Genomic DNA, 113,197 nt, shown 5'->3' with positions numbered 1-113,197 from the left:
ATATCAGCCCGGTCGAGATGGAGCTAAAATCGGCTTGAACCCTGTCCACTTTTTTGGGGGAAGATCAGGATTGCTTCGCTGCGCTCGCAATGACGGAGGAGACGGATGGGCTAGAATTCCGCTGCTTGGAATTGCGGCCGCCGCATCCTCCCGGCGGCAAAACGCAATACTTGACAGTGGAAAGATTGCCTTGTTGGTATGGCGGCCAATCTTCCATTGACCGACCAACAGAGGATCGTTTCGCAATGTCCATGCCTGCCTTGTTCAAGGGGCGACTGTCGATCCCCGTGATCGGCTCGCCGCTCTTCATCATCTCGGTGCCAGATCTCGTGATCGCGCAGTGCAAGGCGGGGGTGGTCGGTTCGTTTCCGGCGCTGAACGCGCGGCCGCCGGAGCTGCTCGACGAATGGCTGGCACGGATCACCGAGGAGCTCGCGGCCTATGACCGCGCGCATCCGGAACGGCCGTCGGCGCCGTTCGCGGTCAACCAGATCGTGCACAAGTCGAACAACCGGCTCGACCACGACATGCAGCTCTGCGCCAAGTACAAGGTGCCGATGATCATCTCCTCGCTCGGCGCCCGCGAGGAGCTGAACCAGGCGGTTCACGGCTGGGGCGGCATCGTCTTCCACGACGTGATCAATCAGAAATTCGCCCACAAGGCGATCGAGAAGGGCGCCGACGGCCTGATCCTGGTCGCGGCCGGCGCCGGCGGCCATGCCGGCACCATCTCTCCGCTCGCCTTCGTTGCCGAGACGCGAAAGTGGTTCGACGGCCCGATCGCGCTGTCGGGCGCGATCGGCAACGGCAAGGCGATCCGCGCCGCGCGCATCCTCGGCGCTGACTTCGCCTATATCGGCTCGGCCTTCATCGCCACCAAGGAAGCCAACGCGGTCGAGAAATACAAGGAGATGATCGCGGGATCCAGCGCCGACGACATCGTCTATTCCAACCTCTTCACCGGGGTGCACGGCAACTACCTGAAGCCCTCGATCCTCGCCGCCGGCATGGATCCGGAGAACCTTCCGACCTCCGATCCCTCCAAGATGAATTTCGGCACCGACGCCTCCGGCGAGCGCGCCAAGCCGAAGGCCTGGAAGGAAATCTGGGGCTCGGGCCAGGGCATCGGCAGCATCGACGGCATCGTGCCCGCGGCCGAAATGATCGCGCGCTTCAAGAAGGAATACGACGAAGCGATCGATCCGCCGTTGTAGGTCTCGTGTCCCGGACGCGGTGCTATGCGCAGCATTGCTCCGCAGAGCCGGGACCCATCGCCGCGATGCATGGACCCCGGCTCAGCAGCGCACCGCTACGCGCTGCGCAGCGTCCGGGGAACGCCAACCGAGACTGATTGAAACGATGACCGCCATCTACCGCGTCGACGGCAACAGCGTCGTCACCAGCCCGGATGCCGCCGGTCCCTGGGACCGGCGCATGCAGCACGGCTCGGCGCCGGCCTCGCTGGTGACATGGGCGGCCGAGCGCATCCCGACGCCTGCTCCGATGGACATCGCGCGCGTCACCATCGACCTGATGCGACCGGTGCCGGTGGCGCCGCTCACGATCGTGACCGAGGTCTTGCGCGAGGGCCGCAAGATCCAGCTCTGCAATATCAAGCTGCTGGCCGACGGCGTCCAGGTCGTCGGCGCCACCGTGCTCAAGATCAGGCGCCAGGCGCTGAACCTGCCCGACGACGTCGAGGACCTGCCGGTCACGCTGCCGTCGCCGGAGGATTCGCTGATCGAAGACGGCCACGCCGCCACCAGCCCGTTCGTGCGTTTGGTCTCGATGCGTGCTGCACGCGGCCGCTTCGGCCAGGCCGGTGCCGGCGCGATCTGGTTTCGCGTCGATCATCCGCTGATCGAAGGCGAAGCGATCTCGCAGGCCATGCGCGCCGTGGTCGCCGCCGATTTCTCCAACGGCACCGCCTCGACGCTCGACTTCCGCGCCTGGACCTACATCAATGCCGACCTCACCGTGAGCTTCGCGCGTCAGCCGGTCGGCGAGTGGATTTTGCTCGACGGTGAATCCTGGATCGGCCCTGATGGCTGTGGCCTCGCAATGTCGCGCCTCGCCGACCGCCGGGGCTATTTCGGCCGCGCGGTCCAGAGCCTGGTGATCGAGAAGCGGTGAGCGGCGAAGGCACGACGCCCGCGCCTCGTTCTCACTGTCATGCTCCGCGAACGCGGGGGCATCCAGTACGCCGCGGCCTCTCGATTCAATAACGACTGTCTCTGGAATGCTGGATCGCCCGGTCGGGGCCGGGCGATGCCACCAACTGCGTGAGCGCCATGTCGCGCATTGCCCAATTGAACGGCAGGCTTCCGCCGCCGCGGAAGGGATGCATGGTCGTGTTCGACCAGGGCATCCTGCCAGTTCACATTCCGTAGAAGATCTTGATCTCCCACAGCACCACAATGATAGCCGTGATCAATGTGACCGCGGCGACTGCACTTTCCAGGGAAGCGACTCTCATCTCTTACTCCGCTTCCCAGCCCCGTCAGCGGTCTAGGTGATTCCCCGATTCGCCGGCAATTGCGCGGGCACTGCGCGCGCACACTCCGTTGCGCTCTGTGGTGTCCGGGCCACAATGACACCGTAGAATCCCGGGGATTTATCCCACCATCCGGTCCCGGCCGCTCCAAAAGCCCGCGCGCAGCACCTTCTTGTCGACCTTGCCGACGCCGGTCATCGGCAATTGCTTGACGAACTGGATCTGCTTGGGCGCATGGGCCGAGCCTTTTCGCGTCTTGACCAGGTTGATCAGCTCGTCCGGATCAGGCCTTGCGCCCTCGCGCGGCACGACGATGGCGGTGACGGCTTCGCCCCATTTCTCGTCGGGTATGCCGACCACCGCGACCATGGCGACATCGGAATGTTGCGACAGCACGTCCTCGACCTCGCGCGGGAAGATGTTGAAGCCGCCGGACACGATCATGTCCTTCTTGCGGTCGAGGATGAACATGTAGCCGCGTTCGTCCTGGCGCGCGATGTCGCCGGTGTGGACCCAGCCGTTCTTCAGCGTCTCGGCGGTGATGTCGGGCCGCTTCCAGTACTCCGCCATGACATGCGGGGCGCGCACGCAGATCTCGCCGGCCTCGCCCGCCTTCACCTCGTGGTCGTTGTCGTCGAGGATCCTGACCTCGCAGGCTGCGATCGGGAAGCCGCAGGACAAAAACAGCTCCGGCGTCTTGGGATCGTGATCCGCCTTGCGCAGCACCGAGACCGGATAGCATTCGGTCTGGCCGTAGAGCTGCGAGAACACCGGTCCGATGCGCTCGATGCCCTCGAGGAGCCGGCTCGGCGACATCGCCGATGCCCCGTAGAGCACCAGCTCCAGCGAGGAGAGATCGGTCTTATCAAGCGCGGGATGATCGAGCAGCACGTAGATCATGGTCGGCACGAACAGCGTGAAATTGATGCGTTCGCGTGCGATCGTCGTCAGCACCGCCTCGGGATCGAATCCTTTCAGCATGTGCACGGTGCCGCCGCGCATCAAGGTCGGCAGCACTTTCGTGCCGGCGACATGACTGATCGGGGCGACGGTGAGGTAGCGTGCCGCGTCGGGGATCTCGAAATCGGCGAGGATCGCAGCCGCGGCTCCGGCATTCTCGCGGTGATAGCGCAGCGCGCCCTTGGATTTTCCGGTGGTGCCGCCGGTGTAGTTCAGCGTGGAGAGATCGTCGAGGCCGGCGAGGTTCTGCGCGCTGGCGTGTCCTGCGCTCTCGACCGCCGCCAGCAGATCGACACCGTATCCGGCCGGCCCCATGGTGAAGATCGCTTTCAGCCGGGGCGCTCTCGCCGCAAGCTCGCCACCGCGATCGCGGAAGGCGGCCGCATCGACCACCAGCATTTCGGCCTCGGAATCCTCGAGCTGGAACAGCTGGTCCTCCAGCGATCCCAGCGGATGCAGCCAGGTGATGCAGAGCCGCGACAATTGCGAGGCGACGCCGGCGCACCAGGTGTCGGCGCGGTTCGCGGTGAGGAAGGCGACGCGCGCGCCGGCCTGCAAGCCGAGCCGCATGAACACGCCCTGGATGCGCCCGATGAGGTCGACGGTGCCTTGATAGCTCAACGATCCGCCGGGCCAGGCGAAGGCGGTGCGGCCGGAATAGCGCGACAGCGCCCGTAGCGTCTGCGCACAAGTCGGGGACGATGCGTGGAGCGAATCGGACATATGTTTCCTCGTTGCTTTGTCACCGGCTTCTGACGTGCCAATGTTGCCGATGACGCTAGCACAGAGACTGCGGGAGGAAACGACAAAGCCCGCAGGGGCGAGGCAACAGCGACAAGGAGATTGGCGTGCGCTCAGATCGACTGCAACGCTTCGGCGATCGTCTCGCTCTGCCTTTGATCGCAGCTCCGATGTTCCTGGTGTCGGGCATCGAGCTCATGGTCGCGGCCTGCCAGAGCGGGGTGATCGGCAGCTTCCCCACCGCGAATTGCCGCAGCACGGACCAACTCGATGAATGGCTGACCGTGATCGAGACGCGGCTGCGCCAGCACGAAGCTCAAACCGGCCGCAAGGCAGCGCCGCTCTGCCCGAACCTGATCGTGCATCGCTCCAATGCGCGGCTGGAGCAGGATCTCGCCGTGCTGCTGCGGCACAGGCCGGAGATCGTCATCACGTCGGTCGGCTCGCCCGCAGCCGTGGTGAAGCCGCTGCACGATGCCGGTGCGCTGGTGCTGGCGGACGTTGCTTCCATCCGTCATGCCGAACGCGCGGCGGAAGCAGGTGCCGACGGGCTGGTGCTGCTCACCGCGGGCGCCGGCGGCCAGACCGGCTGGCTCAACCCGTTCGCCTTCGTTCGCGCGGTGCGCGCGTTCTATGACGGCGTCATCGTGCTCGCGGGCGGCGTCAGCGACGGCCATGCGCTGCATGCGGCCGAAGTGCTCGGCTGCGATCTCGCTTACATGGGCACCAAGTTCATCGCGACGCGCGAGAGCATGGCGGACGACCGCCACAAGCGGATGCTGGTCGACAGCAGCGCCGACGACATCCTGCTCACCACCGCGTTCACGGGCCTGCAGACCAGCATGCTGAGACCGTCGATCGTGGCCGCCGGGCTTGATCCCGACGATCTGCCGGCGCGCGGGGCGATCGACATCGCAGAGGATATCGACGTCGCCAAGCGCGAGAGCCGGCCGAAGCGCTGGCGCGATATCTGGAGCGGGGGACATTCCACCTCGGGTGTCACCGACGTGCTCCCTGTCGACGATCTCGTTGCGCGGACACTGGTCGAATATCGTGAGGCGAGGGCGCGCTGCTGCCCGTAGGATTGCGGAAAGGGCAGGGTCTGCCCGTCCCGATCACGGTTAATCCCGCGCTGTTCCGCCCCGCTCACTTAACGGCAGATTAACCATCGCCCGCCAAGAATCCTCTCATGGCCGCCAATCAGGACCGAGAGGGACAGGCGATGGATTTCGATTATCTCAACACCAAGATTGCGGCTTCGCTGGACGAAATCCGCGTTCGCGTCGCTCATGCCCTGGCCCGCCACCCGCTGTGCCGCAACGTTCGCTTCGACATCGTCAGCGTCCCCCGCACCCGCCGGGGCGGCAACTGGACGGTGGCGCTGCAATCGGTCGAGCCGCGCGCGGTCTGGGAGGCCTCGGAGATCGTCGCGGACATCCAAGACGCCTACGATCTGGCCGCAGCTGCCTGATTTCCTTTGCCTTTTGCGCCGAATGTCGCTGCAGACATGCTGATTGTCGCAACCAAGGCACACTCAAGCCATAATTCGTGCCCTTTTCCCGACCATCGTTAACAAACTCGTGAAGCGTCCGTTCCGGAGAGACGTTTGTCCAAAGCCATCACCATCGTTGTGCTGACCTGCTTCCTCGTCCTGGGCGCCGCCACCACCGCCATCCTTGGCCGCGACAGCGTCCCCAGCGTCAGCGAGGACATGATCGCGCAAACGCCTCCGCCCAAGCCGCTCGCAACCAACCGCGCCGCCAAGGCCGACCGTCTGGTCCCGACCCTCGCCCTGGCTTCGGCCGCGATCGAGCCGGTCCAGGTGCCGGCCGACAGGCTTTCGCAGGCGCCCGTGCTGGCCGAGCCGCTGCGCCAGGCCTTTGCCGCCGCCACGCCCACCGATTTCCCGATGCCCAAGGCGTCGCCGGGCCTGTCTGAAGCGCCCGCTGCGGCGGAGGTGCCCACGGTCGAGGTTCCGGCCAAGCCGAAGGTGGTGGCCAAGCCGCAGCCGCAAAAGAACTATACGCTGCTGTCCGACGTGCAGATCGCAGGCATCAGGGACCGCCTGAAATTATCGTCGTCGCAGGAATATTATTGGCCCTCGGTCGAGACCGCGCTGCGCAATGTCGTCCGCAAGATCTCGGCGAACAAGCTTTCCAATCCGCATGCGCCGGGCGTGCCGATCGATCCGAATTGCGACGAGGTCCAGCAGCTGAAGTCGGCGGCAATGCCGCTGCTGTTCCAGCTGCGTGACGACCAGAAAGAGGAAGTGCGCAAGCTCGCCCGCATCATCGGCCTCGAAAAGGTCGCGCAGCAGATCTGACGCTTAAGTTCCTTCAGGAACTGCTTCCACACCAGGAACATCCCGCAATCAACGCGCGTTGCTCGCCCCAAAGAGGGAGTGGATCAATGCGCGCCTCGACAGCCTATTTCGTCGGTGCCGGAACCATTGTCGCAGCCATCGCCATTGGTTTGGGCGGCGGGATCGTTGCCGGCAACATCATGAATCCGGTCACGTCCAAACAGGGCCCGGACACCAGCAGGATGGCGCAGCGCGCAGAATCCGCCGGCGCGCCGGCGGCGACAAACGCACCCTCGGAGCGCGTCACTTATCTCACCGGCTCGCAAGCCTTTGGCGCGATGATCGCCGCTCCGGCGCAGGCCGAAGCCAAGCCTGAAGCCGCCAGACCTGAAGCCGCCAAACCTGACGCCACAAGGCCTGACCCGCAGCCCGCTCAGGCGAATGCCGAACCACCGGCGCCGCCGCCTTCACAGGCGGCCGCGCTTGAGCCACCCAAGGAACAGTCCAAGCCGACAGTTGCGTCGTCACCGAAAGCCGCAAAACCCGGCGAGCAGCAAGCATCGGTCGATCCAGCCTCTTCACCTGACAACGCCTATGCCAAGGCGAAAGATTCCGACGTGAAGCGCGCCGCGTCCGAGCGGCGCCGGATCGAGCGCCGCGAGCGCTGGGCCGAGCGCCGCCATTACTACGAGGGCCGTGAGCAGCGCGGCCTGCGCGACCGCACCGATTGGGACGACGTCGCACGCAACATCCGCGAGGATTCCGATGCGCGCGATTACGCCGGCCGGCCGCGCGGCGGCTTCCCGCAGATCAAGCTGTTCGGGCCCGACGACGATTAGCGCTTCGCCTGCGACTGCGGCGACAATGGGAGACGATGAGCGCTCATTGTCGCGCCGTTATCACTTCATTCCAGCGCGCCGCAATCCTTCCAGATAATGCGCACGATCCTCATCCCGCAGCATCGGCAGCTCGCGCGTGATCCAATCGAGCGAGACCTCGGGCTGAGCGCGGCGCAGACCTTCCAGCGCGGAAGCAGCGAGCGCCGGATCTCCTGACATCCCGGCCGCTGCCGTCAGCACGCGGTGCGCGCCGACGAAATCGCCGCGCTGTCGCATTGATTCCCGCGCCATCTGCACGGCTCCCTGGTAGTCGCGGCCGACGAACCGGGCATAGGCCGCAACCCCGCAATAGATCGCCGCGAGCGGATCGCGCGGGCTGAGCCGCAGCGCGCGGCGCGCGGCGGCGTCGCCGTCCTGCCATCGACCGGCGTAGCACAGCGTCACGCCGTAGAAGGCATGCGCCATTGCGAAGTTCGGATTGAGCTGCAGCGCCAGCTCGAACTCCGCCAGCGCGTCGTCGAAGCGGCGGCGGAACAGGTAGGCATAGGCAAGGCCGTGATGAGCGAAGGCGTCCTCGCGATCGGCCGCCACCGCCGCGAGCGCCGCGCGTTCGGCAATCGGTACCGTTGCTTCCATGTCGGCCCAACCCATATGCGCGCCGAAGATGTGGCTGGTCGCGAGCAGGCCCAGCGCCTTGCCATAGGCGGGATCGATCGCGACGGCCTGTTCGAGCAGCCTTTGCGCGGCGGCGTTGTCTTCGCGAGTGATACGCCAATGATGCGACAGCGCGCGCATCACGAGGTCCCAGGCATCGAGACTGCCCGGCGGTTTCTGCTGGGCGCGAAAGTTTTCGGCGGCATAGAGCTGCGGTTCGATCGCGGCGACGATCGCCTCGGTGATCTCATCCTGCACGGCGAAGATGTCGGCCAGCTCGCGATCGTAGCGCTCGGCCCAGAGATGGCTGCCGGTCGAGACGTCGTTGAGCTGGGCCGAGATGCGCACCCGCTCGCCGCTCCGCCGCACGCTGCCTTCGACCACGTAGCGCACTCCGAGCTCGCGCGCGACCTCGCGGATGTGCACGGCCCGGCCCTTGTAGACGAAGGACGAGTTCCTTGCGACCACGAAGAACCAGCGCAGCTTCGACAGCGCGGTGATGATGTCCTCGCTGATGCCGTCGGAGAAATAATCCTGTCCGGCCTCGCCGCTCATATTGGTGAAGGGCAGCACGGCGATCGCGGGCCGCTCGGGTAGCGCCAGCGCAGCGCGCGGCATAAAGGCGGTGCGGCCAGGCTCCGGCGCGATCGCGCCACCCACCGCGCCATTCTTGGCCTCGACATCGCCGACGAAGCGAAAGCCCTTGCGGGCGATGGTGCGGATCAGCGCCTGGCTCGCGCCGCTGTCGCCGATCGCCTTGCGGGCGGCGTTGATCCGGCTGGTCAGGGTGGATTCGGAGACGCTGCGCCCGTGCCAGATCTTGTCGATCAACTCGTCCTTGCTGACCACCCGGTCGCGGTTCTGCATGAGGTGGACGACGAGATCGAAGACCTGCGGCTCCACGGCAATTGGAACCTGCGCGCGGCTCAGCTCGCGCAAGTCGGTATCGAGAAGGTGGTCCCGGAACAGAAACTGCACGTCGAAAACTCAGGCCTCACAACGACATCAGGCAATGATCAAATCAAAAATGAATTTTCACTAGACGTCTGTGAGTCCGCTGAAAGGTCTGCCAGGTTCACCACGATCGCGTGATGGCAGCCATGCTGTTGCGGATCGGAATAAACGGGATTTGACGATTTTGGCCGACTTGCCGGGCGTCGACATTCCGGGGCGCGTCCCTCGGCGCGAGCCCGGAATGACGGGGGTATCGGGCTTTGTCCATTGCCGAACAGCGCAGCCTGCGTAAGCTGCGTTCCACATAAAACCACCACGAAGAAACGCCCATGCCCGCCTTTAGCGCATCCACCACCGTGCTCGATTCCATGCTGTTCCGCGACGCCTTCGGCACGCCCGAGATGCGCGTGGTGTTTTCCGACGTCGCGACAGTCGCCCGCTATGCCGAGGTCGAGGTGGCCCTGGCGAGGGCGGAGGCGAAGTGCGGCGTGATCCCGCGAGAGGCGGCCGAGGCGATCGCGGCGCGGACCAACGTCGCCGCGCTCGATTTCGAATTGTTGCGGCAGGAGACCGACATCGTCGGCTACCCCATCCTCCCCTTGGTGCACCAGATGGTGAAGCAGTGCGGCGAGGCCGGCCGCTACGTGCATTGGGGCGCGACGACGCAGGACATCATGGACACCGCCGTGGTGCTGCAGCTCCGTGCTGCGCTGGAGATCGTTGCGCGCGACATCGACGAGCTTCGCGGCATCCTGGCGAACCTCTCGAGACGCCATCGCGACACGCCGATGGCCGGTCGCACCCACTTGCAGCAGGCGCTGCCGGTGACGTTCGGCTACAAGACTGCGATCTGGCTCGCGATGTTCGATCGCCATGCCGAGCGGCTGGCGCAGCTGAAGCCGCGCGTGCTGGTCGGCCAGTTCGCCGGCGCGGCCGGTACACTGGCCTCGCTCGGCGACAAGGGTTTCGAGGTGCAGGAGGCACTTTGCGCCGAGCTGAAGCTCGGCATTCCCGCCTCGACCTGGCACGTCGCGCGCGACGGCTTTGCGGAAGCCGTGAACTTCGTTGCGCTTGTCACCGGCTCGCTCGGCAAGATTGCGCTCGACCTCATGATCATGGCCTCGACCGAGTTCGCCGAGGTTTACGAGCCTTTCGTCAAGGGGCGCGGCGCCTCCTCGACCATGCCGCAGAAGCGCAACCCGATCTCGTCGGAACTGATGCTGGCGGCGTCCAAGGCGGTGCGCCAGCACGCCGGCCTGATGCTCGACGCCATGGTGCAGGATTTTGAGCGCGCCACGGGTCCCTGGCACGCCGAATGGATGGCCATCCCCGAAAGCTTCGTGCTGACCGCCGGCGCGCTGCATCAGGCGAAGTTCGCGCTCGCGGGTCTGATCGTGGACGAGGCGAAGATGAACGACAATCTCGCCATCAGCCGCGGCCTGATCGTGGCCGAAGCGGTCATGATGGGGCTCGCGCCGCAGCTCGGCCGGCAGGAGGCCCATGACGTGGTTTATGACGCCTGCCGGCTCGCTAATGACAAAGGCTTGAGCCTGGCGGACGCGCTCTCCTCGGACTCCCGCGTCTCGAGCCGCATCGATCGCGCCACAATCGAGGCGCTCACCTCACCGAAAAATTACCTCGGGCTCGCGCCTGACATGGTTGACCGAGTGCTGAAATCGGCAACGCGTTGAAAACCAATATGCGTGAAACTGCGTATCTCTCCGTGCCGCAAGGTGCTCGCGCACTTGCGCCTCGCGATGCTAGACTTAGATTGAACGAGAGACTTTCGGCAGAGGGCCCCGCATGACTGATCACCGCAATTCCACCGCTCCCATTGATCCCGTGAAGCTCGACCGGCTGGCCGAGGTGGCGGTGAAGGTGGGCTTGGGCTTGCGGCCGGGGCAGGATCTGCTTCTGACGGCGCCCGCGATCGCGCTGCCGCTGGTCAGGCGGATCGCCGTGCATGCCTACAAGGCCGGCGCCGGTATCGTGACGCCGATCCTGTCGGACGAGGAGATGACGCTGGCGCGCTACCGCCACGGCCACGACAGCAGTTTCGATCGTGCCGCCGGCTGGCTCTACGAGGGCATGGCCAAGGCGTTCTCGGACAACACCGCGCGGCTGGCCATCGTCGGCGACAATCCGATGCTGCTGTCGGGCGAGGATCCTTCCAAGGTGGCGCGCGCCAGCAAGGCGAACTCGATGGCCTATCAGCCCGCCCTGGAGAAAATCGTCAATTTCGACACCAACTGGAACATCATCGCCTATCCGAGCCCGTCCTGGGCCAGGCAGGTCTTCCCCGATGATCCCGAGGACGTCGCGGTCGGCAAGCTCGCGGATGCGATTTTCGCGGCGGCCCGCGTCGATCGTGAGGACGCGATGGGCAATTGGGCGAGCCACAATGCGGTGCTGCGCGAGCGGACCAACTGGCTCAACGGCCAGCGCTTTCGCGCCTTGCAATATTCGGGACCGGGCATCGACCTCACCATCGGCCTTGCCGACGGGCATGAATGGGAGGGCGGTGCCTCGCTCTCCAAGAACGGCATCAGCTGCAACGCCAACATCCCGACCGAAGAGGTCTTCACCACGCCGCATTGCCGTCGGGTTTACGGCCATGTCGTGAGCTCGAAGCCGCTGTCCTATCAGGGCACGCTGATCGACAACATCGCGGTGCGCTTCGAGGACGGCAAGATCGTCGACGCAAAGGCCTCGCGCGGCGCGGAGGTGCTGAACAAGGTGCTCGACACCGACGAGGGTGCCCGGCGCCTCGGCGAAGTGGCGCTGGTGCCGCATTCCTCGCCGATCTCGCAGAGCGGGCTGTTGTTCTACAACACGCTGTTCGACGAGAACGCAGCGTCTCATATCGCGCTCGGCCAGTGCTATTCGAAGTGCTTCGTCAACGGCGCGCAGCTCACCCCGCAGCAGATCGCGGCGCAAGGCGGCAACCAGAGCCTGATCCATATCGACTGGATGATCGGCTCGGCCGAGACCGATATCGACGGCATCTTGCCCGATGGCAGCAAGGTACCGGTGTTCCGCAAGGGCGAGTGGGCGAAGTAGGCCGCTTCACCTCTCCCGGCTGGGGAGGTGGACAGCGGAGCGGCACCAGGCATTTGTCGCGCTAGGCTCACGCCGCTGCATTGCGCAGCATCGGATTGTTGTCGATGCTGAAACGGTTGAACAATGTCGTGAACGGGCTGCCGTCGGTGGCCCGCACGATGGCGTCGGAAGCAGCGATCGCCTCGTAGAGCGCGCCGACGGGATCATCCGCCTCGCGAAGGTCGAGGCTCTTGCGGATCTCCTCGCGGGCCTCGTTGATCTCGTCCTCGTCGTCGAGTGTCGCCTCCAGGGCCTCTGCCGCGCGCCGCATCTCCTGAAGGTCGCCGCCGCCGGAAAATTTGAGGATGTCGAGCCAATAAGGGCGGGCGACGACGAGCCGGACGAAGGCCTCGAAAGTGCCAGCGATAATTCCCGCGCGGCCCTCCGATGACACGTAGAGCACATTCAGCGACGGCAGCAGCACCAACGCGCCGCCGGAGCCGTCACTGCCGATCTGCCGGGGGGTTTCGACGCCGTCGACGGTGAACCAGGGCTCCTCGTCCGGCACGAAGGAGACGTCGAGGCTGGCGAGCCGGCCGACGACCGCGCGATTGGCTGTCACAACCTCGGGCGTGAGGGGCATCCGAGTGGCTCCGTTTTGGTGCTTCCGCGCACTTTGTCGCACCCCAAAAAGGATGGATTCATGTGCGCGAATTTGCAGGGGAATCGCGACGTTAACCGTTTCGCGCCTGCAACTTCCGGCTGATTTTCGAGGCCTGCGTAAGAAAGAATTAAAAGCGGATGACTAGCGTTCCCGACATCTTTCGAAACAATCCGGGCCGAGACCCGGCCATACTTATTATATCCCCTGGGGAAGAAGATGTCGCGCTCATTGATTGAAATCGGTAGTTGTAACGTCGACCTCGAGCTGCGGCCGATCGAGCCGTCCTGGATCATCGAAGGCAACCCGGTGTCGCGCTCGCACATCCTGTCTACCAGCGCCGACGGCACCGCCTCGACCATCATCTGGCACTGCACCGAAGGACGATTCAACTGGTACTACGACATCGATGAAACGATCATGATCATGGAAGGATCGATCGTGCTCGAAAGCGATGGGCTCCCGCCGAAGCGCTACGGCCCCGGCGACGTCATCTTCTTCCGCGACGGCGCGCATGCCAAATGGCATGTCGAGGGCTACGTCAAAAAGATCGCCTTCTGCCGCAAGACCAATCCCGTGATGATCGGCTTCCTGATCCGGGTCGTGAACAAGCTAAAGAAGATCTTCACCGCCACCGGCGAGCGCCGGCCGGCCTCGCTGATGGGGGCAGGCTAGAGCTCACAACAACGTTTCAAGGACGCTTCCCAGCGGCCACGACGAAGAGGGGTCGGGATTCAACATCCCGGCCCCTCTTCTCGTCATGACGGCAGCGCGAGCCGGTAGACATCGGTTGCGGTCTGCGAGAACAGTGCCGTCTTCTCGACCTCGCTTAGCGGCGATGCGATACGCTTGAAAGCGTTGAAGATCACCTGGTAGCTGCACTGGCCCTTGTCCGGCGGGAAATTGCTCTCGAACATCGCGCGCTTCACGCCGAACGCCTCGATGCAGGTCTCGACATAGGGCCGCCAGGCCGCGGCGAGCTCTTCGGATGTCGGCGGCCTCTCGCGCAAATGGAAGTCGTAGCCGAGCAGGCACATCGCGAGGCCGCCGAGCTTCACCGCCACGTTCTCGCATGTCGCGATCTCCCGGATCGACGCGCGCCATTGCGCAAACACCTCCTCGCGCCGTCCTGCGAAGCGGCCTATCCCGGCCGGGCCGCCGCAATGGTCGAGCACGATCCTGGTGTCAGGGAAGGCGCGCGCAAGCTCGGTGAGCTCACCGAGCTGCGGATGGAATAGCCAGGCATCGAAGCTGAGGTTCAGGGGCGCAAGACAAGCAAATCCCTTGCGGAAGGCCGGATCCTGCAACAATCCCTTCGGCCGGTTCGCATACATGCCGGCAACGACAGGGTCTTCGTCCCAGGCGGAGGAATGCCGGATGCCACGGAAGCGGCCATTGCCGGCCGCGATCTCGGCTTCCAGCACGGGCCTTGCGGCGTCGCCGAGCAGCAGATTGACGTGGCTGACGATGCCGGCGCAGATCGCGGCCTTGCCGTAGGCCCCGCTCGCGCTCATGGCGGCGACGCCGTTGGCGAACTCGACTTCGCCGACGGGCCGGAATGCTTCCGGTCCATGCGCGCGATACATCGAGCGGCAATCGACATAGACGGTGGCGACGATGTTGTGGCCGGAAGCGATGTCGGCGGCCATCTCCTCGATCAGATAGCGGTGTCCTCGATTCCAGAGATGGTGATGGGGATCGACGATCGGCCGCGCGGGATCGATGATCTCCTCCTGGTGCAGCGCAAGCCAGTCCTCGCGCGGCTCGACGAATAGCCCGCTCGTGTTGGCGGGCACACCGCTTGCAGCCATCGGCGTTTACTCCCTCATGTTCTTGTACCGGGAGCCTATCATCTCGTCTCGTCACGCAGCAGCGCGCGTTGCGCAACCGCACCCGTCGCCGCCGGCAAAGCGGCGCTGTCGTCAGCTCTTGCGTCGCTTGGCCCTCACGTCGACGATGAGCCGCCAATCGGATACGGCGGCCGGCCTCACTTCCCCGAGCCAATGGAAGGCGTCCCTGGTGATCTCCGTAAAGCTCCAGCGCGTCAGTTCGCCGGCTTCGGTCGTGCCTTCCTGCACGATGTCCTGCCCGCGCGCACGGCCGATTTGCTGGCGGAAGACGCTGCGGCCCGGATCGAACCAGGAAATCCGCCACGCATCGATGGTCGGATCGTAAACGCGCAGCGTCGTGCCGTACCAATTGCCGGCGATCGGAAAGGCCTGAGAGCCTGCGGGGCGGGGAACGATCCAGACGTCCTGGACGGCACGGCCCTCCAGCACCCAGCCGAAATGGATCTCGCCAGGGGCCGTGTGTTTCGTGCCATCGGATCCATGGGCGGTGATCTCGGCGTCCCAGTCGCCGACGAAGCGGCCATAGAGCTGAAGCGCCGCCGCATGCTCGGGGTTCGGTCCGTTCGCGTGCAAAAGTCTGGCAAAATCAGTCATGTCGGTCTCCTGTCGCAACGAGATCAACACGGCCGGCCGGCGGGCAGCTTGGAGAAAATTGCGGCTCAGACCCCGTCGAGGATGATCACCGTCGGCTTCGGCGGCAGGGCATCCCGCGACATCCGGAACGACCGCTCGGAGCGCCGGTCGATTTCGAACTGCTGGCCGATCCGGCGCATGAAGTCGTCGAGCGGGGTGGCGAAGCGGTGCATCGGCAGCACCACCGAGGCGCGCAGCCGCTTGGTGATTTCGGAGATGCCGTCCAGCGACATGGTGTAGGTGCCGTCGATCGGCACCATCACGATATCGAGCCGTCCGATCTGGGCGAAATGGCTGTCGTCGAGCTTGTGGTGGAGGTGGCCGAGATGGCCGATGCAGAGGCCGGCGACCTCGAAGATGAAGATCGAATTGCCGTCGCGGATCATGTCGGCACCGGCATCGTCGCCGAAATAGCGGCGGATGTCGGTCGTGACGTTGCGGATGAAGGTATCGCCGATGCGTTCCGACACGATGGCCGGCTTGCCGTCCTCGCCCCAACCATGCAGCACGTGGGGAATGCGCTTGTCCGGAAAAAGAGTGTAGTGCGTGCTGTGGGCCCGGTTCATGGTCACGACGTCGGGCAGCCGCCCCACCTGATAGGCGCCGCTATAATCGGTCGCGATGCGCAAGCCGCCGGGCGTGTCGATGAAATAGGTGGAATGGCCGGCATAGGTGATCTCGACCTCGGCGGTGCCGGCGGCCTGCCGGAACGCGACCGGCAGGATGCGCGGGGTCGCGTTGGCCATCGCCAGGCATTCGCTGCGTTGAGGTGGCTGCTGGGCGAGGGCAGGGGCGAGGGATACGCCGAACAGCGCCAGAGCCGCCGAAACCAGTCGCCGCATAAGTCCGTTCCCGATGATGTCACGGGGAAAGTCTAGCGTGCAACGCCGCGCATCGCCAACAGATCACGATCAACAGCGCGTCAATGTCGCAGGTCTACCGCTCGCCTGCCCATGCCGCATCTATGATTTCATTCATCTCCTCGATCGAGAGCGGAGGGCCCTTTCGCTTCGCGTGCAGGAGACCAAAAGTATCTGAAATCTTGCCCTTCGGGGCCGCTCTCAATTCGATGCTTCCGTTGGGAAGTGTATTTGCGACAAGCCTATCGCCCGGCTGCACACCAAGGTGCTCCAGCAACTCGGCCGTCAGCGTGACTTGCCCCTCAGCGGCTACCTTGAACGTTCGCATGTCTCTCAATGAGGCAGAATAAGTCGGCCTCAAAGGGACAAATGAGCACTGGCACCTCACTCCCGTTTTGGGCTGAACTTCCAGGTGATGGCGACGAGGCTCGTCGTGATCAGAGCGCTGATCAAGCCTGCCAGAGGCAAAGCGAGCAGCAGCGCAGCACTCGCGGCCCAGCCGATCGAGGAGAAGGCTTCGGCAATGGTCGCCAGCCGCGACGAGGTCTGGCGGCGTCGGAATTGGCTGCGGCGGGCCTGCACTCGGAACCAGAGCTGGATCGCAGTCGCGGAGGCCGCGCTGATGATGATTGCTCCGGCGCTGATCGCTGCCTGGTAAGGCGAGGCGAAAGCCAGTGCCGCGACCAGCGGGCAGAAGATGACGGCGATCGCGATCAGCACCACCTCGATCTTGGCGCGGATGACGCTGGAGGGCGTCAGCGGCGCCGTCGCGACCAAATCGGGAGCGTCTTCGCCCGAGATCGTCAGCCAGGCAAGTCCACCGGCAAGCTGTCCGGCCGCCATCACGATGACAGGCGTGATCAGCGTCAGCGCCGCGGCGCTATCGGCAAAATTGCGCCAGAGCAGCAGTGCCGGCGGCACCAGATAGAGCAACTGCATCAGGGTCTGCGAGATCAGCCAGGGATCGCGCCAGAGCAGCGAAAACTCCTTGTGCCGCAGCGCTTGTTGCCGCGAGCCGGCGCGGAACGGGCGCTCCTTCGCGCGCCTGCCGCCGGACGCACCGTAGGCTACGGCATCGATCGCCGTGTCGGCAAAGCAGTGAGAGAAGATCGCCATGACGCTTCCGAGCAGCATCAGAGCGAGCGCCAGGAGCAGCAGCAACGCCTCGTTGTCGCCCATTACCGCCCGCGCCGGCCACCACCAGATGCTGTCGACATCGGGCGCGTAGGCCGCCATGGTGCCTGAGGTCAAAATGGTGAAGCGTGACAGGGTGCCGTAGGACATGATCGCGGCGACCTGGAGCGCGATGACGAAGCCGGCGCCGATGATCGCGGCGAGGATCTGGGCAATCAGGCGCGTCCGCGCCGGGCCGATCAGACGAAACAGCAGGATGGTGACGGCGATCGCGATCGCCGCGGCCGACAGGCCCATGGCGACGACGACCCCGAATGAAGCGAGCCAGCGCGCGCCGCCGCCGATCACGAGCACGTCGATGAAGGGCGTCGAGAACAGCAGCGCCATCACGGTGACGGTCAGCGCGATCGCGGCGATGCGGACCGAGAACAGATTGGCCAGCCGCGCCGGCGAGGACATGATCAGGTCGAGATCTGCGCGAGCGTAGAACACCCGCGTCACCGATTCGATTGCCTGCGACAGCATCAAGGTCCAGGCGAGAAAAATCGTCGCCGTGATCACGATCAGCGAGGATTTGTCGAGCGGCAGTTGCAGATTGGCGAAACGGCCGATCACCGCCCAGGCCGGCAGGTGCAGCAGCGCGGCGAAGCAGACGAGGCCGATGATGGCGGCGCGCGTCCGCTTGCGCCGCCCGCCGGTCATCATGGCGAACCATTCGCGCCAGGCGAGCCGGAGCTCGTGGCGGGCAAACCAGGAGAGCGCGGTCGCCGAGCTCATGCGGCTTCCGGAAGCGTCACCAGCGCGATGAAGAGATCCTCCAGGCTGGTGTCGGCATGGCCGTTCTGCTGGCGCAGTTCGGTCAGCGTGCCTTCGGCGACCAGACGGCCCGAGGCAATCACGCCGATGCGGTCGGCCATGCGCTCGGCCACCTCGAGAATATGCGTGGTCATGATCACGGTGCAGCCGGCGCGGACGCGCTCGCTGAGCAGCCCCTTCACATGGCGGGCCGAGACGGCATCGAGCCCGGTCAGCGGCTCGTCGAGGATGATGAGGCGGGGATCGTGCACCAGCGCGCCGGCCAGCGCCACCTTCTGGCGCATGCCCTTGGAAAAGCCCTCGCAGCGCTCGTGCCGGTGCGGGGCAAGGCCGAGCGAATCGAGCAGGTCCTGCGCGACGGGCTCCGAGACCGACGGCGCGATGCCCCAGAGGCCGGCGACGAATTCGAGATATTCGAGCGGGGTCAGCTTGTCGTAGATCATTGGCTCGTCGGAGACCCACGCCGTCACCTGCTTGGCGGCGACGGGGTCTTGGAGCGCATCGATGCCGAAGATCGAGACCGCGCCGGCATCGGGGCGCAGCAGGCCCGCCACCATGCGCAAAGTCGTGGTCTTGCCGGCGCCGTTGGGGCCGACCAGCGCGTAGAATTCGCCGGCGTGGATGGTGAGATCGAGGCTATCGACCGCCAGACGGTCAAAACGCTTCGTTAACCCCACCACTTCCAGCGCCGAGCTGTCCGGCTTCATGACGGTCACACCATCCGGTTTTGCATCGCCCCGCGACCATGACCCGAAGATGTTTCGGCGCGGTGAATCGCGTGGCGGCAAATTCCGTCATCCGGATTGGACTAATGGCAAGTCACCGTTTGTTGACAGCGCTGAGCGGTTCAGGCTGAATTGGTTCCGGACAAATGGCGCTGACGCGGCGAAACGACTGCGTAGCGACTGGACACAAGATGCGGCAAGGCGGCCAAAAGAGCCGCCGGTTGCATCGGGAGGAAGCGCGGCGATGCTGGATTTCGTTCAGCAGCTGGTCAGCGGTGTTGCGCTCGGCTGCGTCTACGGCCTGATCGCGCTCGGCTTCGTGCTCGTCTACAAGGCCACCGAGGTCGTCAATTTCGCCCAGGGCGATCTGATGATGCTGGGCGGCTTCTTCGCCTTCACCTTCATCGGCATGATGGGTCTGAACTACTGGGTCGGCTTTGCCGGTGCGGTGGCCGCGATGGCGCTGTTCGGCATGCTGGCGGAGCGCGTGGTGGTGCGGCCGATCCTCGGCTATCCGCAATTCTCCATCATCATGGCGACCATCGGCCTCGGCTATTTCCTGCGCTCGATCGCCGGCATGATCTGGGGCACCGACGATCTGAAGATCGAGACGCCGTTCAGCCAGGGCGTGCTGCGGATCGGCTCGCTGGTGCTCGCCTACGACAAGCTGTCGGTGATCGCCGCGACGATGATCCTGTGCACGCTGCTGTGGCTGTTCTTCAACAAGACCACGCTCGGCACAGCGATGCGCGCCAGCTCCGAGAACATGCTCGCGGCCTACTATATGGGCATTCCGGTCAAGCGCGTGGTGTCGATCGTCTGGGCGATCAGCGCGGCGGTCGCGACCTGCGCCGGCGTGCTGCTGGCGCCGATCACCTTCATCCATTCCAATGTCGGCCTCGTGCTCGGCCTGAAGGCGTTTCCGGCCGCGGTGCTCGGCGGCTTCGGCTCGATCCCGGGTGCGGTGGTCGGCGGCGTCCTGATCGGCGTGATCGAGAGCATGGCCGGCTTCTACCTGCCCGAGGGCTGGAAGGATGTCGCGCCCTATCTCGTGCTGCTTGCCGTGCTGCTCTTGAAGCCCGAAGGTCTGTTTGGCCACCACGTCCGCAAGAAGGTCTGAACGCCATGCGCTTTCTGTTCAAGACCGACTATGAGGACGACATCAAGCTGTTCCCGCATTCGGGCTATTGGGTCTCGTACGGCATCCTGCTCGCGCTGCTGCTGATCGCGCCCTATGTGCTCTCCAGCTATCTGATGAGCCAGCTGGTCTTCGTCTGCATCTATGCGACCGTCGGCGTGGCGCTCCTGATCCTCACCGGCTTCACCGGCCAGGCCTCGCTCGGGCATGCCGCGTTCCTCGCCATCGGCGCCTACACCGCCGCCTACTTGCAGAAATACAACGTGCCGTTCCCGGTCTACTTCTTCGCCGCCGGCGCCTTGACCGGCATCATCGGCGCAATGGTCGGCTTTCCCGCGCTGCGCCTGACCGGCATCTACCTCGTCATCGCCACCATCTCCTTTGCCCTGATCGTCGAGGAGATACTGGCGCGCTGGGAGAGCGTCACCAACGGCAACGAGGGCATGCGGGTCAAGACGCTGTCGCTGCTCGGCGTCACGGTGCCGCGCGACAGTCCGACTTTCTATTATCTGTGCCTTGCCGTGCTGGTGCTGACCATCGTCGGCACACTCAATCTGCTGCGTTCGCCGACCGGCCGCGCCTTCGTCGCGATCCGCGACAGTGAAACGGCGGCGCGCAGCATGGGCGTCAATGTCGCGCTCTACAAGGTGAAGTCCTTTGCGATCTCGGCGGCGATCACCGGCTTTGCCGGCGTGCTGTTCGCCCACAAGCTCTCCTTCATCTCGCCGGAGATGTTCACGCTGCAGCTCTCGATCGAGTTCATCATCGTGATCCTGATCGGCGGCGCCTTCAGCCTGCACGGCGCGGTGCTGGGCGCGATCTTCATCGTGATGATTGATCCGTTCCTGACCTATCTGAAAGACGACGTGCCCGGCATGATCGCCGGGATCGCGGCGGCATTCGGCGCCGGCAAGGCGACCGCGGGGAGCATCCAGTCGAACGTTGCGGCCTTCGCCTCGCTCAACGGCCTGAAGGGCGCGATCTACGGCATCATCATCGTGCTGTTCGTACTGTTCGAGCCGCTCGGGCTCTACGGCCGTTGGCTGAAGATCAAGCTCTTCTTCCAGCTGTTTCCGCTCTACAAGCGCGCCACCTTCAAGCGGCAGAAGATCTACGTGAAGTCGGAGCGGAACCGATGAGCTATTTCCGCGCCGAGAACCTGTCGCTGCATTTCGGGGGCCTCAAGGCCGTCGATGCGGTGTCCTTCGCGGTCGAGAAGGGCGAGATCCTGTCGATCATCGGCCCCAACGGTGCGGGCAAGAGCTCGATCTTCAATTTGATCTCGCGGATCTACCGGCCGACCTCGGGCCGCATCTTCTTCGAGGACCAGGACATCACGGAAGAGCCGCCCTACGACATCGCCAAACTCGGCATCGCCCGCACCTTCCAGAACATCGAGCTGTTCGAGAATGCGACCGTACTCTCCAACTTGCTGGTCGGCCGCCATCGGCATTCGACCACGCAGCTCTGGCAGGAACTGCTATTCCTGCCGAGCGTGCGGGCCAACGAGAAGATGCACCGCCGCAGGGTCGAGCAGGTCATCGAATTCCTCGATCTCGAACCCTACCGCGACAAGCTGATCTCCGGCCTGCCCTACGGCGTGCGCAAGGTGATCGAGCTGGCACGCGCCCTGTGCTCGGAGCCGAAGCTGATCCTGCTCGACGAGCCGTCATCAGGCCTCAATGTCGAGGAGACCGACGACATGTCGTTCTGGATCCGCGACATGAAGAGCGAGCTCGGCATCACCGTGCTGATGGTCGAGCACGACATGTCGCTGGTCAATCGCGTCTCCGACCGGGTCATCGCGCTGAACTACGGAAGGGTGCTGGCGATGGGCTCGCCGACTGAAGTTCAGCAGCACCCCGACGTCGTCGCCGCGTATCTGGGAGCCTGACGCATGGATGCCGCGGTGACACCCGATATCATCCTGAAACTCTCCAACATCGAGAGCTATTACGGGCCGATCATGGCGATCCGCGGCATCTCGCTGGAAGTGCCGCGCGGGCGCATCGTCACGCTGCTGGGGGCAAATGGCGCCGGCAAGACCACGGTGCTGAAGACCATCTCCGGCATTCTCGACCCGCAGAAGGGCTCGATCGAATTCCTGGGCAGGCCGATCCAGCGCATGGAGGCCGACCGGATCGTGCGGCTCGGCCTCAGCCATGTGCCGGAGGGGCGCGAGGTGTTCCCGTTCCTGTCGGTGCGCGAGAACCTGATGATGGGCGCCTATCCGCGCAAGGACCGCGACGGCGTCGCGGAGGATCTGGAGCGGGTCTACGGCTATTTCCCGCGTCTGAGGGAGCGCATCAACCAGCCGGCCGGCCAGCTCTCCGGCGGCGAGCAGCAGATGCTCGCGATCGGACGCGCCCTGATGAACCGGCCGACGCTGCTGCTGCTCGACGAGCCCTCGCTCGGCCTGTCGCCGCTGCTGGTGAGGGAGATCTTCACCATCATCCGCCGCGTCAACGAGGAGCAGGGCATGTCGATCCTGCTGGTCGAGCAGAACGCCAAGGTGGCGCTGGAGACGGCGCATTATGGCTATGTGCTGGAGATCGGCCGGATCGTGATGAACGACAGCTGCGACCGCTTGATGCATTCCCAGGACATCCAGGAGTTCTACCTTGGCGCCAAGGAAGCGGGCGCGCGCGGCGAGCGGCGCTGGAAAAAGAAGAAGACGTGGCGGTGAGGAAGAGCTGGCAGTAAGATGGATTGCCCATCCGCAAGCAAAGACCGCCGGCAAGGCAGGCAGCGGAGGGGAGAGCGACAAGGAGGAGACGCGCATGGCCCGACCGGCGATGCTGACGGTCGCTGATACGATCGCAAGGAGCTTTCTGCGCGCTGCGGAGACGCGGGGCGATCGGCCGGCTATCCGCGAGAAGAAATTCGGGATCTGGCAGCCGACCAGCTGGCGCGAATGGCTCGCGACATCGAAAGAGATCGCCTACGCGCTTCATGCGACCGGCTTCATGCCCGGCGACGTCGCCTCCATCATTGCCAACGCCATCCCGGAATGGGTCCATGCCGACATGGGCATCTTGTGCGCCGGCGGCGTCTCGTCGGGCATCTACCCGACCGACGCATCGTCCCAGGTCGAATATCTCGTCAACGATTCCAGAACCAAGGTGATTTTCGCCGAGGACGAGGAGCAGCTCGACAAGATCCTCGCCTGCCGTGCGCGTTGTGCGAGCCTGCAGAAGATCATCGTGTTCGACATGGAAGGGCTCAGCGGCTTCTCCGACGACATGGTGATGTCACTCGACGAGTTTCGCGCGCTCGGCCGCAATCACATGGTCGGCCGCGAGGCGCTGTGGCAGGAGATGATCGACAGCCGCAGCGCCGGCGATCTCGCGATCCTGGTCTATACGTCCGGCACGACCGGCCCGCCCAAGGGCGCGATGCATGCCAACCGCAGCGTCACGCACCAGATGCGCCACGCCAATGATTTCATCCCGGCGCGAGAGGACGAGGACAGGCTGATCTTCCTGCCGCTCTGCCACGTCGCCGAGCGCATCGGCGGTTACTACATCTCGGTCGCGCTCGGCTCGGTGATGAATTTCGCCGAGAGCCCCGAGACCGTGCCGGACAATCTGCGCGAGGTGCAGCCGACCGTCTTCCTCGCGGTGCCGCGCATCTGGGAAAAGTTCTATTCCGCCATCACGATCGCACTGAAGGATGCGACCCCGCTGCAGCAATGGGTCTATCGCCGCGCCATCGGCATCGGCTACCGCATGGTCGACTACAGGCTCGAGGGCAAGGCGCCGCCGTTGTCGCTGCGTATCGCCAATCGTCTCGCCTACCGGGCCGCGTTCCGCAACATCCGCCGCATGATCGGGCTCGACCGCTGCCGCATCGCCTTCACCGGCGCGGCGCCGATCGCGCCGGAGCTGATCCGCTGGTATCTCGCGCTCGGTATCGACATGCACGAAGTCTACGGGCAGACCGAGAATTGCGGCGTCGCCACCATGATGCCGGCGACGCACATCAAGCTCGGCTCGGTCGGCACCGCCGTGCCCTGGGGCGAGGTCGCGCTGTCGCCGGAGGGCGAGATCCTGATCAAGGGCGACTTCCTGTTCATGGGCTATTTGAACCAGCCAGAGAAGACCGCCGAGACCATCGATTCCCGCGGCTGGCTGCACACCGGCGACGTCGGCACCATCGACAATGAGGGCTTCGTCCGGATCACCGACCGGATGAAGGACATCATCATCACCTCCGGCGGCAAGAACATCACGCCGTCTGAGATCGAGAACCAGCTCAAATTCTCGCCCTACATTTCCGACGCCGTCGTGATCGGCGACAAGCGGCCGTATCTCACCTGCCTCGTGATGATCGACCAGGAGAATGTCGAGAAGTTCGCCCAGGACCACGACATTCCGTTCACCAATTATGCCAGCCTTTGCCGGGCCGTGGAGATCCAGGACCTGATCTGGCGAGAGATCGAGCAGGTCAACGGCAATTTTGCCCGCGTCGAGACAATCAAGAAGTTCTACCTGATCGAGCGCCAGCTCACGCCGGAGGACGAAGAACTGACGCCAACCATGAAGCTGAAACGCGGCTTCGTGAACAAGCGCTACGCTGCCGAGATCGAAGCGATGTATCGCCAGCGCGCCGTGGCGTGACGCATGCGCATGGCCCGGAAAAGTGGGAACCGGTTTTCCGAGAAGGGGCATGCGCAAAGAAGAGAAGTTGCATTTGAGAAAGCGAAGGAGCGACGGCCCCCGCCCTCCGCGTAACACGGGCCTTTAGGAGAGGAGACGTCAATGTCGAAATCGTTCAGCGCGTTCGGCCTTGCTGTGAGTGCCGTGGTGCTCACCTGTCTGCCGGCCGCGGCGCAGACCAAGGTCACCAACGAGGGCATCTCGGCAAGCGAGATCGTCGTCGGCACCCACCAGGATCTGTCGGGTCCGATCAAGGGGTGGGGTGTCCCGGTCGCAAACGGCATGAAGATGGCGACCGAGGAGATCAATGCGTCCGGCGGCGTCAACGGCCGCAAGATTCGTCTGGTTATCGAGGACAGCGGCTATGATCCGAAAAAGGCCGTGCTGGCGTCGCAAAAGCTGATCGAACGCGACAAGATCTTCGCGATGGTGGGCCCGATGGGATCGCCGACAGTGCTCGCCGCGCAGGACATCCTGTTCGACGCCGGCGTGCTGCAGCTCTTCCCGCTGACGGCGGCCGAGTTCACCTTCAAGTTCGATCCGGCCAAGCCGCAGGAGCGATTGAAGTTCAACAATTTGCTGCCGTACGTCGAGAGCACGCGTGCCGCGCTGAAATACATGATGGAGTGGAAGGGCTTCAAGAAGCCCTGCATCATGCATCAGGATGACGAGTACGGTAAGAACGTGCTCGACGGCTTCAATCAGCAGCTCACCGCCATGAAGGCGCAGCCGGCTTCCATCACGAGCTACAAGCGCGGCGCCTCCGATTTCAGCGCGCAGATCGCCAAGATGAAGTCCGATGGCTGCGACCTCGTCGTGCTCGGCACCGTGCTCCGCGAAACCATAGGAGCAATGACCGAAGCCAAGAAGCTCGGCTGGGACGTCACCTTCCTCGGTGCCACCCCCACCAATGTGATGGAGGTTCCGGCGCTGGGCAAGGATGCCGTCGAGGGGCTCTATGCCGCCAGCGGTTTCGAGATTCCCTATGAGGACACCGCCAAGGGCAAGGTGAAGGATTGGCTCGTCAACTATAAGAAGATGTTCAACTCAGACGCCAACACGCAGGCGATCATCGGCTACAACGCGATGATGACGTTTGCGTTCTACGCGAACAAGGCGGGCAAGGATCTCACGGGTCAGAAGATGCTTGATGCGCTGGAGTCGGGCGAGAAATTCCTCGACATCTTCAACTCGCCGCCGACCAAGTTCTCCAAGACCGACCACCTCGCCAACACCATCACCCAGGTGCAGCAGGTCAAGGGCGGCCGCTGGGTGCTGGTGAAGGACAATCTGATGTTCTGATGCTGTTGCGGCATTGACGGTGCACCCTCTCCCCTCGTGGTAGAGGGTGGCTTCGCGAAAGCGAAGCCGGGTGAGGGGTTCTCTCCCCACAAACGATCTTGCGAGTGGAAAGAACCTCATCTGGCGCTTCGCGCCACCTTCTCCCGCAAGGGGAGAAGGAAGAAAGAGCCAGGCGCGGCGAGAAAGGCCTACGATCCCCCGCCCGCTGTTCCCGAATTCACCGGCGTCAGCTCGTCCTCCCGGCAACGCCAGCCGTCGGCGGTTTTGACGAACGCAAAGGTCCGCTGGATCCGCAGCCGGCGCGTCACGTTGAAGGCTTCCGCTGAGCGCCCGTTGTTGGCGGCGCCTGGCTGCGGACGGCCCGTCCTGGCGTCCCAGCAGGTGCCGGTGCAGGTGGTCGCGACCTTGCTGCACATCGTGAAGGGCGCCAGCACGGCCATCTCGATTTCGCCCGTGACCTGCGCCTCCTGCTCGGTCACCTGGCTGTCGAGCGCGTAGACGCGGTTGATGCGCAGAAAGTTGCCGCAGGAATTGGCCGCATGGATCCGCGCCGCGCAGAAGTCGACCGCGTCGGTGTCGGGGATGCGGGCCGCCACCTGCCGGCCGAACACCTTCTTGGGGTCTTCCTTCGCCGCGCGGATCTCGTCAGTCTTGCGCTTCAAATGGTCCGCAAGGCAGTCCTCCGCTGATTCGAGATCCTGGAGCGGCACGTTCTCCTTACCGACGAGATTGCATTTGCGGTCGCGCTCGCGGGTCCACCTGCCATATTCGGCGAAGGCAAAGCGTGCTGCGGTCGGGTCCAGCTTGCCGATCAGGCCGAGCACCTGGCCATTGAGCTCCGTTTCGGCCAGCGCCAGCGATGGGTCCGCACAGATCAGCGCGCCCGCCGCGGTGTTGGCTGCCAGGCAGTCGAAGTCGGGATCGCGCACGATCGCGGCGCGCTCCTCGGTGACCTTGAGCAGGCACGCTTTCACCCGGTCGAAATCGTCGGGGCGGATCGCGGTCTGTCCGACGATGCCGCAGCTGAGATTGCGCTGGCGGACCCAGATCGCGTTCTCCTCGATCGCAGGCAGGCGATCGGGCAGGCGGGCGAGCCGCGCCTCGATCGCCGTGCTCAGCTTCTCGGCTGCGGCCGCAAGCGTGGCATCACCGCAGAACAATTGGTTGCCGGGATCGCGAATCTGCTGGCAGTTGTTCTGGGCGAACAGCGGCAGTCTGTCGGCAATGGAGCGGTCGGACTGCGCGGACCCAGGCGCGGCGAGCGCCAGCAGCGCAAGCACAGACAGCACGATGAACCGCATTCCCGACGCCCCCGCATGGAAGGCGCCATGCTAGCGTTTGGGATCGCGCGGTGGAATGGGGTTGTGTGGGAAGGTCTGGTCCGTAGCCCGGTGGCTCCATCCGGGGCTACAAGCAATCAGCGCGCGTCTGCCGCCATCGAGAACCGCACCGGCTCGTCGACATATTTCAGCACGGCCGACTGGTAGAGTGCGAACAGGGGCTGATAGCTCCGCGCAGCGTCGTCCTCGACCATTGCCATGCGGCGGTTGTCGAGCATCAGCCAGTGGCCGTCGAGCTTTGCCGCGGCAACCGCATGTTCTTCGCCGGCCCTGACGTCGCGCACCACGACGATGCGGAGGTCTTCGGCGGCAATTCCTGCCAGCCGCAGCGCGGCCAGCTTGGCGATGGCATAGTCCTCGCAATCGCCGGTGCCGTTCGCGAAGGTCGCAAGCGGGGAGCTCCAGACGTCGTCAATGCCGTCATTGGCGGCCCGGATGGCGAGGTTGATGGCGCGGTTGGTCTCGCCGAGCCGCGCGCGGCCGTCGCGCGCGCGGGCCTGGTCGACGACGGCGAGCAGCTTCAGGGCCGCAGGCGATGCGCAATTGTCCCGGTCGCCGTCGCACAGCGCAAGCTGCACCATGTCGTCGTCGAGCCTGTCCTTCAGCGCAAGCCATTTCTGCCGCAGGCTGCCGGACGAAATGGCGAAGGCGAACACGCCGAACGGCTCGGCGGATTTGCGCACGAGAAGGCCGGCGCCCGGCGACAGCAATGAGCCGGCGCGAAGCTCGGCGGCCGATCCGAGAAGGATCAATCCGCACAGGACAAGGATTGCGCGCCAGGCGCGCGAGCGAGCAGCGGTCTCCATCTGACATCCCCTTCCCTGGCTTAGCCGGGTCCCCCTCGACCTCGACGTGCCGGGCTTTGTTGCTTTCGGGGAGATAGTGCGAGACGGGCCGTTTTGTTCTGCTTAACGCGCCCGGCTGGGGTTGCAAAACCGGGGAACAGGCTGAAATGGATCTGCCTAGATTGCGTAAAATTTTACGATTCGCCGCTAGCAGGTATGCTGCTGCCGCCAAAACGGAGCCAATTGCAGACAGAGGTTACGGGAGTGCCGGATCTGCGCGCGATGGCTAACGCCCCCCTATTTCATGGGGTTCTGTTAGTTGGGTCACAGATTTAACTCCGTATTTGCCGCAGGATGTGGCGGGACTTCGCGAAGGAAAGATGACGCAAGTATCTGCGCCACAACTATACGTCAGATTACTTTGGATGACTGGAAATGCGTGTAAAAAGGCCGGATTCGACTTCAGAATATTTGAGGAATTACTTCAGCTTCTCCCACGGGGTTCCGACCCATCGGACTTCTGAAGCCAAGTGATGCGAAATCACACAAGCAATAGATGGTATCGCTAAGGACTTGCTAATGCTATGCAAGCTTAGGCAGTCGATACTTACTTAAATTTTAACCCTTTTTACGGTGCCCCGTTGAATTACGCTGGCCAATTTGACGGCGCGATTTCCTTGGACGGCCAGGGTTCCCGCTCGCCCGGCAATGCCCATGTCGATTCCTTTACGGCGAAAGCGCACGGTCACGTGCCTGACGGCGCGTTCGTTGTTCCCGACCCCAACCTGATCTTCAGCGGCGAGTTCAAGCGCGCAGGCCTCGACCTCGTCTTGTCCCACGAGGGGCACGAGTTCGTCGTTCACGATTATTTCCGGGGTGACAAGCGCTCCGCGCTCGCCTCGTCCGACGGCGCCCACCTCACCGGCGAAATCGTCAGCGCGCTCACCGGCTATGTCCAGGTTGCGCAGGCCGCACCCGGCGCTGCCGCCGTGGCCCAAGTCATCGGCCACGTCACCAAGCTCGTGGGCAGTGCCACCGCGATCCGCAACGGCGTCTCGGTCATCCTGAACAACGGCGACAACGTCGAGAAGGGGGACGTCGTCTCGACGGGGGCGGATTCGACCCTCGGCGTCACCTTCATCGACGGCACCGTGTTCGGCCTGTCCTCCAATGCGCGGATGGTGCTGAACGAAATGATCTACGACCCCAACGGGTCGAGCAATTCCTCGTTGCTGAGCCTCGTCGCCGGCACCATCACCTTCGTCGCCGGCGAGACCGCCAAGCACGGCGACATGAAGATCGACACCCCGGTCGCCACCATGGGCATCCGCGGCACCGCCGTGCTTACCCAGATCAACTTCGTCGTTCCCGCCGGCGGCGGCGATCCGCAGCCGCAGGCGAACTTCCAGGTGCTGGTCGAGCCGAACGGCACCACGGGCTCTTACATCCTGTTCGACAAGGTCACGCTGCTGCCGATCGCGACGGTCAATCAGGCCGGCCAGATGATCCAGATCAGCGGCGGCAACGTCTCGATCTCCAATGCATTGATGTCGCCGGACGTGCAGAAGCTGATCACGGACGTGTTCACGCTGAAGTTCACCGACAACAACACCAACACCAAGCTGACCACGAACTTCACCGACACGCTCACGCCGACGAGCCTGGACGTCGTATTCAAGTCTGCGTCCGGCCCCATCGTGACCGCGACCTTCGTCAACCTCAATACGCAGGGATCGGCGGGACCCACCACGTCCACGCCGACCCCCGAGCGTATTCCTGGCCAACCGATTGCGCAGAGCTTTGACGCCAGCGGAATTCTGAAGACGGCGTTCGCGTTGACCGAGCGTGCCGGCACCACGGGCGATACGACGCCCGACAAAGTCATCGGCCTGATCAGGTTCGTCGATCAAAATCTCGGCGACCGGCCCACGGTGAGCGTCAGCCTCGCCGAAGCGCCGAACTTTGTCTACAAGGACGCCGGACAGCACGACGTCACCGGGTTGCTGACCGCTCTTCAGAAGCAGGACATTGCGGCGACGCAGATCCAGATCAGCGTCGTCCCCGACGCCGGCAACGACAACAACGGCTCGGCGGTCTGGACCTACACGATCCCGGACCACGTCTTCGACTTCCTCGCCGCCGGCGAAACCCTGACGCTGACCTACATGGTCCGCGTCGATACCAATTTCGTGGTCAACCCCGAGTCGAAGGTCATCCCGATCACCATCACGATCACGGGGACCAACGACACGCCCACCGTCGCGACGTCGGGCGGAACCGTCATCGAGAAGATCGGCACCGGCAACGAGGCTCTCGACACCATCACGGGAACGGTCACCTTCACAGACGTCGATCTGACGGACCGGCCCATCGTGAGCGCCGCGCTCTCGTCCACCCAACCCTTCAAATATCTCGATGCGCAGGGCCACGATATCAGCGGGACGCTGACGCCGCAGCAGCTCGCGGCGATCGCCGCCGTCGAGGTGCCGCTCACCGTGCTGCAGGGTGCGGGGAACGGCAACAACGGCTCGGCCATCTGGACCTACAGCGTTTCCGACCATCTCTTCGATTTCCTCGCCGAAGGCGAGACGCTGACCCTCAACTATGTCGTGCAGGTCGATGACGGGCACGGCGGCGTCGTCAGTACGCCGATCACCGTGTCCATCAACGGAGCGGACGTCAATGTCGAGGGCACCAACGACGTGCCGACGATCGTCGATGATTCGACCACCCCGACGGGTGCGGTGACGGAGGATAGTGCGGCCACGCTCGCCGCGAGCGGCACCGTTGCGTTCAACGACCCTGATCTCACCGATACGCATACCGCGAGTTTCTTGCTGAAGTCGACGATTTCGAGCGTGCATCTACCCGGCTTCAGCGACGGCACGTCGCATATCGGCACCTTCGCGCTTGATCCAGTCGTTGAAAGTCCGGGCGTCAGCTCCCGTGGCTCGGTGAAGTGGACCTTCACGCTCGACGATAGCGATCCGGTGCTCCAGTCGCTGGCGGAAGGCCAGACCATCACCCAGGTTTATACGGTCAAGGTCGACGATCATCACGGTGGAACGGTTACCCAGGACGTGACGGTGGTCATCACCGGCAAGAACGACGCGCCGACCATTACGAGCGATGCAGGCGCGGCAACAGGGGGCGTCATCGAGGATGCCGTCACGCCGACGCTGTCGACCGGCGGTACGCTGGCGATCCAGGATCTCGACCTGATCGATACTCACACCGCGCAGGCGGTGTTCAAGTCGTCGACCTCGAGCGCACATCTGCCGGGCTTCGACGACGACACGCCACTAGGAACGTTCACGATCGATCCGTCGGTGACGGAGTCGAGCAGCGACACCAGCAACGGCGCCACGCTGGGCTGGCATTTCGCGGTCAACAACAACGACCCGATGGTCCAGTCGCTGGCCGAGGGACAGACCATCACGCAGGTCTATACCGTCACCTTCACCGACGATCACGGTGCACAGGTCTCGCAGGACGTGACCGTCACCATCACCGGCACCAACGACGCACCGACGGTGACCAGCAGTGCCGCGGACGCCGCCGGAGAGGTGACCGAGGACGACGCCAGCGTGACGCTGTCGATCGACGGCACATTGGCGATCCAGGATCTCGATCTTATCGATGCGCATACGGCGCAGGCGGTGTTCAAGTCGTCGACGTCGAGCGCGCATCTGCCGGGCTTTGCCGACGGCACGCCCCTCGGCAGCTTCACGATCGATTCCGCCGTCGCCGAATTCAATGACGACACCGACAATGCCGCGACGCTGGGCTGGCACTTCAGCCTCGACAACAACGATGCGGTGCTGCAATCGCTGGCGCAGGGCCAGACCATCACCCAGGTCTACACGGTCACCTTCACCGACGATCACGGCGCGCACGTCTCGCAGGATGTGACCGTCACGATCAACGGCGCCAATGACGCGCCGACGATGACCAGCAGCGCCGCGGACGCCGCCGGAGAGGTGACCGAGGACGACGCCAGCGTGACGCTGTCGATCGACGGCACGCTGGCGATCCAGGATCTCGATCTGATCGACACCCACACCGCGGAGGCCGTGTTCAAATCGTCGACGTCGAGCGTGCATCTGCCTGGCTTTGCCGACGATACGCCGCTCGGCACCTTCACGATCGATCCGTCAGTGCTGGAGTCGCCCATCGACACCGGCAACGGTGCGACGCTGGGCTGGCACTTCAGTCTCGACAACAGCGATGCGGTGCTGCAATCGTTGGCACAGGGCCAGACCATCACCCAGGTCTACACGGTCACCTTCACCGACGATCACGGCGCATACGTCTCGCAGGACGTGACCGTCACGATCAACGGCGCCAACGACGCGCCGACCATCACCAGCGACGCCGCCGCGGCGATGGGCGCGGTGATCGAGGATGGGGGCTCCTCGCTCACGACCGGCGGCACGCTTGCGATTCAGGATGTCGATCTGACCGACACCCACACGGCGGAATGGTCGTTCAAATCCTCGTCCGTCAGCTCGGACCTGCCGGGCTTCGGATCCAGTTCGCATATCGGCACGTTCTCGATCGATTCGTCGGTGTCCGAATCCGGCAGCGACACCAGCAATGGCGCGACGCTCGGCTGGCACTTCACGCTCGACAACAGCGATCCGGTGCTGCAGTCGCTGGCGCAAGGGCAGACCATCACCCAGGTCTACACCGTCACCTTCACCGACGACCATAATGCGACCGTGAAGCAGGACGTCACCGTCACCATCACCGGCACCAACGATGCGCCGACGGTTTCCTATGTGACGTCGGACCACATGAACTTCGACGGCCAGACCATCGCGGTCGGCGACGTGCCGACGGTCGCCACTGATGACGTGACGCTGGACGGCTGGGTGAACTGGAGCGGGGGCGCCGAGACCGGCCACGGCCAGATCCTGTTCTACAACGGCAACACCTCGACCACCGGGTTCGGTCTGCTCGGCACGGTCAATGCCGATGGCACGATGGAGCTGCAGATCCTCGCAGGCGGCGTCCAGATCGCCGATACCGGCGTGGCGCTCACCGCGTCGCAATGGCATAACGTCGCGCTGACCCACGACAACGGCACTTTCACGCTCTATCTCGACGGCAATCTCGAATATTCGCAGACGTGGTCAGTCAATCAGATCGACGGCAGTCCGTCGAATCCGTCGCACTCCTACATGATGATCGGCGCCGCGAGCGAGTCAGGCGCGGCGGGCTTTGGCGCGGAAGGCTTCTTCGGTTCGATCGCCGATGTCAGCGTCTGGACCGACGCGCTCACGCACGCGCAGATCCAGTCGATCGATTTCACCGCGCTCACCGGCAACGAGGCGAATCTTGCCGCGTATTACCAACTCGGGGACGGCAGCGGGACCACGGCTTCCAATGCGGTCGATCCCGCCAAGAGCCTTACCATCGATGGCGATGCGGACTGGGCAAGCAGCACCACCGGACCGGGCGGCGCCGTTGCCGACCTCGTGGAAACCAATGCCGGCCAGCTTGCGCATGGCGCCGTCGCGGTCTCCGACGTCGATGCCGCCGATCACGTCACGGTGTCGGTCAGCGAGATGCATGTTACCCTCGACGGCGTAACGCAAACCGGTAGCATCGGCGGGCTGTCGCAGACGGACCTGCTGAACTATCTCTCCGTCCCGTCCGGCGACATCCTCGACGGCACTGCCACCCACGCCCAGTTCACGTGGCAGTTCAATTCGGGAAGCCAGGCGTTCGATTTCCTCGCCGCCGGCCAGACGCTGTCGCTGCAATACACGATCGTTCCGGATGACGGGCACGGTGCGGGCGCGGGCGCGGTCGTCACGGTCAACATCGTCGGCACGAACGACGCGCCGACGCTCGCCGATCTCCACATCGGCCCCCTCTCGGATACGGCGGCCGCCGACACCTTCTCCGACCTGACCGGGACGCTGACGGGGAACGATGCCGATACCGGCGAGACGGCGACCTTGACCTATGCGGTCCTCGATGCGGATCACCACGCGGCGACGACGGTTGCGGGACTCTACGGCTCGCTGACGGTCAACTCCGACGGCAGCTACAGCTACGTTGCCAATGCAGCAGCGATCAATGCGCTGCCGGAAGGCCCCTACACCGATACGTTTGCGGTCCAGACCACGGACGTGCACGGTGCGACCGGCACGGCTACGCTTACCGTCGACGTGACCGGTGCGAACGATGCCGGCGGCCCGGTCATCGACACGACGAACTTCCAGGTCTGGCACGACCACGAGATCAACATCGATACCATCACTGGTCTCTCGGTGGTGGACACCGATCCCGACGCCGCGACGGATGACTTCAAGGTCACGGCCGTGACCGCCCATGATCCGGACAGCACTGTCTCTCCGGAAGAGGCGTGCGGTAATCTCGACGACATCAATACCGCCCTCGCGGATGGCGTCACCTACGATCCGGGTGAGACGCCGCCGGACACCGATCGGGTCACGCTGACAGTTACGGACAAGACCACCGGACTGTTCGATACCGTCAACTTCATCTTCAACGAAGCCGGCGACGCCGGCGAGGGCATCACTCTGGAAGGCACCAGCGGCAAGGACGTCATATTCGCGACCGATACCAACGACACGCTGACCGGCGGCGGCGCCAAGGACCAGTTCGTGTTCACGCCGGGCTGGATGTACGACGGCCAGGGGCATCCGGTCACCGACTTCACGCACACCATCACCGATTTCCAGGCGGACGTGGACAAGATCGACCTGCGGCAGTTCTCGGACGTTGCCTCCATCAACGATCTGACCTTCGCGCCGCAATCCGAGGGCATATTGGTCTCGTGGACTCAGGAAGTCAGCCAGCCCGAAGGCGATCCGATCGTGGAGCACGAGTCAATTCTCCTGAAGAATGTCACTGCAAATCTCAAGACCAGCGATTTCATCTTCCACGTCACCTGATGAACGTCAGATGCAGGAGAGCGGTTCGCTCTCCGTCGATCGGCTCGCAGTTTTGACCCGAACAAAAAAGTCATAATTCTCCGCATCCAGGGAATAGCCAATCGCGCGCCGACGCTCCATGATTGGCGCGCCCGGCGCGGTCCGGGGCAGGAAGTCCGATCGAAATGAAGCGTCTCAAGATCCTGCGGCGGTGGTTTGCGCGGAAGCTGGGCTTTGCGCGCCTGACGTGCCTTGCGCTGCTGGTGCTGTTTGCCGGCGCCCGCCTGTGGGATCCGCCGCCGATCCAGGAATTGCGGCTGCGCACCTTCGACATGTTCCAGCTGATCGATCCCCGCCACAAGGCGGCGCGGCCGGTCGTCATCGTCGACATCGACGACAAGAGCCTGGCTAAGCTCGGCCAGTGGCCGTGGCCGCGCACGCGGATTGCCGACCTGATCCTGAACCTCACCAATAGCGGTGCGGTGGCGATCGGCTTCGACGTGATGTTCTCCGAACCCGACCGGCTCAATCCGGATCTGGTTGCGGGCCAGATGCGCTATCTCGACGACGCCACGCGTGCCAAGCTGCGTGAGTTGCCAACCAACGACCAGATTCTCGCCGAGGCGATCGAGCGCTCGCGTGTGGTCCTGGGCGAGACCGGGCTTCCGTCCGTCTTGTCCGAGCTGGACAGATCGCTTCCGTTTACGGGGGTGGCGACGGTCGGGGAGGAGGGGGCCGAACGTTTCCTGTTCGAATTTCCAGGCTTGCTGCGCAACGTGCCGATCATCGAGAACGTTGCAGCCGGCCGCGGCCTGTTTTCAATCAGGAACGAGCGGGACGGGTTCATCCGCCGCGTGCCGATGATCATGCGCGCACAGGGCAACATCATGCCCTCGCTCAGCCTCGAGATCCTGCGCGTCGTCACGGGCACGCCGACGCTATTGGTCCGGACCGACAAGACCGGTATCAGATCGATCCGCCTCAAGGGTGTCGAGATCCCCACCGACAAGAACGGCCAGTTCTGGGTGCACTACGCGCGCCGGGATCCCTCGATCTACGTCTCGGCGGCCGACGTGCTCGACAACACCGAATCGCCGAGCAGGTTCGCCGGCAAGCTGGTGCTGGTCGGAACCTCTGCGGCCGGACTCAACGACATCAAGACCACGCCGGTCTCCGCGACCATGCCCGGGGTCGAGATCCACGCCCAGGTGCTCGAAAGCGTGCTGAGCGGCGCGGTGATCTCGCAGCCGAACTATGCGCTCGGGGTCGAATTGCTCGCCGCGATGATCATCGGCCTGCTCGTCATCATCTTCACGCCCAATCTCGGTCCCGTGCGCCTCGTGCTCGCGGGGGCGGCCTTCGCCGCCATCCTGGTCGGCGTGTCCTGGTTCTTCTACGCGCAGTACCGCTACCTCATCGATTTCACCTATCCGCTGCTCTCGACCACGGCGGTTTATCTGACGCTGATCTTCGCCAGCTTCGTCCGCGAGCAGCGCCAGCGTGTGCAGATCCGCGGGCAGTTCGCGCAATACATGTCGCCGGTCCTGGTCGAGCAGCTGGCGCAGTCGCCGGAAAAGCTCGTGCTCGGCGGCGAGGAGCGCGAAATGACGATCATGTTCTCCGACGTGCGCGGGTTCACCACGATCTCGGAGAGCTACAAGCACGACCCGCAAGGTCTGATCGCGCTGATGAACCGCTTCCTGACGCCGCTGACCGACGTCATCATCGAGCGGAAGGGCTACATCGACAAATACATGGGCGACGCCATCATGGCGTTCTGGAACGCGCCGCTCGACGATGCCGAGCACGAGGTCAACGCCTGCGAGGCCGCGATCCAGATGCTGGAGCAGATCGACGCGGTCAACAGGGAGCGCGAGCGGGAAGCCGCCGAAGGCGGCCACGTCTACATCCCGCTCAATGTCGGCATCGGTCTCAACACCGGCATTGGCGTGGTCGGCAACATGGGCTCCGACCTGAAGAAGAACTATTCGGTGCTCGGCGACAGCGTGAACCTCGCCTCGCGCCTCGAGGGTCAGTCGAAGGAATACGGCTTTCCCATCATCGTCGGTTCCCGCACGGCTCTCGCCGCCAAGGATAAGTTCGCGATCCTCGAGCTCGACTTCATCATGGTCAAAGGCAAGACCGAGCCGGAGGTGATCTACGCCATCGCCGGCCGCGAGGACGTGATGCATTCGGCTGCCTTCCAGCGCCTGCGCAACATCAGCATCGAGATGCTCGCCTGCTACCGCGGCCGCGACTGGCAGGGCGCGCTGGACGCGATTGAGCGCGGCCGTCGAAGCGAGGACGCCGACACGCTGGAGAAGCTGTTCAAGCTCTACGAGGCGAGGATCGAGAATTTCCAGCTCAACCCGCCGCCGGAGAACTGGACCGGGGCGTACGCGCTGTTGACGAAGTAGAGATCACACACTCGCTGTCGTCCCGGACAAGCGCGCCTAAAGCGCGCGCCGATCCGGGACCCATACCCCAGGGAGGAGTTGTGGCGCGAGATCGGAAACTGCAGGTCTTCGCCAAACCGCTCCCTGTGGTTATGGGGCCCGCGTCTGCGCTGATACTTGCCCGGGACAACAGCTGTGTTTGACGCGGTAGACTGCCCTCACTCCATCCCGATCGTCGTCAGATCCTGAAACCAGTGCTGGGCCTGCACGAACTGCTTCACCTTCGGCGACAGAGCGTGTGGGTTGGTGTCGTGGACGACCCAGACCAGCGTGGCATCATCGACGATCAGGGCGTGCGCCTGCGCCAGCAGCTCGTCCTGTTTGACGGAATCGAAGGTCTGCTTGGCCTCGTCGATCAGCGCGTCGACTTTAGGGTTCTTGTAGCCGCCCCAGTTGACGCCCACGGGCGCGATCTGACCCGAATGGAAGAAGCGGACGATGGCATAGAGCGGGTCGGAGGTGACATAGGCGATGTTGTTGGCGGTGATGCCGGCGTTCATCTCGTCGGCCGCGCCCTTGCGCCAGTGCGTATAGAGCGTCTCGAGCTCGACGACCTTGAAGTCGATGTCGATGCCGATCTCCTTGAAGCTCTGCTGCAGGAATTCGTTCATCGGGAGCGACAGCATCTGGCCGGTGCCGCCTTGCGCGATGATGAAGGTGGCCTTCAGCGGTTTCGCCTTGGAGTAGCCGGCCTCCTCGACCAGCTTCTTCGCCGCAGCGAGATCGTATTTCAGCTCGAAGCTCGGCTTGCCGAACCATGGGCTCGACGGATCGACCTGGCCCTTGGCGGGTTTCGCGAGGCCATTCATCAAGCCGACCACCGCGTCGCGATCGATCGCGAGGTTCAGCGCCTTGCGCAGGCGAATATCGGTCCAGGGCGAGCCCGGCAGCACGGACAGGTGATAATTCCAGACATGCGGCGTGACGTTGTCGACGAGCTTCATGCCGGCGGCCTTGAGCTGCGGCACGGCATCGGGTGCCGGCGTCTCGATCAGATCGACTTGCCCCGCAAGCAGCGCATTGGTGCGCGTCAGCGCTTCCGGCATCGGCACCAGCACGATCTTGTCGGCCTTGGGAATGCGCTTCTTGTTCCAATAGTCCGGATTTTTGCTGAGCTCGGCGAGCTCGCGCGGCACCAGTTTGGTCAGCTTGAACGGGCCGGTGCCGGAGGGCTGGCTGGCGAACTTGTCCCAATCCTTGCCGAGCTTGTCATACTGTGCCGGGCTCGACACCAGAAACCACAGCATCTGATAAGGGAAGAACGAATCGACGGTCTTGGTGGTGATCTCCACCGTGAAGTCGTCGATCCTGGCGTAGCTGGCGACGGAGGGCAGGCGGGTCTTCACCTGCGCGCTCTGCCGTTTGTCGAATTGCGGCGCCTTGTCGTTGAGCACCTTGTCCAGATTCCAGATCACCGCATCGGCATTGAACGCGCTGCCGTCGTGAAAGGTCACGCCCTTGCGCAGCGTGAAGCGCCACTTCGTCTTGTCGGCGTCGTCCACCTTCCACTCGGTCGCAAGCCCCGGCACCAGCTTGCCGGGGCGGTCGGCGACGTCCATCTCCCAGGCCACCAACGGATCGTAGATCGTGTACGCCGTGAACTGATAGGCGCCGGCGCCGCGATCGGGTTGACCCGTGGTCAGCGGAATGTCCGCCATCGAGATGCCGTAGCGCACCACGGTTTCTGCGCGCGCCGAGATTGCGGACGACGCCAGCGCAAGCACGGCGAGACAAATCGATAGACGAATACGCATGGCTTAGCGCTCCCAGGGATTTCGAGAGCGAACCTGCAATCTTGATGCCAGAATAGGCAGCGCGGCGCGTGAACCCGCCTGCGAGCCACAAGGACTTGTCGTCGCAGGCCTAAATTGCAGAATAAGTTTCTCTTTGGCATAGCCATTGCATACGATTGCATCAAAAATAGTCATCGAAGCCGGAAAAGGATTGAGGCGATGCTTACGAAGAAGAACACGCGCGCGGCATTGATCGCGGTGCTCGCTCTAACGACGGCGGCTGCCTGGCCGCGTGCGGTCAGCGCGGAGACCGTGTTGCGCATCGGCATGACCGCTGCCGATATTCCGCGCACGCTGGGCCAGCCCGATCAGGGCTTTGAAGGCAATCGCTTCACCGGCCTTACCATGTACGACGCGCTGACCGGTTGGGACCTGTCCTCTGCGGACAAGGCGAGCGTGGTGATCCCTGGCCTTGCGACCGAGTGGAAGGTCGATGATGCCGACAAGACCAAGTGGGTCTTCAAGCTGCGCCCCGGCGTGACCTTCCACGATGGCTCGCCGTTCAACGCGGACGCGGTGGTGTGGAACGTCGAGAAGGTGCTGAAGCAGGATGCGCCGCAATTCGACGCCAGCCAGGTCGGCGTTACGGCCTCGCGCATGCCGACGCTGGCCTCGGCGAAGAAGATCGACGACATGACGGTCGAGCTTACCACCAAGGAGCCCGACAGTTTTCTGCCGATCAATCTCACCAATTTGTTCATGGCGAGCCCGGCGAAGTGGCAGCACTTCTACGACAAGGCGGAAGGCGCCGATGCCAAGGCGAAGTCGCAGGCCGCCTGGACTGCGTTTGCGAAGGACGCCGCGGGCACCGGTCCGTGGAAAATGGCGAGCTTCACGCCGCGCGAGCGGCTCGAGCTGGTGAAGAACGCGAGCTATTGGGACAAAGCGCGCGTGCCCAAGGTCGACAGGATGGTGCTGCTGCCGATGCCCGAAGCGAACGCGCGCACCGCGGCGCTGCTCTCCGGGCAGGTCGATTGGGTCGAGGCGCCCGCACCGGATGCGCTGCCCGAGCTCAAGCAGCGCGGTTTCAAGCTCTACGCCAATGAGCAGCCGCATGTCTGGCCCTGGCAATTCTCGCGGGTCGAGGGCTCGCCCTGGAACGACATCCGCGTGCGCAAGGCGGCGAACCTCTGCGTCGATCGCGAAGGCCTCAGGGACGGCCTGCTTGCCGGACTGATGGTGCCGGCGACCGGCACCTTCGAGCCCGGCCATCCCTGGCGCGGCAAGCCGACGTTCGAGATCAAATATGACAAGGCCGCCGCCCAGAAGCTGATGCAGGAAGCAGGCTTCGGTCCCAGCAAGAAGCTGACGGTGAAGACGCAGACCTCGGCCTCCGGCTCCGGTCAGATGCAGCCGCTGGCGATGAACGAATATCTGCAGCAGGCACTCGCCGAATGCTATTTCGACGTGAAGCTTGACGTCATCGAGTGGAACACGCTGTTCACCAATTGGCGCCGCGGTGCCAAGGATCCCAGCGCAAACGGCTCGAACGCCACCAACGTCACCTATGCCGCGATGGATCCGTTCTTCGCGCTGGTGCGATTCCTGCAATCGGGCATGGCACCGCCGGTCTCGAACAATTGGGGCTTCATCAACAATCCCAAGTTCGACGAGCTGGTGAAGAAGGCGCGTCAGACCTTCGATCCCGCCGCACGCGACGCCGCGCTCGCCGAGCTGCACGCGGCCTCCGTCGACGATGCCGCCTTCCTCTACGTCGCCCACGACGTCGGCCCGCGCGCGATGAGCCCGAAGGTCACAGGCGTCGTGCAGCCGAAGAGCTGGTTCATCGACTTCTCGCTGGTGTCGATCGCGCAGTGAGGCGGCCTTCGCTCTATCAGCGCGTCATGCCCGGGCTTGACCCGGGCATCCACGTCGTTCTGCTAGCTCTGTTATTCCGGGTTCTCCCTGCGGGCGCTCTGGAGTGACCTTGCTGGCGGAAAGACGTGGATGGCCGGGTCAAACCCGGCCATGACGGCTGGGATAATTTCGCTCCAAATTGAGTAGCCTAACGTGCTCGCCTATATCGCCAGACGCATCGTCTATGTCGTCCCGATCGTCATCAGCGTCGCGCTGGTGTGTTTCCTGCTCGTGCACATCACGCCGGGCGATCCGCTCGTCGCCGTGCTGCCGGCCGACGCGTCGCAGGAGCTCGCCGCGCAGCTGCGCGCCGCCTACGGCTTCGATCGCCCGCTGCCGGTGCAGTTCGGGCTTTGGCTGCTTCGAGCCCTGCATGGCGATCTCGGCAATTCCATCGCCACCGGCCGTCCCGTGCTGGCCGAGGTCTTGCGCGCGGTCGGTAACACCGTCACGCTGGCGATCGCCGCAGCCATCATCGGTTTCACCATGGGCATCCTGCTCGGCCTGATCGCCGGCTATTTTCGCGAGACCTGGATCGACAAGGTCGCGACCTCCTTCGCCATCGCCGGCGTGTCGGTGCCGCATTACTGGCTCGGCATGCTGCTCGTCATCATCTTCTCCGTGCAGCTGAACTGGCTGCCCGCGGTCGGCGCCGGTCCCAACGGCTCGAACTCCTGGGCCTGGGACTGGGCGCATCTGAAATATCTGGTGCTGCCGGCGATCACGACGTCGGTGATTCCGATGGGTATCGTCACCCGCACCGTGCGCGCGCTGACCGGCGACATCCTCAGCCAGGATTTCGTCGAGGCCTTGCGCGCCAAGGGGCTGCACGAGCGCGGCGTGTTCCGCCACGTCGTCAAGAACGCCGCGCCCACGGCGCTCGCGGTCATGGGGCTTCAGCTCGGCTACATGCTCGGCGGCTCGATCCTGATCGAGACCGTGTTTTCCTGGCCGGGCTCGGGCTTCCTGCTCAACTCTGCGATCTTCCAGCGCGACCTGCCGCTGTTGCAGGGCACGATCCTGATCCTGGCGCTGTTCTTCGTCTTCCTCAATCTCCTGGTCGACATCGCACAAGCCGCGATCGACCCGCGCATCAAGCGGGGCTGACGATGAGCGCAGCCGTGACCACGCAAACGCTGCGCTCCCTCCCCCGCCTGCGGGGGAGGGGTGGGGCGAGGGTGTCTCCTCATTCGAGAACCCCCCAGAGGAGCGAGCCCTCACCCGCCGCTTCGCGCCGACCTCTCCCGCAAGCGGGAGAGGTGCACTGCCTTCTTGGCTTACATCTATCAAATCAATCTCTGCCGGGAGCCAGCCGATGAGCGAGCTTCCGCTATCCGCCACCGCCGACGCCGCGCTGCAGGCCGCGCCCGCGACCAAGGCGCGTGGCTATTGGGCGACGGTCGGACGCCGCATCCGGCGCGACAAGGTCAGCATGGCCTGCGCGCTGGTGCTGCTACTGATCTTCCTCTCGGCGATCCTCGCACCATGGCTGGGCCTCGATGACCCCTACAAGGGCTCGATGATCCGCCGGCTGCGCCACATCGGCACATCAGGCTATCCGCTCGGCACCGACGAGCTCGGCCGCGACATGCTCGCGCGGCTGGTCTATGGCGGACGGCTGTCGCTGGTGATTGGCATCCTGCCCGTGATCCTCGCCTTCGGCATCGGCACCTCGCTCGGCCTCGTTGCCGGTTATGTCGGCGGCAAGCTCAACACGGCGATCATGCGCACGATTGACGTGTTCTACGCTTTCCCCTCGGTGCTGCTCGCCATCGCGATCTCCGGCGCGCTGGGGGCCGGCATCCTCAATTCCATCGTATCGCTCACGGTCGTGTTCGTGCCGCAGATCACCCGCGTCGCCGAAAGCGTCACCACGGGCGTGCGCAACATGGATTTCGTCGAGGCCGCGCGCGCCTCCGGCGCGGGGCCCTTCACCATCATGCGTGTGCACATCCTCGGCAACGTGCTCGGCGCGATCTTCGTCTACGCCACCAGTCTCATTTCGGTCTCGATGATCCTGGCCGCCGGTCTCTCCTTCCTCGGCCTCGGCACAAAACCGCCGGAGCCGGAATGGGGATTGATGCTCAACACGCTCCGCACCGCGATCTACGTCAATCCCTGGGTCGCAGCGCTGCCAGGCGCGATGATCTTCGCGGTCTCGATCTGCTTCAACCTGCTCTCGGACGGCCTGCGCAGCGCCATGGACATCAGGAACTAGCCATGAGCGAGAGCAACACATCCGTCGAAATGCTCGAGCCGGTCGAAGACCGCGGCGGCGTCGCGCAGCCGCTGCTGCAGGTCAACGGGCTGACCAAACACTTCCCGGTGCGCGGCGGGCTGTTCGCCGTCAAGCGCACCGTGCGCGCCGTCGACAACGTCTCCTTCACTGTGACCAAGGGCGAGACCGTCGGCATCGTCGGTGAATCCGGTTGCGGCAAGTCGACCACCGCGCGGCTGTTGATGCATCTGATGCCGCGCGATACCGGCGACATCATCTATGACGGCATGACCGTGGGACAATCGCTGAGCTTGCGCGAGCTGCGCCGCGGCATGCAGATGGTGTTCCAGGATTCCTATGCCTCGCTCAACCCGCGTCTGACGATCGAAGAGTCCATCGCCTTCGGTCCAAAAGTTCACGGCATGGCCGCTGGCGCGGCGCGCACGCTCGCGCGTGAGCTGCTCGGCAAGGTCGGCCTGCGCCCGGAAAACTTCGCCAACCGTTATCCGCACGAGATATCCGGCGGCCAGCGCCAGCGGGTCAACATCGCACGGGCGCTTGCGTTGTCCCCGCGTCTGGTGATCCTGGATGAAGCCGTCTCCGCGCTCGACAAATCCGTCGAGGCGCAGGTGCTGAACCTGCTGGCGGATCTCAAGCGCGAGTTCGGCCTCACCTATCTCTTCATCAGCCACGATCTTAACGTCGTCCGCTACATCAGTGATCGCGTGCTGGTGATGTATCTCGGCGAGGTCGTCGAGCTCGGTCCGGTCGATCAGGTCTGGGATCATCCTGCCCATCCCTACACGCGCGCACTGCTTGCTGCGATGCCGTCCTCCGACCCTGACAGGCGCACCGAGACGCCGCCGATCACGGGCGATCCGCCCAACCCGATCGACCCGCCGTCCGGCTGCCGCTTCCACACCCGTTGTCCGTTTGCGGAGCCGCTCTGCGCAAATGCGACACCAAAGCTCACAGCGCTCGATAAGATGGGGCACGAGGCCGCGTGCTACATGGCGATACCGGGTTCAGGCCATAGCCGCGCGCCCAGGGAGACAACCGCATGACGAGACCGACACCGAAAGAGATCAAGCCGATCGCGCAGATCGCCGGCGTGCCCGTGGATGACGAGATCGCGACCCGCATCTCCAATTCCATCGGACCTGCCTTCGAAGGCTTTGCCGCCATTGCCGGCACGCTGCCGTTCGACCTCGAGCCGGCGCTGTATCCGATCGCGCAGACGCAGAAGGTGTCGAAATGAGCACCGAGCCGGCATTAATGACGCTGACCGAGGTCGCGCGCGCGATCGCGATGAAGCAGGTCTCCTCGCATGAGGTGACGCGCGCCTTGCTGCATCGCATCGCGCAGTGGCAGCCGCATCTCAATGCCTTCATGTCGATTGAGGAAGAGTCCGCGCTGAAGGCGGCCGAGGCCGCTGACGCCGAGCTCGCTAAGGGCGATGTCCTTGGCCCCTTGCATGGCGTGCCGCTCGCGCACAAGGACATGTATTACGACGCCGGCAAGGTTACGACCTGCGGTTCGCTGATCCGCCGCGACTTCGTGCCGACCGTGACCTCCACCGCCTTGCAGCGGCTGAAGGATGCCGGGCAGGTCCGGCTCGGCACGCTGCATCTGGCCGAATTCGCCTATGGCCCGACCGGCCACAACGCCCATTACGGCCCCGTGAGCAATCCCTGGAACGTCGCCCATATCACCGGCGGCTCGTCCTCGGGCTCAGGTTCGGCGGTTGCGGCGCGGCTGACTTATGCGGCGCTCGGCTCGGACACCGGCGGCTCGATCCGCATGCCCGCGCATTTCTGCGGCGTCACCGGCCTCAAGACCACGGTCGGCCGCGTCAGCCGCGCCGGCGCAATGCCGCTGTCGCAATCGCTCGACACGGTCGGTCCGCTGGCCCGCACCGCCGAGGATTGCGCGCTGTTGCTAGCGCTGATGGCCGGCCCAGATCCCGCCGATTCGACGTGCAGCCACGAGCCGCTGTCGGATTACGTTGCGGCGACTAAGGGCTCGTTGAAGGGCCTGAAGATCGGCGTACCCGCCTCGTTCTATGTCGACGATCTCGACGTTGAGGTCGCGCGGGTGCTGGACGAGACCATCGCGGTGCTCAAGCGCGAGGGTGCCGACATCGTCAAGGTCGAGCTGCCGGATCAACGGCAATTGTCCTCGGCGAGCCAGCTCGTGCTCGCCGCGGAAGCTGCCGCCTTCCACAAGCGCTGGATGATCGAGCGTCCGCAGGATTATGGCCCGCAGGTCCTGATGCGGCTTCAGAACGGCCTCGCCGTTCCCGCCATCACCTATCTGGAGGCCATGCGCTGGCGCGGTCCGGCACTGGCTGCGCACAACGCCGCCACTGCCGGCGTCAATGCGGTGATCGCGCCGGCCTCGCCGGTGCCAGCGCCGACGATCGAGGAGAGCGATGTCGGCGGCGGCCCCAACGCCCCGGCGCTGCTGCAGCGGCTGACGCTGTTCACCCGCCCGGTGAACTTCCTCGGTCTGCCGTCGCTCACGGTGCCCTCCGGCTTCACCAAAAGCGGCCTGCCTGTCGGCATGCAGCTAATCGGCCGCTCCTTCGATGAAGCGACCCTGCTCACCATCGGCGCCGCCTTCCAGCGTGTCACCGACTATCACGATCGATTGCCGAAACTGCCGTCATGACCAAGCTCGTCGAGATCTCAGGGCTCAACATCCGCTTCACCGGTGAGCGCACGGTCTATGCCGTGAACGACCTCAGCCTGTCGCTGGGGAATAGCGAGGTGCTGGGCCTGCTCGGCGAGTCCGGTTCGGGCAAGAGCGTGACGCTGCGCGCGCTGATGCGGCTGTTGCCGAAGAAGCGCGCACTGATTTCCGGCAAGGTCAGCGTCATGGGGCAGGACGTGCTCGCGATGAACGACGAGCAGCTGTCGTCGTTCCGCGGCCAGACCGTCTCGATGATCTTCCAGGAGCCTGCGCTCGCGCTCGATCCGGTCTACACGATCGGCGCGCAGATCGCCGAAAGCGTCGTGCGCCACGAAGGCAAGAGTTTTGCGGAAGGGCGCGCCCGGGCATTGGAGATGCTCGAGGTCGTGCGCATCCCCTCGGCGAAACGGCGGCTGGATGTCTATCCGCACGAGATGTCCGGCGGCATGCGCCAGCGCGCCATGATCGCGCTGGCGCTCGCCTGCCGGCCAAGAATCCTGCTGGCGGACGAGCCGACCACGGCGCTCGATGCCACCGTGCAGATCCAGATCCTGCTTCTGCTCCGCGAGCTGCAGCGCGAGTTCGGCATGTCCGTGATCTTCGTCACCCACGACATCGGCGTCGCCATCGAGATCTGCGACCGTGTCGCGGTGATGTATGCCGGCCAGATCGTGGAGCAGGGCAGCTTGCGCGACATCGTTCGCACCCCCGTGCATCCCTACGCCAAGGGCCTGCTTGCTTCGACCGTTCACGGTGCGAAGCGCGGCCAGCGCCTTGAAACCATCCCCGGCACGCCGCCCTCGTTGGCCGAAAAGCCCCACAACTGCTCCTTCGCCCCCCGCTGCAAACTCGCCGGGCCGCGCTGCCTGGAGCAACTGCCTGCCAATGTGGAGGTCGGGTCGGGCCGAGTGGCGCGGTGCGTGCTGGCGGAGCCGGTCACTGCGGTGTCATAGTTTCGGACGAGATGAACCAAGCTCGCGGCAACGCGAGCCTCATCATGCCATTCACACTCCATTCATCCCGGTTCCCGTTCCATGCCGGGCATTGAAGGAGAGGGATCCCACCGATGTACATTTCCAACGAAGGCTTGCTTGTCATCCTGTTCGTCGGCCTGGTCGCCGGCTGGCTGGCCGGGAAGATCGTGCGGGGCGCCGGGTTCGGCATTATCGGCGACATCGTGATCGGCATCTGCGGTGCGCTGGTGGCGAGTCTTCTCTTTCCAAAGCTCGGCATCCGGCTCGGCACGGGCCTGGTCTCCGAGATCGTCTATTCCGCCATCGGCGCGGTCATCCTGCTGCTGGTGGTGCGGCTGGTGCGGGGTGGCGGCCGGCTCTAGCAGCCGCCCGGTTCGATCAATCGGAACTTGCCGCCTCTCCAGACCTGGGGAGGGGCGGCTCAGCACCAAAAAGCCGCAAAGACTGTGAAATACCGGACTTGCGTGCCAGGCTGTCGGGAGTAGATGTGGCGCATCGGGGTTCTGAATGAACCCGGCTCGTGTTGGACGCAGCGCCAACATGATGTTAATTCGGGGCGCGTACCCTGAATTGCCCGTGAATCAGGGGCTTCGGCCCCCCACCTGAAAGAGATCAGATTGATGGCAGCCGGTCCTGGCGTCCGCCGTTCGGAGCTCGGTGACGCCTTACGCGCGTGTCGCACGGCGTTCCTCGGCGTCGGCTTGATGAGCTGCATGATCAACCTGCTCTATCTGACCGGGTCGATCTTCATGCTGGAGGTCTACGACCGGGTGCTGCCGAGCCGCAGCATTCCGACCCTGGTCGGCCTGATCATGCTCGCCGGCTTCCTCTACATGGCGCAGGGCGTGCTCGACATGATCCGCAACCGGATCCTGGGCCGGATCGGCACCGCGCTGGACGAGGCGCTCAACAAGCGCGTGTTCGACACCATTGTGCGCCTGCCGCTCCTGGTCGGCAGTCGCAACGAAGGTCTCCAGCCGCTGCGTGACCTCGACAATGTCCGCTCCTTCCTCGGCGGCATGGGCCCGAGCGCGTTCTTCGATCTGCCCTGGCTGCCGCTCTATCTCGCCATCTGCTTCGCCTTCCACGTCATGATCGGCGTCACCGCATTGATCGGCGCCATCATCCTGGTCAGCCTGACGCTGGTCACCGAGTTCATGTCCCGCCAGCCGGCGAAGGAGGCGATGGGCCTTGCCGCCCAGCGCAACGATCTCGCCCAGGCCAGCCGCCGCAACGCCGAAGTCATGGTGTCGATGGGCATGGCCGGCCGGATGAACCAGCGCTGGAGCGAGGCCAACGAAAGATATCTCGCCGGCAATCAGCGCGCGAGCGACGTCGCCGGCGGTCTCGGCGCGGTCGCAAAGGTGCTGCGCATGATGCTGCAATCGGCCGTGCTCGCGGTCGGCGCCTATCTCGTCATCCACCAGGAGGCGACCGCCGGCATCATCATCGCAGGTTCAATCCTCTCCGCCCGCGCGCTGGCGCCCGTCGATCTCGCCATTGCGCACTGGAAATCCTTCGTCGCCGCGCGCCAGAGCTGGCATCGTCTCACCCGCCTGTTGGAGCAGATGCCGGCGCAGACGATGCCGACCCAGTTGCAGGCGCCCACCAGCCGGCTCTCGGTCGAAGGCGTCGCCATGGTGCCGCCTGGCGACCAGCGCCTCATCGTGCAGGACATCACCTTCACGCTCGCCGCGGGCAACGGCCTCGGCGTGATCGGCCCGAGCGGCTCCGGCAAGTCGTCGTTGATCCGCGCGCTGGTCGGGGTCTGGCAGCCGGTTCGCGGCAAGGTGCGGCTCGACGGCGCGGCGCTCGATCAATGGTCGTCCGACATGCTCGGCCGGCACATCGGTTATCTGCCGCAGGACGTCGAATTGTTCGGCGGCACCATCGCCCAGAACATCAGCCGGTTCGATCCCGAGGCGACGTCCGAGGCCATCATCGCGGCGGCTAAAGAAGCCGGCGTGCACGAGATGATCATCAAGATGCGCGAGGGTTACAACACGCAAGTCGGCGAGCAGGGCACCGCGCTCTCGGCAGGCCAGGCGCAGCGCGTGGCGCTGGCGCGCGCGCTCTACGGCAATCCGTTCCTGATCGTGCTCGACGAGCCCAACTCCAACCTCGATACCGAAGGCGATGAGGCGCTGACTCGCGCCGTCCGCGCCGCGCGCGAGCGCGGCGCCATCGTCGTCGTGGTGGCGCACCGTCCGATCGGCGTCGAGGCGGTCGACCAGGTCCTGGTGCTGCGCGACGGCCGCATGCAGGCGTTCGGCCCGAAGGAACAAGTGCTCGCCCAGGTGCTGCAGCCGCGCGCGACGCCGCCGGCGCCGATCAAGATCGTCAGTGAAGGCGGAGTGGCCAAGCCATGAGCACGATGGCCATCGGCGGCCCGAAGCCTGCCGCGAAGAAGACCGTTCGGGACTCGATCAAGTTTCACCTCTTGCTCGGACTTGGCATCGTGCTGGTGCTGATCGTCGGCCTCGGCGGCTGGGCCTCGACCGTGCTGATCTCGGGCGCGCTGATCGCGCCGGGCCAGATCGTGGTCGAATCCAACGTCAAGAAAGTGCAACATCCGACCGGCGGCGTAGTCGGCGAGGTGCGCGCCCGCGACGGTGACCTGGTCAAGGCCGGCGACATCGTTGTGCGGCTCGACGATACCGTCACCAAGGCCAACCTTGCCATCGTCACCAAGAATCTGGACGCCGCGCAGGCGCGCGCGGCGCGCCTTCAGGCCGAGCAGCGCGGTGTCGACAAAATCGAATTTCCGCAAAGTTTGCTCGAACGCGCTGACGATCCCGACGTGAAGCTGCTGCTCTCCGCCGAAACCAAGCTGTTCGACGTCCGCGTCAACGGCCGCGCCGGACAGAAGGCGCAGCTGCGCGAGCGCATCACGCAGCTCAACGAGGAGATCGCGGGTCTCAGCGCCCAGGAGAAGGCCAAGGACCAGGAGATCGCGCTGGTGCAGAACGAGCTCACCGGCGTGCGCGATCTCTACGACAAGCGTCTGGTGCAGCTCTCGCGCCTGACCCAGCTCGAACGCGACTCGGCGCGCCTCAACGGCGAGCGCGCGCAGTACATCGCTTCACGCGCCCAGGCCAAGGGCAAGATCACCGAGACCGAGCTGCAGATCATCCAGGTCGACAAGGACGTGGTGAGCGAAGTCTCCAAGGACCTGCGCGAGACCAACGACAAGATCGGAGAGCTGATCGAGCGTAAAGTTGCCGCCGAAGACCAGCTTCGCCGCATCGACATCCGCGCGCCGCAGGACGGCATGGTGCTGCAATCCAATGTGCACACGGTCGGCGGCGTCGTCACCGCCGGCGACGCTCTCATGCTGATCGTGCCGCAGGCCGACGACCTCCAGGTCGAGGCCAAGGTCAATCCGGTCGACATCGACAAGCTCCAGATCGGCCAGAAGACGCTGCTGCGCCTCTCCGCGTTCAACCAGCGCACCACGCCCGAGCTCAACGGCCTCGTCAGCCGCGTCTCGCCCGACGTCACCACCGACCAGCGCACCGGCCAGAGCTATTACACTATCCGCGTCTCGATGCCGGCCGAGGAGATCGCCCGCCTCGGCGACGTCAAGCTGATTCCCGGCATGCCGGTGGAAGCCTTCGTCCAGACCGGCGACCGCACCATGCTGTCCTATCTGTTGAAACCGCTGCACGACCAGTTGATGCGCGCGTTCAGGGAGAAGTGACGCGCGAAAGCGCGTCATCCCGGAGCGCGCTTGGCGCGCATTCGGGATCTCGATCGGCACACTCGCTGTCATCGCCCGGCTCGACCGGGCGATCCAGTATCCCAGAGACAGCGGTGATTGAGCCGAGAGGCCGCGGCGTACTGGATGCCCCGGTCGAGCCGGGGCACGACAGTTGTGGGTGTGGCGTGCAATCCGTCCTTCGCTGACGATTGCCATCGTCTTTGCTATAGTTCGACTCCAGCACAGCAAATCCGGCGGTCGACCATGCAATCTCCACCCCCCATCGCCACCGAATCCTTCTCCGACGCGTCCCTCGCCGTCGCCCGCCTCGAGGAGATCTACGAGCGCAACACCAAGTTCCTGCGCGACCGGTTCGAGGCCTATGTCGGCGGCGAGGGGATCGCGACGCGGGTGCGGGCCTACTATCCTTTTGTCCGTATCACCACCGCGACGCATGCGCGGCTGGATTCGCGTCTCGCCTACGGCTTCGTCGCCGGGCCCGGCGTGCATGAAACCAGCGTGACGCGGCCGGATCTGTTCCGCAGCTATCTCGTCGAGCAGATCGGATTGCTGATCCAGAATCACGGCGTGCCCGTCGAGATCGGCGAATCGGCCGAGCCGATCCCGATCCATTTCGCCTATCGCCGCGACATCAATATCGAGGCCGCCATCACCACCAGCGAGAATTCGTCCGTCGCGCGATCGCTGCGCGATGCGTTCGACGTGCCTGATCTCGCCACCATGGACGATTCCATCGCCGACGGCACGTTTGAGCTCCGACCCGGTGCGCCCGAGCCACTGTCGCTGTTCCGCGCCGCCCGCGTCGATTACTCGCTGCGCCGGCTCTATCACTACACCGGCACCGATCCCGAATATTTCCAGAACTTCGTGATCTTTACCAACTACCAGTTCTACGTCGATGCATTCGCGCAAGCCTGTCAGCAGCGGCTTCAGTCGGGTGAGGCCGGCCTCGATGCCTTTGTCGCGCCAGGCAACGTCATCACGCAGAGCGGCGGCGCGATCAGCGGCACCGCGCCGTCTCGTGCGCCGCAGATGCCGGCCTTCCATCTGGTCGTATCGGGCTATCGCGGCATCAGCCTGATCAACATCGGCACCGGCCCGTCCAACGCGCGCAACGTCACCGACCACGTCGCCGTGCTGCGCCCGCATGCCTGGCTGATGCTCGGCCATTGCGCAGGCCTGCGCAACACGCAGCGGCTCGGCGACTACGTGCTCGCGCACGGCTATGTGCGCGAGGATCATGTGCTCGACCGCGAGCTGCCGCTCTGGGTCCCGATCCCGGCGCTGGCCGAGATGCAGGTCGCGCTCGAGGAGGCCGTCGAGGACGTCACCGGTCTGGAAGGTTTCGAGCTCAAGCGCCTGATGCGCACCGGAACGGTGGCGAGCGTCGATAACCGCAATTGGGAGATCTCCGGACCTGAGGTGATCCGCCGCCTGTCGCAGTCGCGTGCCGTGGCACTCGACATGGAATCGGCCGCGATCGCCGCCAACGGCTACCGCTTCCGCGTGCCCTACGGCACGCTGCTGTGCGTGTCCGACAAGCCGCTGCACGGCGAGATCAAGCTTGCCGGCATGGCCAGCGAGTTCTACCACCGCCGCGTCGGCCAACACCTCGAGATCGGCCTGAAGGCGCTGGAGCGGCTCAAGCAGCAGGAATCGGAGCGGCTACATTCGCGCAAGCTCCGCAGTTTCGCCGAGGTGGCCTTCCAGTAAAGGACACCGGAACTGCCGTACGAACGCTGACGTCTCCGTGAGCGCAGCGCCCCGGAATATTGCCGCCAAGGCAGGGTTATCAATTCGTCCGGGGCCGCTTGAAACAGTACAGGAGACAGACATGATCGCAGCGATGATCAGACTGGTCGCGTTGGGTACGTTCGCGGCAGCCCTGTTGAGCTCGCCGGCATTTGCAGCGGGCGGAGGCGGCGGTGGCGGAGGCGGGGGCGGCGTCAGCTCCACGGATCCCTACGCCGGAGCCTATTCAGACCAGAAGCCGCAACCGACCTATCCGAAGCGCCCGGGCGCCAAGGCAACCCAGAAGGGCAAGAAGCCGAACAACCAGTCCAGTATCGACGATCCCACATTCGCGGCCGGCTATCGCATGGCCTATGACACCATCTACGGGCGCAACGACTATGCGGCGGCGATCGCGCAATTGAAGTCGCTCGGCCATGACGACCATCCGAACGTCGCCAACCTCATCGGTTACTCCTATCGCAAGCTCGGCGACTACGAGCAATCGCAGGTCTGGTATGAGCGCGCATTGAAGGCAGATCCGAACCACGTGCTGACGTGGCAATATTACGGGCTGTGGCAGCTCGAGCGGGGCAATCGCGAGCAGGCGCTCTATCACCTCGGCCGCATTGCAGCCATTTGCGGGACGAATTGCGAGGAATATCGATCGCTGGCCGCGGCACTCGACAAGCCGACTGGCACGGCGCTCGTCTACTGAAGCTGAGGAGCAGCCGGTTCATCGAGCCGCGCTGCTGTCGGGCTTCGGACGAACCCATGTCCTTGCGCGGATAGTGACAAGGCGTCAGATTTTCAGCATTGTCCCGTTCGGGGGGGAACGGGACAATTGGATGCCGCTGACGCGCGACAGGATCATCGGCCATGACCTCGAACGGCTGGCCTTTCGCTTCACCATGCTGAACGAGGGCGAGGTCGTGCAGTGCCAGATCAGCGACGCCGCGATGGACGAGCTCGCGGGCATGCAGGGCACCGAAAGCAGCGCGCGGCAGGCGCAGTTCCTGTCGCTGCGCGAGACGATCGAGCGGATCGCGTCGGAGATTTATGACGAGGCGCCGCGGGTGCCGGGCTACGTGGTGCGGATTTTCATGCGGCATTTGGGGCGGTAGGCTCACATACTCCGCTGTTGCGGCTCGATCTCCGCTGTCATGCCCCGGCTTGACCGGGGCATCCAGTACGCCGCGGCCGATCGACTCGATTACAACTGCCTCGGAGTACTGGATCGCCCGGTCGAGCCGGGCGATGACAGTGGTGTTGGTGGCGAGACTATCCGACACACTCACAGCAGTAGCCGCTCACCCTTCCAGCTTCCTCAGCAGCAGCCTCATCGCCTCCGCCGCGAACACTTGCATGTTGCCGAGCCGGTCATTGTTGCCCGTCTCCAGCGTCATCACCTCTGACGCAGGCCCCGCCACCGCCATGCAGCTATGGCCGGCGGCATCGCCGTAACGGTTGCCGGTGGGGCCGGCAGCGCCGGTCTCGGACAGGCCCCAGTCGCTGTTGAAGCGCGTTCGCATCTGCTCGGCCAGCAGTTGCGCGTAGGGCTCCGAGGAGGAGCGAAAGCCCTTCATTCCTTCGTCCGAAATATCCATCAACAGGCGCCTGGCATCGCGGGTATAGACCACCGCGCCGCCGAGGAAATAGGCGGACGCGCCGGGCACTGCGAGCAGGCTGGCGGCGATCAGGCCGCCGGCGGAGGACTCCGCCACTGCAATGGTCTGCTTGCGCGCGATCAGTTTGGCGGCGACCTGTTCCGCAATGCCGACGAGCTCTTTCATTCCCTGAACCTCCCATTTCCCGCAACCGAGCTGCGCCTTCCTAGCATATGCCAGAAGCCCTGGCCGAGTTGCGGGCGCCGGGCAGGCCTGCTTGAATGATGGTACGAGAAAAGACATGCGAGGAAACGTGACAAGGGAGACGTCATGGCGTCCCTGATCGCCGGTGGCATCGATTGCGATGTGCATCCGGCCGTGCCGCATCTGACCAGCCTGCTGCCCTACCTGAACGATTATTGGCGCGATCAGGTGACGACGCGCGGCATGGTCGACCTCGTCTCGCAATCCTATCCTCAAAATTCGCCGATCACCGCCCGCCCGGACTGGCGCCTCGAAACGGGAAAACCCGGCGAGAGTCTGGAGGCCATGCAGCGTCATGTGCTCGATCCCTTCCAGCTCAAGCATGCCATCTGCAATCCGCTCTACGGCGTGCAGATGGTGTTCTCCGAGGACATGCAGGCGGCCTTCTGCCGTGGGCTGAACGACTGGCTCGTGAAGGAATGGCTCGATCGCGATCCGCGGCTGCGCGGCTCGATCGTGATTCCCACCCAAAGCGTCGAGAAGGCCGTCGCTGAGATCGAGCGCTGTGCGCAGGACGAGCGCTTCGTTCAGGTGCTGATGCTGGTCATGGGTGACACGCCGCTGGGCAAGCGCGCGCTGTGGCCGATCTACGAAGCCGCGGAACGGCTGGAACTACCCGTCGGAATCCACGCGGGTTCCGCCTATCACAATCCGCCGACCGCCGTGGGGTGGGGTTCCTATCACATCGAGGATTATGTCGGTCAGGCCCAAGCGTTCCAGACGCAGCTTACCAGCCTGATCGTCGAGGGCGTGTTCGTCAAATATCCGCGCCTGAAAATGGTGATGCTGGAGTCGGGCGTCTCCTGGATCTCGCCCTATCTCTGGCGGCTGCACAAGTTCTGGCGCGGGGTGCGGATGGAAACGCCGTGGGTCGATCGCGCGCCGCTGGACATTGTGCGCAGCAACATCCGCTTCTCGTTACAGCCATTTGATGCACCGCCAGATGAGGCGACATTAAATCGCCTGTTTGAGCATATGCAGTCTGACGAATTGGTCCTATTCTCCACGGACTATCCGCACTGGCAGTTCGATGGCCCGGACGCGCTGCCCGAAGGTCTGTCCCCCGATCTCGTGCGCAAGATCATGATCGACAATCCGCATGCAACCTATCCCCGCCTGACGTAAGCCGCTGCCAGAGGAGGCAAGGCGATGAATATCCAGTTCCGCGAGAACCAAGAAGCCGCTTCCCCACTGACCGTCAAAACCGCGATCGCGGACTGCGACATCCATCCGGCGCGCGCCACCCGCACTGAGCTCTATCCCTACCTCGCCAAACGCTGGCAGCATCATCTCGAAGTCTACGGCGTCCATGCCTATCAGGGCATGATGGAAGGTCCGCCTTACCCAAAGGCGCAGCCCAACGCTTCGCGCCGCGATGCCTATCCGCCGGAGGGCGGGCCGCAAGGCTCCTCGCTGTCGTTCATGCAGAAGCAGCTGCTCGATCCCAACAACGTGCAATTGGGCGTGCTCAATCCGCTGGGCACCGGGCAGGGCATCCGCAATCACGAGCTCTCCGCGGCTTTGTGCTCGGCGATCAACGACTGGCAGATCGATAAATGGACCAGCAAGGACAAGCGCCTGAAAGCCTCGATCGTCGTCGGCAATGAGGACGGCCTGTCGGCCGCCGCCGAGATCCGCGAGCGCGCCGGCGACAAGAACTTCGTGCAGGTGCTGCTGCTCAGCCGCAATGTCGAGCCGCTCGGCCAGCGCCGCTATTGGCCGATCTACCAGGCCGCGGAAGAAGCCGGCCTTCCGGTCGGCGTCCATGCCTTCGGCTTCGGCGGCAACCCGATCACGCCGTCAGGCTGGCCGAGCTACTACATCGAGGAGATGGTCGGACATTCGCAGTGCCAGCAATCGGCGCTGGCGAGCCTCGTGCTCGAAGGCGTGTTCGAGCGCTTCCCGAAATTGAAGATGGTGATGATCGAGGCCGGCTTCGGCTGGGCGCCGTCGCTGGCTTGGCGGCTCGACAAGGTCTGGCAACGGCTGCGCAGCGAGGTACCGCATGTGAAGCGGCCGCCGTCGGAATATATCCGCGAGCAGGTGTGGTGGACGACGCAGCCGATGGAGGATCCGGAGCGACGCGAGGATCTGTTCGACGTCATCAACTGGATCGGCTGGGACCGGCTCCTGTTCGCCACCGACTATCCGCATTGGGACTATGACGAGCCGTCCCGCGTCTTGCCGGCCGGCGTCAGCGAGGCCAATCGCGAGGCGTTTTACCTCGGCAATGCGCGCAAGCTCTATGGAATAGCTTGATGGCGCGTCATGTGATTGCCGCGGTCGAGGAGCTTCCGCCGGGCACGCGAAAATTCCTCGAGATCGACGGACGGCCGATCGCGGTCTTCAACATCAAGGGCGAATATTTCGGCCTGATGAACCGTTGCCCGCATCAGGGCGCGGCGCTGTGCGAGGGCCCGCTGATCGGGCTCGCGCAGTCAAAGGACCCCGGTGAGATCGAATACACCAAGCAAGGGGAGATCATCCGCTGCCCCTGGCACGGCTGGGAGTTCGACATCCGCACCGGCCAGTCCTATTGCGATCCCCGCCGTTTCCGCGTGAAGGCCTATCCGGCGCATATCGAGCCGGGCGCCAGCGTGGTGAAGGGGCCGTATGTCGCTGAGACGATTCCGGTGAGCGTCGAGAGCGACTACGTGGTGGTGGAGCTGTAGCCTCCCCTGTCATTCCGGGGCGGTTCGAAGGACCGAGCCCGGAATCAATCGTGCAATAGGAATGTTGGGAGAAATGGATTCCGGGCTCGCCTCTGCGAGGCGCCCCGGAACGACATCCAGCTAATGCCCCGCAGCCGGCTCCGCCACCGCATCATAAGTCGGCACCGCCTTGCCTCCGCCGCGATACACCGTCGACGCCGCGATGATGCCGAGCAGCGCGGCGAACATCAGCCAGAAGCCGGGTGAGGCCTTGTCGCCGGTGCGCTCGATCAACCAGGTCGAGGCGAACGGCGTGAAGGTGCCGAACAGGGCGGCGGCGAGCGCAAAGGCGAGCGAGAAGCAGGTCGTGCGCACATGCGCCGGCACGATCTCGACCAGCGCACCCAACATGGTGCCGCTGTAGACGCCGAAATAGAACGAGAACATCATCTCGACCGCGAGCAGCTTGCCGAAGGTCGGCGCCGCCACCAGCCAGTGCAGCGCCGGGTAGGCGGTCGCCAGCGACAGGCAGGCGATCACGATCAGCACCGGCTTGCGGCCGATGCGGTCGGAGAGCGCGCCGCCGACCGGATTCCAGAAGAAGTTGGTGACGGCGACGAGCAGCGTGACCAGCAGCGCGTCCTGCGTCGACAGCTTCAGCACGGTCTTGCCGAAGGTCGGCGTGTACACAGTGACGAAGTAGAACGTCGTCGTGGTCAGGATCGCGATCATCATGCCGAGGATGACGATGCGCCAGTTGGCGAGCGCGGAGGCGAATACCTCGCTCGCGGTCGGGTGCTTCTTCATGGCGAGGAAGGCCGGCGTCTCCTCCAGCGTCCGCCGCAGGACAAAGATCAGGGGAATGATCAGGCAGCCGACGAAGAAGGGAATGCGCCAGCCCCAGGCGGCGACGGTGTCGGCCGGCATCACCTCGGAGAGGAGATAGCCGAGGATCGAGGCCACGAAGATCGCGACCTGCTGGCTCGACGACTGGAACGAGGTGTAGAAGCCGCGATTGCCGGGCGTGGAGATCTCGGCGAGATATACCGATACGCCGCCGAGCTCGACGCCGGCGGAGAAGCCCTGCAACAGGCGGCCGATCAGCACGATGACTGGCGCTGCGATGCCGACGGTCGCATAGCTCGGGCAGAACGCGATCACGACGGTGCCGATGGCCATGATGCCGAGCGTGACGATCAGGCCCTGGCGACGGCCGATCCGGTCGATATAGGCCCCGAGCACGATCGCACCGACCGGCCGCATCAAGGCACCCAGCCAGAACACGCCGAAAGTGTTGAGCAGGGACGCCGTCTCGTTGGTGGAGGGGAAGAACGCCTTGCCGATCGCGGCGGCATAGAAGCCGAACAGGAAGAAGTCGAACTGCTCGAGGAAATTGCCGCTCGTTGCGCGCAGGATGGCGCCGATGCGCGACTTGATCGCGGGCGGATTGGTCGAGGTGGCTGGTCCAGCCATGGCGTTTGCTCTCCTGGGAAAGGGGTGGCCGGACCGGGAAATCATCTCACGGTAAGGCGACAGACTGCGACAATCTGCCCTACCCCTTCCCGCGCAAGACCTGGCGAGTCAATCCGTTTTGCGGAGGAAGCTGCTGATTTTTCAGGCCCTATTTTGCGTTGCAGCAATCAGCCATTGGCGGAACGCGGTCAGCTTGGGCGCCTCCCGGCGGCCTTCCGGCGCGACCAGGTAGAACCCGGCATCGGTCGGCAGCGCAATCCTGAAGGGAACCACCAGCCGGCCCTTGGCAATGTCATCCCGGACATAGGAGGTCCGTCCCATCGCGACGCCAATGCCGTCGATTGCGGCCTGGATGGTCATGAAGATCATGTCGAAGGTGATGCCGGGGTGCCTCGCGATGTCGGCCGGCAGGCCCGCTGCGGTCAGCCATAGCCGCCAGTCGTCGCTGTTGGTGTTCGAGGTGTGCAGCAATGCGTGGTTACGCAGATCTTCTGGCCGGCGCAGCGACTTGTCGCCGCGAAGCAGCGAAGGACTGCACACCGGAAACAGCTCATCCGCCATCAGCCAATCGGCACGCAGGCCCGGCCACTGGCCGCGGCCGTAGCGGATCGCGGCATCGACATTGTCACGCTGGAAGTCGACGAGGCTGGTCGAGGTGGTGATGCGCACGTCGAAGCCGGGATGCTGCTCCTGGAAATCCGTCAGGCGCGGCAGCAGCCATTTTGCCGCGAGCGAGGCCAGCGTCGACACCGTCAGCACCTTGTCGTCGTCCTTGCGCAGCAACCGGTCGGTCGCAAGCCGGAGGTCGTTGAAGGCGGCACGGACGCCCGGCAAATAGTCGCGCGCTTCCGGTGTCAGGGCGAGCGCGCGGTTCTGCCGGATGAACAGGCGGATGCCGAGCTCCTCCTCGAGCCTTCGGATTTGATGGCTGATCGCAGTCTGCGTCACGTTCAGCTCGGCGGCCGCCAGCGTGAAGCTGAGATGGCGTGCGGCGGCCTCAAACGCCCGCAATCCGTTCAGGGACGGCAATCTGGCAGTCATTTGGCAGCAGGATACATGACGTTATTTCATGCGAAAGAGTACAAATTGTCGTTTGTCGCAGTGCAATATAAGGCATATTTTAGCTGCCAAGTTAGCTCTAGGAGCTGAAGATGTCTACCTTGACCCACAACTCGATGACAAATCATCATGTGCCCGGCCTGATCCAGCAGGTCAGTGAGACCCTTCATCTGTGGCACGAGCGCTATCGCAACAGGCGCGAGCTCACCCAATGGACCGCGCGTGACCTCCAGGACGTCGGACTGTCCTGGAGCGACATCGCCTTTGAGGCCGACAAACCCTTCTGGCGGGCCTGATTGGCCGCCAGGCCGGCGCCGCCTGAACACAGGGGCGCCGACCTGAAGCAATATTCCGACACGCTGCGCACCCGATATGGCACGGCGCTCAACGTGCGCTTTGTCGAGCCGCGCGACACCGACGAGCTCCAGCACTATTTCCGTTCGCTCTCGACCCGCTCCCGCTACAACCGCTTCTTCGGGGCCATCAGCGAGCTGCCGAACGGGTTGCTGCACGATTTTCTCCAGATCGGCGATCGCGAGCGCTTCACGATCGTTGCGACCATGATGGTCGACGGCTTCGAGACCATCGTCGCCGAGGCGCGCTACGCGCTGCACGCCGAAACCGCGATGCTCGAATTCGGCCTCTCGGTCGGCGACCGCTGGCAGGGCCACGGCATCGCCACCGCGCTGATGAAGAATCTCGAATGCCGCGCCGCCGCGCTCGGCGCCGAGCACATGTTCGGCGAGACGCTGCGCTCCAACGAGACCATGGTCTCGCTCGCCCGCAAATCGGGCTTCAGGTTCGTCAATCACCCCGACGACTGGAAGCTGGTGCGCTTCGACAAGGAGATCACGATCGCGCCGAAAGAGATTCCCTGCGCGAGCTGGCGTCTCGCCGCCCTTTCCCGTCAGGCCGAACGCCCCTCAGCCTCGGCCTGACACGACTGAGAGCCCGGCGTGGTGAAGACCAGCCGGGCTTTTTTTTGATCTCCTAATCCGTCATCCTGAGGCGCTCGTTCTGCGCCCTTTCGCAGAACGAGCCTCGAAGGATGAACGGCTCCGCTGTTTCCAAGCAGTTCCCACAGCAACAGTCGGACCGTCGCCCTTCGAGGGCCGCTGAAGAAGCGGTCGCCTCAGGGTGACGGTTGATAGATTTCGGATGCCGCCTACTTCCCCGTGAACACCGCTTTCCGCTTCTCGATGAACGCCTGCACCGCCTCCTTGTGATCGGCGGTCGTGGTCAGGCGGACCAGCCGCTCGGCCTCGTGGTCGCGCGCGGTCTCGAAGTCGAACAGCACGGCCTCGTCGAGATTGTCCTTCATGTAGCGCAGGGCCAGGCGCGGGCCTTCGGCGAGCGATTTGGCCAGCGCGAAAGCCTCAGTCTGCAATTTGTCGTCGGGCACGACGCGGTTGACGAGGCCGATCGCCTCGCAGCGCGCCGCATCGACGCGGTCGCCGGTGAACATCAATTCGCGCGCCCGCGCGGTGCCGACCAGCCGCGTGAGCAGCCAAGCGATGCCGTAATCGCCAGAGAGCGCGATGCGGGCATAGCCGGTCGCAACGAAGGCGGATTGCGCGGCGATGCGGATGTCGCAGGCCATGGCGATGGCGAGCCCGGCGCCGACCGCGGGGCCGGGCAGGGCGGCGATGGTCGGCTTGCGTACCGACACCAGTGCGCCGGTGAGCAGCCGCTGCCGCTCCTGCAGATCGGCGATCCGCTCCTCGAGCGACATGTCCAGCTTCTTGGGGTCGCGATGCGCACCCATGCCCTTGACGTTGCCGCCGGCGCAGAAGGCGTCGCCTGCGCCGGTGAGCAGCAACGCGCCGACGTCGCGATCCTCGCCACAGGTCCGGATCATCGTGCGCAGCGCCGGCGTCAGCGCGTCCGACAGCGAATTGCGCGCCTCCGGCCGGTTCAGCGTGATGACAGCGACGCGGTCGCGGATCACGCAGAGGAGCTCGTTGGTACCGGTGTCGATTTTGGTTTCGGTGGTCATGTCACCTCCCTGTTCTTGTATCGCTCTCGTAGGGTGGGTCAGCCCTGCGGATGCGCGAAGCGCATCTGCTCGGCATAACCCACCGCCTCTCGGACACGCGGTGAATAAAGAGGTGGATTACGCCTTCGGCTAACCCACCCTACGGCCGCTCGCTTCAAAACGTCTCCACCCAGGGCCGCAGCTCGAGCTCCCAGCTCCAGGCGCTGCGCGGTTGCTGCAGCACGCTCCAATAGCTCTGCGCGATTGCATCGGGATCGAGCATCGAATCCGGCTTGTCCGCGGCTTCCGTGCGCGCCGCGCTACGGATGCCGCCGTCGATGACAAAATGCGCGACATGAATGCCCTGCGGCGACAGCTCGCGCGCCAGGCTCTGGGCGAGGCCTCGCAACGCGAACTTACCCATCGCGAAGGAGGCCGACTGCGCATAGCCCTTGACGCTGGCCGAGGCGCCGGTGAACAGGATCGCGCCGTGCTTGTTCGGTAGCATGCGTTTTGCGGCCTGTTGCGCCACCAGAAAACCGCCATAGGCGCTGACCGCGATCGCATTGGCGACATCGACTGGGACGAGCTCGACGAACGGCCCGCGCGTGCGGCCGCTGGCATTGTAGACCACGAGATCGGGCGTGCCGATCTCGCGCTCGACCAGGCCGAACAGCCGCTCGACCTCCTCCGGCTCCGCAGCGTTGCAGGCATAGGCTTTCGCGCCGGTCTCGCTGCAGAGCGCGCCAAGCTTCTCGATTTTTCGTGCGGCCAGCGCAACGCGAATATTCTGGGCGGCCAACAGCCGCGCCAGCGACGCGCTCAGGCCTTCGCCGGCGCCGACGATGAGGGCGATCTTGTATTTCGGATGTTCCATGGCGTGATCTCTCAGGGCTGGGAGCCGTTGATCTATGCATGGGTCGCGCGAACAACCAGCCGGCGCGATCACAATTCCGCAGAGCGAATTGCTCCATCATTGCGATCATGCCTCCCTGACAATTTGCGGCTTTATCGCTCTCCGCGGCTGGAGCATGATCGACATCATCCCAAGCGGCAAGCGCCAAATCAGCGCAGAATGTCCGCAAGGCTGAAACGAAGAGGACGATCATGCACAAGCCGGCCACAGCACAGCCGAACAACGTCGCGGCCGAGCCATCCGGCGGCCTGCTGGCGCCCGATACCACTGGCATGAACTTCTACCGCGCCGATCCCGCGCTGACGGATCTCTTGCGCATCTATCTGCCTGAAAGGCTGTTTCGCCACATCGAGCCGCATCTCGACCGGCTCGGCGAGCTTGCCGGCGGCCGGCTCGACGAATGCGCCCGGCTTGCCGACCGGCATACGCCGGTGCTGCACCAGCGCGACAAGTTCGGTCGCGACGTGCAGTCGATCGAGTATCATCCGGCCTATCGTGAATTGGAGAACGCCGCGTTCGGCGAGTTCGGCATTCATGCGCTCTCGATCCGCAAGGGCATCATGGGCTGGCCGGACAAATATCCTGTGGTGGCCAAGCACGCCTTCACCTTCCTGTTCAACCAAGCCGAATTCGGCATGGGCTGCCCGATCAACGTCACCGACGGCTGCGCCAAGCTGCTCGCAAATTTCGGTAACGAGGCGCTGAAGGCGAAATATCTTGACGGCCTGACCTCGATCGACATGAGCAAGCTGACGCAAGGAGGCCAGTTCATGACCGAGAAAGAGGGCGGCTCCGACGTCGGCACGCTGACCACGCGCGCGGTGCAGGACGGCGACCATTGGCGGCTCTACGGCGAAAAATGGTTCTGCTCGAATGCCGACGCCAAGGTCGTGATGCTCTTGGCGCGCCCCGAAGGCGCCGGCCCCGGCACGCGCGGTGTCGGCCTGTTCCTGATGCCGCGCTTCCTCGATGACGGCTCGCAGAACCACTACCGGATCGTGCGTTTGAAGGACAAGCTCGGCACGCGCTCGATGGCCTCGGGCGAGATCAAGCTGGAAGGCGCGATCGCCTATGCGGTCGGCAAGCTCGACCGCGGCTTCGTGCAGATGGCCGAGATGGTGAACGCCTCGCGGCTTTCCAACGGCGTCAAATCCACCGCGCTGATGCGCCGCGCCTATCATGACGCCATGACGGTGGCGAAGAACCGCGTCGTGTTCGGCAGCCGCATCATCGACCTGCCGCTCGGCCGCCGGCAGATGCTGAAGATCATGCTGCCAGTCGAGCAGGCGCTGTCGATGAGCTTTCTCACGGCGGAAGCGCTCGATCGCGCCGAAGCCGGTAGCCAGGACGCAGCGGCGTTGCTGCGCATCCTCACCCCAACTTTGAAATTCCGCGCCACCCGCGATGCCCGAAAGGTCTGCGGCGACGCGCTCGAGATGCGTGGCGGCATCGGCTATATCGAGGAATTCGCCACCGCGCGGCTCTTGCGCGATGCGCATCTCGGCTCGGTCTGGGAAGGCACCGGCAACATCGTTGCCATCGATGCGCTGCGGCGCGCGGTCGGCCGCCATGGTACGGAATCCGCACTATCAGCCGATCTGCATGCGCGGCTCGATGACAGCGCGTCCGTGCCGCAGGCCTGGCGCGACACGCTGCGCGGTCTCGTTGACCGCGCCGTGGGGTTCGCGCGCGAGGTCGCGGGGAAATCCGAGAACGAGGCCGATGCGCGCCGTGCGACAAGCCTGCTCTATCATGTCGCCAGCGCGGTGGCGCTCGCCTGGGAAGCGCACCGCATCCACGACATGCGCGGCGATGCACGCCGGCTGCTGTTGTCGCGTCTCGTGGTCGACCATCGCGTATTGCCGAGCGATCCGTTCCGGCTGACGGAAAATGCCGCGCAGGCGAGGATTGCGGAGCTGCTGCTTGGGGGTCGCGATGCCGGCATGAGCGAGGTTGGCGAACTGGTTCTGACAGCGTAGGCTGCTCGCCATCCAACCAAAGAAAAGCGATAGGGAGTGCTCGATGAAGGCCGCCGTCCTCTATGAAGTCAACCAGCCGCTCGTCATCGAGGATGTCAGCCTGCCCAAGCCCGGCCCGCGCGAGGTGCTGATCCGCACGGCGGTCGCCGGTCTCTGCCATTCCGATCTGCACTTCATGGAAGGCCTCTATCCGCATCCGCTGCCCGCGGTGCTCGGGCACGAATCCGCCGGCGTGGTCGAGCAAGTCGGGTCCGATGTCACTTACGTCAAGCCGGGCGACCACGTCGTCACCTGCCTGTCGGTGTTCTGCGGCACCTGCGACAATTGCACCACCGGCCGCACGGTGCTCTGCACCGACACAACGGTGAAGATGCTGCCCGGCGTTTCCAACCGAATGCAGTGGTCGAAGCCCGAAAAGCTGCACCAGTTCCTCAATCTATCCTCCTTTGCCGAGCAGATGCTGGTGCACGAGAACGCCATCGTCAAAATCCGCAGAGAAATGCCGCTCGATCTCGCCGCCCTGATCGGCTGCGGCGTCATCACGGGCTACGGCGCGGTGGTGAACACGGCGAAGGTGACTGCGGGCGAGACTGTCGCCGTGATCGGCTGCGGCGGCGTCGGCATGGCCGCGATCAACGGCGCGCAGATCGCCGGCGCCGGCCGCATCATCGCAATCGACACCAATCCCGCAAAACTCCAGCTCGCCACCAAGCTGGGCGCGACCGATATCATCAACCCCGCCGACGGCGACGTCGTGAAGCAAGTGCGCGATCTCACCAATGGCGGCGTGCATCATTCCTTCGAAGTGCTCGGCCGCAAGGAGACCGCCGAGCAGGCCTTCGCCATGCTCGCCTCCGGCGGCACCGCCACCATCGTCGGTATGATCCCGTTCGGTCAGAAGATCGAGCTACACGGCTTCGATTTCCTGCGCGAGCGCAGGATCCAGGGCTCGTCGATGGGCTCGAACCATTTTCGCGTCGACATGCCGCGCCTGGTCGATTTCTATTTGCGCGGCCGGCTGCACCTGGAGGACTGGATCTCGGCGAAATTGAAGCTCAACGAGATCAACGAAGGCTTTGCCAACATGAAGGCCGGCAAGACCTTGCGTAGCGTGATCGTGTTCGACAGCTAGCACAGCTGATGCTGGCGTCGCCCGGTCAGGTACATGCCCGGCATTCTGCTCGAGGAGCTGGGATTCTTGAACGGTCCCGCCCGAGACGCGCGTGCCTTGCTCCGAAAATCAAGCTCAACGCGACGAGGTCGCGCCGTCGGCTGAGACGCGACGCGACTCCTTCAGGAGCAGCAGCGTCATGGCCGCGGAGAGACTTGCGGCGAGCAAATAGGCAGGGGATACGTTCAAGCTTTCACCTGCGAACAGCAGGTAGGAGAACAATCCCGTCATCGACGCGATGAAGCCAAGCCAGGCCAGGCTCGGTTGGCGAGATGCACTTTCGCCGTGACGGAGATCGAGCACGAGGTAGAACACGAGAGCGGTGTTGCAGAGCGCCGCCGGCAGCAGACCCATGGTGATCCCGCGATCAAAAGCGAGATAGGACAGCACGCCGTCGACTTGGGCAATCACCGCGAACGGCAGATAGCGTAGATTGATGCAGGCCAGGCCAATGGACGCAAGTTCGAACCCATAGAAATAGCGCTCGTGCATCTTCGGGAGCAAGTACGGCATGAGGATGAGCGATGCGCACGCGACGAGCAGAATGAACTCGGGCCCCGTCCGCTTGGACTGTGCGATGAAGATCGATAGGGCGAGCCCGCTCGCTGTCGCGAGCACGAGGCCAATGGCAACTCCGGCGGAGTACGGCGTTCCACCCGCTAAAACCCAGGCGTTCGCTGCATTCATGTTCAGCTGATGATATGTGTTGGCCTGGCCGAGATAGATGCCGAGCACGGAGACCAGAGATCGGCCCGCAACGAGGACCGGAATGGCGAGGATCGCATAGACTCCCGGAATGGCGGCAAGCCATGCCGGGTGAATCTTGCGGCGCAGAAGCATGCCCAGCACGAACGGCCCCAGGAAGACGCCTTGGGCTTTCACCGAGCAGGCCGCTGCGAATGGTAAAACGCCGTTTCGGTTCCGCATGAACGTCGCCACGGAAACCAGCACGAAGAAGGTCCAGATCGAGTCGGCCTGCCCCCACATTGGGCCGTTGAAGAGCACCGTCGGCGCAAGCCATATCGCGCAGAAGGCGAGGGACGCGCGCAACGGCACCTTTGTAGATCGCCAGACCATCTGGGCCACGACGGTCGCGCAGCCGAGCTCGAATATGGCCGAGATCGTCTTCACCAGCGAAAGTGGCTGGCCGAGCCAATCAAAAGGGGCCGCGATCAGCAGGAGGTAGCTGTAGAACGGCGTGTAGTTGGTGAAAGCCTCGGCCAGCCCGCCAAGACCGTGATCCCGAGCAAAAGCATACCACGGGATCAGGAACTGAAAGGCGTCGCTGTTGGCGTATTCCCGGACAAGGTACCTGAGCACAAGGCCAATGAGCCCGCATACCAGCGCGAGGGCGATCGCCAGCGGCCTGGTGCGCAACACCTCGTCTGGATGGATGCTGCGGTCGACCTCGCGCGGCGTACCGACCTCGATGGTGATGTTTGTTGCGCCATCACTCTTTGCAGAACTTGTGCGCGACCATCGATGATCACAGGTGGGGTCCGCGCAATCGGGAGGAGATGGATATCGGTATTCAGAACGTGGTTGGTTCTTGCTGCCCTCTGGAACACAGAGGCGCTCAGAGCTTCGATCCATGGCAAGACAAGACGTTGGAGTGTCATATCTTGTCTACCTATACGAGTATTCATTTCGAGTTGTGTAAATATCGGTTGCGCAATCGTCTGAAGGCTCGAGAAAGTATTGTTTGGTTAGCGAATGCTTTAGGTGAACTGGCGATCATCGGAAATGATTAGGAGCAGGAAAGCTACCCCGGGCGCGAGGATCTCATCGAAGCGTTTGACGTCGCGATTCTGCACGGAGGCGACGTAGTCGCGGTTGAGTGCGGTGAGCTGTTCGAGGTCGTTGCTCATTGCGTTTCGCTCTCTGTCATTCCGGGGCGCGCGACGCGCGAACCCGGAATCTCGACATTGTCCTGCTCCTCGCAACGACGAGAACGTCAATCATCGAATGATGGCGGCGGCAAGAATCCGCCGAATTCGCGCTCGATCAGCTCGGCGAGTTTCAGCGGCGTGCGGTCTTCGAGAAACGGGCCGATGATCTGGACGCCGACCGGCAGGCCGTCCTTCGACAGGCCGAGTGGAACGGCCGTGGCCGGCAGTCCCGTCAGCGTGGCGATCCCGGGCCAGGCAAGCTGGTCCGGATAGACGTGATCCTTGCCGTCGATATTGATCCGCCGCTTCTCCTGCTCCGGCGAATGATCGTGCGGATAGGCCGGCGTCGGCATGATCGGGCAGATCACCGCATCGAACGTCCTGAACAATTGCCGCCATTGCGCGCGTAAGCCCGCGCGGGCGCCCTCGTCGAACACCCAGGCCTGATGGCTAGAGGTCATGCCGCGCAGCCGCTCGGCCGCAAGGCTCGTGTCGTCGGGTGAGAGCTGCGCCGCGCCGGCGCGTGCGCCGGCGAGAATGTCGGGCGGAAAGAACGCGCCGAGAAAGCTCATCAGCATGCGCATGTAAAGGCGCGAGGCCTCGCGGAAGTCCGGAAACAGGGGGCTTTCGCGCGCGACGTGCGCGCAGGCGCTCGTCAATCGTCCGGCCAGCTGCTCGATCGCGCCGCGAACGTCGGCATTCGCGGGCAGCAGCGGATGGCTGTCGATCACCAGCAGGCGGAAATCCTTCAGTCCGGCGTGGCGTGCCTCCGGCAGCGCGAGCTTGTATCCGATGCCGAGGTCGAGCGGATCGGGGCCGGCCATCACGTCCAGCAGCAGCGTCAGATCGGCTGCGCTACGGGCCATCGGACCGATGACCGCCATATCGCGTTCCATCGGGATCGCCGGAAACGGTGGTGGCGTATGGCCGCGCGTGGGACAGAGATTGTAGGTCGGCTTGTGCGCATAGACTCCGCAATGGAACGCCGGAACGCGCAACGAGCCGCCAATGTCGGATCCGAGCGAGAGCGGTCCGTAGCCGGCCGCAAGCGCTGCCGACGAGCCGCCCGATGAGCCGCCGGGCGTGCGGCCGAGATCATACGGGTTGTTCGTCGTGCCGTAGATGTCGTTGTAGCTCTGCCAGTCTCCCAACCCCACGGGAACGTTGGTCTTGCCCAGAATGACGCCGCCGGCGTTCTTAACCCGGCTGATCGAAAGCGCATCCTCCGCCGGCCTGAAATCCTTCTGCGGGGTCCAACCCCAGGTCGTCGGCAGACCGGCGACGTTGAAGGATTCCTTCACCGTCGCGGGCAGGCCGAGCAGCGGCTTGCGCTCGCCGCGGCCTAAGGCGGCGTCCGCCTCACGCGCGGCACCGAGCGCGCGGTCGAAATCCCGGACGCAGATCGCATTGACCTTGCCGTCGTGCCGCTCGACGCGGTCGATCGCGTCCTTAGTGAGCTCGACCGCGGAGATCTTCTTCGCGCTCAATGCGGCCGACAGCTCGACCGCGCTCTTGAAACTCCATTCTGATTTGGCCACGGCGCGTCTCCCGTTCTTATTGTCGGAGGATGATGCGCAGTTTGGCCGAATGCTGCAACGGCTGTTTGAGGGGAATTGATGTGCGGGCGGGATGGAATGGACGAAATCGAAGATTCGCGGTCATCGCCCGGCTTGACCGGGCGATCCAGTATTCCAGAGGCTCGTGTTGGAGAACTCGCTCTCACCATATCAGGCGCGGCGTACTAGCCGGGCGATGACACCATGGGTGAGGCAGCTACGCCGCCCCGATCAAGATTCCCACCGCCAGAACGATCGCGCCGCCGAGCACGATCTGGAACACGGCCTGGAGGAACGGGGTGTCCATATAGCGCGAGCGGATGAAGGCGATCGCCCACAATTCGAAGAACACGACGACGCAGGCGATTCCCGTCGCGATCCAGAACGCGTTGGCCCAACTGTCGGGCACGAGATAGGGCGCGGTGTGGCCGAGCCCGCCGAGCGTCGTCATCGCGCCGCAGGTGACGCCGCGCAGCCAGGGCGAGCCGCGCCCGGTCAGCGAGCCATCGTCGGACAGTGCTTCCGCAAAGCCCATGCTGATGCCGGCGCCGATCGAGGCGGCAAGGCCGACGAGAAACGTCTGCCAGTTGTGGTGGGTGGCGAAGGCGGCCGCAAACAGCGGCGCCAGGGTTGACACCGAGCCGTCCATCAGGCCGGCGAGACCCGGCTGCACATATTGCAGCACGAACATGCGGCGGTTGGTGCGATCTTCCTCCGCACGTGCGTCGGTACTCAGGATCTCGCCCGTCAGCTTTGCGGCGGTCTGCTCGTGACCTTTCTCGGCTTCGGCGAGATCGCCGAGCAGGCGGCGCACGCCGACGTCCTGGGCCTGTTCGGCGGCCTTCACGTAGAAGCGCTCCGCCTGCATCTCCATGGTCTCGACCTCCCTGCGGATGGCGTCGAGCGACAGGTTCTTGGTCAACCAGACTGGGCGGCGGCGCAGGAAGCCTTTGACATCCTCACGACGGATCGGCGGCAGATGCGGGCCGAAGCGCTGCTCGTACAATTCCAGCAGCATGTGGCGATGGCCGCGCTCTTCCTCGGCCATCTGCTCGAATAGCTTCGCCGAGTCCGGATAGCGTTCCTTCAAATCCTCGGCGAAGGTCATGTAGATGCGGCTGTCTTCCTCTTCGGAGGAAATCGCAACCGCAAGCACCTCGCGTTCGGTGAGTTCGGCAAAAGTCTTCACGGCAGTCCCGTTTGGATAGTTTAGAACTATTCTAAACTATATAAGCGGCCGTGGTTCCGGGGTCAAATCAGGCGCTGCCGGTCTTCGCGAGGAAGTCGAGCAGCAGGCGGCCGACCTCGGCCGGCTGCTCCTGCTGCACCCAATGGCCGGCGCCATCGACGAGATGGCAGCCGAGCATCTTCGTGCAGGCGCGCGTCTGCATCGCCTCGAACACGCCAGGACGCTGGTAAGTGCCCCAATCCTGCTTGCCCGAGATGAAGCAGGAGGGCACGTCGATGCTGCGTCCCGAGAACAGTTGCAGTTCGCTATTAAACGCGCCCGAGGTGCCGTAGCGATACCATTGCAGCCCGCCCCGGAAGCCGGTGCGGCGATATTCGGCGGCATAATAGGCGAGCTCGCTGTCCGGCAGCCATGGGTTGGCGGCGATCGCGGCCGCAGGCGGCATTTCTTTCGCAACCGTCTCCGCCATGGTCTCGTTGAGATCCATCACATAATAGGTTGGCAGCTTCGCGAGCTCGCTCGCAGACCACGACGCCAGCGGATAAGGGTTGTTGTCGGTCCAGTCGGCGCTCTTGTGATGATAATAGGCGCGCAGGAAATCATGCACGCCCTGCGGCGCGTGGTGCATGTCGGTGTTCGCCTCACGCGTCGAATAGTACCATTGATAGTGCTTGCGCGGACGCGGCAGCGCGGCGAGTTCGCGATGCACGGGGTCTTCGATCGGCGCCCTCGCCGGTGTGTCGATCGTGTTGAATGGCAGCGGCGGCGGTCCGCCGAACGGTGCGCTCATCATCGTCACCGAGCGAAACACGTCGGGCCTGATCAGCGCGCACCAGGCCGCAACCGGGCTGCCGAAATCATGTCCGACGACATCGATCTGCCTGTAGCCGAACGCCGACACCAGGGCGAGCGCATCGCGCACCAGGTTGAGGAGCGAGAACGGCGCCAGATCGCCGTCATAGTCCGCGCTCCATCCTGTGGTGCGGCCATAGCCGCGCTGGTCCGGCGCGATCACGTGATAGCCGGCCGCGGCGAGTGCCGGCATCACCTTGCGCCAGGAGAAGGCCAGCTCCGGAAAACCGTGCAGCAAGAGAATACAGCGCCGCCCCTTGGTCTCGAAGCCGGCCTCGAGCACATGCATGCGCAAGCCGTTGACGCCGTCGACGTAGCGCGAGCGGATGCCGGCGGGGAGAGGGATTGGCAGAAGATCAGGCATGGTATCTCCTCGTCAGGGCCGGGCTTGTCCCGGCCATCCACGGTCTTCATTGTCGATAATTGTAAGAACGTGGATGCCCGGGACAAGCCCGGGCATGACGACAAGAATGGGCGGTCTTACGATTGCAGCGTTCCGCTACACCGCCTCACACACGAACGCGCTGCCCTTGCGCCGGATCTTCCCGACCGACGGCGAGGGGAAATGCGCGGTGCAGCACAGCGTATCCGTGTCACAATAGCGTTCGAGAAAGCCGCGGCGCGTCGTCGCCGCCCTGGCAGGATCGACGTCGAACTTGATCGACAGCTCCGGATAAAGCGTCTGCAGCGGCGAGTGCATGAGATCGCCGGAGAACACCGCGTCGTCCTTGCCGCGGCCCATCGTGATGGCGATATGGCCCGGCGTGTGGCCGGGGGTCGGCAGGATGCGGACGTGATCGCCGATCTGATGGTCATTGCCGACGAGCTCGTGGCGTCCCGCCTCCACCACCGGTAGCACGCTATCGGCGAAAGGCGGGATTTCCGCCTTCGCGTTCTGCGCGGACCAATGGTCGAATTCCTGCCTGGCAAAGACGTAGCGAGCCTTCGGGAAGGTCGGCACCCAGCGGCCGTTCTCCAGCCGCGTATTCCAGCCGACATGGTCGACATGCAGATGCGTGCACATCACGAAGTCGATGTCGTCGACTGAGAAGCCCGCGGCACCCAGAGCACGCAGATAGGTGTCGTCCGTCTTCATGTTCCATTTCGGCCGCTGCGGTCGCGGCTTGTCGTTGCCGATGCAGCTGTCGACCAGGATGGTGTGGTGCGGCGTCTTCACCACGTAGGACTGGAAGCACAGCAGCAGAACATCCTGCTCGTCCAGCGCCTTCGCTTCGCGCATCCACGCCCGGTTTTCGGCCAGCACTTCCGCCGTCAGTCCCGGCAGCATCTCCAGCGCCGGGACGAACGAAGTTTCCTGCTCGATGATGCGATGGATGGTGAGATCGCCGACCGAGAACTTCAGGCTCATGAGAACTCCAACAATTATGCGGCCGGCGGCACCGAGATCTTCACCGAGGGCCGCTCCAGCATCTTCTCGTGGAAGGCGTCGAGCTTCGGATAGGCCTTGCGCCAGCCGCAATCGGCGAAGCGGAAGTCGGCATAACCGAGCACGCAGACGAGACCGATCTGCGAGATGTCGAACGGACCGTTCAAAACCTCAGGCATGTTCTCGAAGCGGGCCATGCCGGTCCACGCCCTGTTCCAATGGTCGTCCGACCATGCCTGCCATTGCAGGCCCTGCGGCCGCACCATCTTCTCGTAGCGGCACAGCAGCATGGAATCGAGCATGCCGTTGATCAGGGAGTGATTGGTCTTGGCCTTCCAGCGGCGCGGGCCGTAGTCCGGGATCAGGCTGCCGCCGGCCATCTCGTTGAGATATTCGACGATGACGTAGGAATCCAGGATGACGTCGCCGTCGTTGGTGATCAGCACCGGCAGCTTCTTCAGCGGCGTGATCTTCGAATAGTCCTCGTTGACCGTGCCCGGCGCCACGGTTGCGGGCGTGAGCTCGATCTTGTCGATCAGCCCGAGCTCGATCGCGGCGATGCGCACCTTGCGGGCAAAGGGCGAGGCGGGGGAGAAGGAGAGTTTCATTGGAAATAACCTCTATCCAGACACACAGTCCTCATCCTGAGGAGCGCCCCTCTTGGCGCGCGTCTCGAAGGATGGACAACGAGGGATGGTCTCTCGTCACCCGGCGCGAACGTCGGGCGACTGTGCTTGTGGCGCATCCTTCGAGACGCGCGCGTTGCGCGCTCCTCAGGATGAGGGCGGAGGCTTACGCCGCGATGATCTCCTGGCGCTGTTCGCCGAGGCCCTCGATGCCGAGCGTGACGACGTCGCCGACATTGAGGAAGGTCGGCGGTTTCATGCCGAGGCCGACGCCGGGCGGGGTGCCTGTGGTGATGACGTCGCCGGGCAGCAGCGTCATGAACTGCGACACGTAGGAAATGCACTTGGCCATGGAGAAGATCATGGTCTTGGTCGAACCGGTCTGGCGGCGCTGGCCGTTGACGTCCAGCCACATCGACAGGTTCTGCACGTCCTTGATCTCGTCCTTGGTGGCGAGCCACGGTCCGAGCGGGCCGAACGTGTCGTGCGACTTGCCCTTGGTCCACTGTCCCAGGCGCTCGATCTGGAAGGCGCGCTCGGAGACGTCGTTGCAGACGCAATAGCCGGCGACATGGTTCAGCGCGTCGGCTTCCGAGACGTATTTCGCACGGGTGCCGATGATCGCGGCGATCTCGACCTCCCAGTCGAGCTTGGTCGAGCCGCGCGGCTTCTCGACCGGATCGTTCGGCCCTGATAGCGACGTGTTGGCCTTCATGAAGATGATCGGCTCGCTCGGGATATCGGCGCCGGTCTCCTTGGCATGGTCGGAATAGTTGAGGCCGATCGCGACGAATTTCGAGATGCCCGTGACCGGGGCGCCGAACCGCGGCTTGCCGGAGACCGCAGGGAGCGAGGCGGGATCGAGGCCTGCCAGCTTCTTCAGGCTCTCCGGCGAATAGGCCTCGCCGGTGAGGTCCTTCACATGCGCCGACAGGTCGCGCAACTGGCCGGATTTGTCGATCAGGCCGGGCTTTTCCGCACCCTTCTCGCCGTAACGAACAAGCTTCATTCTCGTTTCTCCCTGAAAGATTGGACCGATCGGTTAATAGCTTCATGGAACAGGGCGGCGGGAAATTCAACCGCGGAAAAGCGGTGCATTGCAGGCTTCCGGATTCGATGGGCGGGGCGAGGTCTCGTGCCCCGGACGCTGCGCAGCGCGAAGCGGTGCGCTGCTGAGCCGGGGCCCATGTCGCGGCGTTCTGGGTCCCGGCTCTGCGGAGCAGCGTTGCGCGCTGCACCGCGTCCGGGACACCGGATCACCCCAGCGCCACAAACCGGAACGCGTCTCCATCCCGCTTGATATGCCCGGCCGAGAAATGGCCGCCGATCACCAGCGTCGGCGTGTCGGCAAAGCGGCCGAACAATTCGCGCCGTGTCTTGGCCGATTGGCTCTGGTCGGAATCTGCGGTGGAGGACCAGTCGAGATGCGCCATCTGGCAGGGGTGATGGGCGACGTCGCCGGTGAGCAGACCCTGCTCGCCATCCGATTGGATCAGGATGCTCATATGGCCGGGGCTGTGGCCCGGGGTCGGGATCATGCTGATCTCCTCGCAAAGCCGGTGGTCGCTCGGGATCAGATCGGCCCTGCCGGCATCGACGATCGGCCGCACGGAATCTTTGAACACCGCCGCCTTGTCCGGCTCGGTCGAGTGGTCGCGCCAATGCTCGTATTCGGTCTTGCCGAAGACGTAGCGCGCTTTCGGAAATGTCGGCACCCATTGGCCCTCGACGAGCTTCGTATTCCAGCCGACATGATCGACGTGAAGGTGCGTGCACAGCACGCTGTCGATGCTCTCGGGCGCAAAGCCGGCCGCAGTCATGGTCTCCAGGAATGGCGTGCTGCGATTGTTCCAAGTCGGGACGTTGCGGCCCTGCTTATCGTTGCCAAGGCCGGTGTCGACCACGATGCGGCGCGTCGGCGTCTCCACCACCAGCGAATGGATCGACATCTTCAGCCGGCCCTCTTCGGTGGCGAAATGCGGGATCAGCCAGGGCAACTTCTGGATCTCTGCGTGGCCCGCCAGCGGCAGGATGAAGCGGGTCGAGCCGACCGTTTCCAACTCCACCACTTTCGTGATTTTGACCCGACCGACCTTCCACTGCATCCGGCGCCTTCCCATGTTCTTGTTTTGGTGGCGAAACATGCGCCGTTTCCGCCATGATGCGCAATGGATCATCTGGCGCGATACGGCGTTATCGCGGGAACCGGAGGAGGAGCCATGCCAGAGCTTGCGATTTCCGCTGAAAAGGTCGCCTTCATCATCGAGAAGGCGCGTGAATTCGACGTCAAGGAGGGCGATTCCGATCCGGATTCCGGCTCGAACCCGAGCGATGACGATGCGCTCGATGTCCTCGAGGACGACGGCTCCGATCCTGTCGTGCAAGAACTTGGCAGCTTCATGATCGCCTTGAACGAGGACGAGCAGGTCGATCTCGTCGCGCTGACCTGGCTTGGTCGCGGCGATGGCACGATCGATGATTGGGACGATCTGCGCGCGCGTGCGGCGGAGGCGCGCACCGAATATCGCAGCCCGCGCCGCGAAACCGTGCACTACCTGCTCGGCGAGCCCATGCTCGGCGATCTGCTCGCCGACGGGCTCGACGCATTCGGCATCGACTGGAGCGACGAGCGCACGACCGCCGACTCGTCCGCACCAAGTCAGCAGGACGAAGACGAGCCGACCAAGCAGCGGTGAGGGGCACCCGACACCTCCACATCGTTATGGCCAGGCTTGACCCGGCCATGACGATCTTCCCTGGATTGCGCAGTTGCGGATGCGCTGATGGCTACAGCGTGCCCGGGAACGCACCGCCATCCAGCAGAATGTTCTGCCCGGTGATGAAGCCGGCCTTGGCGCCGCACAGGAAAGCGCAGGCATAGCCGAACTCGTCGGGCTGGCCGAAGCGGCCGGCGGGATTGAGCTTGGCGCGCTCGGCGAGGATCTGCTCCGCCGAGACGCCGCGCTTGTCGGCCTCGGCCTTTGCGGTGCCGGTCAGGCGGTCGGTCTCGAACGGGCCCGGCAAGAGGCCGTTGATGGTGACGTTGTTGATCACGGTCTTGCGCGACAGCCCGGCGATGAAGCCGGTAAGGCCGGCGCGCGCACCGTTGGAAAGGCCGAGGATGTCGATCGGCGCCTTCACCGCGGCCGAGGTGATGTTGACGATGCGGCCGAACTTGCGCGCCATCATGCCGTCCACGGTCGCCTTGATCAGTTCGATCGGGGTGAGCATGTTGGCGTCGATCGCCTTGATCCAGTCGTCGCGGGTCCAGTTGCGGAAATCGCCAGGTGGCGGGCCGCCGGCATTGTTGATCAGGATGTCGGGCTCGGGGCATGCCTTGAGCACGGCCTCGCGGCCCGCCGGCGTCGTGATGTCGCCGACGATCTCGGTGACCTTCACGCTCGGATAGGCTTTCCGGATCTCGTCCGCCGTCTTCTTCAAGCCTTCCGCACCGCGCGCGGTCAGCGTGACGTCGACGCCCGCCTCCGCCAGCGAAATGGCGCATGCGCGCCCGAGGCCCTTGCTGGATGCGCAGACGATGGCGCGGCGACCTTTGATCCCAAGATCCACTGTTTCACTCCCGAAAATAGTAGGCAGGTTTTGGATAGCGGTCACTTTAGCCAATCGTGGCGCCGCTGATAAGGCACGGGCTCGCACCAAAATGCATGGCGCCCGGCGCTAGCGATGCAAATGCGCTCTAGATCCGTCGTTCCTGCTTGAGGCGGTCGATCGCGGAGGCCGCTTCCGGCGGCAGCGACTTGAAGCCCATCTGTCCCGCCATCGAGAACAGCGGCCGCAGATGCGAGCCGGCAAGAAATGGCGGCTGGTGATTGGCCGGCACGATCTTGTCGAACACCAGGACCAGCGTGGTGGCGACGAGGCCGACCCTGATGGCGCCGAGCGCGGCGCCGCCGAGCCGGTCGCCGAAGCCGGCTTCGCCGATGGTGTCGTTCAGCGCGATGCGGCCGATATGCCCGAACAGCATGCCGACCACGACGAAGATACAGAAGAACCAGATCCAGTTCTGCAGCAGCGGTGAGTTCGGGTTGCCTGTCACTTGCGGCGCAATCAGCGGCATCAGTGCGACCGCAATCGGCGCGGCGAGGAGATAGGCAAGAATGGTCATGGCGCTGCGCAATAGGCCGGTCCTGAAACCGAAGCCGATTGCGACGGCGAGCGCGGCATAGACGGCGAGATCGAAACTGTTCATGAGCACAACCTTGCCTTGATGGAGCAAGTGAACGCAAGTCCGATCATTCCGGTTTCAGATCGCTAAAATCGTCTGTATTGATGGCTGCAAAACGCCAGGGGTGCGCTGGCGTCGCAGGCGTCGCGTTACATGACCGGGAGCGTCATCACCGTCGACAGTGGTTTCCTGCTGAATTGAGCCGCAGTATTGCTCGGCAAGCGAACTTAACTCCGTTGTCGTCCCGGATCCGCGCTTGCGCTTGTCCGGGACGACAGCGGAGAGTGCGGCGGCTCCACTCTCCCACGCAGCGGAGAATGACGCGCCAGCGTCGCTAACCCGCCCGCATCTCTCCCCTGATCATATCCGCCGCCTTCTCTCCGATCATGATCGTCGGCGCGTTGGTGTTGCCGCCGATCAGCGTCGGCATGATCGAGGCGTCGACGACGCGCAATCGCTCGACGCCATGCACCTTCAGCGCCGGATCGACCACGGCCATCGCGTCCGTCCCCATCTTGCAGGTACCGACGGGGTGATAGACGGTGTCGACGCGCTCGCGCAGGATGGCGCGGATGTCGTCGTCGGTTCGGACGTCAGACGTGAACATGTCCTTCTTCTGCAGCGCGCGCATCGCAGGCGTCTCCATCAGCCGTCGCGTGGTCTTGAAACCCGCGACCATGGTCTCGACATCCTCTGCCTCGCCGAGGAAATTCGGATCGATCATCGGAGCAGCAAGCGGATCGGCGCTTTTCAGCCATACGCTGCCGCGGCTCTTCGGCCTGAGCAGGCAGACATGGCATGAGAAGCCCGCCTCCTTGTGCTTTTTGCGGCCGTGGTCGTCGAGCATCGCGATGATGAAGTGCAACTGGATGTCCGGTACGTCGAGGTCGGGCCGGGTTTTCAGAAAGCCGCCGCACTCGGCGAAATTGGTGGTCATCAGGCCACGCCGTTCGCGGCGGTATTGCCGGATGGCGCGGAGCAGGGACGGCAGCCGGCCGAGCGAGGCGTGAACGAAGTGCGGATAGTCGGAGGCGTAGACGAACACGAAGTCCGGATGGTCCTGCAGATTGCGCCCGACACCCGGCAGATGATGCACGATGCCAATGCCGTGCGCTGCAAGCGCATCGCCGTCGCCGATACCCGACAGCATCAGCAATTGCGGCGACTGGAAGGCGCCGGAGGCGAGGATCACCTCGCGGCGAGCGCGCAGCTGCTTTTTCTGCTTGCCCTGCACATATTCGATGCCGACCGCGCGGCTACCTTCGAACAGGATTTTCGTCGCGTGCGCGCCCGTCTCGACGCGCAGATTCGCGCGCTTGTCCATGTGGGGCTGCACATAAGCGCGCGCCGCGCTCCAGCGTTCGCCATTGTGCTGCGTCGCCTGGTAGCTGCCGAGCCCTTCATGGTCCTCGCCATTGAAGTCCTCACGGATGCGAAATTGCGCCTCGCGCGCAGCCTGATGGAAGACGTCATGGATCGGATTGTCCGTTCGCAGCCTGTTGACATGCAGCGGGCCGCCCTTGCCATGGTACGCGCCGTCGAAATCGGCGTTGTTCTCCGAGCGCTTGAAATAGGGCAGCACGTCCGCGTACGACCAGCCGGCGTTACCGAGCGAGGCCCAGTGGTCGTAGTCCCATTTGTGGCCGCGGATGTAGACCATGGCGTTGATTGCCGAGGAGCCGCCGAGGCCCTTGCCGCGCGGTTGATAGCCGATGCGGCCGTTCAATCCCTTTTGCGGCACGGTATCGAAGGCCCAGTTGGCCGTCTTGTAGGGCAGGGCAAGCCCAAATGGCGTGGTGATCCGCCAGCTGTCGTTGCGTCCGCCCGCATCGAGCAGCGCGACGGATGTCCCCGCATCCTCCGACAGCCGCCCCGCAACGGTGCAGCCGCCCGAGCCCGCGCCCACGACGATGAAATCGAATGTGTTGGTCAATGTTGTTTCCCCCCTGCATTTTCTTTTTCGTGATTGCGAGCGTAGCGAGGCAATCCAGACCGTCACCGCGGAGGGTTTCTGGATTGCTTCGCTGCGCTCGCAATGACGGCGTTCGACGATCTACGACATGAACCGCATCAATTTCTCCAGCCGCGCGATCCTGCCGCCATAGGGCGGATAGAGGTCGGCGAGGCGGTTGAACTTGGAACGATAGAAAACCGGCTTCAGCTTGCTGAACGTGCGAAAGCCCCATTCGCCGTGATAGGCGCCGGTGCCGGATGCGCCGACGCCGCCCATCGGCTGGTTGATTTGCGTGAAGTGAAACAGGCAGTCGTTGATCGTGACGCCGCCGGAGATGGTGCGCGCCAGCACGCTGTCGCGCGCGGCACCGTCCTTGCCGAACCAGTAAAGTGCCAGCGGCCGGTCGCGACGGTTGATGAAGGCGATGGCATCTGTGGGATCGCGATAGGCCAAAACGGGGAGCACCGGGCCAAAAATCTCCTCCTGCATCGCCGCCATCGCTTCGCTCGCGCCGACGATCAGCGTCGGCGGGAATTTGCGGTGCGCCTTCCAGTTCGGATCGTCCGCCTTCGCCGGCTGCAGGATTTTTGCGCCGTGCTGCGCCGCATCGGCGACCAGGCCTTCGAGCCGCGCATAATGCCGGTCCGAGATGATCGAGGTGTAGTCCTTGTTGGAAGGATCGGTGCCGAACATCCGCCGCATCTGGGCGCGCACCTTCTCGGCAAAGGCCTGCAAGGATTGCTCCGGCACCAGCACATAGTCCGGCGCGATGCAGGTCTGCCCGGCATTGAGCAGCTTGGCGTAGGCGATGCGCTCGGCCGCTTCATCGAGGTCGGCCGAGGCGTCGATGATCGCAGGCGACTTGCCGCCGAGCTCGAGCGTGACCGGCGTCAGGTTGCGCCCCGCGGCCTCCGCGACCAGCCGCCCGACCCGGGTCGAGCCGGTGAACACGAGGTGATCGAACGGCAGGCGCGCAAAGGCCTCCGCGATCTCGCCCTCGATGCCGGTGACGAGCAACTCGGTCGCATCGAACCTTTGCCCGACCGTCTCCTTCAGCAGGCCTGCGAAATGCGGCGTCAGCTCGCTCGGCTTGATGAGGACGCGGTTGCCGGCGGCGAGCGCACCGATCGCAGGCGCGAGCGTGAGCTGGAGCGGATAATTCCACGGCGCGATGATGCCGACGACGCCGAGCGGCTGCGGCATCAGCCGGTTGCGGGCGGGGAGGAATTGCAGCGCGGTGGCGACCCGCTGCGGCGCCATCCAGCCCTTCAGGTGTTTGGTGGCATGCCGGATCTCGGAGAACACCAGCATGGTCTCGGCGATATTGGTCTCGACCGCCGAGCGGTGGCCGAAATCGGCGGAGATCGCCTGCCGGAAACGCTCCTCGTTGTCGGCGACGACGCTTCGCAGCCGCGCCAGCCGGTCGAGCCGCTCGGCAAGGCTCGCTGCCGGCTCGTCCCGCGACCGCGCGACCATGGCGTGGAAGGCCTCCTCCAGCGCTCCGACCGGGGCGCTCGTCAGGGATTTGTCCACGGCGTTCCTCCCTCAAGGGCGCGTTTCAGCCTTAATGTTGTTGCCGCAAGCTGGCCCTTTGTGGAACTTCTGGCAAGAGCGCAGGAAACGCAGCGGAAATTGGTCGCTTGCCCTGTCACAAAGTCGAAAAAAACGTTCCCGCAGCCCTTTCCAAAGCCAGCCCGCCTTGATACATACGCCCCGCACCCGACGGGCTTTGCCCCGGGGTTGCCTTCCAAGGAAGCCTTTGGGACGGACGAGACAAGCCACGCGAACAGCGCCGGCCTCAACCCACCGTCCCCGGGATCTGACCGAAGGCGCGCAAGTGTTTAACGCGGGGTGGAGCAGCCCGGTAGCTCGTCAGGCTCATAACCTGAAGGTCATAGGTTCAAATCCTATCCCCGCAACCAAGTTGATCAAAAGCCCCGGCGATCATTGATCGCCGGGGCTTTTTTGGTCTCTGATCTGACCCGACTGGCAACGTCGCCGGCAAGGCGTCAGCCACTCAAGCGGGACCAACGGCGGGCCCCTTTCATCCTCGATTCGATAGCATCCGAGGGAGCAGTTCTTCGATCGAATGTGGCACAATGCCAAGCTCGGCAAATCCAGCCATCCGCGGTGACGACACAGTGTCGATCTGCATAAGCTCCACCTGATTACGGGTAAGGGGGAGGCCAGGAAGGATCTCGGAGGCCCATGCCAGCGCGTGCCAAGCGGCAAAAGGGACTGGGATCAGGAGCGGCGCGAGGCCTGCCTGATGCGCAATCGCCCTCAGCAGTTGCTCGTAAGAATAGACGGTCGGGCCACCGAGCTCGAAGACCGCAGGCTGGCGCTCGGCTCGCTCCATGATCCGGGCGACCGCTTCCGCAACGTCTTCCACATAGGCGGGTTGCAATCTGGTCCGGCCGCGGCCGAACATCGGATAGATTGGAAGCCGACGAAGCAGCTTGAGGATGGTGCTGAGAAACGCGTCGTCCGGTCCGAACATCGCAGCCGGACGGACGAGACATGCACCGGCGAATTCCGCGCGGACCGCCTGTTCGCCTTCGCCGCGCATTCGGATGTAGCGGGATGGCGAGGCGGCATCGGCACCGATCCCCGAAACCTGAACAAACCGTTCGACTCCCGCCCGGTGGGCCTGGGCTGCCAATCGCCGAGCCGCCTCGACGTGAACGGAGTAGAAAGTCTCCGCTCCGCGCTCGCGATAAAGGCTGACCGCATTGACGACTCCGGAGATGCCGACCAGCGCTTTCGCGACGGATCGCTCGTCGTGAATGTCGGCCTCGAAGGATTGAAGTCGTGGATTGTCGGGATCGGGTTGGCCCAGCCCCGCGTCCGGATGCCGTGACGCGATCCGGACGGCAAATTCGTGATCGAGCAGATGGCGGACGATCCGGCTGCCGAGAAAGCCGGTTCCGCCGAACACAATGATGCTGCGACCGTTCGTAGCTGCTCCTTTAGCGCTCGCGACTCCATGGGAAGAGAGAGGCCGGGAAATCTGCCGCGTAGCGGTGACCGATCGGCGAGCGAGGCTCCTCTTGCGGAGGATTCCGGTCGGGCTCCACCACCTTCCGGTAAAGATGCCAGCTGGCATGACCGAGCACCGGCATAACGACGCAGAGACCGATGAAGACAGGCACCGAGCCCACTGCCAGCAAAACCGCGACGACCAGTCCCCATACGGCCATCTCAACTGGATTCGTCTTCACCGCGCGTATCGAGGTTCGGATTGCGTCGATCGCTGTCGCATGCTGGTCCAGCATCAGTGGGAACGAGACAACGCTGATGCACAAGGCTACCACCGCAAACAGGAAACCGACGCCGCATCCGACGATGATGAGGGTCCAGCCCTCGGGCGTCGTCAGCACCCGTTGCGCGAAATCGGGGATGCTCGCAGCCGGCGCATAGCCGAAGGTTGCGGTGTAGATCGCGTCCGCGGCGGCAATCCAGACTCCGAACAGGACGAACAGGAGGACGCCAAGCTCGAGCATCGCACCGAACGACGGCGCGCGCAGCACCTGGATTGCATCCCAGGCGCCTGGCTCCTCGCCGCGCTCGCGGCGGCGGCTCAGTTCGTAGAGGCCGAGTGCAGCGAACGGACCGATCAGGGCAAAGCCGGCCGCGAGCGGAAACAGCAGCGGCAGCACCGAGTAGCCGATGACAAGTCTGAACAGGAAAAATCCGAGGACGGGATACATCACGCACAGGACGATGGCGTGGGTCGGGATGGCCTTGAAGTCTTCCCAGCCCAGGCGCAGCGCATTGCCCAAATCGGAAAGGCTGATCTTGCGAACGACAAAGACGGTAGAGACGCCAAACAATTGCAGTTTGGGTCTTGCGAAGACTGTGGTCATAGCTCCGGTCTCCTTGCTCGTGGCCGCAGAGCGGAGCGTCCTCAAGACGCACGCAACCGCCTCATGCGCGAAAATCGCGACTGAGTCCGGCAAATCAGGTTCAACGAGAAGGAGCTTGCCGGACGACTTTTATCGCAACCGGTACAGTCAAGTTAGTCCGATGCGCGGGAGAAGCAAGAGAACGATGCGGTCCGCGAAATCATGGCTTCGCATCGGTCGATTTTGCGACGCACCATCGCCTGGTCGTGCCGAAAGGCGCTCGCCGACGCGCAAGCGCATCCGCCCCAACGCGCGCCGGACAAGGCGCGCAACCTACTCCTCTATTGACGCCGGGCTCGACGGGGACCATCTTAAATGCGTGAACGCCCCCAGCTCCGATGAGATTGCGGTCGTGACGCTGAACCTTAGTCATGTCCAGACGTCGCGACCGGCAAAATGGGCGAGGCAAGAGGCGCGGTGATGGTGAACGTGACACCATCCCTTTGACGTGAGCTCCGCCCTTTCGTTCGTCTCCGTAGCCTTCAAGGCTGGGAGGAGGAGGGATGGCTGTAGCGCTCATACTGCTCTTGGTTGCGATCGCTTCGGTGCTGTTCCACGTCTACAGCCCGTGGTGGTGGACGCCAATCGCCTCGAACTGGCGTTACATCGACGACACAATCAACCTGACATTCTGGATCACCGGGGTGGTGTTCTGCGCGGTTATCGCGTTCATGGCCTACTGCGTCTTCCGCTTCCACCACAAGGAGGGACGGCAGGCCGCTTATAATCCCGAAAACAAGAAGCTCGAATGGTGGCTCAGCGTCGGCACCGCAATCGGCGTCGTCGCCATGCTGGCGCCGGGCCTCGTCGTCTGGCACCAGTTCGTCACGGTTCCCGCCGATGCGACCGACGTCGAGGTCGTCGGACAGCAGTGGATGTGGAGCTATCGGCTGCCGGGCAAGGACGGCCGGCTCGGCACCTCGGATGCGCGCCTCGTCAGTTCCGAGAATCCTCTGGGATTGAACCCCAACGATCCGAACGGACAGGACGACGTCGTCGTTCAAAACGAGGATCTGCATCTGCCGGTCGGCAAGTCGGTGAAGGTACTGCTGCGCTCGATCGACGTGCTGCATGATTTCTACGTTCCCGAGTTCCGGGCGAAAATGGACATGATACCGGGCTCGGTGACGTATTACTGGCTCACACCCACCCGCACCGGAACGTTCGACGTTCTCTGCGCCGAACTCTGCGGCGCGGCGCACGCGCAGATGCGCAGCAGGGTCATCGTCGAGGAAGAGAAGGAATATCACGCCTGGCTGGAGAAGCAGCGGACGTTCGCCGCGTTGTCGGGCCAGCGCGACGTCGCGAAGGCGGCGTACAAGACAGGTAGCAAATGAACAGGCCGACGAGGATGTGCCGGAGATTGTGAAGCGAACTCGTCGCTGAACAGAAGACCAAGGAGGGAATTCCGATGGTCGATATCCCGCTTGATCAGGTCGCAGGCATCCCGCCCGCCGAAGTCGGTGAGGTGGAGCTTTATCATCCGCGGAGCTGGTGGACGAGGTACGTCTTTTCGCAGGACGCCAAGGTGATCGCCGTCCAATACTCGATCACTGCGATGTCGATCGGAATGGTGGCGCTGGTGCTGTCGTGGATGATGCGTCTGCAACTGGGATTCCCAGGAACATTCTCTTTCATCGATGCCAACCAGTATCTCCAGTTCATCACCATGCACGGCATGATCATGGTGATCTACCTGCTCACGGCATTGTTCCTTGGCGGCTTCGGCAACTATCTCATCCCGCTGATGGTCGGCGCCCGGGACATGGTGTTCCCCTATGTGAACATGCTGAGCTATTGGGTCTATCTGCTCGCCGTGCTGGTGCTGGCCGCAACATTCCTGGTGCCTGGCGGGCCGACCGGCGCCGGCTGGACGCTCTATCCACCCCAGGCGATCCTCTCCGGTACCCCCGGGCAGGACTGGGGTATCGTTCTCATGCTGGCTTCGCTGATCCTGTTCATCATCGGCTTTACGATGGGCGGGCTCAATTACGTGGTGACGGTGTTGCAGGCTCGCACGCGCGGCATGACGTTGATGCGCATGCCGCTGACGGTTTGGGGAATCTTTACCGCGACGGTGATGGCGCTGTTGGCCTTCCCGGCGCTGTTCGTCGCCTCGGTGATGCTGCTCCTGGACCGTCTCCTGGGAACCAGCTTCTTCATGCCGACGCTCGTCGAGATGGGGCAGCTGGCGAAGTATGGCGGCGGCAGCCCGATCCTGTTCCAGCATCTGTTCTGGTTCTTTGGCCACCCCGAAGTCTACATCGTCGCCTTGCCGGCCTTCGGCATCATCTCCGATCTGATCAGCACCCACGCGCGAAAGAACATCTTCGGCTATCGCATGATGGTCTGGGCCATCGTCGCGATCGGCGCTCTCAGCTTTGTGGTGTGGGCGCACCACATGTATGTTAGCGGCATGCACCCCTATTTCGGGTTCTTCTTCGCCACCACGACGCTCATCATCGCCATTCCGACCGCGATCAAGGTCTACAACTGGGTGCTGACGCTGTGGCGCGGCGACATTCATCTTACGGTGCCGATGCTGTTCGCGCTTGCGTTCATCGTCACCTTTGTCAATGGCGGTCTGACCGGGCTGTTTCTCGGCAACGTGGTCGTGGACGTTCCGCTGTCCGACACGATGTTCGTTGTCGCCCACTTCCACATGGTCATGGGCATCGCGCCGATCATGGCCGTGTTTGGCGGAATCTATCACTGGTATCCGAAAGTGACCGGACGGATGCTCAATGATGTGCTTGGCAAGTTCCACTTCTGGGTGACGTTCATCGGGGCCTATGCGGTCTTCTTCCCGATGCACTATCTCGGCCTGCTCGGGATGCCCCGCCGCTATCACGACATTGGCGAGACGTCGTTCGTCCCGGCATCCGCCCATGACCTCAATGCGTTCATGAGCGTGGCGGCCCTGATTGTCGGCTTCGCCCAGCTCGTCTTCCTGTTCAATCTGGTCTGGAGCCTGCTCAAGGGAAAGGAGGCCGGCGGCAATCCCTGGGGCGCCACCTCGCTGGAATGGCAGACGCCGGAGACCCCGCCGGGGCATGGCAATTGGGGCAAGAACCTCCCCATCGTCTATCGCTGGGCCTACGATTACAGCGTCCCCGGTGCCGCCAGGGATTTCGTGCCGCAAAATGAACCGCCGTCCGGCGTGGTGGCGCAGGGAGCCCATTCGTGAGTGCCATTGTCCTGTTCATTGCCGCGGTTGCGGCCATCGCAGGATGGTGGCTCTCGCAGCAGCGGCTTGCGGCCAAACCCTGGCTGGAGGAGGGGGTGGCCGTCGATTTTCGCGGCGAGAGGGGATCGGCCGTGCCGCCGGCGAAAATCGGGCTGGGCGTGTTTCTCGCGGTTGTTGGCTCGCTGTTCGCACTCCTGATCAGCGCCTATTCGATGCGCAACACCATGGTGGACTGGCGCGAGCTGCCGCTGCCGAGGCTGTTATGGCTCAATACCGGCGTCCTGATCATCAGCAGCGCGGCGCTGCAATGGTCGCTGATGGCCGCGCGCCGCAACGATGATGAGGACATGCTCGTCGGTCTGCTGGTGGGTGGAGCATCCGCCGTGACGTTCCTGGCCGGGCAACTGGTGGTATGGCAGCAGCTGAACGTCGCCGGCTATGTCGTGGCGTCCAATCCGGCCAATTCCTTCTTCTACCTGATCACCGCGCTCCACGGGCTGCATCTGATCGGCGGTCTGGTGGCCCTCGGCAGAACGAGCGCCAAGGTGTGGCGCCGAGCGCCGATGATGCAGGTGCGCCTGAGCGTCGAGCTCTGCGCCATCTATTGGCATTTCCTTTTATTGGTGTGGCTGGTCTTGCTCGGTTTGCTGACCGGCTGGACCGAAAATTTCGTGAACATCTGTCGCCAGTTGCTCACTTAAGCGAGGGCAGGACCGATGGCAGAGACGGCATTGACGCATCCAGAGGCCGCGCCCGGGACGATCCCCGGATTGCGCGGCATCGCGGCCGACTGGGCCTCAGACCAGCGCGCGTTCAAGAACGTGTCCTGGGGGAAGGCCATGATGTGGATCTTCCTCCTGAGCGACACTTTCATCTTCAGCTGTTTCCTGCTGTCGTACATGACGGCGCGAAGCTCGACGACCGTGCCGTGGCCCAATCCGAGCGAAGTCTTTGCGCTCAATCTCGGCGGCAAGCACATCCCGCTCATCCTGATCGCCATCATGACCTTCGTCCTGATCAGCAGCAGCGGGACGATGGCGATGGCCGTCAATTTCGGCTACCGCCGCGACCGCGTCCGAACGGCAGCCCTGATGCTGGCCACCGCGGCATTCGGCGCAACCTTCGTCGGAATGCAGGCCTTCGAATGGACCAAGCTGATCATGGAGGGCGTGCGGCCCTGGGGTAACCCCTGGGGTGCGCCGCAGTTTGGCGCATGCTTTTTCATGATCACCGGTTTCCACGGCACCCACGTGACGATCGGCGTGATCTTCCTGATCGCGATTGCGCGGAAGGTCTTGCGAGGGGATTTCGATCGCGAACGACGCGGCTTCTTCACGAGCCGCAAGGGCTATTACGAGATCGTCGAGATCACCGGCCTGTACTGGCACTTCGTTGATCTGGTGTGGGTGTTCATTTTTGCTTTCTTCTATCTCTGGTAAGGTGGCGCATGACAAACGCAGCGGTACATGTGGAAGGGCAAGCAGCACAGCATGCGCTACACGCTTATGCACACGAGGCCGTCGCATCGGGGGCGACGCACGCGGCAGGCCAGCAGCATCCGATCAAGCTTTACCTCGTGGTCTGGGGATGGTTGTTCGTGCTCAGCACCTGCTCCTATCTTGTCGACTACTTGGGCATCCATGGCCATCTCCGTTGGTCGCTGATCCTGCTGTTCATGGTGCTCAAAGCCGGTCTGATCGTCGCTGTCTTCATGCATATGGCATGGGAGCGGCTGGCTCTGGCCTACGCGATCCTGCTTCCGCCGGTGCTGGTGTTGGTATTTGTGGCGATCATGGTGTTCGAATCCGGCTACACTCATCTGCTCCGGATCATGTTCTTCGCCCCAACGGCGTAGCTACCGTTGCCTCGGACAAGGTCCGGCGGCCATGTCCGCCTGCGTCACGCTTGCACATTGCGCGCAGCGGCGCCGGCGTACCTAACCCGGCTAGATCGGAACGATCAGCGAATGTCGGTATCGGTGGTTGCGCCTCCCCGCAAGCAAATTCGGATTTTGCCGGATCCGAGACGAAAATGGCCCGCGTGACGCGGGCAATTCTTGCTTTTGAGACCCACACGGCGGGCGTTTGCCGCGATGAACTCTCAGTGTCCACATACAGTTTGGCCGAGACCCGACACCCTCATGGCGCCGCTGCCGGCGGCAGCACGAGCCGAAGCGGACACGTCGAGCTGCATCAGCGCTTCGGTATCCGCCCAAGAACGGGCCGAATTGTGCGTGGCCCCGCAATCCAGATCGCTATGGCGGACATCAGGCAAAAGCCGATGATGAGAAGAAAAGCCGGTCGGTAGCTACCGGTCGCATCATGAATTGCGCCCGCGAGCCAAGGTCCCGCGGCACCGCCGCCGATCAGTCCGATGGTGATGGTGCCGAAGATCGAACCGTAATGCGGCCCCTCGAAGATCTCCGCCACTATTGGTCCCATGACCGAGGTCAGCGCATACCCGAAAAATCCTTGCGTAAGCACCATGCAATAGAGCAGTCCTCTTGACTGCGAATATTCCAGGCCAAGCAGCGTCGCGTATGACATTGCAAAACCGAGACAGCCCGCCGTCCATATCCACTCGCGACCGATACGGTCCGACAACGCTCCGAGCAGAATCTGGCCGGGAATGGCGACGATGCTGACCGCGCCAAGCGCCCAAGCCGCGACCAGCGGCGAGAAGCCGATCTCGACGAGATATTTTGTCTGATGCACCTGCACGGCGTACCATGCAATCAGAGCCAAGAAATAGCCGACTGCGATCCACCAGAACCTGGTGGTGCGTACGGCCCGGCGAAGTGTCCATTCGGTTGCCGCCCAGGCCGGATCGATGATCGCTGCCGCATGCCTTTTGGCCGTCGTGTCCGGCGAGGCGCGCTCGCCATCCGGGTTCTGCCCCACGTCAGCCGGGCTTTTCTTCACGAAGAACGTGAGCGGCGCAATTCCGAACAGTACGAGCCATCCCATCGCGACACAGGATGCACGCCAGCCTTCGGTGAGAATGATGGTTTGCAGCCAGGGCAACAGGAGAACAGCCCCGACGCCGGCGCCTGCGAACGCGATGCTGATGGCGAGCGCGCGCCGGCGCACGAACCAATGCGGCAGGAACTGCGAGTGGACGGTGTATGTCATCAGGTTGGCGCCGCCGCTGACCGCGACGCCGAGCGTGGCATAAAGCTGCCATGGGCTTCTTACATAAGGTGCCAGCAGCAGGCCGGCCGACATGAGGGCGACGCCGCTCCAGATGACGATCCGGGGGCCGCGGGCGTCCACCACCCGCCCGACGAACGGGCTCACGACCGCCGAGAAAAGGAAGCCGAAAGAGAAGGCGCCTGCCGCAAGGCCGCGGTCCCATCTGAACTCTTCGATCAATGGCGGCATCAGCAGGGAAAAGGCCGTGCGCCCCGTCACGCCGATGGCCATCGTCACGAATGCGATGGCCACGATGAGCCAGCCATAATAGAACGGCAGCCGCTCTGACCAGTGCTTTGAAGTTTGCTCCATCAGGGTGATCAATCAGCAGACGCAATCGCGTTGAGCGGCTTCTCGCCGCGCGCCGTCCGCGCGACATTTTCGGCGATCACGCCGGCGCGCGCCTCGAGCATGCCCTCCGTCCACCCGGACACATGCGGCGTCATGATCACATTGCGCAACTCATGGAACGGCGCGGTCGCGGGCTCTGTACTGCCGGCGCTGGTCGGGTAGCGATACCAGACATCGAGCGCGGCACCGGCGAGACGCTTGCTCGCAAGCACATCGTAGAGGGCATGCTCATCGACGATCTCCGCGCGCGCCACATTGATCAGATAAGCCGACGGCTTCATGAGACCGAGCCGACGGCAGTCGATCAGGCCGCGAGTTTCGGCCGAAAGCGACAGGGTGATGGCAAGGTAATCCGACAGAGTGAGCAGTTCGTCGAGCCGCTCCGGTCCGCCGACAAATATCAGTCCGTGCGGCGAACCCGGTTGGGCGTGCCGCCGGACCGCGCAGACCTTCATGTCGAAGGCATGGGCGCGTTGCGCCAGCGACTCGCCGATATGCCCAAACCCCAAGATGCCGAGAGTCTTTCCCGCCAGTTCCGGCCATAGCGGGGGCGCGCGGGTGGCGACCGACCACTGGCTTTCCCATTCTCCTGCCCTGAGCTTCTCATCGAGGCGCTGGAAAGAGCGCGTGAGCGCGATCATTGCGCCGATCACATATTCGGCGATACCTGCCTCGTGGCCGTACGCATTGGCAAGCGCCAAGCCCGGGCGCAGCTGGTGCCGGTCGATACGGTCCAGGCCGGCTCCCGGTACCTGCACGAGGCGCAGCCTGTTGCCGGCTGCTGCCATTTCCTTTGTGAAGGCCATTGAAACGAGAACGTCAGCGTCGCCGAGTTGATCGAGGATGCTGGCCTCGTCGCCTGAGACGATCTCGCAGGTAATCGTCAGCCGCTTGCGAACGGGATCGATCAAGCGCTGGGCGAACGATCCGGCGAACGCGGCTTTCAATGTTCGATCCTCTCGCCGGTGACACTTGTCGTGACGATTCCCGCGAGTCACTATCGCGGCACATGTGATTGCAATCAACTACATGCCAGGTAGTCATGGACAAGAAATCGAGCTTCCCCGCGCGGCTCGCCAGTCTTCGGAAATGGCGCGGCTTGTCGCAGCTGCAGCTTGCCTCGGCGGCGAATTGCTCTCAGCGCCATATCAGCTTCCTTGAACTGGGGCGGACGCAGCCCAGCCGCGAGATGATGCGACGCCTGTCGGTGGCGCTCGGCCTCTCGTTTCGGCAATCGAACGACCTGCTTCTGGCCGCGGGCTTTGCGCCGATCTGGTCGGACACTCCCTTTGATGCCGAGACGCTTGCTCCGATCCGGCAGGCGCTCGATTTTATGCTGGAGCAGCAGGAGCCGTACCCTGCCGTTGTCGTGGATCGCCGCTGGAATCTACTTCAAGCCAACAGGGGCGCTGTCGCGATGGTGGATTTTCTGGTCGGCCCGCTCACCCCGGGCGTCGCAGTCAATCTCGCCGACGCACTGGTCGCGCCCGACGTGCTGCGGCGTTACCTGACGAATTGGCAGGAGGTCGTCGCTTACTTTGTGCGAAGCGTCGAGGCGGACGCCGCTGCCGACGCAACCAAGGAGACGGCGGCCCTGCGCGACCGTTTGCTGAGCTACCCCGGCGTGCAGGAAAGTTTCGCAACGCCGTCCGCCGAGACCGTGGCTGCGCCCATTCTGCCGATGCGGTTCGCGAAAGGCCGGATCTCGCTCGAATTGTTCACGACCCTGACGATGCTCGGCATGCCACAAGACGCCACTCTGCAGGAGATGCGCATCGAGTCCTTCTTCCCCATGAACGACGAGACGCGCCAGATCTTTAGGCAGTGGGCCGTCTCGGGCACGGCTACTGTCCACAATTGTCAGTCATGACGGCGATCATGTCCGGTTTCGCGCGTTCGCGCCAAGGCCGGCTTCGGTCATTCGCGTCGGTTGATCGATTTCCTAAAGCATGATCCGGAAAAGTGCGCAGCGGTTTTCCGAAGAGATCATGCTCAAACAATAACTAAAGCGCGATGACGATTCCTCCTAACCTCATCGCGCTTTAGCATGTCGACATTGCCCGCGATTCAAGCCGGATCGCCGCGCCGCAGCGAACCGACGCGATGGGCCATCCACATACAGTTCGGCCGAGAGCCGACGCCCTCATGGCGCAGCTGCCGGCGGCGGCACGAGGCCGGACAGCACGAGGTTCTCATGCGCGGGGTTCACCATATCGAAGTCGATGTCGCCTCCGATCGGCTCATCGTGGACCGGGTCATGGTGGCCCGGCGGCCAATGCTTGGGATAGTCGCCGTAGTACTGCCAGGCGATGACGGGGATGTTCGCGTTGGCATGGCCGTGCGTGATCGGATTGGGACTGGGCATGCGATCGTGGTCATTCCACGTGAGTGCGCTGGAGGGCGGCGGCGGCGACGCCTTGTCGTCCGGATTTTGGCGGATATAGCGCGCGGGAAACACGCCGACGCAGGCGGCGCTGGCCGCACACGCGTCGTTGATCCTGAGCCACGACGTCCGGCTATCGCCCTGATTGAGATAGACCGCTGGACGAAAGCGAATAAGGCCTTGCGGGGTCTGCAAGCCTGCCACGATGGTGGCTGACCAGATCGCGTAATATTGCTGATCCAGGATGTAGGCCGCGTTTTTGCTCTCCGGCTCCAGATCGAGATACAGGATCGGCGAGAGGTTGCTGCTTACGAGGTATTGCGCACCGAACGCGTCGACCACGCCCTGCATGTTTCTGCGGGCATGCGCTGCGGCATGGGCGGGATCGCCCACGAACTTCATCTGCCGCGCCAGACAAAGCACGGGAATTCCAAGCTGGTGAAGAACCGCGTTCTCGGACGTCTCGTATTGATAGGTGTTTGACGAGGTGCCGTTGAAATATCTCCCCCAGAACTTCGGCGGGCCGCCGATGAGGGGAGCCGCCTGCACGCTCAAAGCCGGGGTGGCGACACCTGAAGTATCGATGCCAAAGAGAGCCATGAAAGTATTTCCTCTGAATGAAATTGCATACGGATCTGGGGACTACGAATTGAACGGCGCAATTTTTCGGCAGAGCACGTACGGCGCCGCAGCTACTGAAAAACGCTGCTCGTCGCGTTGGTCGTGCGTGTCCGCGGCTGATCGTCAGGCCGCGGTGGTTTCAGCATGAAAGTATCAGAACGGCAGATACAACTAAAGCGAGCACTATTTCAGAAGAAGTCTGTCACGGCAAGATTGCGTAGCGTCCCATTCGGAAAAAGAAATCCGGACGTCATCGTCGTACAATAGTCCCACGACAACAGACAGGAGGGGACACGTTGCGGCTGCGGGACAGCATTTTGGCAGACGCAGAGGCGACAGCGGCGGTCTCGCGGTGGACGACTCACAGCAAAAGCCTCCAACGTGCCTTGCGGCGCGCGAGAGGCATGACACGATTCCGGATCGGCTGAATGCGGCTGAAGATCAGCTGCGGTGCGGGCAGACCATCGTCAGGTTCAGCAGCGTCGGCTTGTCCGATCCCTTCTTGTATTCCCACTCCAGCCGGATCTCGTGGCGGTGGGCGAAAGTATCGCTAGCCGCGTGGGCGATGATCTTCGTCTTCATCGGGATCGGCGGCTCGGAGTTGAAGCACTTCCGGACGCAGGCATCGAGCAGGTCGCATCGGGTCAGCGGGATGACGCCGGGCTCGTCTCTGGACAGCGGGACCGTGTTCGGCTGGGTGCTGAGGTCGACGCGGGCCCGGCCCTTCTCCTTGTGCCAGTACTTGGCGCTTCCCTGCGGCCACTTCGAGGGCGGGTTCAGGATCAGGTGATACTGGCCATATTCCAATGTCGGCAGGTCGATGTCGTCGGATGCCTTGAGCTTCGCCACACTCTTTTTCATGTTCGCCAGGGGATAGTAATTGGAGTTCATCAAGTCTCGAAATGCCTTGCCGCTATATACCAGTCCGCTCATCGCCTTTTCCTTGGTAAGAAATTGCTGGCCTCGCGGCCCAAGTATTTGAGTTTATCGGCCGCTTACTGCCTATTGCTGGACGCTATCACTCGCGACTGCGTTACGTCCAGAGAGCTACCCCAGTAAGTTGTGTTCTGTACGAGACTGATTGCCAGGGATATCCCGATGAGTATTCTTACGCTCAATTGAGCGCGCCATCTCCGCGCCCGGTGAGAACGCAGGAATGATTTGCCAGGCGTGCCAGTCGACGATCGATCCGAGCGATAGCTGGTGTCGCAAATGCGGGGCACCGCTCGGGCAGCGCGTTGATCCCGATAATGAGCGGAGATTTGTGACGATCCTCCGCGCCGACGTCATCGATTCGACCGGTCTCGTTGCCGAGTTGGGACCCGAAGAGGCCGTCTCGCGCCTGGAGCCGGCCTTGGCGGCTATGAGGGGCGCGGTACGGCAGTTCGGCGGCATCGTCAGCAAGGAGCTTGGCGACGGGCTAGCCGCGGTGTTTGGTGCCCCAATCGCAGACGATAACCATGCGCCGCTGGCTTGCCATGCCGCGATCGAACTCGTCCGGCGCGTCGCGAGCCTGGGCGATCCCGGACTTAAGGTGCGCGTTGGACTCCATTCCGGCCATGTCGTCGCCTACATGGTCGCCAGTGAGTTCTCCAAGGTCTACGAGATAGGCGGTCCCGCGCAGCACTTGGCCGCACGGCTGGAGGCGGCGGCAGAGGCGAACCAGATTTACGTGTCCGAAGCCTGCCAGAGCCTTGCGGATGGACATGTCCGCTTTGAGTTTCTGGGCCCCAAGGTGCTGCGCGGCTTCAATGAGCCCCTGCCGGTCTACAGGATTATGGGCGCGAGTGACCTGTCGAGCTGGCGTGTTCGACGGGCGCGGAGCATCTCCCGGTTCGTCGACCGCACCACGGAGCGCACCCTGCTGGCGCGCGCTGCCGAAGGAACGAGCGAGATCCGCCAGACGGTTCTGCTGTTGGGCGATGCCGGTATCGGGAAGTCGCGGCTGGCGCATGAATTCGGGCAGGGCCTGCGGGCCGACGGCTGGAGCCTGGTCGCCGCCGAGTGCAGCCCCAACCTTCAAGGAGCGCCGTTCAGCACGCTCAAGCGCGTGTTGCTTCCGATCCTGGAGGCGGTTGCAAAGGATCCCGATGATCCTGCCGATCCTCGTAAGGACTTACCCGCGATTCAGCAGTGCGCACTCGATGCGGTGCTCGATTTTCCCATATCCGATCCGCAGTGGAACGACCTGGAGCCCGATGCCCGCAGACGCGCGATTTCCGATGCGAGCTGCGCAATCGTCGAAGGTATGGCCCATCGCCAGCGCACAGTGCTTCTGATCGAGGACTTGCACTGGATCGATCGAGCGAGCGACATGGTCGTGGCCATGATCGCTTCGTTACGAACGCCAGGTCTTTTGGTGCTTCTCACCACGCGGCCGGATGGCATGCCGGTCTGGATCGCCAGTTGTCACGCGGAAGTCGTTGCGATGCGGCCCCTCGACGACGATTCGGGATTGGCCATGCTGGCGGACATGCTCGGTCCTTCCGAGACGAATGCCGATCTCAAGCATCGGATCATTTCTCATACGTCCAACGTTCCCCTTTTCATCGAGGAGGTTTGCCGTGGGCTGAAGGATAGTGGAACGCTTCGCGGTCAGTGGGGTGACCTGGCTCTCGTGCGCCCCATTGATGAACTCGGTATCCCCGCTAGCATCCAAGGCGTGATCGCGGCGCGGCTTGATCGCGTGTCGAAGCAAGAGCGTTCCATTCTCCAGATTGCCGCAACGCTAGGTCCGCGGTCGAGCGAAGTGATGCTGCGGAAGGTCGCCGGGCTGCCTGAAGACGCGTTGCAGAATTGCCTTTCTACTCTCGATCGCGCTGAACTGCTGGTCAGGATCGATAGCGAGCTGGAGGACGCTCTCGAGTTTCGGCATGAGATGGTTCGTCAGGTGACCTACGATTCGATGGTCGAAAAGGTGCGCGAGAATTTACATGCACGCGTTGTGACCGCACTTGAGAACGACGAAGCATGGCGCGATGCTCCCGAGAGACTGTGCTATCACGCGACACAAGCGAAGGATTGGCAGAAGGCGTTTAGCCATGGGAGAAGCGCGGCGCGAAAATGTCTGGTGCGCTCGGCTTACGCGGACGCCGCCGACTACTTCGAAATCGCGATGAACTCGCTCGATAAGACTCCGATGACTCGGTCGCGCGAGGCGGATGCCGTTGATCTCCGAATGGAGGCGCGGATGGCTTTCATGTGGTCTGGCTGCGTTGCTCGGGCGTTGGAGCTTGGAAATGAAGCCGAGCAGCGAGCCGACGCAATCAATGACGTCGGCCGTAAAGTCGCGGCCATGACGGTGAGGGCGAGTGCGCAGAACTTCTACGGAACGCCGAGCGAGGCTGTTGCCATCGGCGAGGCCGTCGTGCGCCTGGCGGCGGAGTGGGGCAATCAGGGGTGGAGCAATCTGGCGCAATATGGTCTCGGGCAGGCTTATTTCGTCGCCGGCCGTTACCATAGCGCCGAAAAACTGTTGGCCGCGGTTCGCGCCCGATTGCTCGAGCCAGAGGCCCATGCCCCTATCGGAACGACTCCAAAATACCTCCTCCTCCTCTGCTGCATGATGAGCAGCATCACCCACACCGTCATGGGCGAGCTTGAGGCCGCCGAGCAGCTCCAGCAACAGGCTGCCGCGATCGCCGAGGAGACCGGGCGGCCCTACGACCGCGTCGCAGCCGCCTATAGCGGCGGCTGGCTGATGCTCGGCCAGGGCGATCCCGCCGCGGCAGCCGCCATTCTCGAAGACGGCTTTGTGCTGGCGCAGAAGCACGGCATCCGGCTGTTCGTGCCGGTGCTCGCCTGTCACCTCGGCATGGCCTATCTGGAGCAGGGGCTGTTCGAGCGGGCGCGCGGCATGCTGACGGAAGCGCGCGAGGAGGCGAAGGCGGTCGGCTACACCTCGGCGGTGCTGCGCAGCTCGATCTACCTGGCGCTCGCGACCTGGCGTCTCGGCGAGGCGAAGGCGGCGCAGACCATGCTGCGCGAGGCGCGCAACACCGCGCGACAGCAGGGGTTTTCCGGGCTCGAGGCCGAGGCCCTGTTCGGCGAAGCCGTCGTGACGCCTGTTACCAGCGAGGACAACAAGGCGGCCGTCCTCGCGTCCTTGCGCGCGGCGATCGCCATCGCCTCCGAAAGCGGCGCGCGGCCGCTCCAGTGCAAGGCGGAGGCGATGCTGGCCGGGATGCTCGCCCGGAGCAATGAGCTGAGCTGACCCTGCACCCGATCAGATCCGCGATATTGTCGCCGCGGGTGCCGACCTGCCCGACTCGTCAAATGAATCTCGCAGTCAAATCAGTCGGGTAGCTACTGTGCATGGGGTTGTTTTCGCGCTTTTTGCAGCGCGGCCCCCGTGCCTCACGCCAGAAACGCGCGGAACCGGCGCAGCGCGATCGCGAAGAAGACGCCGCCGATCACCGCGAGTGCGACGAGCTGCGGCCACACCGCCTCCAGGCCCGCGCCGCGGAACAGGATCGCCTGTGCCAGCATCACGAAATGCGTGTTGGGCGCCGCCAGCATGATGTCCTGAACGAATTGCGGCATGCTCTCTCGCGGCGTCATGCTGCCCGACAGCGTCTGCAGCGGCAGCAGGATCATGATCAGCAGCATGCCAAATTGCGGCATCGATCCGGCGACGGTGGCAAGAAAGATGCCCATGCTGGTGGTGGCAAACAGCTGCAGCGCAGCGCCGACGAGGAACAGCGCCAGCGAGCCGTCGATCGTCACCTGCAGCCATCCCTTGACCACGAAGGCGATCGACAGCGCTGAGGCGACCAGCACTACCGCGCCCATCGACCAGACCTTGCTCACCATGATCTCCAAGGGCGTGACCGGCATCACCAGGAGGTGCTCGATCGTGCCGTGCTCGCGCTCGCGGATCAGCGCCGCGCCGGTCAGGATGATCGAGAGCATGGTGATCGAGGTGATCACGTGGTCGATGGCGCCGAACCAGGATTTCTTCAGTTCCGGATTGAACCGCGCCCGCAGCGCCAGCTCGATCGGCACGGTCTGGGCATCGCGCGCGCGCGCCAGGAATTCGGCGATTTCCGCGCTGACGATCTGCTCGATATAGCCGCCGCCGTTGAATGCCTGCGAGATCCGCGTCGCATCGACGTTGAGCTGGATGCTGGGCGATTTGCGCGCCAGCAGGTCGCGCTGGAAGTCGGGCGGGACGTCCAGCGCGAAAGTGTCGAGGCCGGCGTCCATCCTCCGGTCCATCTCGTATTGCGAGATCAGGCGCGGCTCGGAGAAATAGGGCGCCGTGAATGCCATCTCGATGCGGGTCGAGATCGGCGAATGGTCTTCGTCGACGACCGCGATCGCGGCGCGGTTCAACGTTTCCGGCAGCGCCTTGGCGCCGGCATAGACGGCCAGCGTGAAGGAATAGACGATCAGCACGAGCAGCATCGGATCGCGGACGAGACCGCGCAGTTCCTTGATGCCGAGCTGAAAGACGTTGTCGAAGCGCATGATCAGCGGGCCTGTTTCTTCAGCAGCATCGCACCGGCGATCACCAGGACCGGGACCATGATGGCGAGTGCCAGGAGATCGTTGTGGAGGGTGTCGAACGCCAGGCCCTTGGAGAAGGTGCCGCGCGAGATCGTGACGAAATAGGTGGTGGGGTAGATCCGCCCGATCAGGGCACCAAGTCCCTGGAGCGATGAAACCGGGTCGATCAGTCCGGAATACTGGATGGCCGGAATCAGCGTGACCAGGACGGTGCCGAACAAGGCCGCGATCTGGCTGTTCATGAACGCCGAAATCACCAGTCCCATGCCGGTCGTCGCCGTGACGTAGAGCAGCGCTGCAAGGGCATAGGTCAGAAAGCTCCCGGTGAAGGGGACCCGGAAGACCGCGAGGGCAAAGGCGACCAGGAGGAGGAAGTTGCCGAAGGCCAGCACGACATAGGGCAGCTGCGTGCCGAGCAGGAATTCCAGCCGCGTCACCGGCGTCACGTAGAAATTGACGATCGAGCCGAGCTCCTTCTCGCGCACGACTGCGAGGGCGGCGAGCACGGCCGGAATCATGACCAGCAGCAGCGGGATGATGCCGGGCGCCATGGCGACCACGCTGATGACATCGGGATTGTAGCGGTAGCGCAGCTGGAGCTGGAAGGCGCCGGCGATCGCCGCCTCGCCGTAGAGCTCGCGGCCCTTTTGCGCGAGCCAGGAGGCGTGGATCGCCTGCGCGTAGGAGCGCAGCGTCTCGGCCCGCGTCGGATTGGCGCCATCTACCCAGGCGCCGACCTCGACATGGCGGCCGCGGCTGACGTCGCGGCCGAAGCCCGGCGGCAGCTCGATGGCGAGGCCGATCTCGCCGGCGCGCATCCGTCGGTCGAGATCGGCATAGTCGATGATCGGCGATTTCTCGGTGAAATAGCGCGAGCCTGCGATCTGAAGGCTGTAGTCGCGGCTGATCGCGCTGTCGTCGCGGTCGAGCACGGCGAAGGTCAGGTTCTCGACGTCCATGCTGATGCCGTAGCCGAGCACGAACAGCAGCAGCACGCTGCCGAGGATCGCGAGCGTGGCGCGGATCGGATCGCGCCGCAGCTCGAGCGCCTCGCGCCGCGAATAAGCGAGCATGCGGGTCAGGTTGAACGTCATGCCGCGCTTGCGCGGCGCCGCCGTCCCCATGGCCGGCATGGCCGGTGCGGCCGCCGGCTGGCCGGCGGCATCCGCGGTGTCGGCGATCGCCTCTTCCAGGCAGGCGATGAAGGCCTGCTCCAGCGTCGTGGTGCCGCGCGCAGCCACGATCGCGGCAGGCGTGTCCGACGTCAGCACCTTGCCGGCATGCATCAGCGAGACCCGGTCGCAGCGCTCGGCTTCGTTCATGAAATGGGTCGAGACGAAGATGGTGACGTTGTCCTTGCGCGAGAGCTCGGCGAGGATCTGCCAGAAGCGGTCGCGCGCGACCGGATCCACGCCCGAGGTCGGCTCGTCGAGGATGAGGATGTCGGGCGCATGGATCATCGCGACCGCCAGCGACAATCGCTGCCGCAGCCCGAGCGGCAACGCATCGGGCAGGGCATCGGCGACGTCGGCGAGATCGAATCGCGCGATCATCTCGGCGATGCGCGGGGCGATGGTCTGCGCCGGCAGCTCGAACAGCCGCGCATGCAGATCGAGATTTTGCGCGACCGTGAGTTCCGAATAGAGCGAAAAGCCCTGCGACATGTAGCCGATGCGCCGCCGCACCGACATGTCGCCAGCATCGATGGTGTTGCCGAACAGCCGCGCGGTGCCCTCGCTCACCGGCAGGAGGCCGGTCAGCATCTTCATGGTCGTGGTCTTGCCGCATCCGTTCGAGCCGAGGAAGCCGAAGATCTCGCCCTTCCTGATGCGGAAACTGACGTCGTCGACGGCGACGAAGCCGTTGAACCGCCGGGTCAGGTGATCGGCCTCGATCGCGATCTCGTCATGGCCATCGCTCCGCGGCGGGATGACGACATCGGCATGATTGCGACGTTCCGCATCGGGCAAGAGGCGGATGAAGGCCTCATCGAGCGTATCGGCTCCGGTTTGCTGCTTCAGTTCGGCGGGCGTTCCGGTCGCCAGCACGCGGCCGGCATTCATCGCGATCAGGAAGTCGAACTGCGCGGCCTCTTCCATGTAGGCGGTCGAGACGATCACGCTCATGCCGGGCCGGCTGTCGCGGATCGAAGCGATCAATTCCCAGAACTGGCGGCGCGACAGCGGATCGACGCCGGTTGTCGGCTCGTCCAGGATCAAGAGCTCGGGATCGTGGATCAGCGCGCAGCATAGGCCGACCTTCTGCTTCATGCCGCCGGAGAGATTTGCCGCGGGCCGGTCGGCGAAAGGCGTCAGCCCCGTGTCGCGCAGCAAGCCGGCGATCCGCCTGTTCCGCTCGGCCTTGTCGTGTCCGAACAGGCGGCCGAAGAAATCGATGTTCTCGAACACCGACAGCGTCGGATATAGGTTCTTGCCGAGCCCCTGCGGCATGTAGGCGATGTCGGGACAGACGTTGCGGCGATGGCGCGCGCTCGCCATGTCGCCGCCGAGCACGTGGATTTGCCCCTGCTGGATCGTGCGGGCGCCGGCGATCAGCGAGAGCAGGCTGGATTTGCCGACACCGTCGGGGCCAATCAATCCGACCATGCGGCCGGACGGGAGGTCGAGCGTGATGGCTTCCAGTGCGCGGGTGTTGCCGTAGCTCAAGCCCACGTCGTCGAGATGCACCACGCTGCCGCGCCCGGCAGGTAGCTCGGCTGCGGCCCTCGGGCTCATCTCGTCAGCTTGATGTTGAGATTGCCGGGCCATTGCGCCGCCGGATCGAGCTGCACATAGGCCATGCCGGGAAGGCCGGTCTTCACCTGCTCGATGTGCTGGCGCAGCAGGTCGGGCGCGATATGCGCCTTGATGCGGAACATCAGCTTCTGGCGTTCTTCCTCGGTCTCGACGGTCTTGGGCGTGAATTGCGCGACGTCGGCGACGAAGGTGGCTTTTGCGGGGATCACGTATTGCGGGATGGCGTCGAGCACGAGGCGGACCTCGGCGCCGATTGCGACGCGGCCGGCGTCGGCCGTCGGCAGGAAGAACGTCATGTAGACGTCGCCGAGATCGACCATGTTGAGGACACGGCCGCCGGCGGCGAGCACCTCGCCGGGCTGCGACACGCGATACTGCACGCGGCCGTCGCGCGGCGCCTTCAGCACGCTGTCATTGAGGTCGGCATTGATGCTCTCGATCGCGGCCTTCGCGGCGTCGACCGCGGCGCCGGCGTCGATCACCATGGCACGGGCGGAGCTGATCGCCGCTTCCGATGCTGCGACCTGAGCGTGCGACGCGGCGAGCGCCGCCTTTGCCGTGGCGTTGGCGGAACGGTCGTCGTCCAGAACCTGCTGCGACACCGCGCTGGTCCTGATCAATTGTTCGGAGCGATCGAGCTTGCGGCTCGTGGTGTCGAGCTGGGCAACGCGCTGGTCGACCACGGCCTCGGCGGCCTTGCGTTCGGCCTCCCGCTGGTTCACCAGGCTCTTGGCGGTCTCGACATTGATCGCCGCGCGTTGAAGCTGCGCCTCGGCCTGGCGGTGCTGCGCCTGCAATTGCTCGGTGTCCATGCGGGCCAGAACCTGGTCTGCGCGGACGAAGTCGCCTTCGCCCACCAAAATCTCGCGAATCCGACCCGGCGTCTTGGTCGCGATGTCGATCTCGACCGCTTCGATACGGCCGTTGCCGCGGGCGAAGCCCGCCGGCAATGTGTTGGCATCGCGGTGCTGCCAGTAGTAATAGCCGCCGCCTGCAACGAGGACGACGATCGCGGCGATGACGCGACCCGGAGTGAAGTTCATCTGTTCAAAACGCCGTGCGGCGGCGCCCATCGTTGAGAGACTTACGCCCGGCCCGCTGGTCGCGCGGAGGGGCGGCCTCAACATTGCGCCGAAATTTTGCATCGCAACTTGATGCAGATCAGACGGCGGCGCGGGGCGTCCCTGCCTTTATTTTGGGCTGCTGCGCGGCGTCGTTGCCGCTCGTCCGCCCGGATGGGTCAAGCGGACGAGCAGGGCTTGCGGAACGGATTACGATCGGCTCGATCCGGGCCGCCTCATTTCACCAGCGGGCAGCCGCCATCTCTAAGCGGGCGAAACGCCTGGTCGGCAGGAACCTCGGCGAGTAGCTTGTAGTAATCCCACGGCCCCTTCGATTCCTCCGGCTTCTTCACCTGGAACAAGTACATGCTGTGCACCATGCGGCCGTCCTCGCGCAGGGTGCCGTTGTCGGTGAAGGCGTCGCGCACCGGCAGCTCGCGCATCTTCGCCATCACCGTCTTGGTGTCGCGGGTGCCGGCCGCCTGGACCGCCTTGAGGTAATGCAGCGTCGCGCTATAGGTGGCGGCCTGGTTCATCGTCGGCATGCGCTTGACGCGTTCGAGGAAGCGCTTGCCGAAGGCGCGGGTCTTGTCGTTGAGATCCCAGTAATAGGCCTCGGTGATGATCAGGCCTTGCGCGAGCTTCAGCCCTAAGCTGTGCACGTCGGAGATGAACATCACGATCGCGGCCAGGTTCTGGCCACCCCCGACGATGCCGAATTCGCCAGCCTGCTTGATCGCATTGATGGTGTCGCCGCCGCCATTGGCGAGGCCGATGATCTTGGCCTTGGAAGCCTGGGCCTGGAGCAGGAACGAGGAGAAATCCGCCGTATTGAGCGGATGCTTGACGCTGCCCAGCACCTTGCCGCCCGCAGCCTTGACGACATCGCCGGTGTCGCGCTCGACCGAATGGCCGAACACGTAGTCGGCGGTGAGGAAGAACCAGGTGTCGCCGCCGTTCTTGACGATGGCGCTGCCGACGGTGTGCGCGTTGGCGTAGGTGTCGTAGGTCCAGTGCGCGGTATAGGGCGAGCAGGATTTTCCCGTGATGTCGGAGCTCGCCGCGTCCGTCACGATCATGATCTTCCCGTATTGCTTCGACAGCTCCATCACCGCAAGCGCGGTCGCCGAAGTCGGAAGGTCGATGATCATGTCGACGCCTTCGGTCTCCCACCATTTGCGCGCGATGGTCGAGGCGACGTCGGGCTTGTTGAGCACGTCGGCCGAGACCATGTCGATCGGCTTGCCGAACATCTGGCCGCCGAAATCCTCGATCGCCATCTTGGTCGCCTCGACATTCCCCATGCCGCCGATGTCGGAATAGACGGAGGAGAAGTCGGAGAGCACTCCGATCCTGAGCGGCGCCTGCTGGGCATGAGAAGGGCAGATGGCAAAGGCAGCGAGTGCAGCCGCAAAGGCGGCGCACATAATCCGGCACATGGTGTTTCCCCCAATATTATAGTTGGTGCACGTCTCCAGACTTGCTGCTCCGGAGTGTCAATTCTTGCGTGTTGACGCCGCGCAGGCCGGTTGATTTGACGCAGCCAATCGCGCCGACTACGTTTGCGTATACGCAGAATACGTTTGAATGCGGCGGGCCGACGAGTGCTCAAGCCGCCATACACGCAGAGTAAAGATCCAGGGGGAAGGAAGACATGACCGGAGACACCGCAGCCACCATCGCGAAGGCTCGCGAGCATTCCATCGGCGATCTCCTGCGCCGCTCGGCGGCCCGCGAGCCGAACAAGCTCGCGCTGAGCTGCGGCGACGCGACCTGGAGCTTTGCCGAGATGGACGCGATCTGCAACCGGCTCGGCCGCGGTTTGCTTGGTCTCGGAGCCAGGAAGGGCGATCGTATCGCCGTGCTCTCGCGCAACTCGCACGCCTTCGCCGCGCTGCGCTTTGCGGTGGCGCGGATCGGCGCCGTACTGGTGCCGATCAACTTCATGCTCAATCCGGACGAGATCAATTTCATCCTGAAGAGCTCCGGGGCAAAATTGCTCGCGGCCGGTCCCGATTTCGTCGAGCCCGCGCGCGCAGCCAGCGCCAAGGATTGCGCCGTCGAGAAGATGATCTGGCTGCCGGGCGAGGATCCCGCATCAGTGCCGGCGGGCCTCACCACCTTCGACGATCTGCTCGATGCCGACGGCTCGTTCCTGGACACGTCGGTCGACAGCCGCGATCTCGCCCAGATCGTCTACACCTCAGGCACGGAATCCCTGCCCAAGGGCGCGATGCTGACCCATGAAGCCGTGATGTGGCAGTATGTCAGCTGCATCATCGATGGCGGCATGAGCGTGGACGACAAGTTCCTGCATGCGCTGCCGCTCTATCACTGCGCCCAGCTCGATGTGTTCCTGGGACCGCAAGTCTATCTCGGCGCTTCCGGCGTCATCACGGGCAAGCCGACGGCCGACAGCATTCTGGCGCTGATCCAGGCGCACAAGATTACGTCCTTCTTCGCGCCGCCGACGATCTGGATCGCGATGCTGCGCTCGCCGAACTTCGACAAGACCGATCTGTCGACCTTGCAGAAGGGCTATTACGGCGCCTCGATCATGCCGGTGGAGGTGCTGCTCGAGCTTCAGCGCCGCCTGCCCGCCGTCAAGTTCTGGAACTTCTACGGCCAGACCGAGATCGCGCCGCTCGCGACCGTGCTGCGGCCGGAGGACCAGCTGCGCAAGGCGGGCTCGGCCGGCAAGCCCGTGCTGAATGTCGAGACGCGCGTGGTCAATACAGCGATGGAGGACGTCAGGGTCGGCGAAGTCGGCGAGATCGTGCACCGCTCGCCGCATCTGCTGTCCGGCTATTACAACGATCCCGTGAAGACCGCGGCATCGTTTGCCGGAGGCTGGTTTCACTCCGGCGATCTCGCCACCGTCGACGAGGAGGGCCACATCACCGTGGTCGACCGCGTCAAGGACATGATCAAGACCGGCGGCGAGAACGTCGCGAGCCGCGAGGTCGAGGAGATGGTCTATCGGATTCCCGCCGTGTCGGAGGTCGCCGTGGTCGGTCTGCCAGATCCGCGCTGGATCGAGGCGGTCACCGCCATCGTCGTGGTCAAGAGCGGCGAAAAGCTCGACGAGGACGCCGTCATCAAGCACTGCGCCGGCCAGATGGCGCATTTCAAGGTGCCCAAGCGCGTCATCTTCGTCGATGCCTTGCCGAAGAATCCGAGCGGCAAGCTGCTCAAGCGCGAGCTGCGCCAGCGCTTCGTCGGCGGCGAGACCCTCGACAAGGCGGTACAGAAGAGCTTTGGCACCTGAGAGGGAGCGCTTCCCATGAAAGCCTGGCAGGTCGCGCGCGACTGGTCGATCGAGGGAATGGAGCTGGCCGATCTGCCCGAGCCTGCGCCCGGACCCGGCCAGATTGCGGTGCGGATGAAGACGGCATCGCTCAATTATCGCGATCTGCTCACCGTGCAAGGCAAGGGCGGCGTCACCAGGTTGCCGCTGATCCCGTTCTCGGACGGCGCGGGCGAGGTGGTCGCCGTCGGCGAGAGCGTCACGCGCGTTGCGGTCGGTGATCGCGTCTGTCCGATGTTCTTCCAGTCCTGGATCGATGGACAAGTTTCGACCGCCAGCCGCCGTCACGCGCTCGGCGGCACGCGGCCCGGCGTGCTGCAGGAGGTGATCGTGCTCGACGCCGAGGGCGTCAGCCGCGTGCCCTCGCACCTGTCGTTCCGAGAGGCTGCGACGCTGCCCTGCGCTGGACTCACCGCCTGGCGCGCGCTGTTCGAAGAAGCGAATGTGAAGCCCGGCGATACCGTGCTGGTGCAGGGCACCGGCGGCGTCTCGATCTTCGCGCTGCAATTCGCAAAGCTCGCCGGTGCAAGCGTGATCGTGACGTCTTCGAGCGATGAGAAGCTCGAACGTGCCAGGGCGCTCGGCGCCGACCACACCATCAACTATCGTTCGGTGCCGGAGTGGGGCAAGGCGGCCGCAGAGTGGACCGGCGGAGGCGTCGATCACGTCGTCGAGGTCGGTGGCAAGGACACCTTTGCGCAATCGCTCGAGGCCGCGCGTGTCGGCGGTACCATCCTGGTGATCGGCGTGCTCACGGGCTTCTCGCAGCAGATCGCGATTCCGAGCCTGTTCGCCAAGAACCTGCACGTCATCGGCCTCTCCGTCGGCAGCCGCCGCATGTTCGAAGGCATGACGGCCGCGATCGAACGCAACGGCATGAAGCCGGTGATCGATCGCGTATTCAGTTTCGATGCCGTGCCGGACGCGCTACGCCTGATGCAGCAGGGCGGTCACTTCGGCAAGATCGTGGTGGAGTTTCCCTGAAGGGCGCTCGAAGAGATTGGAGCACACCAATCATCTCGTATCCAAAATGCGAGCAACGAGAGGATCCAGAGTTTTCCCGCAGACGCAATCTGGATCGCTGCTCGCTCCGGTTCTTGCAATGGCGATCAATACTTCTTCACCGCCGCCCCGAACGCGAACCACAGCGCCATCGATGCGAGGCCGAAGCCGCCGAGCAGCAGGAAGGTCGGTCCGTAGCCGATCCATTGCGCGATCCAGCCGCCGAGCGCGGGACTGAGGCTGGCGCCGACGCCCTGCACGGTGATCACGGCGCCCTGGCCGAGATTGATGCGGCCGGTGCCGTTGAGCGCGCGCGCGATCATGCCGGGAACGGCGACCGTCTGCAGGCCGGTGCCGATGCCGTCGAGCACCTGCATCGGTATGACGCCCCACCATCCCGTGACGAAGAAGGCCAGCACGCCGCGGATGGGCAGAAACACGAAGGAGACCAGGATCACCGGCCAGTAATTGCGCTTGCTCGCGGCCTTCATCGCGATCAGCGAGGTCACGATCATGACGCCCTGTGCGATCACCACGGTGGTGGCGACGAAGCTCGGGCCGTTGGCCTGCGCTTCGGCCACGGCTGCAAGCCCGTAGAGCGGCACGATGGCGGCATTGCCGAGATGGAAAAGAGCGAGCGCGAGTGCCAGCACGAGCAGCGGCTTGTGCTTGAGCAGCATCGTCATCGCATCCGGCGGAGCCTTCGAGTCGTCCTCCTTGCTGCCGCGCGAGGCACGGTCGTCGATCGCCTTGGCGGGGATCATCAGCACGCAGGCGATCGCGATGGCGCCGAACACGGCCGCCAGCACGAACACGGCGACATAGCCGAACTTGTAGCCGAGATAGCCCGACAATGCGGCGCCGACCATGTTGCCGGCGTGATTGAACGCCTGGTTGCGTCCGTTGACCGCATTGAAACCCTTCTGCTTGGCGATGCCGAGCGTGATGCCCGTCACCGCCGGCACGATGGCGGCGCTCGCCAGCGATTGCGCCACCTGGGAGAACGTCACCGCCCAGAAATTTTGCGAGATCAGGATGATCGCGGACGCAAGAACGACGCAGATGCCGGGAATGACGACCCATAGCCGCTTGTTGCGGCTGGAATCGATGAAGCCGCCGATCGGGGTCGTGATCAGCATGCCCGCGACATTGCCGATCGTCAGCGCGGTGCCGATCAGCCCGGTCGCCCAGCCGCGCTCCTGAAGGAAGACGCCGACGAACGGACCGATGCCCGACTGCATGTCGGCCATGAAGAAGTTGAGCGCGAACAGGGGCCACAGGTGGGACCAGGAGGGAGGCCGCGATGTCATCGATACCTAAACATGCTCTTCGTGTGCCGTGATCCTCGTGGCCAATCGTTCTGGCGTCGACCTGAACGTAACGGGCGCTCGTCGTGTTGGTTCCAGTCACTCCCCGACGTTCATCGAGCTTGCTGAAAGCGCGTTCGCGATGTCATCCTGCGATCTTCCCACGGAGCTCGAGCCATGCCTCTCTGGACCTGTGAAACCTGCGGCGCGCAATTCCCGAACGGCGGAAATCCGCCCGCCTCCTGCGTGATCTGTGAGGACGAGCGGCAGTTCGTGAACTGGAAAGGGCAGACCTTTCTCACGCGCGAGGAGCTCGCGCGGGGGCACCGACTAGTGGGGCGTGACGATCTCGGCCTCACCGGCATCGGCCTGGAGCCGAGCTTCGCCATCGGACAGCGGGCGCTGCTGGTGCCACAAGGCGACGGCTGCGTGATGTGGGATTGCATTCCGCTCGCAACCGACGACGCTATCCAGCATGTCGCAGCACTCGGTGGACTGAAGGCCATCGCGATCTCGCATCCGCACTATTACGGCGCGGTCGCCGACTGGAGCGACGCCTTCGGCGGCGTGCCGGTCTATCTGCATGCCGACGATCGCGCTTTCGTCACGCGGCCGCATCCCTCGATCGTGCACTGGACCGGGGAAAGCCACCGCATCTCCGACGATGTGCTGCTGCTGCGCACCGGCGGTCATTTCGCCGGTGGCACCGTGCTGCACTCCGCGCGCAGTGCGGACGGCAGGGGCGCGCTGCTCACCGGCGACATCGCACAGGTCACGATGGACCGCCGCTTCGTCAGCTTCATGTACTCCTATCCCAATTACATGCCGCTCAATGCAGCCGCGGTGCGGCGGATCGCGGCAGCCGTCGAGCCGCTCGCCTTCGATCGCATCTATGGCGCGTGGTGGGGGCGCAATATCGCCAGCGGCGCCAAGGCCGCCTTCGCGGCGTCAGTTGCGCGCTATCTGGCGGCCATCGCCTGAGCCAGATATATCTTGCTGGTCTCTAATAACTGTACTATAAGTACATTATAAGCTGCAATGACGCGGATGCGAGTCCGGCATGATCAATGCATCGTGGAAGCCGCGGCGCTCTGCGGCGTGAGCGGGAGTTGGACGCATGACGGGCCTGCAGGATTACGAGATTTTCGACGCCGGCGACGTCACGCTGCAATCCGGGGCCGTCTTCCCCTCGCTGAAGCTTGCCTACAAGACCTATGGCACGCTGAGCCCGGCCAGGGACAACGTCATCCTCTATCCGACCTCGTTCAGCGCGCAGCACATCGACACCGAATGGCTGATCGGCCCCGACGGCGTGCTCGATCCGACGCGCTACTTCATCATCATCCCGAACCTTTTGGGCAACGGCCTGTCGTCCTCGCCGTCGAATTCCGCGGCGCCGTTCCCCGCGGTGACCTATCACGATGCGATCGCAGTCCAGCACCGCCTCCTCACCGAGCGCTTCGGCATCGCCAGGCTTGCCCTCGTCTACGGCTGGTCGATGGGCGGCATGCAGGCCTATCACTGGGCAGCGCTGCATCCCGACATGGTTGAACGGGCAGCCGTGGTCTGCGGCGTCTCGCGCTGCGCGCCCTACAATTACGTCTTCCTGGAGAGCGTGAAGGCCGCGCTTACCGCCGATCCCGCCTTCCGCGACGGCCGCTTCGTGGAAAAACCCGTCGCGGGCTATCGCGCCATGGGCCGCGTCTATGCCGGCTGGGCGATGTCGCATGGCTTCTATCGCGACGAGCTCTGGCGCGAGGCCGGCTTCACCTCGCTGGAGGATTATCTGGTCCGCACCTGGGACGCGACTTTCGCACGGCGCGATGCCAACGATCTTCTGGCGCAGATCGGCATCTGGCAGAACGGCGACATCAGCCGCTGCAAGCAATTTGGTGGCGATCTCGATCGCGCGCTGGCGGTGATCAAGGCGCATATGCTGCTGATGCCGGGTGCGACCGACCGCTATTTCGATGTGCGCGACAACGAGGACGAGCTCGGCCGGCTGGTGAACGCGAAATCGGCGGTGCTGCATCCGATCCCGTCACTGCACGGCCATCGCGCCGGCAATCCAGCTGGCAATCCGCGCGACCAGGCCTTCATCAAGGCCGAGGTCGCGGCGCTTCTCGGCAAATAGGGCAGGGCATTTCGATCATGACCGACGCGACCGTTTCAGAGTCCGATCACCGCCTAAAGCCGCTGACGCCGGCGATGCTGCGCAAATTGTCGGTCCGCTCCGATCTCAGGGGTGCCGTGCAGAGCCTCGGCCATTATGGCGCGATCGTGCTGGTCGGCGCGCTGATCTCTAAGGTTTCCACGACATGGGGCGTGCTCTGGGCGCTGCCGCTGATGGCAGTGCAGGGCTATGTCGTCGCCTTCCTGTTCATGGCGGTGCACGAGACCGCGCACAAGACCGCGTTCCGGAGCCGCGGCCTCAATCTCGCCGTGGGCCATCTCTCGGCCTTCATCATCGGATTGCCTTACGAATATTACTGCCTGTTTCACTGGGACCATCACCGCTACACCCAGGATCCGGACAAGGATCCCGAGCTGATCGTCGGGGTGAAGCCGGCATCCGACACAGAGCTCGCGATCGCCTATAGCGGCCTGCTCCAGGTCGCCGGCCGTCTCCGGCTGATGCTCGGCCATGCCGGCACCGGCAACGTCACCGTGCCCTGGATCCCCGAGAGCAAGCGCGCCGTCATCGTGAGAGAGGCGCGTGCCTATGCCGCGCTCTATGTCCTGCTGCTCGCGCTCTCGCTGTGGTTCTTGTCGGCGCTGCTGCTTTGGGTCTGGGTCGTTCCGCTTGTGATCGGGCAGCTCTTCCTGCGACCCTATCTCTATGCCGAGCACACCGGCTGCGAGCGCACCCGCAGCGCTTTCCAGAACACCCGCACCACCTACACCGCTGCAATCGTCAAATGGTTCGCGTGGAATATGCCCTACCATGTCGAGCACCACGCTTATCCCTCGATCCCGTTTCACGCGCTGCCGAAGCTGAACGCGATCGTCGACGGCGAGATCGTCCACCGCGGCCGCGGCTACATCCGAACGACGCGCGAGACCTGGGCTTGGTTTCGCCGGCAGCAGCAGGCCGGCTAGTCGCGCGCAAAACTCCGGCCGCGGTGCGACCGGAGTTTTATCGTGAAAGCGAGTATCAGTAGATCCCGTAGGCGCAGACGTTCACGACGCGGACGCGCAGGCCGTGGCGGGTCTGGACCACGCGCTCCTGATAGCAATTGCTGACACCGGTGTTGACGTAGACACCGCCAAAGCCCCAGCCCGGACCCCAGCCATGGCCCCAATGATGGAAGCCGTGAGCCGAGGCAGCGGTCGGCGCGAGAGCGGCAGCGCCGAGCGAACCGGCGGCGATCAGACCCAGAGCAAGCTTACGAAACATCTTCATTCTCCAGTTTGGCGCTAAGGCCGTTGTTGTGTCCCTGCATCTCGGTCGGGCCGAGACGGGATTGCGTTCACGCGCGACGTGGAGAATCGTGTTTCAGGATTGTTTCGTGGCCCGCGCGGAATGTGCCGCCGTCATGCTTTCCGCGCCGCGCGATAGCGCGCGGCCATTGCCTGCGCCATCTCCATCATCTTGTCGCGGAGATCGGCGGGTTCCAGCACTTCGGCCTCCGGGCCGAGCCGCAACAATTCCGCCGCGGCGTGCCAGGATGTCTTGCCGACAGGCACGCGCGCAACGCGCCAGCCGTCGGCATCCGTAGTCTCTTCGAGCTGCGTGCGCGCCTTGACGTAAGGCTGGCTCAGCGCGTCGAGCAGCTTGACGCCGAACGGCGACAGCCGCACCACCGCGACATTCGGATGCATCTCGGCCTCGAGGCGAAGTGTCGCGGCCTGCCAATAGGCCACGAGATCGAAATCGGCGGGGCGCTCGAAGCGGTCGTCGAGCGCCGTGCAGTCGAGCACACGCGCGACGCGATAGGTGCGCACGCTGGCATCGACCTGGCCCGCGAGGTACCAGTTCCCGCCCTTCAGCACGAGACCGAGCGGGGCGAGGCGGCGCTGCTTCTCCGACCGCCAGCTCTGGTAGCGGATCTTGATCAGCGTCCCGCGCAGCAGCGCGTCGGCAATCGTGCGCAGATGCGTCGGCTCTTCCGCCTCACCGAACCAGCCGGGCGCGTCCAGATGAAACCGCTCCTGCATCCGCCCGGCGTCCTCGCGCAGGTTCGCGGGCAGCGCCGCCATCAGCTTGGTCTGCGCGGCGATCATCGCCGCATCCAGCCCGAGCGCCGCGGCGGGGCCCGGGAGCCCAGCGAGGAACAGTGCGCCAGCCTCGCTCTGCGACAGGCCGTTCAGCCGCACGCGGTAGCCGTCGAGCAGGCGATAGCCGCCCTCCGCGCCACGGTCGGCATAGACGGGTACGCCGGACGCGGCGAGCGCGTCGATATCGCGATAGATCGTGCGCACCGAGACCTCGCAGGCCTCCGCAAGCTCGGGCGCGGTGACCTGCCCCTTGGCCTGGAGGGTGGTGAGGATCGACAGCATCCGGCTCGCGCGCATGATTTCCTTAAACCATACCTGACACAGGATGTCAGGTATGGTCGCGTAGAGATGGGCACCTCGCCAGATGGGCGCCTTAGGAGACCTGCCATGACCGACTCGAACCGCATCACGCTGTATTACTCGCCGCAAAGCCGTGCCACCGGCACGCGGGTGCTGCTGGAGGAGCTCGGCGCGCCCTACGATCTCCATGTCCTCAACATGAAGGCCGGCGAACAGCGGAAGCCGGCCTATCTTGCCATCAATCCGCTCGGCAAGGTCCCGGCGATCCGCCACGGCGAGGCGCTCGTGACCGAGCAGGTCGCGACCACCATCTATCTCGCCGATCTCTTCCCGCAGGCGGGCCTGACGCCCGCGCTGAACGATCCGCTGCGCGGCCCATACTTGCGCTGGATCGCCTATTACGGCGCCTCGTTCGAGCCGGCGCTGATCGACAAGTTCATGCAGCGCGAGCCGGCGCCCATCACGCAGTCGCCCTATGCCGACTACGACACCATGTTGGGCGCGCTCGAAGCGCAGCTGTCGAAGGGGCCGTATCTGCTCGGCGAGCGCATGACGGCTGCCGACGTGTTGTGGGGCGTGGCGTTCAATTGGACCATGATGTTCGGCATCGTGCCGAAGAAGGACGTCTTCGTCCGCTATGCCGAGCGCATGACCTCGCGCCCGGCGTTCCAGCGCATCACTGCGGCGGACGAGGAGATGGCCGCGCAGCATGCCAAGGCGGCTGGAGCGTAAGGGCGTTCGCGTTGATGACGAAAGGCGCGCCCCCAATCTCCGCCGTCGTCCCGGGCAAGCGTCAGCGCAAACCCGGGACCCACAGCCCCAGGGAGGTGTTTTGCGAAGACTCGGAGTTATCAGCTTCCCGCTATAACCACTCCCTGTGGTTATGGGTCCCGGATCTGCGCGCGCTTGGGCGCGCTTGTCCGGGACGACACTGACTGTATGGCGCGGTCTCGCCAGCTTCCCTCAAAACCTCGGAGGCCGCTTCTCCGCGAAAGCCTTGATGCCTTCCTTGATCTCGTCGCCGCGCATGCTGTCGCGGTGGCGCTGGTCGGCGGCGCGATCATCGAGCTCGCCGCGGGCGAATTCGTTGATCGCGCGCTTCATGCCGCGCATTGCCTGCGGCGCGTTGCCG

94 protein-coding genes, 1 tRNA gene and 1 pseudogene (1 of these 96 cut by a window edge) are annotated in these 113,197 nt (G+C 64.0%); 52 read left to right on the top strand and 44 right to left on the bottom strand.

Annotated elements, in window-relative coordinates; all coding sequences use genetic code 11:
• Positions 1–245: 245 nt before the first annotated feature.
• Both UNPA324_RS01590 and UNPA324_RS01585 read left to right on the top strand, forming a co-directional pair.
• Entirely contained in the window at positions 246–1,214 is a 969-nt protein-coding gene (locus UNPA324_RS01590; RefSeq protein ID WP_141933127.1) for an NAD(P)H-dependent flavin oxidoreductase, read from the top strand.
• A gap of 145 nt (positions 1,215–1,359) precedes the next feature.
• Positions 1,360–2,133, top strand: coding sequence for a thioesterase family protein (locus UNPA324_RS01585; RefSeq protein WP_128922331.1), 774 nt, complete (start codon positions 1,360–1,362; stop codon positions 2,131–2,133).
• 481 nt (positions 2,134–2,614) lie between these two features.
• Here UNPA324_RS01585 and UNPA324_RS01580 read toward each other — a convergent pair whose 3' ends face one another.
• Positions 2,615–4,177, bottom strand: a complete 1,563-nt coding sequence (locus UNPA324_RS01580) for an AMP-binding protein (RefSeq protein ID WP_141933125.1) — start codon at positions 4,175–4,177, stop codon at positions 2,615–2,617.
• Positions 4,178–4,302: 125 nt separating this feature from the next.
• Here UNPA324_RS01580 and UNPA324_RS01575 point away from each other — a divergent pair, with 125 nt between their 5' ends.
• The 4 genes from UNPA324_RS01575 to UNPA324_RS01560 all read left to right on the top strand — a co-directional run bounded on the left by UNPA324_RS01575 (position 4,303) and on the right by UNPA324_RS01560 (position 7,336).
• A complete protein-coding gene (locus UNPA324_RS01575) occupies positions 4,303–5,277 on the top strand; it encodes an NAD(P)H-dependent flavin oxidoreductase (RefSeq protein ID WP_181769255.1) in 975 nt (324 codons plus the stop codon).
• 140 nt (positions 5,278–5,417) lie between these two features.
• Positions 5,418–5,666, top strand: coding sequence for a hypothetical protein (locus UNPA324_RS01570; RefSeq protein ID WP_128922329.1), 249 nt, complete (start codon positions 5,418–5,420; stop codon positions 5,664–5,666).
• A 135-nt stretch (positions 5,667–5,801) separates the two neighbouring features.
• Complete coding sequence (locus UNPA324_RS01565; protein WP_181769254.1) at positions 5,802–6,518, top strand: hypothetical protein; 717 nt, start codon at positions 5,802–5,804, stop codon at positions 6,516–6,518.
• Positions 6,519–6,604: 86 nt separating this feature from the next.
• Positions 6,605–7,336 carry a hypothetical protein gene (locus UNPA324_RS01560; RefSeq protein WP_141933123.1) on the top strand — a complete coding sequence of 244 codons (732 nt, stop codon included), beginning with the start codon at positions 6,605–6,607 and terminating at the stop codon, positions 7,334–7,336.
• A 60-nt stretch (positions 7,337–7,396) separates the two neighbouring features.
• Here the strand turns inward: UNPA324_RS01560 and UNPA324_RS01555 are convergent, their stop codons facing one another.
• Entirely contained in the window at positions 7,397–8,968 is a 1,572-nt protein-coding gene (locus UNPA324_RS01555; protein WP_141933121.1) for a winged helix-turn-helix domain-containing protein, read from the bottom strand.
• A gap of 305 nt (positions 8,969–9,273) precedes the next feature.
• Between UNPA324_RS01555 and pcaB the strand changes: the two genes are divergently transcribed.
• Both pcaB and UNPA324_RS01545 read left to right on the top strand, forming a co-directional pair.
• On the top strand, positions 9,274–10,635 hold the full coding sequence (gene pcaB, locus UNPA324_RS01550) for a 3-carboxy-cis,cis-muconate cycloisomerase (RefSeq protein WP_141933119.1): 1,362 nt from the start codon (positions 9,274–9,276) through the stop codon (positions 10,633–10,635).
• Between the two features lie 112 nt (positions 10,636–10,747).
• Positions 10,748–12,004 carry an aminopeptidase gene (locus UNPA324_RS01545; RefSeq protein WP_141933117.1) on the top strand — a complete coding sequence of 419 codons (1,257 nt, stop codon included), beginning with the start codon at positions 10,748–10,750 and terminating at the stop codon, positions 12,002–12,004.
• 67 nt (positions 12,005–12,071) lie between these two features.
• Here UNPA324_RS01545 and UNPA324_RS01540 read toward each other — a convergent pair whose 3' ends face one another.
• Positions 12,072–12,626 carry a hypothetical protein gene (locus tag UNPA324_RS01540; RefSeq protein WP_181769253.1) on the bottom strand — a complete coding sequence of 185 codons (555 nt, stop codon included), beginning with the start codon at positions 12,624–12,626 and terminating at the stop codon, positions 12,072–12,074.
• 237 nt (positions 12,627–12,863) lie between these two features.
• Between UNPA324_RS01540 and UNPA324_RS01535 the strand changes: the two genes are divergently transcribed.
• Complete coding sequence (locus tag UNPA324_RS01535) at positions 12,864–13,319, top strand: cupin domain-containing protein (protein ID WP_128922323.1); 456 nt, start codon at positions 12,864–12,866, stop codon at positions 13,317–13,319.
• A gap of 83 nt (positions 13,320–13,402) precedes the next feature.
• Here UNPA324_RS01535 and UNPA324_RS01530 read toward each other — a convergent pair whose 3' ends face one another.
• From UNPA324_RS01530 to UNPA324_RS01505, 6 genes are all read right to left on the bottom strand, one after another.
• Positions 13,403–14,455 carry an amidohydrolase family protein gene (locus UNPA324_RS01530; protein ID WP_141933113.1) on the bottom strand — a complete coding sequence of 351 codons (1,053 nt, stop codon included), beginning with the start codon at positions 14,453–14,455 and terminating at the stop codon, positions 13,403–13,405.
• 111 nt (positions 14,456–14,566) lie between these two features.
• Entirely contained in the window at positions 14,567–15,088 is a 522-nt protein-coding gene (locus UNPA324_RS01525) for a hypothetical protein (protein WP_164936618.1), read from the bottom strand.
• Between the two features lie 65 nt (positions 15,089–15,153).
• On the bottom strand, positions 15,154–15,969 hold the full coding sequence (locus UNPA324_RS01520; RefSeq protein ID WP_128922320.1) for an MBL fold metallo-hydrolase: 816 nt from the start codon (positions 15,967–15,969) through the stop codon (positions 15,154–15,156).
• 94 nt (positions 15,970–16,063) lie between these two features.
• Entirely contained in the window at positions 16,064–16,315 is a 252-nt protein-coding gene (locus UNPA324_RS01515) for an AbrB/MazE/SpoVT family DNA-binding domain-containing protein (protein WP_128922319.1), read from the bottom strand.
• Between the two features lie 56 nt (positions 16,316–16,371).
• The gene (locus tag UNPA324_RS01510) at positions 16,372–17,898 is read right to left on the bottom strand and encodes a permease (protein WP_141933109.1); all 1,527 of its coding nucleotides are present in this window, start codon (positions 17,896–17,898) and stop codon (positions 16,372–16,374) included.
• Entirely contained in the window at positions 17,895–18,644 is a 750-nt protein-coding gene (locus UNPA324_RS01505) for an ABC transporter ATP-binding protein (protein WP_128922317.1), read from the bottom strand. Before UNPA324_RS01505 ends, UNPA324_RS01510 begins: the two co-directional genes overlap by 4 nt.
• Positions 18,645–18,906: 262 nt before the next feature.
• On the opposite strand from UNPA324_RS01505, the gene UNPA324_RS01500 reads away from it, so the two are divergent.
• The 6 genes from UNPA324_RS01500 to UNPA324_RS01475 all read left to right on the top strand — a co-directional run bounded on the left by UNPA324_RS01500 (position 18,907) and on the right by UNPA324_RS01475 (position 25,760).
• Positions 18,907–19,782: a branched-chain amino acid ABC transporter permease gene (locus UNPA324_RS01500; protein WP_128922316.1), complete on the top strand. Its 876-nt coding sequence runs from the start codon at positions 18,907–18,909 to the stop codon at positions 19,780–19,782.
• 5 nt (positions 19,783–19,787) lie between these two features.
• Complete coding sequence (locus UNPA324_RS01495; protein WP_128922315.1) at positions 19,788–20,939, top strand: branched-chain amino acid ABC transporter permease; 1,152 nt, start codon at positions 19,788–19,790, stop codon at positions 20,937–20,939.
• Positions 20,936–21,694 carry an ABC transporter ATP-binding protein gene (locus tag UNPA324_RS01490; protein WP_128922314.1) on the top strand — a complete coding sequence of 253 codons (759 nt, stop codon included), beginning with the start codon at positions 20,936–20,938 and terminating at the stop codon, positions 21,692–21,694. The genes UNPA324_RS01495 and UNPA324_RS01490 overlap by 4 nt, the downstream gene beginning before the upstream one ends.
• Before the next feature lie 3 nt (positions 21,695–21,697).
• Positions 21,698–22,486 (top strand): ABC transporter ATP-binding protein, encoded by a 789-nt coding sequence (locus tag UNPA324_RS01485; protein WP_128922313.1) that lies wholly within the window; start codon positions 21,698–21,700, stop codon positions 22,484–22,486.
• Between the two features lie 94 nt (positions 22,487–22,580).
• A complete protein-coding gene (locus tag UNPA324_RS01480; RefSeq protein WP_128922312.1) occupies positions 22,581–24,419 on the top strand; it encodes an AMP-dependent synthetase/ligase in 1,839 nt (612 codons plus the stop codon).
• A gap of 141 nt (positions 24,420–24,560) precedes the next feature.
• Positions 24,561–25,760: an ABC transporter substrate-binding protein gene (locus tag UNPA324_RS01475; RefSeq protein WP_128922311.1), complete on the top strand. Its 1,200-nt coding sequence runs from the start codon at positions 24,561–24,563 to the stop codon at positions 25,758–25,760.
• A gap of 188 nt (positions 25,761–25,948) precedes the next feature.
• Here the strand turns inward: UNPA324_RS01475 and UNPA324_RS01470 are convergent, their stop codons facing one another.
• Both UNPA324_RS01470 and UNPA324_RS01465 read right to left on the bottom strand, forming a co-directional pair.
• Positions 25,949–27,061, bottom strand: coding sequence for a lysozyme inhibitor LprI family protein (locus UNPA324_RS01470; RefSeq protein WP_141933106.1), 1,113 nt, complete (start codon positions 27,059–27,061; stop codon positions 25,949–25,951).
• A 116-nt stretch (positions 27,062–27,177) separates the two neighbouring features.
• Positions 27,178–27,906: a transglutaminase-like cysteine peptidase gene (locus UNPA324_RS01465; protein ID WP_141933104.1), complete on the bottom strand. Its 729-nt coding sequence runs from the start codon at positions 27,904–27,906 to the stop codon at positions 27,178–27,180.
• 620 nt (positions 27,907–28,526) lie between these two features.
• Here UNPA324_RS01465 and UNPA324_RS01460 point away from each other — a divergent pair.
• A complete protein-coding gene (locus tag UNPA324_RS01460) occupies positions 28,527–34,814 on the top strand; it encodes a VCBS domain-containing protein (protein WP_141933102.1) in 6,288 nt (2,095 codons plus the stop codon).
• Between the two features lie 164 nt (positions 34,815–34,978).
• Positions 34,979–37,210 (top strand): CHASE2 domain-containing protein, encoded by a 2,232-nt coding sequence (locus UNPA324_RS01455; protein ID WP_141933100.1) that lies wholly within the window; start codon positions 34,979–34,981, stop codon positions 37,208–37,210.
• A 197-nt stretch (positions 37,211–37,407) separates the two neighbouring features.
• Here UNPA324_RS01455 and UNPA324_RS01450 read toward each other — a convergent pair whose 3' ends face one another.
• The gene (locus UNPA324_RS01450; RefSeq protein ID WP_141933098.1) at positions 37,408–39,003 is read right to left on the bottom strand and encodes an ABC transporter substrate-binding protein; all 1,596 of its coding nucleotides are present in this window, start codon (positions 39,001–39,003) and stop codon (positions 37,408–37,410) included.
• 198 nt (positions 39,004–39,201) lie between these two features.
• Between UNPA324_RS01450 and UNPA324_RS01445 the strand changes: the two genes are divergently transcribed.
• The 13 genes from UNPA324_RS01445 to UNPA324_RS01385 all read left to right on the top strand — a co-directional run bounded on the left by UNPA324_RS01445 (position 39,202) and on the right by UNPA324_RS01385 (position 53,358).
• Positions 39,202–40,860 carry an ABC transporter substrate-binding protein gene (locus tag UNPA324_RS01445; protein ID WP_128922305.1) on the top strand — a complete coding sequence of 553 codons (1,659 nt, stop codon included), beginning with the start codon at positions 39,202–39,204 and terminating at the stop codon, positions 40,858–40,860.
• 192 nt (positions 40,861–41,052) lie between these two features.
• Positions 41,053–42,006 carry an ABC transporter permease gene (locus tag UNPA324_RS01440; protein ID WP_128922304.1) on the top strand — a complete coding sequence of 318 codons (954 nt, stop codon included), beginning with the start codon at positions 41,053–41,055 and terminating at the stop codon, positions 42,004–42,006.
• A 208-nt stretch (positions 42,007–42,214) separates the two neighbouring features.
• Positions 42,215–43,117, top strand: a complete 903-nt coding sequence (locus UNPA324_RS01435) for an ABC transporter permease (RefSeq protein WP_128922303.1) — start codon at positions 42,215–42,217, stop codon at positions 43,115–43,117.
• A 2-nt stretch (positions 43,118–43,119) separates the two neighbouring features.
• The gene (locus UNPA324_RS01430) at positions 43,120–44,181 is read left to right on the top strand and encodes an ABC transporter ATP-binding protein (protein ID WP_181769251.1); all 1,062 of its coding nucleotides are present in this window, start codon (positions 43,120–43,122) and stop codon (positions 44,179–44,181) included.
• A complete protein-coding gene (locus UNPA324_RS01425) occupies positions 44,178–44,375 on the top strand; it encodes a hypothetical protein (RefSeq protein WP_018321359.1) in 198 nt (65 codons plus the stop codon). The genes UNPA324_RS01430 and UNPA324_RS01425 overlap by 4 nt, the downstream gene beginning before the upstream one ends.
• The gene (locus UNPA324_RS01420) at positions 44,372–45,787 is read left to right on the top strand and encodes an amidase (protein ID WP_128922302.1); all 1,416 of its coding nucleotides are present in this window, start codon (positions 44,372–44,374) and stop codon (positions 45,785–45,787) included. The genes UNPA324_RS01425 and UNPA324_RS01420 overlap by 4 nt, the downstream gene beginning before the upstream one ends.
• On the top strand, positions 45,784–46,761 hold the full coding sequence (locus UNPA324_RS01415) for an ABC transporter ATP-binding protein (protein WP_141933096.1): 978 nt from the start codon (positions 45,784–45,786) through the stop codon (positions 46,759–46,761). The genes UNPA324_RS01420 and UNPA324_RS01415 overlap by 4 nt, the downstream gene beginning before the upstream one ends.
• Before the next feature lie 113 nt (positions 46,762–46,874).
• A complete protein-coding gene (locus UNPA324_RS01410) occupies positions 46,875–47,144 on the top strand; it encodes a GlsB/YeaQ/YmgE family stress response membrane protein (RefSeq protein ID WP_128922300.1) in 270 nt (89 codons plus the stop codon).
• A gap of 258 nt (positions 47,145–47,402) precedes the next feature.
• A complete protein-coding gene (locus tag UNPA324_RS01405; RefSeq protein ID WP_128922299.1) occupies positions 47,403–49,151 on the top strand; it encodes a type I secretion system permease/ATPase in 1,749 nt (582 codons plus the stop codon).
• The gene (locus UNPA324_RS01400; protein WP_141933094.1) at positions 49,148–50,482 is read left to right on the top strand and encodes an HlyD family type I secretion periplasmic adaptor subunit; all 1,335 of its coding nucleotides are present in this window, start codon (positions 49,148–49,150) and stop codon (positions 50,480–50,482) included. The genes UNPA324_RS01405 and UNPA324_RS01400 overlap by 4 nt, the downstream gene beginning before the upstream one ends.
• Before the next feature lie 264 nt (positions 50,483–50,746).
• Complete coding sequence (locus UNPA324_RS01395; protein ID WP_128922297.1) at positions 50,747–52,216, top strand: AMP nucleosidase; 1,470 nt, start codon at positions 50,747–50,749, stop codon at positions 52,214–52,216.
• Between the two features lie 121 nt (positions 52,217–52,337).
• Complete coding sequence (locus UNPA324_RS01390) at positions 52,338–52,952, top strand: tetratricopeptide repeat protein (protein WP_128922296.1); 615 nt, start codon at positions 52,338–52,340, stop codon at positions 52,950–52,952.
• A gap of 130 nt (positions 52,953–53,082) precedes the next feature.
• On the top strand, positions 53,083–53,358 hold the full coding sequence (locus tag UNPA324_RS01385; RefSeq protein WP_128922295.1) for a DUF1488 family protein: 276 nt from the start codon (positions 53,083–53,085) through the stop codon (positions 53,356–53,358).
• 186 nt (positions 53,359–53,544) lie between these two features.
• Here UNPA324_RS01385 and UNPA324_RS01375 read toward each other — a convergent pair whose 3' ends face one another.
• Positions 53,545–54,027, bottom strand: coding sequence for a CinA family protein (locus UNPA324_RS01375; RefSeq protein WP_141933092.1), 483 nt, complete (start codon positions 54,025–54,027; stop codon positions 53,545–53,547).
• A gap of 144 nt (positions 54,028–54,171) precedes the next feature.
• Between UNPA324_RS01375 and UNPA324_RS01370 the strand changes: the two genes are divergently transcribed.
• The 3 genes from UNPA324_RS01370 to UNPA324_RS01360 are packed head-to-tail and all read left to right on the top strand — an operon-like array spanning position 54,172 to position 56,777.
• Positions 54,172–55,230 carry an amidohydrolase family protein gene (locus tag UNPA324_RS01370; RefSeq protein WP_141933090.1) on the top strand — a complete coding sequence of 353 codons (1,059 nt, stop codon included), beginning with the start codon at positions 54,172–54,174 and terminating at the stop codon, positions 55,228–55,230.
• Positions 55,231–55,254: 24 nt separating this feature from the next.
• A complete protein-coding gene (locus UNPA324_RS01365) occupies positions 55,255–56,364 on the top strand; it encodes an amidohydrolase family protein (RefSeq protein ID WP_128922292.1) in 1,110 nt (369 codons plus the stop codon).
• Positions 56,364–56,777: a Rieske (2Fe-2S) protein gene (locus tag UNPA324_RS01360; protein ID WP_128922291.1), complete on the top strand. Its 414-nt coding sequence runs from the start codon at positions 56,364–56,366 to the stop codon at positions 56,775–56,777. Before UNPA324_RS01365 ends, UNPA324_RS01360 begins: the two co-directional genes overlap by 1 nt.
• A gap of 120 nt (positions 56,778–56,897) precedes the next feature.
• Here the strand turns inward: UNPA324_RS01360 and UNPA324_RS01355 are convergent, their stop codons facing one another.
• On the bottom strand, positions 56,898–58,229 hold the full coding sequence (locus tag UNPA324_RS01355) for an MFS transporter (protein ID WP_141933087.1): 1,332 nt from the start codon (positions 58,227–58,229) through the stop codon (positions 56,898–56,900).
• A 141-nt stretch (positions 58,230–58,370) separates the two neighbouring features.
• Positions 58,371–59,270, bottom strand: a complete 900-nt coding sequence (locus UNPA324_RS01350) for a transcriptional regulator GcvA (RefSeq protein WP_141933084.1) — start codon at positions 59,268–59,270, stop codon at positions 58,371–58,373.
• Between the two features lie 110 nt (positions 59,271–59,380).
• Between UNPA324_RS01350 and UNPA324_RS01345 the strand changes: the two genes are divergently transcribed.
• Together UNPA324_RS01345 and UNPA324_RS01340 are read left to right on the top strand one after the other, a co-directional pair.
• Positions 59,381–59,584 (top strand): DUF1127 domain-containing protein, encoded by a 204-nt coding sequence (locus UNPA324_RS01345; protein ID WP_141933082.1) that lies wholly within the window; start codon positions 59,381–59,383, stop codon positions 59,582–59,584.
• The gene (locus tag UNPA324_RS01340) at positions 59,585–60,226 is read left to right on the top strand and encodes a GNAT family N-acetyltransferase (RefSeq protein ID WP_141933080.1); all 642 of its coding nucleotides are present in this window, start codon (positions 59,585–59,587) and stop codon (positions 60,224–60,226) included.
• A 227-nt stretch (positions 60,227–60,453) separates the two neighbouring features.
• Here UNPA324_RS01340 and UNPA324_RS01335 read toward each other — a convergent pair whose 3' ends face one another.
• Positions 60,454–61,284, bottom strand: coding sequence for an enoyl-CoA hydratase (locus UNPA324_RS01335; protein WP_128922286.1), 831 nt, complete (start codon positions 61,282–61,284; stop codon positions 60,454–60,456).
• A 154-nt stretch (positions 61,285–61,438) separates the two neighbouring features.
• The gene (locus tag UNPA324_RS01330) at positions 61,439–62,140 is read right to left on the bottom strand and encodes an SDR family NAD(P)-dependent oxidoreductase (RefSeq protein WP_128922285.1); all 702 of its coding nucleotides are present in this window, start codon (positions 62,138–62,140) and stop codon (positions 61,439–61,441) included.
• Between the two features lie 230 nt (positions 62,141–62,370).
• Between UNPA324_RS01330 and UNPA324_RS01325 the strand changes: the two genes are divergently transcribed.
• Together UNPA324_RS01325 and UNPA324_RS01320 are read left to right on the top strand one after the other, a co-directional pair.
• The gene (locus tag UNPA324_RS01325; RefSeq protein ID WP_141933077.1) at positions 62,371–64,158 is read left to right on the top strand and encodes an acyl-CoA dehydrogenase family protein; all 1,788 of its coding nucleotides are present in this window, start codon (positions 62,371–62,373) and stop codon (positions 64,156–64,158) included.
• A gap of 43 nt (positions 64,159–64,201) precedes the next feature.
• Positions 64,202–65,290, top strand: coding sequence for a Zn-dependent alcohol dehydrogenase (locus tag UNPA324_RS01320; protein WP_141933075.1), 1,089 nt, complete (start codon positions 64,202–64,204; stop codon positions 65,288–65,290).
• A gap of 114 nt (positions 65,291–65,404) precedes the next feature.
• Here UNPA324_RS01320 and UNPA324_RS01315 read toward each other — a convergent pair whose 3' ends face one another.
• From UNPA324_RS01315 to UNPA324_RS01275, 9 genes and pseudogenes are all read right to left on the bottom strand, one after another.
• Entirely contained in the window at positions 65,405–66,922 is a 1,518-nt protein-coding gene (locus UNPA324_RS01315; protein WP_246667090.1) for a putative hexosyltransferase, read from the bottom strand.
• Positions 66,923–67,098: 176 nt separating this feature from the next.
• Positions 67,099–67,197 (bottom strand): annotated as a pseudogene (locus UNPA324_RS01310) (nuclear transport factor 2 family protein); the annotation flags it as partial.
• A gap of 86 nt (positions 67,198–67,283) precedes the next feature.
• The gene (locus tag UNPA324_RS01305) at positions 67,284–68,756 is read right to left on the bottom strand and encodes an amidase (protein WP_141933073.1); all 1,473 of its coding nucleotides are present in this window, start codon (positions 68,754–68,756) and stop codon (positions 67,284–67,286) included.
• Between the two features lie 235 nt (positions 68,757–68,991).
• Positions 68,992–69,963, bottom strand: coding sequence for an iron exporter MbfA (gene mbfA, locus UNPA324_RS01300; protein ID WP_141933071.1), 972 nt, complete (start codon positions 69,961–69,963; stop codon positions 68,992–68,994).
• A 67-nt stretch (positions 69,964–70,030) separates the two neighbouring features.
• Positions 70,031–71,179 carry an alpha/beta hydrolase gene (locus tag UNPA324_RS01295; RefSeq protein ID WP_141933069.1) on the bottom strand — a complete coding sequence of 383 codons (1,149 nt, stop codon included), beginning with the start codon at positions 71,177–71,179 and terminating at the stop codon, positions 70,031–70,033.
• A gap of 135 nt (positions 71,180–71,314) precedes the next feature.
• Positions 71,315–72,184: an MBL fold metallo-hydrolase gene (locus tag UNPA324_RS01290; RefSeq protein ID WP_141933067.1), complete on the bottom strand. Its 870-nt coding sequence runs from the start codon at positions 72,182–72,184 to the stop codon at positions 71,315–71,317.
• Positions 72,185–72,198: 14 nt separating this feature from the next.
• Complete coding sequence (locus UNPA324_RS01285) at positions 72,199–72,810, bottom strand: glutathione S-transferase family protein (RefSeq protein ID WP_128922278.1); 612 nt, start codon at positions 72,808–72,810, stop codon at positions 72,199–72,201.
• A gap of 184 nt (positions 72,811–72,994) precedes the next feature.
• Positions 72,995–73,837, bottom strand: a complete 843-nt coding sequence (locus UNPA324_RS01280) for a fumarylacetoacetate hydrolase family protein (RefSeq protein WP_128922277.1) — start codon at positions 73,835–73,837, stop codon at positions 72,995–72,997.
• A 247-nt stretch (positions 73,838–74,084) separates the two neighbouring features.
• A complete protein-coding gene (locus tag UNPA324_RS01275; protein WP_181769633.1) occupies positions 74,085–74,933 on the bottom strand; it encodes an MBL fold metallo-hydrolase in 849 nt (282 codons plus the stop codon).
• 114 nt (positions 74,934–75,047) lie between these two features.
• On the opposite strand from UNPA324_RS01275, the gene UNPA324_RS01270 reads away from it, so the two are divergent.
• Positions 75,048–75,524: a DUF3775 domain-containing protein gene (locus UNPA324_RS01270; RefSeq protein ID WP_128922276.1), complete on the top strand. Its 477-nt coding sequence runs from the start codon at positions 75,048–75,050 to the stop codon at positions 75,522–75,524.
• A gap of 91 nt (positions 75,525–75,615) precedes the next feature.
• On the opposite strand, the gene UNPA324_RS01265 is transcribed toward UNPA324_RS01270, so the two are convergent.
• The 4 genes from UNPA324_RS01265 to UNPA324_RS01250 form a co-directional block, all read right to left on the bottom strand.
• Entirely contained in the window at positions 75,616–76,398 is a 783-nt protein-coding gene (locus UNPA324_RS01265; RefSeq protein WP_141933065.1) for an SDR family oxidoreductase, read from the bottom strand.
• A gap of 127 nt (positions 76,399–76,525) precedes the next feature.
• On the bottom strand, positions 76,526–77,038 hold the full coding sequence (locus UNPA324_RS01260; protein ID WP_128922274.1) for a CvpA family protein: 513 nt from the start codon (positions 77,036–77,038) through the stop codon (positions 76,526–76,528).
• Between the two features lie 310 nt (positions 77,039–77,348).
• Positions 77,349–78,947: a GMC family oxidoreductase gene (locus UNPA324_RS01255; protein WP_141933063.1), complete on the bottom strand. Its 1,599-nt coding sequence runs from the start codon at positions 78,945–78,947 to the stop codon at positions 77,349–77,351.
• A gap of 120 nt (positions 78,948–79,067) precedes the next feature.
• A complete protein-coding gene (locus UNPA324_RS01250; protein WP_141933061.1) occupies positions 79,068–80,501 on the bottom strand; it encodes a coniferyl aldehyde dehydrogenase in 1,434 nt (477 codons plus the stop codon).
• A gap of 312 nt (positions 80,502–80,813) precedes the next feature.
• On the opposite strand from UNPA324_RS01250, the gene UNPA324_RS01245 reads away from it, so the two are divergent.
• Positions 80,814–80,890: transfer RNA gene (locus UNPA324_RS01245), tRNA-Met, on the top strand.
• Between the two features lie 122 nt (positions 80,891–81,012).
• On the opposite strand, the gene UNPA324_RS01240 is transcribed toward UNPA324_RS01245, so the two are convergent.
• Positions 81,013–81,906, bottom strand: coding sequence for a complex I NDUFA9 subunit family protein (locus UNPA324_RS01240; RefSeq protein ID WP_141933059.1), 894 nt, complete (start codon positions 81,904–81,906; stop codon positions 81,013–81,015).
• Between the two features lie 31 nt (positions 81,907–81,937).
• The gene (locus UNPA324_RS01235; protein WP_128922270.1) at positions 81,938–82,834 is read right to left on the bottom strand and encodes a DUF2189 domain-containing protein; all 897 of its coding nucleotides are present in this window, start codon (positions 82,832–82,834) and stop codon (positions 81,938–81,940) included.
• A 542-nt stretch (positions 82,835–83,376) separates the two neighbouring features.
• Between UNPA324_RS01235 and coxB the strand changes: the two genes are divergently transcribed.
• The 5 genes from coxB to UNPA324_RS01210 all read left to right on the top strand — a co-directional run bounded on the left by coxB (position 83,377) and on the right by UNPA324_RS01210 (position 87,915).
• Positions 83,377–84,210, top strand: coding sequence for a cytochrome c oxidase subunit II (gene coxB, locus UNPA324_RS01230; RefSeq protein WP_141933057.1), 834 nt, complete (start codon positions 83,377–83,379; stop codon positions 84,208–84,210).
• 74 nt (positions 84,211–84,284) lie between these two features.
• On the top strand, positions 84,285–86,060 hold the full coding sequence (ctaD, locus tag UNPA324_RS01225) for a cytochrome c oxidase subunit I (RefSeq protein WP_128922268.1): 1,776 nt from the start codon (positions 84,285–84,287) through the stop codon (positions 86,058–86,060).
• On the top strand, positions 86,057–86,761 hold the full coding sequence (locus tag UNPA324_RS01220) for a cytochrome c oxidase subunit 3 (RefSeq protein WP_141933055.1): 705 nt from the start codon (positions 86,057–86,059) through the stop codon (positions 86,759–86,761). Before ctaD ends, UNPA324_RS01220 begins: the two co-directional genes overlap by 4 nt.
• Before the next feature lie 15 nt (positions 86,762–86,776).
• Entirely contained in the window at positions 86,777–87,499 is a 723-nt protein-coding gene (locus tag UNPA324_RS01215; protein WP_128922266.1) for a heme-copper oxidase subunit III family protein, read from the top strand.
• Between the two features lie 8 nt (positions 87,500–87,507).
• On the top strand, positions 87,508–87,915 hold the full coding sequence (locus UNPA324_RS01210; protein ID WP_181769250.1) for a cytochrome C oxidase subunit IV family protein: 408 nt from the start codon (positions 87,508–87,510) through the stop codon (positions 87,913–87,915).
• A gap of 337 nt (positions 87,916–88,252) precedes the next feature.
• On the opposite strand, the gene UNPA324_RS01205 is transcribed toward UNPA324_RS01210, so the two are convergent.
• The gene (locus UNPA324_RS01205; protein ID WP_349630191.1) at positions 88,253–89,575 is read right to left on the bottom strand and encodes an MFS transporter; all 1,323 of its coding nucleotides are present in this window, start codon (positions 89,573–89,575) and stop codon (positions 88,253–88,255) included.
• Positions 89,572–90,549 (bottom strand): 2-hydroxyacid dehydrogenase, encoded by a 978-nt coding sequence (locus tag UNPA324_RS01200; protein ID WP_181769249.1) that lies wholly within the window; start codon positions 90,547–90,549, stop codon positions 89,572–89,574. The genes UNPA324_RS01205 and UNPA324_RS01200 overlap by 4 nt, the downstream gene beginning before the upstream one ends.
• Positions 90,550–90,644: 95 nt before the next feature.
• Here UNPA324_RS01200 and UNPA324_RS01195 point away from each other — a divergent pair, with 95 nt between their 5' ends.
• Positions 90,645–91,472, top strand: coding sequence for a helix-turn-helix domain-containing protein (locus UNPA324_RS01195; RefSeq protein WP_141933051.1), 828 nt, complete (start codon positions 90,645–90,647; stop codon positions 91,470–91,472).
• Between the two features lie 273 nt (positions 91,473–91,745).
• Here UNPA324_RS01195 and UNPA324_RS01190 read toward each other — a convergent pair whose 3' ends face one another.
• The gene (locus UNPA324_RS01190; protein ID WP_141933049.1) at positions 91,746–92,585 is read right to left on the bottom strand and encodes a hypothetical protein; all 840 of its coding nucleotides are present in this window, start codon (positions 92,583–92,585) and stop codon (positions 91,746–91,748) included.
• Positions 92,586–93,047: 462 nt separating this feature from the next.
• Positions 93,048–93,539: a hypothetical protein gene (locus UNPA324_RS01185; RefSeq protein WP_128922261.1), complete on the bottom strand. Its 492-nt coding sequence runs from the start codon at positions 93,537–93,539 to the stop codon at positions 93,048–93,050.
• Positions 93,540–93,762: 223 nt separating this feature from the next.
• On the opposite strand from UNPA324_RS01185, the gene UNPA324_RS01180 reads away from it, so the two are divergent.
• Complete coding sequence (locus UNPA324_RS01180; protein ID WP_141933047.1) at positions 93,763–96,819, top strand: ATP-binding protein; 3,057 nt, start codon at positions 93,763–93,765, stop codon at positions 96,817–96,819.
• Between the two features lie 143 nt (positions 96,820–96,962).
• Here the strand turns inward: UNPA324_RS01180 and UNPA324_RS01175 are convergent, their stop codons facing one another.
• From UNPA324_RS01175 to UNPA324_RS01160, 4 genes are all read right to left on the bottom strand, one after another.
• Entirely contained in the window at positions 96,963–98,075 is a 1,113-nt protein-coding gene (locus UNPA324_RS01175; protein WP_141933045.1) for an ABC transporter permease, read from the bottom strand.
• Positions 98,076–98,077: 2 nt separating this feature from the next.
• On the bottom strand, positions 98,078–100,849 hold the full coding sequence (rbbA, locus tag UNPA324_RS01170; RefSeq protein WP_181769248.1) for a ribosome-associated ATPase/putative transporter RbbA: 2,772 nt from the start codon (positions 100,847–100,849) through the stop codon (positions 98,078–98,080).
• Positions 100,846–101,913: an HlyD family secretion protein gene (locus tag UNPA324_RS01165; protein ID WP_141933042.1), complete on the bottom strand. Its 1,068-nt coding sequence runs from the start codon at positions 101,911–101,913 to the stop codon at positions 100,846–100,848. Before UNPA324_RS01165 ends, rbbA begins: the two co-directional genes overlap by 4 nt.
• Positions 101,914–102,167: 254 nt before the next feature.
• Complete coding sequence (locus tag UNPA324_RS01160) at positions 102,168–103,358, bottom strand: ABC transporter substrate-binding protein (protein ID WP_502705461.1); 1,191 nt, start codon at positions 103,356–103,358, stop codon at positions 102,168–102,170.
• Positions 103,359–103,585: 227 nt separating this feature from the next.
• Here UNPA324_RS01160 and UNPA324_RS01155 point away from each other — a divergent pair, with 227 nt between their 5' ends.
• Both UNPA324_RS01155 and UNPA324_RS01150 read left to right on the top strand, forming a co-directional pair.
• Positions 103,586–105,199 (top strand): acyl-CoA synthetase, encoded by a 1,614-nt coding sequence (locus tag UNPA324_RS01155; protein ID WP_141933037.1) that lies wholly within the window; start codon positions 103,586–103,588, stop codon positions 105,197–105,199.
• A 15-nt stretch (positions 105,200–105,214) separates the two neighbouring features.
• Positions 105,215–106,222 (top strand): zinc-dependent alcohol dehydrogenase family protein, encoded by a 1,008-nt coding sequence (locus UNPA324_RS01150; protein ID WP_141933035.1) that lies wholly within the window; start codon positions 105,215–105,217, stop codon positions 106,220–106,222.
• Between the two features lie 125 nt (positions 106,223–106,347).
• Here UNPA324_RS01150 and UNPA324_RS01145 read toward each other — a convergent pair whose 3' ends face one another.
• Positions 106,348–107,550, bottom strand: coding sequence for an MFS transporter (locus UNPA324_RS01145; RefSeq protein WP_128922253.1), 1,203 nt, complete (start codon positions 107,548–107,550; stop codon positions 106,348–106,350).
• 174 nt (positions 107,551–107,724) lie between these two features.
• Here UNPA324_RS01145 and UNPA324_RS01140 point away from each other — a divergent pair, with 174 nt between their 5' ends.
• From UNPA324_RS01140 to UNPA324_RS01130, 3 genes are all read left to right on the top strand, one after another.
• The gene (locus tag UNPA324_RS01140) at positions 107,725–108,528 is read left to right on the top strand and encodes an MBL fold metallo-hydrolase (RefSeq protein ID WP_141933033.1); all 804 of its coding nucleotides are present in this window, start codon (positions 107,725–107,727) and stop codon (positions 108,526–108,528) included.
• A 136-nt stretch (positions 108,529–108,664) separates the two neighbouring features.
• Positions 108,665–109,681 carry an alpha/beta fold hydrolase gene (locus UNPA324_RS01135; protein WP_141933030.1) on the top strand — a complete coding sequence of 339 codons (1,017 nt, stop codon included), beginning with the start codon at positions 108,665–108,667 and terminating at the stop codon, positions 109,679–109,681.
• A 17-nt stretch (positions 109,682–109,698) separates the two neighbouring features.
• Entirely contained in the window at positions 109,699–110,646 is a 948-nt protein-coding gene (locus UNPA324_RS01130; protein ID WP_141933027.1) for a fatty acid desaturase, read from the top strand.
• A 55-nt stretch (positions 110,647–110,701) separates the two neighbouring features.
• Here UNPA324_RS01130 and UNPA324_RS01125 read toward each other — a convergent pair whose 3' ends face one another.
• Together UNPA324_RS01125 and UNPA324_RS01120 are read right to left on the bottom strand one after the other, a co-directional pair.
• The gene (locus UNPA324_RS01125; protein ID WP_100180952.1) at positions 110,702–110,944 is read right to left on the bottom strand and encodes a hypothetical protein; all 243 of its coding nucleotides are present in this window, start codon (positions 110,942–110,944) and stop codon (positions 110,702–110,704) included.
• A gap of 137 nt (positions 110,945–111,081) precedes the next feature.
• Positions 111,082–112,062, bottom strand: coding sequence for a helix-turn-helix transcriptional regulator (locus tag UNPA324_RS01120; protein ID WP_141933025.1), 981 nt, complete (start codon positions 112,060–112,062; stop codon positions 111,082–111,084).
• A gap of 90 nt (positions 112,063–112,152) precedes the next feature.
• Between UNPA324_RS01120 and UNPA324_RS01115 the strand changes: the two genes are divergently transcribed.
• The gene (locus tag UNPA324_RS01115) at positions 112,153–112,797 is read left to right on the top strand and encodes a glutathione S-transferase family protein (RefSeq protein ID WP_141933023.1); all 645 of its coding nucleotides are present in this window, start codon (positions 112,153–112,155) and stop codon (positions 112,795–112,797) included.
• A 231-nt stretch (positions 112,798–113,028) separates the two neighbouring features.
• Here UNPA324_RS01115 and UNPA324_RS01110 read toward each other — a convergent pair whose 3' ends face one another.
• Positions 113,029–113,197: the 3' portion of an enoyl-CoA hydratase/isomerase family protein gene (locus UNPA324_RS01110; protein ID WP_141933021.1), read on the bottom strand. 617 nt of this gene lie beyond the right edge of the window; the window shows 169 of its 786 coding nt (coding positions 618–786); its start codon lies off the right edge, out of view; the stop codon is at positions 113,029–113,031.

Origin of the sequence: Bradyrhizobium sp. UNPA324, assembly GCF_006658635.1 — a bacterium.
Taxonomy (GTDB): Bacteria; Pseudomonadota; Alphaproteobacteria; order Rhizobiales; family Xanthobacteraceae; genus Bradyrhizobium; species Bradyrhizobium nanningense.
Note: the sequence above shows the minus strand (reverse complement) of the source record. Positions and strands in the feature narration are given on the sequence as shown.

Excerpts from the sequence above, each read along its gene's own strand:
- UNPA324_RS01590 (WP_141933127.1), top strand. The coding sequence starts at position 246 with ATGTCCATGCCTGCCTTGTTCAAGGGGCGACTGTCGATCCCCGTGATC.
- UNPA324_RS01585 (WP_128922331.1), top strand. The coding sequence starts at position 1,360 with ATGACCGCCATCTACCGCGTCGACGGCAACAGCGTCGTCACCAGCCCG.
- UNPA324_RS01580 (WP_141933125.1), bottom strand. The coding sequence starts at position 4,177 with ATGTCCGATTCGCTCCACGCATCGTCCCCGACTTGTGCGCAGACGCTA.
- UNPA324_RS01570 (WP_128922329.1), top strand. The coding sequence starts at position 5,418 with ATGGATTTCGATTATCTCAACACCAAGATTGCGGCTTCGCTGGACGAA.
- UNPA324_RS01560 (WP_141933123.1), top strand. The coding sequence starts at position 6,605 with ATGCGCGCCTCGACAGCCTATTTCGTCGGTGCCGGAACCATTGTCGCA.
- pcaB (WP_141933119.1), top strand. The coding sequence starts at position 9,274 with ATGCCCGCCTTTAGCGCATCCACCACCGTGCTCGATTCCATGCTGTTC.
- UNPA324_RS01545 (WP_141933117.1), top strand. The coding sequence starts at position 10,748 with ATGACTGATCACCGCAATTCCACCGCTCCCATTGATCCCGTGAAGCTC.
- UNPA324_RS01540 (WP_181769253.1), bottom strand. The coding sequence starts at position 12,626 with ATGCCCCTCACGCCCGAGGTTGTGACAGCCAATCGCGCGGTCGTCGGC.
- UNPA324_RS01535 (WP_128922323.1), top strand. The coding sequence starts at position 12,864 with ATGTCGCGCTCATTGATTGAAATCGGTAGTTGTAACGTCGACCTCGAG.
- UNPA324_RS01530 (WP_141933113.1), bottom strand. The coding sequence starts at position 14,455 with ATGGCTGCAAGCGGTGTGCCCGCCAACACGAGCGGGCTATTCGTCGAG.
- UNPA324_RS01525 (WP_164936618.1), bottom strand. The coding sequence starts at position 15,088 with ATGACTGATTTTGCCAGACTTTTGCACGCGAACGGACCGAACCCCGAG.
- UNPA324_RS01520 (WP_128922320.1), bottom strand. The coding sequence starts at position 15,969 with ATGCGGCGACTGGTTTCGGCGGCTCTGGCGCTGTTCGGCGTATCCCTC.
- UNPA324_RS01515 (WP_128922319.1), bottom strand. The coding sequence starts at position 16,315 with ATGCGAACGTTCAAGGTAGCCGCTGAGGGGCAAGTCACGCTGACGGCC.
- UNPA324_RS01510 (WP_141933109.1), bottom strand. The coding sequence starts at position 17,898 with ATGAGCTCGGCGACCGCGCTCTCCTGGTTTGCCCGCCACGAGCTCCGG.
- UNPA324_RS01505 (WP_128922317.1), bottom strand. The coding sequence starts at position 18,644 with ATGAAGCCGGACAGCTCGGCGCTGGAAGTGGTGGGGTTAACGAAGCGT.
- UNPA324_RS01500 (WP_128922316.1), top strand. The coding sequence starts at position 18,907 with ATGCTGGATTTCGTTCAGCAGCTGGTCAGCGGTGTTGCGCTCGGCTGC.
- UNPA324_RS01495 (WP_128922315.1), top strand. The coding sequence starts at position 19,788 with ATGCGCTTTCTGTTCAAGACCGACTATGAGGACGACATCAAGCTGTTC.
- UNPA324_RS01490 (WP_128922314.1), top strand. The coding sequence starts at position 20,936 with ATGAGCTATTTCCGCGCCGAGAACCTGTCGCTGCATTTCGGGGGCCTC.
- UNPA324_RS01485 (WP_128922313.1), top strand. The coding sequence starts at position 21,698 with ATGGATGCCGCGGTGACACCCGATATCATCCTGAAACTCTCCAACATC.
- UNPA324_RS01480 (WP_128922312.1), top strand. The coding sequence starts at position 22,581 with ATGGCCCGACCGGCGATGCTGACGGTCGCTGATACGATCGCAAGGAGC.
- UNPA324_RS01475 (WP_128922311.1), top strand. The coding sequence starts at position 24,561 with ATGTCGAAATCGTTCAGCGCGTTCGGCCTTGCTGTGAGTGCCGTGGTG.
- UNPA324_RS01470 (WP_141933106.1), bottom strand. The coding sequence starts at position 27,061 with ATGCGGTTCATCGTGCTGTCTGTGCTTGCGCTGCTGGCGCTCGCCGCG.
- UNPA324_RS01465 (WP_141933104.1), bottom strand. The coding sequence starts at position 27,906 with ATGGAGACCGCTGCTCGCTCGCGCGCCTGGCGCGCAATCCTTGTCCTG.
- UNPA324_RS01455 (WP_141933100.1), top strand. The coding sequence starts at position 34,979 with ATGAAGCGTCTCAAGATCCTGCGGCGGTGGTTTGCGCGGAAGCTGGGC.
- UNPA324_RS01450 (WP_141933098.1), bottom strand. The coding sequence starts at position 39,003 with ATGCGTATTCGTCTATCGATTTGTCTCGCCGTGCTTGCGCTGGCGTCG.
- UNPA324_RS01445 (WP_128922305.1), top strand. The coding sequence starts at position 39,202 with ATGCTTACGAAGAAGAACACGCGCGCGGCATTGATCGCGGTGCTCGCT.
- UNPA324_RS01435 (WP_128922303.1), top strand. The coding sequence starts at position 42,215 with ATGAGCGAGCTTCCGCTATCCGCCACCGCCGACGCCGCGCTGCAGGCC.
- UNPA324_RS01430 (WP_181769251.1), top strand. The coding sequence starts at position 43,120 with ATGAGCGAGAGCAACACATCCGTCGAAATGCTCGAGCCGGTCGAAGAC.
- UNPA324_RS01425 (WP_018321359.1), top strand. The coding sequence starts at position 44,178 with ATGACGAGACCGACACCGAAAGAGATCAAGCCGATCGCGCAGATCGCC.
- UNPA324_RS01420 (WP_128922302.1), top strand. The coding sequence starts at position 44,372 with ATGAGCACCGAGCCGGCATTAATGACGCTGACCGAGGTCGCGCGCGCG.
- UNPA324_RS01415 (WP_141933096.1), top strand. The coding sequence starts at position 45,784 with ATGACCAAGCTCGTCGAGATCTCAGGGCTCAACATCCGCTTCACCGGT.
- UNPA324_RS01410 (WP_128922300.1), top strand. The coding sequence starts at position 46,875 with ATGTACATTTCCAACGAAGGCTTGCTTGTCATCCTGTTCGTCGGCCTG.
- UNPA324_RS01405 (WP_128922299.1), top strand. The coding sequence starts at position 47,403 with ATGGCAGCCGGTCCTGGCGTCCGCCGTTCGGAGCTCGGTGACGCCTTA.
- UNPA324_RS01400 (WP_141933094.1), top strand. The coding sequence starts at position 49,148 with ATGAGCACGATGGCCATCGGCGGCCCGAAGCCTGCCGCGAAGAAGACC.
- UNPA324_RS01395 (WP_128922297.1), top strand. The coding sequence starts at position 50,747 with ATGCAATCTCCACCCCCCATCGCCACCGAATCCTTCTCCGACGCGTCC.
- UNPA324_RS01390 (WP_128922296.1), top strand. The coding sequence starts at position 52,338 with ATGATCGCAGCGATGATCAGACTGGTCGCGTTGGGTACGTTCGCGGCA.
- UNPA324_RS01385 (WP_128922295.1), top strand. The coding sequence starts at position 53,083 with ATGCCGCTGACGCGCGACAGGATCATCGGCCATGACCTCGAACGGCTG.
- UNPA324_RS01375 (WP_141933092.1), bottom strand. The coding sequence starts at position 54,027 with ATGAAAGAGCTCGTCGGCATTGCGGAACAGGTCGCCGCCAAACTGATC.
- UNPA324_RS01370 (WP_141933090.1), top strand. The coding sequence starts at position 54,172 with ATGGCGTCCCTGATCGCCGGTGGCATCGATTGCGATGTGCATCCGGCC.
- UNPA324_RS01365 (WP_128922292.1), top strand. The coding sequence starts at position 55,255 with ATGAATATCCAGTTCCGCGAGAACCAAGAAGCCGCTTCCCCACTGACC.
- UNPA324_RS01360 (WP_128922291.1), top strand. The coding sequence starts at position 56,364 with ATGGCGCGTCATGTGATTGCCGCGGTCGAGGAGCTTCCGCCGGGCACG.
- UNPA324_RS01355 (WP_141933087.1), bottom strand. The coding sequence starts at position 58,229 with ATGGCTGGACCAGCCACCTCGACCAATCCGCCCGCGATCAAGTCGCGC.
- UNPA324_RS01350 (WP_141933084.1), bottom strand. The coding sequence starts at position 59,270 with ATGACTGCCAGATTGCCGTCCCTGAACGGATTGCGGGCGTTTGAGGCC.
- UNPA324_RS01345 (WP_141933082.1), top strand. The coding sequence starts at position 59,381 with ATGTCTACCTTGACCCACAACTCGATGACAAATCATCATGTGCCCGGC.
- UNPA324_RS01335 (WP_128922286.1), bottom strand. The coding sequence starts at position 61,284 with ATGACCACCGAAACCAAAATCGACACCGGTACCAACGAGCTCCTCTGC.
- UNPA324_RS01330 (WP_128922285.1), bottom strand. The coding sequence starts at position 62,140 with ATGGAACATCCGAAATACAAGATCGCCCTCATCGTCGGCGCCGGCGAA.
- UNPA324_RS01325 (WP_141933077.1), top strand. The coding sequence starts at position 62,371 with ATGCACAAGCCGGCCACAGCACAGCCGAACAACGTCGCGGCCGAGCCA.
- UNPA324_RS01320 (WP_141933075.1), top strand. The coding sequence starts at position 64,202 with ATGAAGGCCGCCGTCCTCTATGAAGTCAACCAGCCGCTCGTCATCGAG.
- UNPA324_RS01315 (WP_246667090.1), bottom strand. The coding sequence starts at position 66,922 with ATGGATCGAAGCTCTGAGCGCCTCTGTGTTCCAGAGGGCAGCAAGAAC.
- UNPA324_RS01295 (WP_141933069.1), bottom strand. The coding sequence starts at position 71,179 with ATGCCTGATCTTCTGCCAATCCCTCTCCCCGCCGGCATCCGCTCGCGC.
- UNPA324_RS01290 (WP_141933067.1), bottom strand. The coding sequence starts at position 72,184 with ATGAGCCTGAAGTTCTCGGTCGGCGATCTCACCATCCATCGCATCATC.
- UNPA324_RS01285 (WP_128922278.1), bottom strand. The coding sequence starts at position 72,810 with ATGAAACTCTCCTTCTCCCCCGCCTCGCCCTTTGCCCGCAAGGTGCGC.
- UNPA324_RS01280 (WP_128922277.1), bottom strand. The coding sequence starts at position 73,837 with ATGAAGCTTGTTCGTTACGGCGAGAAGGGTGCGGAAAAGCCCGGCCTG.
- UNPA324_RS01275 (WP_181769633.1), bottom strand. The coding sequence starts at position 74,933 with ATGCAGTGGAAGGTCGGTCGGGTCAAAATCACGAAAGTGGTGGAGTTG.
- UNPA324_RS01270 (WP_128922276.1), top strand. The coding sequence starts at position 75,048 with ATGCCAGAGCTTGCGATTTCCGCTGAAAAGGTCGCCTTCATCATCGAG.
- UNPA324_RS01260 (WP_128922274.1), bottom strand. The coding sequence starts at position 77,038 with ATGAACAGTTTCGATCTCGCCGTCTATGCCGCGCTCGCCGTCGCAATC.
- UNPA324_RS01235 (WP_128922270.1), bottom strand. The coding sequence starts at position 82,834 with ATGACCACAGTCTTCGCAAGACCCAAACTGCAATTGTTTGGCGTCTCT.
- coxB (WP_141933057.1), top strand. The coding sequence starts at position 83,377 with ATGGCTGTAGCGCTCATACTGCTCTTGGTTGCGATCGCTTCGGTGCTG.
- ctaD (WP_128922268.1), top strand. The coding sequence starts at position 84,285 with ATGGTCGATATCCCGCTTGATCAGGTCGCAGGCATCCCGCCCGCCGAA.
- UNPA324_RS01215 (WP_128922266.1), top strand. The coding sequence starts at position 86,777 with ATGGCAGAGACGGCATTGACGCATCCAGAGGCCGCGCCCGGGACGATC.
- UNPA324_RS01210 (WP_181769250.1), top strand. The coding sequence starts at position 87,508 with ATGACAAACGCAGCGGTACATGTGGAAGGGCAAGCAGCACAGCATGCG.
- UNPA324_RS01195 (WP_141933051.1), top strand. The coding sequence starts at position 90,645 with ATGGACAAGAAATCGAGCTTCCCCGCGCGGCTCGCCAGTCTTCGGAAA.
- UNPA324_RS01190 (WP_141933049.1), bottom strand. The coding sequence starts at position 92,585 with ATGGCTCTCTTTGGCATCGATACTTCAGGTGTCGCCACCCCGGCTTTG.
- UNPA324_RS01185 (WP_128922261.1), bottom strand. The coding sequence starts at position 93,539 with ATGAGCGGACTGGTATATAGCGGCAAGGCATTTCGAGACTTGATGAAC.
- UNPA324_RS01180 (WP_141933047.1), top strand. The coding sequence starts at position 93,763 with ATGATTTGCCAGGCGTGCCAGTCGACGATCGATCCGAGCGATAGCTGG.
- UNPA324_RS01175 (WP_141933045.1), bottom strand. The coding sequence starts at position 98,075 with ATGCGCTTCGACAACGTCTTTCAGCTCGGCATCAAGGAACTGCGCGGT.
- rbbA (WP_181769248.1), bottom strand. The coding sequence starts at position 100,849 with ATGAGCCCGAGGGCCGCAGCCGAGCTACCTGCCGGGCGCGGCAGCGTG.
- UNPA324_RS01165 (WP_141933042.1), bottom strand. The coding sequence starts at position 101,913 with ATGAACTTCACTCCGGGTCGCGTCATCGCCGCGATCGTCGTCCTCGTT.
- UNPA324_RS01160 (WP_502705461.1), bottom strand. The coding sequence starts at position 103,358 with ATGTGCGCCGCCTTTGCGGCTGCACTCGCTGCCTTTGCCATCTGCCCT.
- UNPA324_RS01155 (WP_141933037.1), top strand. The coding sequence starts at position 103,586 with ATGACCGGAGACACCGCAGCCACCATCGCGAAGGCTCGCGAGCATTCC.
- UNPA324_RS01150 (WP_141933035.1), top strand. The coding sequence starts at position 105,215 with ATGAAAGCCTGGCAGGTCGCGCGCGACTGGTCGATCGAGGGAATGGAG.
- UNPA324_RS01145 (WP_128922253.1), bottom strand. The coding sequence starts at position 107,550 with ATGACATCGCGGCCTCCCTCCTGGTCCCACCTGTGGCCCCTGTTCGCG.
- UNPA324_RS01140 (WP_141933033.1), top strand. The coding sequence starts at position 107,725 with ATGCCTCTCTGGACCTGTGAAACCTGCGGCGCGCAATTCCCGAACGGC.
- UNPA324_RS01135 (WP_141933030.1), top strand. The coding sequence starts at position 108,665 with ATGACGGGCCTGCAGGATTACGAGATTTTCGACGCCGGCGACGTCACG.
- UNPA324_RS01130 (WP_141933027.1), top strand. The coding sequence starts at position 109,699 with ATGACCGACGCGACCGTTTCAGAGTCCGATCACCGCCTAAAGCCGCTG.
- UNPA324_RS01125 (WP_100180952.1), bottom strand. The coding sequence starts at position 110,944 with ATGTTTCGTAAGCTTGCTCTGGGTCTGATCGCCGCCGGTTCGCTCGGC.
- UNPA324_RS01120 (WP_141933025.1), bottom strand. The coding sequence starts at position 112,062 with ATGCGCGCGAGCCGGATGCTGTCGATCCTCACCACCCTCCAGGCCAAG.
- UNPA324_RS01115 (WP_141933023.1), top strand. The coding sequence starts at position 112,153 with ATGACCGACTCGAACCGCATCACGCTGTATTACTCGCCGCAAAGCCGT.